Origin of the sequence: Pedobacter cryoconitis (assembly GCF_001590605.1) — a bacterium.
Taxonomy (GTDB): domain Bacteria; phylum Bacteroidota; class Bacteroidia; order Sphingobacteriales; family Sphingobacteriaceae; genus Pedobacter; species Pedobacter cryoconitis_A.
The window spans coordinates 4,786,312-4,901,126 of record NZ_CP014504.1; the positions used below are offsets into that span (position 1 = coordinate 4,786,312).

122 protein-coding genes, 1 tRNA gene and 2 pseudogenes (2 of these 125 only partly in view) are annotated in these 114,815 nt (G+C 38.4%); 36 read left to right on the forward strand and 89 right to left on the reverse strand.

What is annotated here, in order from left to right; all coding sequences use genetic code 11:
* Positions 1-201 carry the 3' portion of a hypothetical protein gene (locus AY601_RS20065; RefSeq protein WP_068404433.1) on the forward strand. 1,224 nt of this gene lie to the left of the window's left edge, so 201 of the gene's 1,425 nt are visible here — the last part of the coding sequence; its start codon lies off the left edge, out of view; it ends in the stop codon at positions 199-201.
* A gap of 11 nt (positions 202-212) precedes the next feature.
* Positions 213-638, forward strand: a complete 426-nt coding sequence (locus AY601_RS20070; RefSeq protein ID WP_157287942.1) for a hypothetical protein — start codon at positions 213-215, stop codon at positions 636-638.
* A gap of 124 nt (positions 639-762) precedes the next feature.
* Here AY601_RS20070 and AY601_RS20075 read toward each other — a convergent pair whose 3' ends face one another.
* The 20 genes from AY601_RS20075 to AY601_RS20175 form a co-directional block, all read right to left on the reverse strand.
* Complete coding sequence (locus AY601_RS20075; RefSeq protein ID WP_068404435.1) at positions 763-1,014, reverse strand: hypothetical protein; 252 nt, start codon at positions 1,012-1,014, stop codon at positions 763-765.
* 189 nt (positions 1,015-1,203) lie between these two features.
* The gene (locus AY601_RS20080; protein ID WP_068404437.1) at positions 1,204-1,425 is read right to left on the reverse strand and encodes a hypothetical protein; all 222 of its coding nucleotides are present in this window, start codon (positions 1,423-1,425) and stop codon (positions 1,204-1,206) included.
* 29 nt (positions 1,426-1,454) lie between these two features.
* On the reverse strand, positions 1,455-1,913 hold the full coding sequence (locus AY601_RS20085; protein ID WP_068404439.1) for a transcriptional regulator: 459 nt from the start codon (positions 1,911-1,913) through the stop codon (positions 1,455-1,457).
* A gap of 41 nt (positions 1,914-1,954) precedes the next feature.
* The gene (locus AY601_RS20090; RefSeq protein ID WP_157288028.1) at positions 1,955-2,281 is read right to left on the reverse strand and encodes a hypothetical protein; all 327 of its coding nucleotides are present in this window, start codon (positions 2,279-2,281) and stop codon (positions 1,955-1,957) included.
* Positions 2,282-2,461: 180 nt separating this feature from the next.
* Positions 2,462-2,998 carry a hypothetical protein gene (locus AY601_RS20095; protein WP_068404445.1) on the reverse strand — a complete coding sequence of 179 codons (537 nt, stop codon included), beginning with the start codon at positions 2,996-2,998 and terminating at the stop codon, positions 2,462-2,464.
* Positions 2,999-3,001: 3 nt separating this feature from the next.
* Positions 3,002-3,325: a hypothetical protein gene (locus AY601_RS20100; protein WP_068404447.1), complete on the reverse strand. Its 324-nt coding sequence runs from the start codon at positions 3,323-3,325 to the stop codon at positions 3,002-3,004.
* Between the two features lie 108 nt (positions 3,326-3,433).
* Positions 3,434-4,201: a hypothetical protein gene (locus AY601_RS20105; RefSeq protein ID WP_068404449.1), complete on the reverse strand. Its 768-nt coding sequence runs from the start codon at positions 4,199-4,201 to the stop codon at positions 3,434-3,436.
* Between the two features lie 292 nt (positions 4,202-4,493).
* A complete protein-coding gene (locus AY601_RS20115; protein ID WP_068404453.1) occupies positions 4,494-4,892 on the reverse strand; it encodes a hypothetical protein in 399 nt (132 codons plus the stop codon).
* 78 nt (positions 4,893-4,970) lie between these two features.
* On the reverse strand, positions 4,971-5,348 hold the full coding sequence (locus tag AY601_RS20120; RefSeq protein ID WP_068404455.1) for a hypothetical protein: 378 nt from the start codon (positions 5,346-5,348) through the stop codon (positions 4,971-4,973).
* Positions 5,349-5,382: 34 nt separating this feature from the next.
* Entirely contained in the window at positions 5,383-5,628 is a 246-nt protein-coding gene (locus AY601_RS20125; protein ID WP_068404457.1) for a hypothetical protein, read from the reverse strand.
* A 256-nt stretch (positions 5,629-5,884) separates the two neighbouring features.
* Positions 5,885-6,064, reverse strand: coding sequence for a hypothetical protein (locus AY601_RS20130; protein WP_157288030.1), 180 nt, complete (start codon positions 6,062-6,064; stop codon positions 5,885-5,887).
* 41 nt (positions 6,065-6,105) lie between these two features.
* Positions 6,106-6,567, reverse strand: a complete 462-nt coding sequence (locus AY601_RS20135) for a hypothetical protein (RefSeq protein WP_068404462.1) — start codon at positions 6,565-6,567, stop codon at positions 6,106-6,108.
* Positions 6,568-6,631: 64 nt separating this feature from the next.
* Entirely contained in the window at positions 6,632-7,162 is a 531-nt protein-coding gene (locus AY601_RS20140) for a hypothetical protein (protein WP_068404465.1), read from the reverse strand.
* Positions 7,163-7,208: 46 nt separating this feature from the next.
* On the reverse strand, positions 7,209-7,616 hold the full coding sequence (locus tag AY601_RS20145; RefSeq protein ID WP_068404467.1) for a hypothetical protein: 408 nt from the start codon (positions 7,614-7,616) through the stop codon (positions 7,209-7,211).
* Position 7,617: 1 nt separating this feature from the next.
* On the reverse strand, positions 7,618-8,163 hold the full coding sequence (locus AY601_RS20150; protein ID WP_068404469.1) for a hypothetical protein: 546 nt from the start codon (positions 8,161-8,163) through the stop codon (positions 7,618-7,620).
* Positions 8,160-8,468 (reverse strand): hypothetical protein, encoded by a 309-nt coding sequence (locus AY601_RS20155; protein ID WP_157288032.1) that lies wholly within the window; start codon positions 8,466-8,468, stop codon positions 8,160-8,162. Before AY601_RS20155 ends, AY601_RS20150 begins: the two co-directional genes overlap by 4 nt.
* 23 nt (positions 8,469-8,491) lie before the next feature.
* Positions 8,492-8,815, reverse strand: coding sequence for a DUF6706 family protein (locus tag AY601_RS20160; protein WP_068404474.1), 324 nt, complete (start codon positions 8,813-8,815; stop codon positions 8,492-8,494).
* 2 nt (positions 8,816-8,817) lie between these two features.
* The gene (locus tag AY601_RS20165; RefSeq protein WP_068404476.1) at positions 8,818-9,918 is read right to left on the reverse strand and encodes a major capsid protein; all 1,101 of its coding nucleotides are present in this window, start codon (positions 9,916-9,918) and stop codon (positions 8,818-8,820) included.
* A 32-nt stretch (positions 9,919-9,950) separates the two neighbouring features.
* Complete coding sequence (locus AY601_RS20170) at positions 9,951-10,328, reverse strand: hypothetical protein (RefSeq protein ID WP_068404478.1); 378 nt, start codon at positions 10,326-10,328, stop codon at positions 9,951-9,953.
* Positions 10,329-10,339: 11 nt separating this feature from the next.
* On the reverse strand, positions 10,340-11,002 hold the full coding sequence (locus AY601_RS20175) for a hypothetical protein (protein ID WP_068404480.1): 663 nt from the start codon (positions 11,000-11,002) through the stop codon (positions 10,340-10,342).
* Between the two features lie 157 nt (positions 11,003-11,159).
* Here AY601_RS20175 and AY601_RS20180 point away from each other — a divergent pair, with 157 nt between their 5' ends.
* Positions 11,160-11,873, forward strand: coding sequence for a hypothetical protein (locus tag AY601_RS20180; protein ID WP_068404482.1), 714 nt, complete (start codon positions 11,160-11,162; stop codon positions 11,871-11,873).
* On the opposite strand, the gene AY601_RS20185 is transcribed toward AY601_RS20180, so the two are convergent.
* The 8 genes from AY601_RS20185 to AY601_RS20220 all read right to left on the reverse strand — a co-directional run bounded on the left by AY601_RS20185 (position 11,870) and on the right by AY601_RS20220 (position 19,029).
* The gene (locus tag AY601_RS20185) at positions 11,870-12,934 is read right to left on the reverse strand and encodes a hypothetical protein (RefSeq protein WP_068404484.1); all 1,065 of its coding nucleotides are present in this window, start codon (positions 12,932-12,934) and stop codon (positions 11,870-11,872) included. The two genes, AY601_RS20180 and AY601_RS20185, sit on opposite strands and share 4 nt — an antisense overlap.
* Positions 12,935-12,937: 3 nt before the next feature.
* A complete protein-coding gene (locus tag AY601_RS20190) occupies positions 12,938-13,174 on the reverse strand; it encodes a hypothetical protein (RefSeq protein WP_068404487.1) in 237 nt (78 codons plus the stop codon).
* 15 nt (positions 13,175-13,189) lie between these two features.
* Entirely contained in the window at positions 13,190-14,689 is a 1,500-nt protein-coding gene (locus AY601_RS20195) for a phage portal protein (RefSeq protein WP_068404489.1), read from the reverse strand.
* A gap of 11 nt (positions 14,690-14,700) precedes the next feature.
* Positions 14,701-16,005 carry a PBSX family phage terminase large subunit gene (locus AY601_RS20200; RefSeq protein ID WP_068404491.1) on the reverse strand — a complete coding sequence of 435 codons (1,305 nt, stop codon included), beginning with the start codon at positions 16,003-16,005 and terminating at the stop codon, positions 14,701-14,703.
* Between the two features lie 3 nt (positions 16,006-16,008).
* Complete coding sequence (locus tag AY601_RS20205; protein WP_068404493.1) at positions 16,009-16,590, reverse strand: hypothetical protein; 582 nt, start codon at positions 16,588-16,590, stop codon at positions 16,009-16,011.
* On the reverse strand, positions 16,590-17,297 hold the full coding sequence (locus tag AY601_RS20210; RefSeq protein ID WP_068404495.1) for a hypothetical protein: 708 nt from the start codon (positions 17,295-17,297) through the stop codon (positions 16,590-16,592). Before AY601_RS20210 ends, AY601_RS20205 begins: the two co-directional genes overlap by 1 nt.
* The gene (locus tag AY601_RS20215; RefSeq protein WP_068404497.1) at positions 17,294-17,737 is read right to left on the reverse strand and encodes a hypothetical protein; all 444 of its coding nucleotides are present in this window, start codon (positions 17,735-17,737) and stop codon (positions 17,294-17,296) included. The genes AY601_RS20210 and AY601_RS20215 overlap by 4 nt, the downstream gene beginning before the upstream one ends.
* Positions 17,738-18,381: 644 nt before the next feature.
* Positions 18,382-19,029 (reverse strand): hypothetical protein, encoded by a 648-nt coding sequence (locus tag AY601_RS20220; RefSeq protein ID WP_068404499.1) that lies wholly within the window; start codon positions 19,027-19,029, stop codon positions 18,382-18,384.
* 324 nt (positions 19,030-19,353) lie between these two features.
* Between AY601_RS20220 and AY601_RS20230 the strand changes: the two genes are divergently transcribed.
* Positions 19,354-19,728, forward strand: a complete 375-nt coding sequence (locus tag AY601_RS20230; protein ID WP_068404503.1) for a hypothetical protein — start codon at positions 19,354-19,356, stop codon at positions 19,726-19,728.
* A 50-nt stretch (positions 19,729-19,778) separates the two neighbouring features.
* On the opposite strand, the gene AY601_RS20235 is transcribed toward AY601_RS20230, so the two are convergent.
* From AY601_RS20235 to AY601_RS20250, 4 genes are all read right to left on the reverse strand, one after another.
* Complete coding sequence (locus AY601_RS20235; RefSeq protein WP_068404505.1) at positions 19,779-20,135, reverse strand: hypothetical protein; 357 nt, start codon at positions 20,133-20,135, stop codon at positions 19,779-19,781.
* Positions 20,128-20,442 (reverse strand): hypothetical protein, encoded by a 315-nt coding sequence (locus AY601_RS20240; RefSeq protein ID WP_068404508.1) that lies wholly within the window; start codon positions 20,440-20,442, stop codon positions 20,128-20,130. The genes AY601_RS20235 and AY601_RS20240 overlap by 8 nt, the downstream gene beginning before the upstream one ends.
* 370 nt (positions 20,443-20,812) lie before the next feature.
* Positions 20,813-20,983, reverse strand: coding sequence for a hypothetical protein (locus tag AY601_RS25790; RefSeq protein WP_157288034.1), 171 nt, complete (start codon positions 20,981-20,983; stop codon positions 20,813-20,815).
* 36 nt (positions 20,984-21,019) lie between these two features.
* Positions 21,020-21,268 (reverse strand): hypothetical protein, encoded by a 249-nt coding sequence (locus tag AY601_RS20250; RefSeq protein ID WP_068404513.1) that lies wholly within the window; start codon positions 21,266-21,268, stop codon positions 21,020-21,022.
* Between the two features lie 352 nt (positions 21,269-21,620).
* Here AY601_RS20250 and AY601_RS20260 point away from each other — a divergent pair, with 352 nt between their 5' ends.
* Positions 21,621-22,178 carry a hypothetical protein gene (locus AY601_RS20260; RefSeq protein WP_068404517.1) on the forward strand — a complete coding sequence of 186 codons (558 nt, stop codon included), beginning with the start codon at positions 21,621-21,623 and terminating at the stop codon, positions 22,176-22,178.
* Here AY601_RS20260 and AY601_RS20265 read toward each other — a convergent pair.
* The 16 genes from AY601_RS20265 to AY601_RS20340 all read right to left on the reverse strand — a co-directional run bounded on the left by AY601_RS20265 (position 22,173) and on the right by AY601_RS20340 (position 33,821).
* Positions 22,173-22,592, reverse strand: coding sequence for a hypothetical protein (locus AY601_RS20265; RefSeq protein WP_157288036.1), 420 nt, complete (start codon positions 22,590-22,592; stop codon positions 22,173-22,175). The genes AY601_RS20260 and AY601_RS20265 overlap by 6 nt on opposite strands.
* Before the next feature lie 87 nt (positions 22,593-22,679).
* A complete protein-coding gene (locus AY601_RS20270) occupies positions 22,680-23,531 on the reverse strand; it encodes a hypothetical protein (RefSeq protein WP_068404523.1) in 852 nt (283 codons plus the stop codon).
* Positions 23,528-24,403 carry a hypothetical protein gene (locus AY601_RS20275; protein WP_068404525.1) on the reverse strand — a complete coding sequence of 292 codons (876 nt, stop codon included), beginning with the start codon at positions 24,401-24,403 and terminating at the stop codon, positions 23,528-23,530. The genes AY601_RS20270 and AY601_RS20275 overlap by 4 nt, the downstream gene beginning before the upstream one ends.
* Before the next feature lie 57 nt (positions 24,404-24,460).
* The gene (locus AY601_RS20280; protein ID WP_068404527.1) at positions 24,461-24,691 is read right to left on the reverse strand and encodes a hypothetical protein; all 231 of its coding nucleotides are present in this window, start codon (positions 24,689-24,691) and stop codon (positions 24,461-24,463) included.
* A gap of 1 nt (position 24,692) precedes the next feature.
* Positions 24,693-25,634 carry a hypothetical protein gene (locus tag AY601_RS20285; RefSeq protein WP_068404529.1) on the reverse strand — a complete coding sequence of 314 codons (942 nt, stop codon included), beginning with the start codon at positions 25,632-25,634 and terminating at the stop codon, positions 24,693-24,695.
* Entirely contained in the window at positions 25,634-26,944 is a 1,311-nt protein-coding gene (locus AY601_RS20290) for a PcfJ domain-containing protein (protein WP_068404531.1), read from the reverse strand. The genes AY601_RS20285 and AY601_RS20290 overlap by 1 nt, the downstream gene beginning before the upstream one ends.
* 2 nt (positions 26,945-26,946) lie before the next feature.
* A complete protein-coding gene (locus tag AY601_RS20295; RefSeq protein WP_084359591.1) occupies positions 26,947-27,315 on the reverse strand; it encodes a PcfK-like family protein in 369 nt (122 codons plus the stop codon).
* 67 nt (positions 27,316-27,382) lie between these two features.
* Positions 27,383-28,147 (reverse strand): 3'-5' exonuclease, encoded by a 765-nt coding sequence (locus AY601_RS20300; RefSeq protein WP_198163560.1) that lies wholly within the window; start codon positions 28,145-28,147, stop codon positions 27,383-27,385.
* Between the two features lie 10 nt (positions 28,148-28,157).
* Entirely contained in the window at positions 28,158-28,892 is a 735-nt protein-coding gene (locus tag AY601_RS20305) for an MBL fold metallo-hydrolase (protein WP_068404537.1), read from the reverse strand.
* Positions 28,892-29,824: a RecT family recombinase gene (locus tag AY601_RS20310; protein WP_068404539.1), complete on the reverse strand. Its 933-nt coding sequence runs from the start codon at positions 29,822-29,824 to the stop codon at positions 28,892-28,894. The genes AY601_RS20305 and AY601_RS20310 overlap by 1 nt, the downstream gene beginning before the upstream one ends.
* Before the next feature lie 9 nt (positions 29,825-29,833).
* A complete protein-coding gene (locus tag AY601_RS20315) occupies positions 29,834-30,100 on the reverse strand; it encodes a hypothetical protein (protein ID WP_068404541.1) in 267 nt (88 codons plus the stop codon).
* Between the two features lie 216 nt (positions 30,101-30,316).
* Positions 30,317-32,272 carry an AAA family ATPase gene (locus AY601_RS20325; protein WP_068404545.1) on the reverse strand — a complete coding sequence of 652 codons (1,956 nt, stop codon included), beginning with the start codon at positions 32,270-32,272 and terminating at the stop codon, positions 30,317-30,319.
* A gap of 24 nt (positions 32,273-32,296) precedes the next feature.
* Positions 32,297-32,419, reverse strand: a complete 123-nt coding sequence (locus AY601_RS26235; RefSeq protein ID WP_257722234.1) for a hypothetical protein — start codon at positions 32,417-32,419, stop codon at positions 32,297-32,299.
* 267 nt (positions 32,420-32,686) lie between these two features.
* Positions 32,687-33,016: a helix-turn-helix domain-containing protein gene (locus AY601_RS20330; protein WP_068404547.1), complete on the reverse strand. Its 330-nt coding sequence runs from the start codon at positions 33,014-33,016 to the stop codon at positions 32,687-32,689.
* Entirely contained in the window at positions 33,016-33,246 is a 231-nt protein-coding gene (locus AY601_RS20335) for a hypothetical protein (protein ID WP_068404549.1), read from the reverse strand. Before AY601_RS20335 ends, AY601_RS20330 begins: the two co-directional genes overlap by 1 nt.
* Entirely contained in the window at positions 33,234-33,821 is a 588-nt protein-coding gene (locus tag AY601_RS20340) for a response regulator transcription factor (protein ID WP_068404551.1), read from the reverse strand. The genes AY601_RS20335 and AY601_RS20340 overlap by 13 nt, the downstream gene beginning before the upstream one ends.
* Before the next feature lie 161 nt (positions 33,822-33,982).
* Here AY601_RS20340 and AY601_RS20345 point away from each other — a divergent pair, with 161 nt between their 5' ends.
* Genes AY601_RS20345 through AY601_RS20360 form a run of 4 tightly spaced genes read left to right on the forward strand, consistent with a single transcriptional unit; the run spans position 33,983 to position 35,984 of the window.
* A complete protein-coding gene (locus AY601_RS20345) occupies positions 33,983-34,729 on the forward strand; it encodes a S24 family peptidase (protein WP_157288038.1) in 747 nt (248 codons plus the stop codon).
* A 4-nt stretch (positions 34,730-34,733) separates the two neighbouring features.
* Complete coding sequence (locus AY601_RS20350; protein ID WP_068404556.1) at positions 34,734-35,099, forward strand: hypothetical protein; 366 nt, start codon at positions 34,734-34,736, stop codon at positions 35,097-35,099.
* 1 nt (position 35,100) lies between these two features.
* A complete protein-coding gene (locus AY601_RS20355) occupies positions 35,101-35,631 on the forward strand; it encodes a DUF4468 domain-containing protein (RefSeq protein ID WP_198163561.1) in 531 nt (176 codons plus the stop codon).
* A gap of 5 nt (positions 35,632-35,636) precedes the next feature.
* The gene (locus AY601_RS20360) at positions 35,637-35,984 is read left to right on the forward strand and encodes a helix-turn-helix domain-containing protein (protein ID WP_068404560.1); all 348 of its coding nucleotides are present in this window, start codon (positions 35,637-35,639) and stop codon (positions 35,982-35,984) included.
* On the opposite strand, the gene AY601_RS20365 is transcribed toward AY601_RS20360, so the two are convergent.
* The 6 genes from AY601_RS20365 to AY601_RS20390 all read right to left on the reverse strand — a co-directional run bounded on the left by AY601_RS20365 (position 35,981) and on the right by AY601_RS20390 (position 44,842).
* Entirely contained in the window at positions 35,981-37,141 is a 1,161-nt protein-coding gene (locus AY601_RS20365) for a phage integrase SAM-like domain-containing protein (RefSeq protein ID WP_068404564.1), read from the reverse strand. The two genes, AY601_RS20360 and AY601_RS20365, sit on opposite strands and share 4 nt — an antisense overlap.
* 196 nt (positions 37,142-37,337) lie before the next feature.
* Positions 37,338-37,409 (reverse strand) — tRNA-Arg (locus AY601_RS20370).
* Positions 37,410-37,413: 4 nt separating this feature from the next.
* Positions 37,414-39,522, reverse strand: coding sequence for a methionine--tRNA ligase (gene metG / locus AY601_RS20375; RefSeq protein WP_157288040.1), 2,109 nt, complete (start codon positions 39,520-39,522; stop codon positions 37,414-37,416).
* A gap of 131 nt (positions 39,523-39,653) precedes the next feature.
* Positions 39,654-40,169, reverse strand: a complete 516-nt coding sequence (locus tag AY601_RS20380; protein ID WP_157288042.1) for a hypothetical protein — start codon at positions 40,167-40,169, stop codon at positions 39,654-39,656.
* Positions 40,170-40,199: 30 nt separating this feature from the next.
* Positions 40,200-41,651 carry a SusD/RagB family nutrient-binding outer membrane lipoprotein gene (locus AY601_RS20385; protein WP_068407763.1) on the reverse strand — a complete coding sequence of 484 codons (1,452 nt, stop codon included), beginning with the start codon at positions 41,649-41,651 and terminating at the stop codon, positions 40,200-40,202.
* 23 nt (positions 41,652-41,674) lie between these two features.
* The gene (locus AY601_RS20390; RefSeq protein ID WP_084359363.1) at positions 41,675-44,842 is read right to left on the reverse strand and encodes a SusC/RagA family TonB-linked outer membrane protein; all 3,168 of its coding nucleotides are present in this window, start codon (positions 44,840-44,842) and stop codon (positions 41,675-41,677) included.
* Positions 44,843-45,438: 596 nt separating this feature from the next.
* Between AY601_RS20390 and AY601_RS20395 the strand changes: the two genes are divergently transcribed.
* Positions 45,439-46,338, forward strand: coding sequence for a S66 peptidase family protein (locus AY601_RS20395; RefSeq protein ID WP_068404571.1), 900 nt, complete (start codon positions 45,439-45,441; stop codon positions 46,336-46,338).
* Between the two features lie 75 nt (positions 46,339-46,413).
* On the opposite strand, the gene AY601_RS20400 is transcribed toward AY601_RS20395, so the two are convergent.
* From AY601_RS20400 to AY601_RS20410, 3 genes are all read right to left on the reverse strand, one after another.
* Complete coding sequence (locus AY601_RS20400; RefSeq protein WP_068404573.1) at positions 46,414-47,895, reverse strand: SusD/RagB family nutrient-binding outer membrane lipoprotein; 1,482 nt, start codon at positions 47,893-47,895, stop codon at positions 46,414-46,416.
* Positions 47,896-47,907: 12 nt separating this feature from the next.
* Entirely contained in the window at positions 47,908-51,180 is a 3,273-nt protein-coding gene (locus AY601_RS20405) for a SusC/RagA family TonB-linked outer membrane protein (protein ID WP_068404575.1), read from the reverse strand.
* A gap of 627 nt (positions 51,181-51,807) precedes the next feature.
* Positions 51,808-54,294 carry a M14 metallopeptidase family protein gene (locus AY601_RS20410; RefSeq protein WP_068404577.1) on the reverse strand — a complete coding sequence of 829 codons (2,487 nt, stop codon included), beginning with the start codon at positions 54,292-54,294 and terminating at the stop codon, positions 51,808-51,810.
* 149 nt (positions 54,295-54,443) lie between these two features.
* On the opposite strand from AY601_RS20410, the gene AY601_RS20415 reads away from it, so the two are divergent.
* A complete protein-coding gene (locus tag AY601_RS20415) occupies positions 54,444-55,745 on the forward strand; it encodes a UDP-N-acetylmuramoyl-tripeptide--D-alanyl-D-alanine ligase (protein WP_068404579.1) in 1,302 nt (433 codons plus the stop codon).
* Positions 55,746-56,033: 288 nt separating this feature from the next.
* Here AY601_RS20415 and AY601_RS20420 read toward each other — a convergent pair whose 3' ends face one another.
* Genes AY601_RS20420 through AY601_RS20430 form a run of 3 tightly spaced genes read right to left on the reverse strand, consistent with a single transcriptional unit; the run spans position 56,034 to position 59,144 of the window.
* On the reverse strand, positions 56,034-56,516 hold the full coding sequence (locus tag AY601_RS20420; protein ID WP_068404581.1) for a gliding motility lipoprotein GldH: 483 nt from the start codon (positions 56,514-56,516) through the stop codon (positions 56,034-56,036).
* Positions 56,503-57,993 (reverse strand): PSP1 domain-containing protein, encoded by a 1,491-nt coding sequence (ricT, locus tag AY601_RS20425; protein ID WP_084359365.1) that lies wholly within the window; start codon positions 57,991-57,993, stop codon positions 56,503-56,505. The genes AY601_RS20420 and ricT overlap by 14 nt, the downstream gene beginning before the upstream one ends.
* Positions 57,994-57,995: 2 nt before the next feature.
* Positions 57,996-59,144, reverse strand: coding sequence for an ATP-binding protein (locus AY601_RS20430; protein WP_068404584.1), 1,149 nt, complete (start codon positions 59,142-59,144; stop codon positions 57,996-57,998).
* A 39-nt stretch (positions 59,145-59,183) separates the two neighbouring features.
* Between AY601_RS20430 and ruvX the strand changes: the two genes are divergently transcribed.
* From ruvX to AY601_RS20475, 9 genes are all read left to right on the forward strand, one after another.
* Positions 59,184-59,600 (forward strand): Holliday junction resolvase RuvX, encoded by a 417-nt coding sequence (ruvX, locus tag AY601_RS20435; RefSeq protein WP_068404585.1) that lies wholly within the window; start codon positions 59,184-59,186, stop codon positions 59,598-59,600.
* 8 nt (positions 59,601-59,608) lie between these two features.
* A complete protein-coding gene (locus AY601_RS20440) occupies positions 59,609-60,244 on the forward strand; it encodes an O-methyltransferase (protein WP_068404587.1) in 636 nt (211 codons plus the stop codon).
* A gap of 3 nt (positions 60,245-60,247) precedes the next feature.
* Complete coding sequence (locus AY601_RS20445; protein WP_232324639.1) at positions 60,248-60,958, forward strand: glucosaminidase domain-containing protein; 711 nt, start codon at positions 60,248-60,250, stop codon at positions 60,956-60,958.
* A complete protein-coding gene (locus tag AY601_RS20450) occupies positions 60,958-61,794 on the forward strand; it encodes a glucosaminidase domain-containing protein (protein WP_068404593.1) in 837 nt (278 codons plus the stop codon). The genes AY601_RS20445 and AY601_RS20450 overlap by 1 nt, the downstream gene beginning before the upstream one ends.
* Before the next feature lie 49 nt (positions 61,795-61,843).
* Positions 61,844-62,593 (forward strand): hypothetical protein, encoded by a 750-nt coding sequence (locus AY601_RS20455; RefSeq protein ID WP_068404595.1) that lies wholly within the window; start codon positions 61,844-61,846, stop codon positions 62,591-62,593.
* Positions 62,590-62,913 carry a hypothetical protein gene (locus AY601_RS20460; RefSeq protein ID WP_068404597.1) on the forward strand — a complete coding sequence of 108 codons (324 nt, stop codon included), beginning with the start codon at positions 62,590-62,592 and terminating at the stop codon, positions 62,911-62,913. The genes AY601_RS20455 and AY601_RS20460 overlap by 4 nt, the downstream gene beginning before the upstream one ends.
* Before the next feature lie 35 nt (positions 62,914-62,948).
* A complete protein-coding gene (locus AY601_RS20465) occupies positions 62,949-63,974 on the forward strand; it encodes a DUF3078 domain-containing protein (RefSeq protein ID WP_068404599.1) in 1,026 nt (341 codons plus the stop codon).
* A gap of 104 nt (positions 63,975-64,078) precedes the next feature.
* Positions 64,079-65,419, forward strand: coding sequence for a signal recognition particle protein (ffh, locus tag AY601_RS20470; protein WP_068404601.1), 1,341 nt, complete (start codon positions 64,079-64,081; stop codon positions 65,417-65,419).
* Positions 65,420-65,538: 119 nt separating this feature from the next.
* Positions 65,539-67,077: a YifB family Mg chelatase-like AAA ATPase gene (locus AY601_RS20475; protein WP_068404603.1), complete on the forward strand. Its 1,539-nt coding sequence runs from the start codon at positions 65,539-65,541 to the stop codon at positions 67,075-67,077.
* 464 nt (positions 67,078-67,541) lie between these two features.
* Here the strand turns inward: AY601_RS20475 and AY601_RS20480 are convergent, their stop codons facing one another.
* Positions 67,542-68,150 carry an NAD(P)H-dependent oxidoreductase gene (locus tag AY601_RS20480; RefSeq protein WP_068404605.1) on the reverse strand — a complete coding sequence of 203 codons (609 nt, stop codon included), beginning with the start codon at positions 68,148-68,150 and terminating at the stop codon, positions 67,542-67,544.
* 260 nt (positions 68,151-68,410) lie between these two features.
* Between AY601_RS20480 and AY601_RS20485 the strand changes: the two genes are divergently transcribed.
* A complete protein-coding gene (locus AY601_RS20485; RefSeq protein ID WP_068404607.1) occupies positions 68,411-68,785 on the forward strand; it encodes a winged helix-turn-helix transcriptional regulator in 375 nt (124 codons plus the stop codon).
* 349 nt (positions 68,786-69,134) lie between these two features.
* Here the strand turns inward: AY601_RS20485 and AY601_RS26385 are convergent.
* The 3 genes and pseudogenes from AY601_RS26385 to AY601_RS20490 form a co-directional block, all read right to left on the reverse strand.
* Positions 69,135-69,560, reverse strand: a pseudogene (locus AY601_RS26385) (IS66 family transposase); the annotation flags it as partial.
* Positions 69,561-69,578: 18 nt separating this feature from the next.
* Positions 69,579-69,812, reverse strand: coding sequence for an IS66 family transposase (locus AY601_RS25425; RefSeq protein ID WP_335340594.1), 234 nt, complete (start codon positions 69,810-69,812; stop codon positions 69,579-69,581).
* Between the two features lie 6 nt (positions 69,813-69,818).
* A complete protein-coding gene (locus AY601_RS20490) occupies positions 69,819-70,694 on the reverse strand; it encodes an SDR family oxidoreductase (protein WP_068404608.1) in 876 nt (291 codons plus the stop codon).
* A gap of 245 nt (positions 70,695-70,939) precedes the next feature.
* Here AY601_RS20490 and AY601_RS20495 point away from each other — a divergent pair, with 245 nt between their 5' ends.
* Complete coding sequence (locus AY601_RS20495) at positions 70,940-71,329, forward strand: winged helix-turn-helix transcriptional regulator (protein ID WP_068404610.1); 390 nt, start codon at positions 70,940-70,942, stop codon at positions 71,327-71,329.
* Between the two features lie 117 nt (positions 71,330-71,446).
* Here the strand turns inward: AY601_RS20495 and AY601_RS20500 are convergent, their stop codons facing one another.
* From AY601_RS20500 to AY601_RS20510, 3 genes are all read right to left on the reverse strand, one after another.
* A complete protein-coding gene (locus tag AY601_RS20500) occupies positions 71,447-72,046 on the reverse strand; it encodes a cytochrome b (RefSeq protein WP_068404612.1) in 600 nt (199 codons plus the stop codon).
* A 2-nt stretch (positions 72,047-72,048) separates the two neighbouring features.
* Positions 72,049-73,149: a catalase family peroxidase gene (locus AY601_RS20505; protein ID WP_068404614.1), complete on the reverse strand. Its 1,101-nt coding sequence runs from the start codon at positions 73,147-73,149 to the stop codon at positions 72,049-72,051.
* A 144-nt stretch (positions 73,150-73,293) separates the two neighbouring features.
* Positions 73,294-74,118 carry a helix-turn-helix domain-containing protein gene (locus AY601_RS20510; protein WP_157288044.1) on the reverse strand — a complete coding sequence of 275 codons (825 nt, stop codon included), beginning with the start codon at positions 74,116-74,118 and terminating at the stop codon, positions 73,294-73,296.
* 288 nt (positions 74,119-74,406) lie between these two features.
* On the opposite strand from AY601_RS20510, the pseudogene AY601_RS20515 reads away from it, so the two are divergent.
* Positions 74,407-74,838, forward strand: a pseudogene (locus AY601_RS20515) (ATP-binding protein); the annotation flags it as partial.
* A 91-nt stretch (positions 74,839-74,929) separates the two neighbouring features.
* Here the strand turns inward: AY601_RS20515 and AY601_RS20520 are convergent.
* Positions 74,930-75,769, reverse strand: a complete 840-nt coding sequence (locus tag AY601_RS20520) for a M57 family metalloprotease (protein WP_068404620.1) — start codon at positions 75,767-75,769, stop codon at positions 74,930-74,932.
* A gap of 97 nt (positions 75,770-75,866) precedes the next feature.
* On the opposite strand from AY601_RS20520, the gene AY601_RS20525 reads away from it, so the two are divergent.
* The gene (locus AY601_RS20525) at positions 75,867-78,704 is read left to right on the forward strand and encodes a S8 family peptidase (protein ID WP_068404622.1); all 2,838 of its coding nucleotides are present in this window, start codon (positions 75,867-75,869) and stop codon (positions 78,702-78,704) included.
* Positions 78,705-78,750: 46 nt separating this feature from the next.
* Here AY601_RS20525 and AY601_RS20530 read toward each other — a convergent pair whose 3' ends face one another.
* The gene (locus AY601_RS20530) at positions 78,751-79,017 is read right to left on the reverse strand and encodes a hypothetical protein (protein WP_068404624.1); all 267 of its coding nucleotides are present in this window, start codon (positions 79,015-79,017) and stop codon (positions 78,751-78,753) included.
* 36 nt (positions 79,018-79,053) lie between these two features.
* Positions 79,054-79,641 (reverse strand): TlpA family protein disulfide reductase, encoded by a 588-nt coding sequence (locus AY601_RS20535; protein ID WP_068404626.1) that lies wholly within the window; start codon positions 79,639-79,641, stop codon positions 79,054-79,056.
* Between the two features lie 141 nt (positions 79,642-79,782).
* Here AY601_RS20535 and AY601_RS20540 point away from each other — a divergent pair, with 141 nt between their 5' ends.
* On the forward strand, positions 79,783-81,930 hold the full coding sequence (locus AY601_RS20540) for a S9 family peptidase (protein ID WP_068404628.1): 2,148 nt from the start codon (positions 79,783-79,785) through the stop codon (positions 81,928-81,930).
* An 85-nt stretch (positions 81,931-82,015) separates the two neighbouring features.
* Here the strand turns inward: AY601_RS20540 and htpG are convergent, their stop codons facing one another.
* Positions 82,016-83,905, reverse strand: coding sequence for a molecular chaperone HtpG (gene htpG / locus AY601_RS20545; RefSeq protein ID WP_198163562.1), 1,890 nt, complete (start codon positions 83,903-83,905; stop codon positions 82,016-82,018).
* A gap of 129 nt (positions 83,906-84,034) precedes the next feature.
* On the opposite strand from htpG, the gene AY601_RS20550 reads away from it, so the two are divergent.
* The 4 genes from AY601_RS20550 to def all read left to right on the forward strand — a co-directional run bounded on the left by AY601_RS20550 (position 84,035) and on the right by def (position 88,168).
* Entirely contained in the window at positions 84,035-85,015 is a 981-nt protein-coding gene (locus AY601_RS20550) for a DUF2157 domain-containing protein (protein WP_068404630.1), read from the forward strand.
* Complete coding sequence (locus AY601_RS20555; RefSeq protein ID WP_068404631.1) at positions 85,012-86,202, forward strand: hypothetical protein; 1,191 nt, start codon at positions 85,012-85,014, stop codon at positions 86,200-86,202. The genes AY601_RS20550 and AY601_RS20555 overlap by 4 nt, the downstream gene beginning before the upstream one ends.
* Positions 86,203-86,252: 50 nt before the next feature.
* The gene (locus AY601_RS20560) at positions 86,253-87,482 is read left to right on the forward strand and encodes a M16 family metallopeptidase (RefSeq protein WP_068404633.1); all 1,230 of its coding nucleotides are present in this window, start codon (positions 86,253-86,255) and stop codon (positions 87,480-87,482) included.
* A 122-nt stretch (positions 87,483-87,604) separates the two neighbouring features.
* Positions 87,605-88,168 carry a peptide deformylase gene (def, locus tag AY601_RS20565; protein WP_068404635.1) on the forward strand — a complete coding sequence of 188 codons (564 nt, stop codon included), beginning with the start codon at positions 87,605-87,607 and terminating at the stop codon, positions 88,166-88,168.
* Here def and AY601_RS20570 read toward each other — a convergent pair.
* From AY601_RS20570 to AY601_RS20580, 3 genes are read right to left on the reverse strand one after another with little or no spacing between them, the layout of a single operon-like run.
* Positions 88,165-88,806, reverse strand: a complete 642-nt coding sequence (locus AY601_RS20570) for a hypothetical protein (RefSeq protein ID WP_068404637.1) — start codon at positions 88,804-88,806, stop codon at positions 88,165-88,167. The genes def and AY601_RS20570 overlap by 4 nt on opposite strands.
* Positions 88,807-88,859: 53 nt before the next feature.
* The gene (locus AY601_RS20575) at positions 88,860-89,105 is read right to left on the reverse strand and encodes a NifU family protein (protein WP_068404639.1); all 246 of its coding nucleotides are present in this window, start codon (positions 89,103-89,105) and stop codon (positions 88,860-88,862) included.
* 32 nt (positions 89,106-89,137) lie between these two features.
* Positions 89,138-90,214 (reverse strand): Mrp/NBP35 family ATP-binding protein, encoded by a 1,077-nt coding sequence (locus AY601_RS20580; RefSeq protein ID WP_068404641.1) that lies wholly within the window; start codon positions 90,212-90,214, stop codon positions 89,138-89,140.
* Between the two features lie 118 nt (positions 90,215-90,332).
* Between AY601_RS20580 and AY601_RS20585 the strand changes: the two genes are divergently transcribed.
* The 3 genes from AY601_RS20585 to AY601_RS20595 all read left to right on the forward strand — a co-directional run bounded on the left by AY601_RS20585 (position 90,333) and on the right by AY601_RS20595 (position 93,767).
* On the forward strand, positions 90,333-92,480 hold the full coding sequence (locus AY601_RS20585) for a transglycosylase domain-containing protein (protein ID WP_068404643.1): 2,148 nt from the start codon (positions 90,333-90,335) through the stop codon (positions 92,478-92,480).
* Between the two features lie 15 nt (positions 92,481-92,495).
* Positions 92,496-93,041, forward strand: a complete 546-nt coding sequence (gene hpt, locus AY601_RS20590) for a hypoxanthine phosphoribosyltransferase (RefSeq protein ID WP_335340582.1) — start codon at positions 92,496-92,498, stop codon at positions 93,039-93,041.
* A 66-nt stretch (positions 93,042-93,107) separates the two neighbouring features.
* On the forward strand, positions 93,108-93,767 hold the full coding sequence (locus AY601_RS20595; protein ID WP_068404647.1) for a phosphatidylserine decarboxylase family protein: 660 nt from the start codon (positions 93,108-93,110) through the stop codon (positions 93,765-93,767).
* Between the two features lie 791 nt (positions 93,768-94,558).
* On the opposite strand, the gene rplS is transcribed toward AY601_RS20595, so the two are convergent.
* From rplS to AY601_RS20640, 9 genes are all read right to left on the reverse strand, one after another.
* A complete protein-coding gene (gene rplS, locus AY601_RS20600) occupies positions 94,559-94,906 on the reverse strand; it encodes a 50S ribosomal protein L19 (RefSeq protein ID WP_041883657.1) in 348 nt (115 codons plus the stop codon).
* 165 nt (positions 94,907-95,071) lie between these two features.
* A complete protein-coding gene (locus AY601_RS20605; RefSeq protein WP_068404649.1) occupies positions 95,072-95,344 on the reverse strand; it encodes a hypothetical protein in 273 nt (90 codons plus the stop codon).
* Positions 95,345-95,500: 156 nt separating this feature from the next.
* Positions 95,501-96,178, reverse strand: coding sequence for a tRNA (guanosine(37)-N1)-methyltransferase TrmD (gene trmD / locus AY601_RS20610; RefSeq protein WP_068404651.1), 678 nt, complete (start codon positions 96,176-96,178; stop codon positions 95,501-95,503).
* Positions 96,179-96,187: 9 nt separating this feature from the next.
* Positions 96,188-96,715, reverse strand: a complete 528-nt coding sequence (gene rimM / locus AY601_RS20615) for a ribosome maturation factor RimM (protein ID WP_068404653.1) — start codon at positions 96,713-96,715, stop codon at positions 96,188-96,190.
* Positions 96,716-96,804: 89 nt separating this feature from the next.
* A complete protein-coding gene (locus AY601_RS20620) occupies positions 96,805-97,368 on the reverse strand; it encodes a 30S ribosomal protein S16 (RefSeq protein WP_068404655.1) in 564 nt (187 codons plus the stop codon).
* A 138-nt stretch (positions 97,369-97,506) separates the two neighbouring features.
* Positions 97,507-98,490: a 6-phosphofructokinase gene (gene pfkA, locus AY601_RS20625; protein ID WP_068404657.1), complete on the reverse strand. Its 984-nt coding sequence runs from the start codon at positions 98,488-98,490 to the stop codon at positions 97,507-97,509.
* Entirely contained in the window at positions 98,490-100,184 is a 1,695-nt protein-coding gene (locus AY601_RS20630) for a protein-disulfide reductase DsbD family protein (RefSeq protein ID WP_068407769.1), read from the reverse strand. The genes pfkA and AY601_RS20630 overlap by 1 nt, the downstream gene beginning before the upstream one ends.
* Before the next feature lie 188 nt (positions 100,185-100,372).
* Positions 100,373-100,822 carry a protein-disulfide reductase DsbD domain-containing protein gene (locus AY601_RS20635; RefSeq protein ID WP_068404659.1) on the reverse strand — a complete coding sequence of 150 codons (450 nt, stop codon included), beginning with the start codon at positions 100,820-100,822 and terminating at the stop codon, positions 100,373-100,375.
* Positions 100,823-100,865: 43 nt separating this feature from the next.
* Positions 100,866-101,639: a biotin--[acetyl-CoA-carboxylase] ligase gene (locus tag AY601_RS20640; RefSeq protein WP_068404661.1), complete on the reverse strand. Its 774-nt coding sequence runs from the start codon at positions 101,637-101,639 to the stop codon at positions 100,866-100,868.
* A 44-nt stretch (positions 101,640-101,683) separates the two neighbouring features.
* Between AY601_RS20640 and rsfS the strand changes: the two genes are divergently transcribed.
* The 4 genes from rsfS to AY601_RS20660 all read left to right on the forward strand — a co-directional run bounded on the left by rsfS (position 101,684) and on the right by AY601_RS20660 (position 106,036).
* Positions 101,684-102,058 carry a ribosome silencing factor gene (rsfS, locus tag AY601_RS20645; protein ID WP_068404664.1) on the forward strand — a complete coding sequence of 125 codons (375 nt, stop codon included), beginning with the start codon at positions 101,684-101,686 and terminating at the stop codon, positions 102,056-102,058.
* Between the two features lie 35 nt (positions 102,059-102,093).
* Positions 102,094-104,187 (forward strand): ATP-dependent zinc metalloprotease FtsH, encoded by a 2,094-nt coding sequence (gene ftsH, locus AY601_RS20650; RefSeq protein WP_068404665.1) that lies wholly within the window; start codon positions 102,094-102,096, stop codon positions 104,185-104,187.
* Positions 104,188-104,244: 57 nt separating this feature from the next.
* A complete protein-coding gene (locus AY601_RS20655) occupies positions 104,245-104,889 on the forward strand; it encodes a LutC/YkgG family protein (protein ID WP_068404667.1) in 645 nt (214 codons plus the stop codon).
* Between the two features lie 64 nt (positions 104,890-104,953).
* Complete coding sequence (locus AY601_RS20660; protein ID WP_068404669.1) at positions 104,954-106,036, forward strand: 3-oxoacyl-ACP synthase III family protein; 1,083 nt, start codon at positions 104,954-104,956, stop codon at positions 106,034-106,036.
* Here the strand turns inward: AY601_RS20660 and AY601_RS20665 are convergent.
* The 6 genes from AY601_RS20665 to AY601_RS20690 all read right to left on the reverse strand — a co-directional run.
* Positions 106,033-107,538 carry a hypothetical protein gene (locus AY601_RS20665; protein WP_068407773.1) on the reverse strand — a complete coding sequence of 502 codons (1,506 nt, stop codon included), beginning with the start codon at positions 107,536-107,538 and terminating at the stop codon, positions 106,033-106,035. The genes AY601_RS20660 and AY601_RS20665 overlap by 4 nt on opposite strands.
* A gap of 141 nt (positions 107,539-107,679) precedes the next feature.
* Positions 107,680-108,423 carry a zinc ribbon domain-containing protein gene (locus AY601_RS20670; RefSeq protein WP_068404671.1) on the reverse strand — a complete coding sequence of 248 codons (744 nt, stop codon included), beginning with the start codon at positions 108,421-108,423 and terminating at the stop codon, positions 107,680-107,682.
* Between the two features lie 243 nt (positions 108,424-108,666).
* Positions 108,667-111,096 carry an outer membrane beta-barrel family protein gene (locus AY601_RS20675; protein WP_068404673.1) on the reverse strand — a complete coding sequence of 810 codons (2,430 nt, stop codon included), beginning with the start codon at positions 111,094-111,096 and terminating at the stop codon, positions 108,667-108,669.
* Positions 111,093-112,202 (reverse strand): PepSY-associated TM helix domain-containing protein, encoded by a 1,110-nt coding sequence (locus tag AY601_RS20680; RefSeq protein WP_068404675.1) that lies wholly within the window; start codon positions 112,200-112,202, stop codon positions 111,093-111,095. Before AY601_RS20680 ends, AY601_RS20675 begins: the two co-directional genes overlap by 4 nt.
* 61 nt (positions 112,203-112,263) lie before the next feature.
* Positions 112,264-113,496: a DUF4374 domain-containing protein gene (locus AY601_RS20685; RefSeq protein ID WP_068404677.1), complete on the reverse strand. Its 1,233-nt coding sequence runs from the start codon at positions 113,494-113,496 to the stop codon at positions 112,264-112,266.
* 144 nt (positions 113,497-113,640) lie between these two features.
* Positions 113,641-114,815, reverse strand: partial view of a TonB-dependent receptor gene (locus AY601_RS20690; RefSeq protein ID WP_068404679.1) — the final stretch only. The gene runs 1,270 nt beyond the window's last position; only the last 1,175 of its 2,445 coding nucleotides appear in the window; its start codon lies off the right edge, out of view — the gene reads right to left on this strand; its stop codon occupies positions 113,641-113,643.

Below are 114,815 nucleotides of genomic sequence, written 5' to 3' on the forward strand. Positions count from 1 at the left end.
GGAAAAAATCAAGGATATAATTTGCCCGATCAGTTTTATTATGACCTATCTTGGGGCGGTTTACAAGAAACTTCTGCATTCAAAAATTTAACTCCAGACGTACAGAAAAGAATTCTGAATGTAATTAAAATAGAACAAAGTGGAATAGACGTTGATGGGAATCAAAGTAAACCGAAAGGAAATACTTCTGGTGGATGCTAAATACAAAAACTATGATTAATAGAAATTTAATTCGATCAATAATTTTAACTACTCTAGTGTACACTGCTTTTACAGGATGCGTAACAAAGCAGGGATTAATAAAAAAGACACAAGGTAATTATGATATAAGTATAACAAAATCCAATTCTAATGGAGACCCTTTTTTTTATGGTGTTATAAAGGAATATAAGACAAATGACCCATTGAATGGTGGTATAATCAAAATTGATAATAAGATCATCAACAAAGTAAATAACGCGGGTAAATTTGAGTTCAACATAAAATCCGGAAGACATACTTTCACTAGTATGCTTATGGGATACTATATTCTGAAATCCGAAAATATCAAAGTATTTAATGGAGATACTATTAAAATTGATTTTTATCTTAAACCGGATACTACCACTAAACTTATCGAACCAAAAATAAATAGATAGAGGAAGAGATAATTCATCGGATAGACCATAACCGAAAAAGGGATTTGAGGTAAACTTAAATCCCTTTTTCGGTTAATAATTCTTGATAAAGTTATATGCCTTGATTAAAAACATAATTTTTAATTTATGTTGCGTCGTTCGATAAATGAAGCCATGGACCAGATGGTAACTCGTCCATAGGTAGCCACCTCACCACATCCGCTGACATGCAGTAAATATTTGACAGGCCATCGTTATCAGGTTGTTCATAGACCGCCTGCTCAATAGCGTTATAATAGCCCTTACGCCATATACCTTTCAATTCCTCAATAACTATTTGAAATTGTATGTGTTGCTGATTAGCTGGCAAGCAGCTTTCGTCCAAAATAACTTCCATATATTTATTAAATTGTTACTAAATATAATGTTTTAATAGAACCATTTTCAATTTTAAGCAATCATTTCACAGGAAGGAAACTTTAAAAGAAATTCTGATTTAGAAAAATTGAATGTCATTTTGGGTGAAAATAAAAAAGCCTATCATTGCTGAAAGGATACTTACTAGGTACTCTGGCAATAGTTTATTTTAATCTTTAACTGTAATTTGATTACGCTCTACATAGAAATCAAAATCCTCAACCGTAAATCCTGATGTTGAGCTGGTGAAATCAGTGATGTAGAATTTATAAAATGATCTCAAATGAGCTCTTATGTCTTTCTGGGTATCCCTGCCAACACTCCTCAGCTCATTTAAATATTTCTTAATCTCTGTCGCTTCTTTACTGGTAAAAACTGATCTGCCTTTCATGCTGATAATTTACGTTTTATTAACTTGAACTACCTAGTAAAATAATAATAAAACATAGCCTTAACCGGTTGACTCATTGGCCTTGTACCGTTAATCCACGCAGAAAGGTTAGTTTTATCAATACCAGTTTCTTTTACCAAGTCCTTGATCTTAACACCTGTCCTTAGCATTTCCGCAGCCACCCATGCCGGGTCAGCTATATCGACAATAGGCTCCTCAAAAGGCACTGCGTGAACAACAATGTGAAGATTACCTGTAACAGTACTAAAAAGCTCCTTAGTTCTCTCAATTAACGTTTTCCTATCTGCATAGTTTCCAGATAAAGACTTTTCCTGTACCACTCTGATTGTAATACCTGGCACTATTGATACAATTTTAAAAGTGATATTCGAATACTTTAAATGCATTGCTGCACCAGCCTCTAATTTTGCGATTTCTTCCGGACTGTAATGAAGTTCCAGTTTATGTACGTTTTTAATTACACCCATGATATAATTTTTTTAAAGGGAGGTTTTACCCTCCCTATTTGTTAAAGGAATTTTAAGTAGTTGGTTTCAATGTTGTAGATCGCAATTTGTTTGTTTTCTACACCTGCTTTGGTTGCCTCATCTTCATTATAAAAGATCATTACAGCATCCCAATAAAACAGTTTTTCTTCTTTCCAACCCCCTATCGTTTGTGAGGTTTTTAATGCCACCTCTAAGGCTTTTTTTAACCCATCCACACCAAAGCAGTTCTGAGTATCTTTGTTTGCAACTACCCAACCTCTTGTAACTGGTTGCAAGTTTGTGGTGGTTACCGTGAACCCATTCGGGTTTTCTTCGGCAATTTGTTTTAATCTTTCGATTATATTCATGTTGCTTTGGCATTTATATTCCGGAGCCAACCGGGTTTTAAGATGTTAAAGAACTGCGTCGTTTCGACATAACAAAAATAGATAAAAGTTTGTAAATAACAAACTTTTATCTATTTTATTTTTAATTATTTTTGAAGTATTATTTATCTTCTGAATTGCTGTTTGTTGTCTTTCATGGACTTAATCTTTATGGTTATAATTATATTGCTTATCGTAAATGGATTCAATATGGCCTTTGATATGAAGCCTACGCAGAGCTGAATACATAAGGGCATGTTCAGCTATCATGTTCTGTTTGAACCCCTGATGTCGTAACTCCTTTTCATGAATAGATGGTGCTGTTTTGATACAATAACCATTATATGGATTGTGGACACATCTAACAGTCTTTCCAACCCATATTAATCCCCATCCTTCAGGTAAATCTTCAATCTTTATCAATCCATCAGGACACATGTACATCCGATATTTACCCATACCTTTTGAGGGATCTTTTCGAAATTCCTTTTTCTTATCACAAAGAAAATCTGAACGACTTACTTTTACCTCAACCAGGACAGAGTGTCCCCATGATCCAAAACCGATAACATCAGGGTATTCTGAATTTATAGAATTAAGCTCTTTAAATGCAACTCCGCAACTGCCATTTCTCAAAACCAATTTATGAGCCAATGGAATTAACATTTTATGGGTAAACACGTTCTCAAGAATACTCATTGGTTATGGTTTAGGTGCTCCCGGTTCGACAATCTTGTAATAGTGAGTAGCAAAGAAATAATTCACCTCGTCAACCTCTTTAGTGATATTTATGTTAATCTCATCGCCGATGCCAGTATCCTGATTGAACACGTAAAGCATATACCTGCCTTTAGTCAGTGGATCACCAAACTTGCAGGGTATCCACTTAGGAATAAACTGGTCAGCGTATTCTTCTGCTATATCCAATACTGCGCTTACGGGATAGCTCATTTCTTCCATTTTTTCACCAAATGATTTTGGTCTCTGGTTATTAAATGGACGAATAATCTCAAATATTGTTTTCATAATTATTATTTAATCTGTGCATTCACACGGTTTATTTATGTTACACTGTTCTATTTGATACTTTCTAAGTAGAAGACCGAATTTTATAGCGGATTGATGTTCAGTTGCCTAAACACCATCAGCTTTCATTTGCTTAAATATTGGCGCAAGCTCTGAAAGCGATATAGATTGGGCGACCTTATTCCTTGTGATCCTATGGATAGTAAAATCCACTTGGTTTTCCATATCAATACCCTCATTATACACGTCAGGACGCAGAACATAAGTTACATACCAATGAAGCAACCCCGCCTTAAGACAACCAATACAATTAGCATGAATAAAAGTCCTATAGGTTATAGGTGGAGCAATTCCAATTTGATTTGTATCTGTAATTCTTAGGTTTTCAAAAGCAATTGGAAAAGCTGTTTTGTAACCTACCCCCCCCATAATACTGCTTCTCCTCTGTATCCTGTCTTTCTCAGTATCATCAAAGCCATAATATAAAATACAATCTTTTTGAGTTTCAAATAAAGTATCGTATGTAGGGAAATTATACTCTAAATACTGTAAAAAAGGTGCTGTTTTTAATCTATTTGTACATAACGCTTGGCTAGTCCTAAAATCCGTAATAGCATTGGCTTTTATACATACTTCAAATTGACTAGGAATCAAATTTGGATCTGAAACATAGTTAATATTAGCGTAAGTAATTGGCAATCCTAAATAATCAGCTACCTCCTTTTTGAATCTTTTAATATCTTCAGCTTCGTACTTCGGATTTATATCGTGATTCAAAAGAATTACATTATCCTTACCAAACATTTCAACACAATAAATACTAACTATAGCGGACGCATGTCCACCAGAAAAACAGATTAAATGTTTTTTTTTCATAGTTCAATGGAATTTCTTATCTCTGAATGATCCGGAAAGGATTCAACGGATCTGGCCTTATCTGCCTTATCCAGCTCACCGGCAACGTAGATAGTAAGGCATGTCATGAACATCATAACAGCGATGATAATTAATACTTTTGCCCCAGCGCTAGTTAGCGGCAGGTTATCCTCACCGTTAAGGTGCTCACTCTCTTCTAATCTATTCATGACCTTTACCAGTTGAAAAGCCCGGCACCTAAAAACCCCGCCTTGTTAGGGCAGGGTATGTTAACATTACTTTGATAATTTTGTTAAGGGAAAAAAGTTGCTCCTTCTGGAAATTTGACCTGGCCAGGCTTCACATCGAATAGTAGTACATGCCCGTTATGATCTACACCCTCATACCATATCACGCTATATCCTCCAGGATGACAGCTTGCGTATTGTCCGCAATTGCATACTCCTGAGTTGTGAGGAAATGTAGTGGGGTTGTTAGGATAGCCCCAATTACTTTCGTCTAATGGATTGCCCGGGTCGAAAGTAACCGGAGGCTCTCCGGTTCCGGGTAAATCCCATCTGATTCCTGCTGTAGCTTTGTTTTCCTTTAATTCCCTGTAAGACTTCTTTTCTGGCTGTGGCTGCTCTTCTTTTTTGCAACTCGCTCCTAGAGCGATTACAAGGGCTAATGCCCATATTAACTTGATTTTCATTCTACCTTCCTATCCCCGCTTATTTCTAAGCAGGGTGGACTTATAAAAACTGAAATCTTATTTTCTTTTTTTTGAGCGCTACGATATCTGGTAATCCTTAGTAATACCTTGGGTATTTAGCCACTCACGGAAATCAGAAAGAAAATCTGGCATACTCATCGAATGAACACCACTTGTGCTCGTGTAAATGAACTTACCATGTTCATTTATATCCAACTCTTGAAGTAAGCAAAATTTGATTTCGTGCTTAAGATTTGGATCTGTTACGGGTATGCCTTTGCCGAACATATCAGCCTGAATGATTGACTGGGGTCTTACAAACGCTTTAACCATATCATCAACTTCTTTTTCTAACTTTTTAGAGTTATTGAGAGCAATACCGGATCTTGTCCGGAAGTACTCATTTTGTGCGGCCCGCATTTGCTGTACGGTTTCCGCTAATTTTACATAGTCCATTTTGCTTGCTTTAAAATGTGTGGTGATTAATTAATTATTGCCCTTCTGGTAATCTTTCAAAGTGGTAGTTCTTTTCATTGAAGAAGGTGCCTTTCAGTTTGGCTTCATGAGCTCTGATATCTCCACCCAGATCCATTCCTACCTGAGTCTTGCACCTGGTGATCAGGTTCAGACTTTCTTCTTCATCTTCATCAAATCGCTGAGCAATCTTTAATGCTTCTGGTAATGATATTACCCCGTTTACTGCTAAGTTTCTAAGCGCAGTCTGTACTCTATTCATATGATATAAAAATTCTTGTTAACAAAATAAGCGGAGGCACCCGCCCCCGCTATCAATCTTACCCACTACTCCTGCCCTTCTGGCACTTAATAAAAAAGTAAAGCCTTACCAGCTTTAATTAATCAACCTCACATTCCCTTTCTGCGTTTCAAACATCGCACTATTACTTTATATTACCAAATGGTAATATAAAGTAATTTACAAAAGCCTGTAAATCAAATAGATTAAATTTACCTAATGGTAATAAAAAGTAATATTAATTCATACCAGAGAGCTTCTTACCGAAATCGAAGAAACTCATGCCAGCCCCGGAAGTACCTTTAATTCCAGTCTCTTTACTGTCGCCTGGATTAATAGTTGCATTGAGCATCATCACATCTATATATCGCTTATCCATGACTTTATCCATATCATCATAATGCCAGTACTTCATCATAGGCCCCATAACACCCCATGGTGAATCATGGCCTGGGTATGTTACATTAGACTTAGCTTTCCCGCTAATTCCATACAGCCGAAAAAAGATTGTACGTCTAACCTCCGGTAGACTTCTTCTATAGCGGCTTTAAGTTCTGTATTCGTGAACTCGTCAGCGATCGTGTTTATCAAATATTTTGGAGCTGGTGTTTTTTTGTTTTGAATGGCAGTGGCCAAATATGCTGCCATCTGGTAGGTGTTTTCGTGGACAATTTCAAAAGTTTGTTCCACATTCCCATCCTTATTGCTTTCAGTACTTAATCCATTTGCAAATGCTGTAAGCGTGTAATTGGTGGACATTTTAAGCCCTCTCAAATAAAGCATTTCATATTTAGGGTTCATTATCCTAAGAAAGATTAATACGCGCTCAAACACATTCCTTGGGGCCATCTTAACCGTCTTCAATGGAGTAGGGATATCCAGGATATGAGACAGAATACCGTCTTTTTCTTGTTTATTCATTTTAAAATATAGTTCTACAAAAAAGCCTGGAATTAACCAGGCTTTTTAATATTAAAAATCAATTTTAGGTTGCTGGGATGAATTTGAATCCCCATGGACTCATTGCTTCACCCGCAGCGTTAGCTGGTGTGGTCGCTTCACCTTCATAGCTTAATGCCACAAATCCTTTTTTAGTGAAGTTATTGGCAATACCTGCATTACCCGCGGCAACCGGAATACTCAACTGGAATTTCTGACCTTCAAATGGAAGGGAAGTAAATCTCACAGCAAGCTGTATAATACCTGGATTTGCAGGATAATCAAATTCTTTAGCGGTTGCATCCCACGTTCCACCAAGTAACAAGGCAGCTTTAGGGCCATCAATATCTATAGATTTAAAGGAGAATTTTGCACCATCTGTTTCCCCGGGCAAAACATAACGGACCCCACCCTTATCTTCTACTCTTATTTTAATTTTTTCTAACGGTGGCACTGCAAATGATACAGAGTCATCCTCAATATCCACAATCTTAATCCATCCCGTCGTTGGCATTGCTCCGTTAACACCAATCGGTGCTAACTCAATGCTCTCTACCCCATTAACTCCTTGTGGCATAATTTTAATTTTATTGTTTAAATAATCCCTGTTACCAGGCTTAATTTTATTTTAGTAATGTTGTAAACTCAACTTGAATATTGCTAAACCAGTTGTTATCATCCGGATAAGGCATACCTGGTACTTTAATAGTGAACCAATAATCATATCCCCGGTAATCCTTAAGCGCAGAAACAACTATATCCGTAATCCTAATCAATCGATCTTCATCAGGTTGAGTTGAATCATTTGTAAGGTTAAGATTAGGCACATGGATGTTGACATTGATCACACCTTCCTGTACCTGCTCTGCGTTCATAATAAAGACCCTGACAACTATGTCTTCCTTCAAACTATCCTTTGGCCTTCTGTTTTTAAATATGCCTCCTGTTAGGGAAGAAGTATTTATGACATCAGCCGCTATAAGTCGGTTAAAGATTGATTCCTGTGCGGACAATGCTGTTGTTGTTCCCATATTATGCAGCAAATGCTGTTTCCACGTTTTGAAATGCAATTGATAATATCTTCTGAGCACCCAATGTGCTACCAGTGATTACATCATATCCAAGGGCCTCAACCCAACTTGCATACTCCATTCCTGCTACTGTAATTATTGCCCAACCCGTTTTATAATCTTCACCTAACTTTTGTGCATAAGCTGTTCCTAAGGCTAATCCAGCACTCTTATCTGTGCCTTTGGATGACAACTGGAAATCTTGATAGACAAGCTCTCCGTCGTACATTAGAATAAAACCTATTGAACTTCTTAGATTTCCAGTATCATCATTAAAGCCAGGTGAATCCGAACCAAGTTGCGCTCTGGTTTCTCCTTTAGCATACGCTAATGAGTTTATTGCCTCCCGATAGTTATCATCTGGAATCTTAGACCTTGCATCCCTCACAAACTGCAATCCGACTTGTATAAGCTCATTCTGAGTAACCTTAATTATACGGGCCATCTCTTCCTTTACTAACTTGTCGAAATCACCCTTTGTAAAACTATTTTCCAGATTAAACTTCATATCCAGCCTAATATGCTACGTAAACCAATTTGATAACCCTGAAGCTCTCCATTAAATAGCAACTCATCCCTTACGCCGGTGATCTTCACGAGGGCATTCTTTTCAGGGAGATCTTGTGTACTAATCGGAAAACCTAAGTCATATGAATACTCAGTTAAAATTCCATCCTTGTTGGGTTTCTTTTTACCGGACCTATTAGGCTGAGCTCTACACTCAATCACTACATCAAGACCAGGCTGACCAACAATCCATTGACCAGTTGACTGATCATAGACATCTGGGGTAGCCTTAGTCGTGTATGTCATCTTATGTATGTATTGCTCATTCATTACCAGGGTGATCTACCGGTTACCGTATTTTCCTTTTCTGCCAACTCATCAACAAGGCCGTAGCGTTTAATGATGATCAGACGAAGTTTTAACAAATCATCCATATCATGCTCAGTCACCTGGTAATCCAGTTCCTTAACACTCTTTGGACTCATTGCAATGGTGAGTATAAGCCCTGCAAGAGCCACCTCAACAGGTTTGATGTTATCCGGAACTACATAGGTGGCATCCGCATCCAGATTGTTCTTCAGCAGTGCCAATTCCAATGTTATTTCGGGCATCGGCCTGTTTAGTTCGGCTTGCAGGGCTTTTAAATTGGTCATGCTTATGCAGCTAATTTGGTTTTCAGGATGTGAATATTTTTAGAGTTATTCAATACAGGAGTAGCATAAGCCACTGCTTTAGTGATAACTGTAATAGGATCTTCCTCTCCCCATGTTTTCAAAAGGACAATACCAGATTTGGTTTTCTGTGCAACCCCAGCATTAACATATTCATCCGCTGATGTAGTATACTGGGTGTTTCCTAACGTTGGAAGTTCGTGGAAAGTCACATTTCCCTCTTCCCATCCAGTAATCTGAGTCTGAGATCCGTCTTTACCTTCTTGAACCATTGCTGATTCCCAAATTTTGATGATCGGTAACTTCTGTCTTTTCAGTGCAAGATTAACTGTATCCAAATCAGGAAGCTGCTGAAGATTTAAAGCATTGACAACATAAGTAGCGCAGAATTTCTGAACCTTTTCGTTTGCAGCGAAGTTTTCAAATGTATCCTCCTCCATGGTCATATACTGCAATACTCTGTTTTTTGCTTTAGCAGCTTTCTTCCGTGTTCTGATGTCAGCAATAGGATCTGCATCAGCTGCTGACCAGTCTTTTGCAGCATTAACAAGCTGATCGGCAGGAATTCCAAAATCAACATCAATTTTAGTTTGAACACCAGCCTCATTGTTAATTAATGTAAGGCTATACTTTCCTTTTGAGGCGATCTGTTTTGCAATCCACTCTAAACGGGCATTTACACCATCTACAGCAAATGTTTGGTCTTCATAATGCCAATCCAAAATGCGTTGCATAGCCTGTTTTTTAGTAGGCCCATCTGGAAGTAAACGAACAGCATTTTCAAGACTTCTTAAAGTATTGAAATCAGTTTCCATTTTATCCCTTGCAATTTCAATCTTTGGGATATCACCTGATATCTTAGTTGGTAAATTACGACCTTTTCTCGGTGCTCGGCTATTGAAAGCCACTACATCGGCCATAACTTTAGCACCGAACTCCGCCTCAATACCTGACCATCTAAGGTCTGGCTGATATAGCAAAGGAAAAACGCTCTGATAAGGCAGTATGTCAAACGGAAACGTTTGAATATATGCCTGAGCATCAGCCTGCCTGAAAGCAGGTACTAATTCTTGTACATTTATCATTATTTAAATGTTAATAATTTTGAATCTGTTAATTATACCAAAGTGATCTTAGGTAAAGCGGTAGCTAATGCTGCGGCTTTTGATTTCTCATTAGCCGGCAATGCTTTTAACCTTGCGGTACCCAATAAACCTACACCGACAACCGCATTGTCTTCGATGAACACGTCTCTCAATGACAAGCCCAATATTTGCAAGCCTGCAATTGGTGCCGCCGGATCCAATACCACACGGCCGAGGCCGGTAGCTGTCATCTTACCGATACATGTTCCTTCCGGCATATAGCCATTGACACCCGCGGTGTAGGCAGTGAAATCCATCACTAAGCCGCCAGCAAGCGTATCACCTACGTTCTCCCAGACTACTTTTTTAAAGCCTTGAGTTCCCTCTCTTTTAATCCCCGTCAATCCCATTATATAGACTTTTAGTTAGCCTTAGCAGCAGCCGTAGCGGCGCGTTCAGCAATTAATTCTTTCATTGCTGGCGATACCTCTTTCTCGTCAGCTCCTTTTGCAGGCACATACCCTTTTGGTGGGGCATCTCCGCCTAATCCTGCATCACTTGCTCCCTGAATAGCAGAAGCTGCATCAGTTTCACTTTCAGCAAGGAATTCGTCAAACTCTTCTTGCGTTTCAAACTTCATCCTTGCGAAATCTTTAAGAGCCTTTGCTTTATAAACTTCAGGTGTCTTTTCAAGCTTCGCCAGTAATAAGTCTTTACGTGTTATAGCTACCTCTTTCGTTTGAACAGCAGCCAAACCCTGAGCTAATGTTTTTACCTGGTTCAAAAGCTCCAGCATAACCGGATCAGTTGTAGCAGGAACTGCTGGTTTTGGTTCTTCAACCGGAGTGATAGTTGAGTCTTCAACAGTCTTTGTTTTTTTTGCCTCAGTAACCTGGCGGTTAATCTCAGACTGCATTAATGAGGTCATGGGTTCAATAGCTGTAATTGCTGCAGTCATTTCCTCTGCTGTTGATTCTTCTGTGAGGTTCGGTGCTAAGTATTCAGCAAGACCCTCGATTGCTTTTTGGCTAAAACCCTTACTTGCAAATAAGGTTTTTAGCATTAAAATAAGTTTATTTTTCATTTGAATAGGTTTGAAAGCGATACCCCCAAAACGGGTTATTGCCTGCTTAAACCCAAAATTACCCAGCTGATTAGCCGGTATGAAGAAGCTGTTTTGACAATGTCATACATTGTCAAACAATTGGAAGATGTTTGTATATTGCAGAAAAAGCACTCTCATGTTATTTCAAGTATTCCCTTATCCTCCTGTCATCAAATCAATGACAGCAACAGATTCTTTGAAAAGAACTATAAACCTGATGCATCTGAAATTAGATAGCTTAGAAAAAGTAGTTTTAAAGACCGAGATAGGGTCTGGATTCTTTTCAGACGTTATTTCCACCAACCTTTATATGTTTGCTACCATAATTGGTTTAGCTGCGCTGATTAGCTGGGGATTTATTTCAGTGATATTAATTGCCCATAAGAAGAAAATAAATAAATCAATGATTGCAAGCTTAGCTTTGCAAGATGAAAAGTTAAGCAGAGAAAACAAGGAATTAAAAGAAGAATTAACATTAACCGCATTTGATGTTAATAGAGCAATGTTTAACATTGTCTCTTCTAAAAATGATCATGTTAATGCATTTGATTGGGGAATGTCGACATGTATATCGTTAATATTAGTAGAAGACTTTGAGCCAAATTTTCTTGAAATATGGCTCAAGATGGCTCAAGAACATTTGGATAAAATAGAATTAGGCTCACCGGCATTGAAGGATACTCTATCTAAAAATGCATCCAGACTTGATAACCTGTTAGATGTTAGTAGCGAAGTCGCTCAGAAGACCATTGAGGAGATTAGATCGAAGATGTATTTGACCGCCTACACACCACAACAACCGCCAGAAGATATCATGAAAGATATTCCGCCTTTACCAGAAATAATTTAAGTAACTTCATTTTTAAGCACAGTTGTGATAAATTTATCATTATCCTTCCACCAATAAGGTCGAGCTTTCCACCCTTCAACACGTTCGGCATTGGTGTTAATCCAAATGTTGAATTCTGGTGGTGGATCATTTATCTTTAAAGACACTTGAAGGTCCTTTACCGCTCCTGGAGTATCAAGACCTCGGGCAACAAGCTTTTGATACTTGGCCATCATTTCATCATCCATCAGGATAGGTATTTTGAAACATAGGCAGTTTGGATGCCATCCGTTCCAAACAAACCATACAGGATACTTTCCTTCAAGACTTTTGCACAGCTCACATCTGATCTTTGGCTTAGCGGTAGCAGAAAGACGTATCTCATAACCAAGCACCAAAGGATTATTCTCCCAAGCCGCTCCATCCGCAGCACGATATCCTCTATTTGTCTCAGTCCTGGCAAGTCTTTCACTATTCTTCGCAGCAGATCGGTACACACCTTGCCCTGGTTTATATGCTTCTGCTGGTTTAGAAAGTTTAAGATTGCCTCGTGAATTACGCACACGACGGAATAATTTATCAGGTTCATTAAGATTTTGACGTAACTCTCTGCCTATAGCCTTGGCTCCTTTACCTTCAGCTATGCCGATATCCATACTCATATCAACATTAATCTTGAATTGCTGCGCAGACTTCCATACGCGACTAGAAAGATCCATCCCGCCATCTTTACGAGCAATGAATGCCTCTAATCTGTTATGATTAGGATTAAACAAAGCTTTCCTAATTTGATCAGGGATTTTAAATCCGGATAAACGCCTTTCAAAGTATGCAATGTTCTTTTGATTGGAAATATCCCAGGAGAATCTTATACCATTTTCAATTCTGGCAGTTACGTTTTTACGGAATTGCTTTAATAAGAAATTAAGCTTACGCTGAACAACGGAAGTAGCGGCCCCAGACTCCACCAATGGTGCAATCTGAGAAATGATTGAATCATATTGCTTATTGATATAATTAACCACACGATCTTGCTCATTAAAGTGAAGCTTCTCGTACTTGTTATTGATTGGATTAGCCACTTATTAAATCAATGGAAAAGAGTCACCAACAATAAGTATAGGCATGGCATCATCCATCTGATCTTTTGTCGGGAAGGCTTTAATATCGATAACAATGCATGTAGGTCTAATTATTTTTTTTAATTCATGGTATTTACCATCGATCAGCAGAACATCGCCAATACTCATGTTAAAGTCCGCTGGAATATCTACCATTGGCATAATTTCATTTGATCTTGATAATTGCAGTTTATATCTCATATTTGTATAGTTTTATTAAACTTCTTCCTCTTCTTCAATCTCTTTACCAAGTGTATCCGCAGCAGCTTTGATCAATTTTATTTCAGCTTTTGGATCATCAGTAAGTCCGGCCATAGCTACAGCTGTCTCGATTGATGCAACTCCACCAGCAAGGGCTACGATACTGTCATCAATTGCCTCTCTTCGGTCATCAATTCTAAACAAAGTGAATTTTGGAGATATAGACATATTCTTGGCAGGCTCTAAAGGCTTATTTATAGCAATGCAAGCAGATTTCAGAAACGACAACTCTCTTTGAGCGCCTTCGCCATAAGCCCCATCAAGCTTATCCTGAGCGGCTAAATGCGGATCCATCAAAACGCGATCGAACGCTGCACCAGAAGGAGCGGCACCTATACCTGACATCTCCTTTACAGTAATATTTGGTGTTTGAGAGCATGTAAATATGAAGTCAACCAATGAGTCAATCTCTAATTTTATTGATACAGGAGCCTGCTCCCAGGTGACATACTTGATATCAGAATCCTTACCATCAAGCTCTAAAACTTTACCTCGTTCACCTTTTGCAGAGAAGCCTTTAATTATGCCTTTGGATACGAGGATAGGTGAACCGTTGTAATCATTGGTATCAGCAAAGTTTGACAAAACAATCTCAAGTCTGGTAATTTCAGATTGAACGTCTGCCCACTCCGGACGCTCCTGTGCATAATAAATAACAGGGATCTTGCCATAGGAATGTTTGATTTTTCTCTTCATCAACCATCCGCCTGAGACCTCCTCAAATAGGTAAATGAATGTTTCTGTGTATATATCGAAATGAACTACCTTTTCAGATGCTTTGTTTATAAGCTCCTTAGTAATCTGTAGACCAGTGATATCCATCAGTGTCTCATAGCGTCTACCGAAATACGATAAATTACCCAAACCATTGAACACCGGATAAAGCTTGTCGCCTTTCAGTGGACTGAGCACCTCCATACGCATTCTTTTTTTAGCTGTAGGTGCAAGATCTCCCCAGTAACCAGGTTCAACATTCTCACTATACCATAATGCAGCACACTGAAGCTCTGACATCATCCTTTTAGCAATCTCTTTAGCTTTGTATTGAACTTTATTGTCATCACGGCACCTCTTGATCATTGCCAGCAATGTTTCTTGCTGCACTCCAACTGGCTTACATTCAATTTCCATTTTGGCCACATTCATAAATGCAGCTCGCCTGGTAACTATTAACTTTTGAAGAGGGAGAGCAATACGATTAACCTCTTCAAGACTTGTGTTAATAATATCCTTTCCATTTGAATCCTTTACACCAGAGGGCTTTTGAACGGGCTTCTTTGGCCTTTTAGCTTCCTTGAATACATCATGTTCTGATGTATCATATTGCATAATTGCTTCATCTATTCCAGAAACTTTCTGGCCTATAGCTAAGACTAATTCAACAAGTGGTGTTTCATCAACCGCAACTTCTTCATCCACCCCAACAACTACCACATCATTATTTTTCTTTGCCATCCCTTTTCTCTTTATCCAAACACACTTAAAGCACTCAAATCACTATCTTGACCTTCTGTCAATTTACGGAACGCATAACGGGCGGCATCAATCGTGTGATTCCACTTATCGATTGGAATACCTGCCTTTTTATCGTTCCACTTATATTTTCGCAACTCTTTTTTTATGTTAACACTTCTTTCAGTTACAATGATCTTGTAATCATTCATTGCAGTAAGGCCGGCCTTTACGCTACCTGGTCCTTTCTCGCATTCGATGATGTTTAGGCCTAGCTTATGCAAATCTTCAATCAATCTATCCTCTGCACTATCACCAACAATCAGGTCATCTTCAAAGCGTATCCGGCTTTTATTGATTTCATAAAGGTCATTCAGACCTAACTGTTTAGTATCGCAGTACTCTTCATCCAGATAGATGATCATTCGTTTACGATCAACAGCGACATTGATCAACGTATCAGGGTCTACTGAGAACCCGTAATCTTGACCATAACAATGAGGCAGAGCGTGATTGAATTCGCCTTCTTCCCAGTTAGGCAGAATAACACCTTCGGCAATATCGGACCATCTACCAATCACCTTTAAAGCATACTTGGTCATCTGGAAAGCAGCTTTGTTAAACACGCCGTTGATAGTGGCCTTAGCAATAGACTCTTCTTTTATCCTGGCAATTTCATTTAGAAACTGCTCACCCAGATTCTCTTCATTGTCATGGAAGGTTGTATGAATATGCAGCACATCAGGATGCGTACTTATCTGAACCATTACACCATCATAATCAACCAGCTTATGAGTGTTCTCAATGTACTTTTTGTACACAAAGTGCTCACCATCGCTCGGGTTCATGATCAGTATGCACCTATTCTGGATATCCTTCTGTCTGATTGATAACCGCAGCGTGTCGTAATCTTCCTCCTCCTGCCATTCCTCCATCTCGTCACCGACAAAGGTTGTGATACCCTGAATGGACTTTAGATTTGCGGTCTGGTTACCTGAAGATGTCTTAATACCGCGAAATAGGATCTTACTTCCAGAGAACTTGTTAAGGATCTCTGTTTTGGTAGATTTAAATTTGCTTTTAAAACCATCCAGCTCAATCTTCTGTTCAAACTCCGGGATTACAGATATACTTGCTGCGGTAAGCGTATACCGGCACATCAAGATGATATGCCTTATTTGAAATGTTAACCTTTCAATGAACGTTGCGGCGTTAAAGGACTTTCCAGATCCCCTTCCACCAGTAATTAATATTATAAACTTCTTCTTATCGGTGTACAGTGGCCGGTAAGGCTTCTGTACCTTGATATTCCCCGCCATATGTTATTCATCCTCACTATTCTCTTCAAGCCATTTATCAGGGGAAATACTACCTTTTAATGTTAATTCTGATTTGTCGACAGCGTATAATCCAAGAAGCTTACGACGTTCCATTCCAAGCTTATTGATTAAGTCCTGGTAACGTGGATCACCAAACACCATTTGATCCTTTTCCGTCTGCTCAATGGCTGTAGTCTGTATTTTTGTATCACCATCAGCAATAGAGCCGTCGGGGGCAACTGATTTGCTTCCTTTAGCAGCAATGCCGGATTGCTTCTTAGACTTTACCTTGTGATCAGTTTTTGACCTATCCCAAGCATACCAGCACTCCCTGATCTGAGTATTTATCGATTCAAGCTCCAACTGGATAGCCTGGTCAACATCAGCAATACGGGTTTTGCGCCATTCTTTCAATAGTATATCCACGTCTTTCTTTACAGTGGATAATGAGTATGTATCCTGGTCACCGCGTTTTATAACTTCTTCCCTTATCTCACGGAAGGAGAAGCCTCGTTTATAAAGCTCCCCAACAATAACCATTCTGGCCTCTCTAATCTGCTTAGCTGTTCTGTGCGGATCAAACATTATAATTTCAGATTAGCACCAGGATAGCCCTTTAAAAGCTCTTCAATTTCTAGCTTAACTGAGTCATATACCTGCAAGTCATCAAATACAATCTTTAATTCAATAGGAGGTGCACTGGGAGATAAATCAACTTGATCCTCTTCTGGAAGAGAAGATTCAAAGTCTTTTTGTTCGTCTTCCGCAGCAGTAGCAAAGTCCATAGTGATCATACCAAAATCTTCGAGCTCTGTTATGTCCCAATCCTGGTTAAGCAGATCCCAGTTATCCTGGCCAAATCCTATATTGTCCTTAATGACAATTGCTTTCAGCTTATCGATAGGAGTGTTGGCAGGGAGTACCTTACAAGGAATTGATTTTGAAGTCCGCAGGTCTGTTATAGCCTTAAACCAAGCATCATAGTTTAATCCTTTATCTTTCTGTTCTTGCTTCTTTGTGGCCATTAGTTCACAGAAAGAAACAATATCCATATTGATAACATTTATTGTTTGAGCCAATCGCATATTACCGGCAATAGCTACAAAGGCATCAGCATAAGGAAAAACAATGCATTCACGCAAATCAAGCATTTCAGGATCATCTTGGATAGATTTAAACAGTGCATCACAACGCTCATCACGAATAAACCGCGGATTTGCCGGCAGGCCGTTTATCTGGCCAGTATTAGGCCATATCTCAACTGTCGGAATTAATCGTTTCTCGTAATTCATGCTACAGACATTTGATTGAGATATTGTTCAGTGATGCTAGTAACCGCAGCTTTGAAGGCTTTGATCTTCATGTAGGCTCTTGCCTGATCGATGTAGTAAGATGAGTTGGGGCCGGAATCGCCAAGGCAGTTAGCCAGGGATCTGCGTAAGCCATTTCTAAGCTTGCAGTCAATGATCAGAGCATCCGGGTTGAATAACCGCAGGATTGATGCTATGAAATAAAGTTTATGTGTGTAATTTGAATTTGGCTGATAAGATAAGCACACGTATGCGTATAACTCCTTGATCAACATGAAATCATTAATCAATGGAGTAACGTTCTTCTGAGCTTCAGCTATGAGCTCAGGATGCTGAGCAGCAATTATCTTTAAAACTCTTCCGTCAATTATCCCTTGCCTAACTTCAGCATACCTGCTGTTTGATGCTTTCCTAGCCTCCATATCCCTCTCACTCTGTTTTCACAAAGCTATAAATATTACATCATATTACCAAAAGGTAATTTTTTGAGATCGAAATTACAATTTGATTTTTTTTTCAAAAAAGAATTCAGTATCAACAACACCATATAAAGACACATTAAGTAGTATTTTCAGTAGATTTTAAGAAAAAAGGCAATTAATTGTAGTAGAATGCGACTACAGTCAATGTTTGGTGGATAATTTTATTTTATAGATGCCTTAAAAAGCCCTATATTTGGGTATAATAAAAAAGGAACACCGCAAGTGTTCCCCAATATTTTAAAAGTTGAAATCGGTAAACTGTAGCGAGGCATTGCTACAGGTAACAAGAGAAACATTACACTTGAATATGTAATGGTAATCCTTAAGCCTCAGGTCTGATCACCTGGGGTTTTTGCTTTTAATACTAATGCTCTTCTTCGTAACAGAGATCTAAATGATGCTAATGTTACAATTGGAGTATTTGTATTTGCTAATACAAACATACGAACCTATCCCATAACTTGTAGATAATTATAAAACTTTTTTTATATTTTTTCAAAAATTATTTGAAAAATGAAAGGATTGTAGATTATTTGGACTCCACTCCTTATCTAGAATATCAATAAGTTTGTGCTCATTCAAAGTTAAAATACATCATTTTTTATTTGAAAGTCTTTTATCTCATTAATAACGTCGTCGCTTAAGTCACCGAATCCATCAAGAATGTGTTTTACTGGAAATTTGAACCTTGATCTATAGTAAATTTCTAGCTTTTTAATGAACATTGATTCCATCTCGTAAGAGAAATTACTTAATGCAACCCTTTCTCTAATCATCATGAAAGATCTTACGATATACATAAATCTATTCGTCGATAAGCTATCTATAAATGAATTGTATGTCAATTCATTGTTTGCATAAACTTTAGTTTGATTTGCATATGATGCGATCGCATCATATGCAAAAATCTTTCCTGAACCTTTATCCAATTCAAAAGCATTATATTCCTTTTCTAATTGGTTTAGCAGTAAGAAAATAATATCACTATCACCTTTAATTCTCTGATCTCTATTACCCTCCTGCTGTGCCATTAAAGCCTCATAAATTAAATAAGCGGAAAACATACTTACGATTGGCCCAATTACACCGCCAAGTGTACTGCCAATATTAGCAGTTTTACTAGTGGACAAATCTAAGTGGGGTATAAAGGCCGGAAAAACAATCAGTATAAGAGAACAGAAAGAGATAACGGCCAGTATGCCCATTATCATGTAAACGGAATTTTTTTTCATTGAGCTATAATTTAAACTAATTTACCATTTATTTAAGTATAGAAGTACCTTTTTGTCTAATGGATCTATTCCAAGATATTACCTCGACATTAACATACTTACCCGAAGTACACATCCTGTGATCACTGCGGTTTTCAAACTCTACAAAGAACTTCTTACCATCAAGCAGAAAAATGAGTTGCGGATAAGGTTGCTTATATTGTTCATCAATTATTACAGGTTGACATTCATTACCGTCATAAGATATGGTCCAGACTTTCATATTAATCTTTGTGCGTAAACATTTTAAATGTATTATATTAGTTTAAATTAACCAACTCAACTATGGATTTTGAAATATTAACGGTAAGACAGCCTAAAAACGGAAAAGAGATACTAACTCTAAAAGCTTTGCGAGATGCTGAAATTGGTAATTATTTTGTTATTGATTCTACATACCTAAGAGATGGTGCAATTTCAAATAAATTTAGACATGCTTTTTGGTTCCCGGACCAACTCGTGAAGAAAGGCGAGCACGTGCTATTAATTACAGGTGAGGGCAACTATAAGTACGAACCAGCAAACGTCATTATAAAGCATGGACGACATTATTTTTATTGGGATGTTAAAAGCAATGTTTGGAACAATGACAAGGATTCAATAACCCTGTTACATATTGCGGAATTTACTACAAAGGTTATTGGTGAAATAAAATCCTAATCTAAGTAGTAATGGGCTTATTTGTTAAAGGGATAAGCCCACTACTTTAATCACTTCCCGTTTAGTTGTTCAAGACATGATTTAAAACCTTTAATCCATATTTCTCTATCTTCCGGATTGCCAACTTCGCCTAAAGGGAATAGTCTAACCGCTTGCATGAAAATCGCGTTATCGCTAATCGTCTTAACTGGCATTGCCTCGGTTACATTTAGCGTAATATTATGCTGACCATCGTCGATAAACTCCCATGCATCCATTTTGATTTTTTCATCTGGATGTAGTTTCTTCAAATCAACAAGGCAGTGAGCTGTTTTGTATAAATAGAACATGATACTTTCAATATTATCAGCTGTGATCATATCGAAGAGCTCGGATACCGTAGTCGCTTTTAATTGTTCATTACTCATAAATCCCTCCTATTTCAGTTATAAATGGCTCATGCTGCAACTCTCCATCCACATCCACATGTTGCGGCCTATACCCATCAGCGTACGAAATATGGCACCTGATTTTACTTACACCATACTCGAATACTGTTTTAAAGCTGAACCACTCACATATCCTTTTGGCCTGTCCGTGGATATCTGTCTTTTTCATCTCCTTTGGGAAGAAGCCGACTTTTCTGAGCGTATAAAAATCAAAGAACTCTTCTAAGAAGTTTTTCAGTATCCTGTTGCGCTCTTTGGATTCAGATTCTAATTGTCCGTTTTCCATTTAAATCTATTTAAGCCCGCAGGCTGGTTTATTACAAATCGGACACCTGACCCATGTTCTCGCGTCGTATTCCCGACCGCAGCAGGTGATCCACGCCTCGTGGTTGAATATTAATATCATCATGAAGCATTCACTGAACTTATTCCGAGATCTGAAGTAGGAGCTGAGTTACAAGCAAACTCTATTTTCATGGTCATTGTATGGGATTTTAGCCTAATATATAGCCTTGAAACTCCTATTACCGAAACTTTGCCAACGTTTCGCATGATTGCTGTATCGCCTTTTTTTAAATCTGATATTTTCATAACATTAACCAGGATTAGCCTGGCACGTTCAAAACCCCGCCTTTGTTTCAGGGCGGGGTGATTGGTTAATGCATGTCTATTACTCGATTATAAATGCCTTCTAATCGATCAGCCAACTTCTTTTTCCTTACTTTATTGACCTTTGATTTATCAGAATCGAGTTCTTTCATCCTAGCGTAGAGCAGTTGTTTCAAGTCCTCAAGCTCTTGTGCATTAACCTTTATAAAATATTCCATTGAATGTTTTTAAAGCCCGGCTAGCCGGGCTGGTGATTAAATACTTATGAAGTTGATTATCTCTTTTACCATCTTGTGACTGATTGCTCTGCCGTTGATATAAACCTCTTTCTCTTTGGTGATCTGTATGAAGAGGTGATCTTCTTCATCTCCATCTTGCTTTTCACTATCCATTTCTGATAAGTACAGCTCTTTAAAGTCTGGAAGCTCTCTGATAAAAGCTTTACAAGTAACCAGTTGTTGATCCGCCTGGTTAAATACTTCTGATTTAATTGTTGTTGTCATATCTAATCCGACTTGTTTGATTCGGTATTCAAATGTACATGTTTTAATGTACATTACAAAATAATATGTACTTTTTTTTATGTACATATTATTCACTATATTTGGAGCATGACAGTTAAAGAGTTTCTAACCACATCACCGTTAATCAATATCAGTGCATTGGCAAAGCAGATGTATCCAACCAATAAGGACGCTGCATCATACCTGCTGCGGAAGCTTGGCGATAAGGGTAGACCTTTCACGCCTAAGGATGCAGAGTCAGCTCTAAGTGCTTTACAAGCCCTGAGCATGGACATTAGCAAGCTGGAGCTATAGCCCATATAGCATCACTTAAATATTTGTATATTGGATCATGAAGATCAAATATATACTCACAGTAGTTAAAAAAATATTTATTCGGATCCTTATAAAGGCTATCAAATTGTTGATATATACCGTTTGCGGCCTTTCTTTCTTACACTTTCTTATAGGTGTATTGATGGAGCCTTCTCGTGACACCACATTATTGACTAACATTGGTTTTGCCATGTTTGTCGGGATATCCAGTATGTTGTTCACCTGGGCACGAAGTCTTGATGAGAAGAAATTCCCCAAACAAGTACATAGCCTTAACACAGTAGCTGTAATTTCTATTTTAGGAAGCATATTTTTTATATTTTCATCTCTTTTTAAGTATCTCGCTTTACATAATAACGATCCTAAACTTTGGATTCTTGAAAAAGGTAGCAAGCTTGAAGTCAACGTATTGACCGGTGCTAGTATAGTTTGTATAATAGGAGTTATGTGGGCTATCACATTCGTAGTAATAGGGGTGTTTAAGGACTTTGGGGATCTATGGGAAAAGCTATACAACATCAGACCAAAAAATCCGGACCCAGAAAAGAATGATAGAAGAACAGAGATATCATAACCCATAAACAAGCATCGCTGCATCCCGGCCGTGGTTACTTGTTCTTGCGGACCACCCTGTGATCATTTTAAACTTCTTAGCGTCTACCTTGGTCTTAATCTGTGCAGGCGCAACAAGATCAAAGCTGATGCCTTCAGAGAGAAGAAACTCTTCCCATTGCTTACACTGGATCTTGATTGCACCGGCACCCTGCTGCTTAGCGTTTGAATTAGGCCCGTAACGTTTACGTTTTCGAGCATCTTCAACACGGACAAACATCTTAACGTTGTGCTGCCTCGCAGTTTCTGAAACCTTCTTTACAACATCAAATGCTTCATGCACTTTTAGGGTGCAGACCACAGTCAGTTGTTTACTCACCTTATCGTAAATCGCTAATCCAGTCTTTGTGCCAGGATCAATTCCGATAACATACACCAGCTGCGGTAATGTGATTCGATGGTGAAGACCCTGAGTTTTCTCCCTATCAATAAAATTGTTCGCCTCCATCGTTGTTCGTTTTGTTTAAAATTCTTCATTTACTGCCTGATCGATAGTTCTACCGAATTCCTTCAGGTCTTTGAACCATTCGATAAGACCTAAAGCCATTGCACGACTAATCACCTGGGGATCTTCTGAAGCGTTTGCAGTTAGCACTTCAAACGCTGCGGTCATTCTTCGACGCTCATCTTTGCTTGTAGCCCGTTCGGGATTAGCTTCTTTCCTAATCTCAATGAATGCTTTACTTTTAAGGTTGTTCCTTTGCTCTTCATCAAAATTTATGACTCGGGACCTGCGTAGTATCTTGAAATAAAAAGTCGCTTCTACAGGTTGAATTGGAATGCCTGCAAGATAATTTGAGTACAACAAGCGCAACCTGACAACAAAATTATCCCACTGCTCTTGCGGTGTAGGTTCTGGCTTAGGCTGCTTACTCTGCTCTTCAATATGCTGCTGTATTACCTTTGCATCTTTTCTATTTTCACTCAGTAAATAAGCTCTAATCCATCCGGTAACACTTTTAGGGGCTATACCCATGAAATCACCATACTGTCCATCAGATCCTCTTTTGATGGCAATTGAAATTTCATCAATTGAAACTGCCTGGTACTGCTTTTCACTGTTCAAAAAATCCGCAAGATAAATCTGCAGTTGAAGAAATTCTTCTGTTTTCGGCCTTTTAAAGCCGGTATGATAATATGCTTTTGTCAGTGCATCATTTAATTTGTTTCCAATCTCATATGATGGCAGATCTAATATTTTTGGGCTTTTAAATGCTTCGATCAACTCCATACAAGCTATTGAAGGACTGGAAATAATTTCTCCGGCGACTGATATTGATTGACTATAGCCCTTTAATTGAATTTCTTTCATCATTGATTATTTTGATTATTCATGTGTGCTTGCTTTTGCAATTCCCAGTAATCCGCACTTGCAGTATGAAGCTCCATGGCAGCTTCTGCCTTTCCTTTCGGTACATCATCAGTTTTTTTACTGGTTTCTTTTTTAATCCAGTTGTAGCAATGGCTGCGGGCATCGTTCAATTCTCTTTTGTCCTGGCCAGCTGCTCTTTGTTCGTCAAAGAATTCAATCACCCAATTTTTTGCTTCATCCAAATTTTTTAAAGAAAGCTTCCTGGTCATATGTTCAAGCCAAATTGTACTCTGGGTTAGGCAAATTGTTTCTACATCTTCCATGGAAGAATAAACCGAAGAATTTCCGATCGGAACAGGAGAAGTTTTTGTGAAACTTTCCTCTTTTACTCCTCCCTCTTCTCCGTTTTTTACATTTGGCATGCTTTCCTCTATAGATTTATCTATGTTATCGGTCAGTGTGACTACCTTTTTAGTGTCATTTTCATAAGAAAGGTGTTCACTGTGACTACCTTTCTGACCACCTTTATTAGTTAAAAGGGAGTCAACCTGACTACCTTTAATACCAGAAAGGTGTTCACTGTGACTACCTTTAGACAAATCAATAATGCTATAAATAGTATTTTTTCTCCTTCCATCACCGGCTTTAAATGTGATCAATCCAGCGTCACTTAAAGCCTTACGTGACCTCTGAACAGAGGACGGGCTGACACCTGCATCAGCAGCTAAAAAGTCTGTACTTTGGTTAAAGGGGTTCTTTCTATGCAGATCATTCCACTTATAGAGCAGAGCGAAATAAACAGCCTTCTCATTCGGAGTGAATAAGTAATGTTTATTAAGCGTCCAGAAGTGGTTTATGATGTCTATATATTTCATAGAATGTGGGCAGCTAAAATACTAAATATTATTACTCTTAATTACCTTTAGGTAATATTAATTATCAAAAAAAGGGCTGAGGTCATCGGGATTGCAGTAAAAAACGATGCCCTTGCTGTCTCTCACTTTTGCGTTTCCGCTGGTGTTTAACAGCTTAATGATTGTTACCTCTTCTGTCATCGCCTTTAAAAGATCGTTTAACCTATTACGCTTTAATGATGCTTTGCCTCGCTTTAACGTGCTAATACTTGGTATTAGCTTTACTTTATCTCCGTCTTTCATATTCATTTTAATATTGTGATTTAACACAGTGCCCATGGCTCATTTTATATTCTTGCAACTGCTCATTGGTCCAATGCCCATACTCTTTAATTGCCTCTTCCAGTATCTCAGGTAAATACTTTATTCCTTTCACGCCCAAATTCCTTGGAACACCAGGATTACGGTTGAGCTTATTTATTTCATAGACCACAAACTGCGAATAATCTTCAGGATGTAACCTATACATCCAAAGTAGTTCTTGCTTAGTGAGAAAAGGACAATACTTGCAATTAGATGGAGGTGGTAAAGGCCATGGCGTTACATTGATGTAATCCTGAGCCTTCTGCCTATCAATACCCTCAATGATCATTGGATAAAACCTATTGATACAATTTAGCATCCAAACATTACTACGCTTCTTAGGCTTTATAAACATTTCAATCTGAGCAGCCTTTTTCTGATTCTTAGTTACAGCAACCCGCCCTTCTTCACCAGCAGCGATACCAATTATTACATTAATCTTTCCGTGATCTGTAAAAAATTTACTTATCCACTTACGATTACGGGTATCGTTCGGAACGTCCTGATCATACATTACAGTAGCGATCCAAACGTTAAGAAAATTATAAAAAGGTTTTATCTTCAGGTTATCTGTACAGCTGCGGGGCATCATCATTGACATTATTGAGTTATTCTTAATCATCTGGTGCTCTAACGATGGCCAGGTTTTTGGATGAAAACCCATGTCAGGAGTAATAAAGTAAAACTCGATATCATTATATAAACATAGCCGTCTGATAAACTCAACGTGTTCATAGGTATATTTATGTTCATTTCCTGTATCGCTCATTAACACCAATAACCTACCCTTTACAAATTCGGAACGATATTCTTTAACCCTAATAATTTTATATAGGATGTAAGTACTATCTTGACCGCCACCGAAAGACAATACTGTTAATTCTTCCATTAGGCCACTTCTTTCTTAAGGTCGCGATATCTATTTTTGATAACACTAATATTTTTTTTCATCAGATTAATAATTTTATCATGATGGATTGAAGGTTCATTATTCTTACCTCTAGATTGAATAATCTTCATATTAGTTAGTGATAACTCTATTGTTTCAACAGGATCACCTTCTATTTTAGCAGAAAAGCAAAGTGAGTCAGGTTTGCTATAATATCTATTAGTATAAATGCAATGCTTATGATGATCACCTTCCGCTATAAATTCCTTTACGCTTTCTAAAATTTTAATTGTCAATTCTCCGTCAGAGAAAATGATTCCAAAATATGGTGATTTCTCTTTCAAGTAAGTTTGCTGCTCCTGCTCTGCAAGTAATTTTCGTTTCTCAGCCTGTTCAAGATTTCTTATAGCATCCGCAAATCTTTTTTCTTTAGCCCTCTTTGAGACCAGTCTGTTGTGTTCTTTTTTGAAGTTCGAAGGGCAAACATATTTTGCATTTCTCAGATCTCTGCCATAGTGATTAAGAAGATCCAGATAATCCAAGTATGACACAGCATCTTTTACGAGGTATTTATTCCTAATACATATCTTTATCGAATCCCAATATCTATAAACCTTGTCATTTCTATCACCTAGCCGGGCCGCTAAAAGGCTGTGCTGATCTGCTTTGAGCAATGTTTCGATTTTACTGTCTCTAAGTAGGGCAATAAGCATTGAATAAAGGTTTACACCGGCAACTTTGGATGTAAATCCATTGCGTTTAAAAATTGGCAAACAATTGAATTCTGGAAATATTTTATCAGCGTATATATCATACTTATTTGAACTATAGTAGTTTGAGATATTAGCTCTTATCTCCATATCGCCACCAAAGCCACCGTTTCCATATGATTGTGTTCTACCGACTATAGTAAGCTTTTCACCAGGCTTAAACCATTGTTGAACAATTTCTCTGGTATATACTTTTGGAGTACATCCAGCCTTTTGATCAACTTTAATCTCAAAAAACCGGATTACCTGAAAATCCTCAATAATATTAACTAATGCGACTATGGCATCTTGCTTCAAATTTTTCTTTCTGGTATCCTCAATTATCAATTTCTCTCCACAATTAGGACAATTACATTTTTTGACTTTTTGTGGCCCAGACCAAATATTACCACAATCCATACAGGAAATATGTTTCAATGTCCGGTATCCCTGGTGACGTATGCAATTTTTAAATGCCCACTTCTTTTGATCAGCTGTTAATTCTGGCAAGTACTGACTTAGTGAAAATACTTGTGCCTGAAGTTTAGTTCTTGGTTTCATAACTATCCGAATAAAGTTGGTTGATTAATTGGATCTTGTTTTTTTATAACTTTTTTTACTGGTCTAATTATATTATCAGAAGCAAAGGATTGCTTTATGGCTTCTGAATTATGTTTGATCACTACTTTAGTATTTATTGCGGAGCCAGGAATAATATCGTCTTCATCATAATAATGGACGGCCATACCAAATACCTCTTCATCAGAAAACCCATTACATCCGCTTTTTTGGACTGTGTTAAGGATGTACTTGATACAGTCGTTAATATTTTTATTAGGCTTTTTTAGTGTCTCAAAAAATAGAGAGTCTTTTTCGGCAAGGCTATGTAGATGCGCATTAATAACTTTGGTAAAGTTGTCTGTAGCTTTCATAGTTGAAATTATTAAGCCGGAGGGAGTGACTGACATATCACCTCCGGCTGGTTAAAAAATGGACTATTTATGAATAATGTTGTTGATTAATTCCGAGGAGCTTTTCGCAGATTCTCTTTGTATCTGGTGCGAAATCTTTGCCATACATCCATTGGAGGTGACCAATATCATACTTAGCTTTATTACCTCTCTTGCTGCCAAAATTGAATATGATATCACCTTCATCATCGATAGTGAACTTGCCTGACAGATCCATTACTGGCTTATCGTAATTGCAGAAAAGATGCATACCTTCCATATTCTGAGGGAGATCTTTATACTTCTGCAGCATAGCTTCAAATACATCAACCGTAGCCTCAATGTCAGCATCTGCGGCGTGAGCATCAACCATTTCATATCCCAAATAGAATTTAACTGCTGCGGACAATGTGCGTTCTTCCTGTCGTTTGAATATAGCACCAGCGTCTATAAACCTGATGCTGCTATAGTCGATGGTTTTACCAGTTCTCAGGAACTCATTGTAAAGCATTGGAATATCATACCTATTGCTATTGAAGCCTCCGAAATCACAGTTATCAAGGATATGCCATATATGTGCTGACAATTTCGCGAATGTTGGTTCGTTGGTAATATCTTGATCATATATACCATGGATAGCTGAAGCTTTCGCAGGGATAGGCATTTCAGGATTGATCAACCAGGAGAACGACTCTCGAGAGAAATCAGGATGAATTTTGCAGATAGCTAATTCAACTATTCTGTCTTTTGTGGTATCTAAACCGGTCGCTTCTATATCAAAGAAGGCTATCGGCCTACTGAATTTTAAACTCATAACTTTTGCTTTAAAATGGGGTTTTATTAAAATTGATCTCCAATCCTTTGGAGGCAACATTTACTGTTTTGGCTGTTTGTTCCTTGATCTCCTTTTTAAATTGCTCAGCATTGCTGTTACTGTCGCTTAAGTGGATCAGGAGAATATTATTAACCTTGGTAAGGTCATTCGCTTTTAAAAACTCTTTGCATGTAGCAAGGCTCATATGAGATTTAAGAACTCTGTTCCTAAGGAACTCAGGTGTTGCTCCCGCAGCTAATTTGGCATCGAGTATCGTCTGACAGTAGTTTGCTTCAATAATCACATTATGTAAGCCTGGGAATGAATACTCACAATAGTATGTGTCAGTGATAAAAACAAATGTGCCGGTATCCTTATGGTCAATCATAAATCCAAGGCATGGTACATCATGCTGCAGAGGGAAAGCCATGATCTTAAAGTTTCCGATCGTGAAGATCTTTTTTTCTTCGATCGCCTTTAACCTGTGACTTTTAAAGCCAAATGTCTCCGCTGTCTCTGGCAGACAATGAACATTAATGCCTGCATTTACAGCTTCTCGCACACCTTTGCAATGATCCTGGTGTGAATGTGAGACAAGACATCCTACCACCTTTTTGAGGTTAAAGTTCAGGGACTGCTTAATGTCCCCGAACTTTACACCGCACTCAATTAGTAATGCTTCATCGTCGTTGTGGACGATGTAAGCATTACCTATTGACCCGGAGCTAACTACTTTAAGTTTCATTAGAAAGGAGCTCTGCTTTTAGGTGGAGTACTAGCCGGACCACCATTCAAATCAGGCGTTTGTTGTGCAGAATCAAAATTCTCATTTGGCTGGATACCAGATTTACGATAATCAACTGGATCAGCAGCTTTATCAACAACAACCTGAGCCTCTTCAAATACCAATTCTTTTTTATTAGCATTTTGTTCAATAATGTTACTCACATTAGCAGATTGAGGATCGTTGGGCAAAAGAGAAGAGTCATCCGATGCTCCAGATTCAATTTTCAAAGCACGGCCAATAACGGTTTTTTCACACATCTGGTCTGGAAAGTTTTTATGCGCAGGTGAAGCACCTCTTGAACCACCTTGCGCCCATGCTTTATGAATTTGACCCAAGGACATAATCTCACTATCAGTTGATCCGTCGTTATATATTACGATAGCGTAGGCTCCAACTATTTCTTCAGGAATTACATTTGCCAGAGATTGCTCATGTTTCTCAATGTGCTTCCTGCCGGTAGTATGGTCAACTGAATAAACAAACGTATCTTGCTTGTAAACAGTTACAGCATTAACCTCTTTCACATTAGCATTCCTTTTTGAAATTGCTATTTTACCTATATAACTTTCTTCCAGTTCAAGCTTATTACCGTAAACAACGAAATAGCATTGTTTTTTTATTACACTTAAGCCCTGAGTAACCATTTCAAGGAAGGCATTTGCAATACTTTCCATAGTACAAACTTCCAGAGCTGGTTTCTTATTTAAATCTACTGTTTGCTGCAAAATAAGCCATGCAGAACGAACTGCGTTCTCTGGGATATAATTAGGGGGCAATACTAATTCTCCTGCTGATTGGAAATCAGCCACTCTTTTAAGGATAGAATCCACAGTACCTTCTGCGAACTTTTTAACAGCTTGCTGCTGTTGTGGTGCTATTTCTGTTGACATATTATTGATTTATTGAATGATTAAATGTGTTTTAGGTATTCCGTACTTTTCTTCTAACTCAATGAGTCTTTGTGCGCGGTCCATTTTATTTAGAGATGTTTGATTGATATTATTTATGACAGCCAAAACATCATTTATATACCATGTGATTCGTTGTTCAGCGCATTCTATTGCAAAATTTTCTGGTGTACCAACATCTCCAGGCATATCTTTATGGGTAAGCAAATCGCGAGTTGTTTCCACAATAATTTTACTGAGTTGCTCTATGCTTTCCATATTATGACGGTTTAAGACTATTAAACTTTTGAACAGCTATATCAAGGTTGTCTGTAGCAAGTATTTGGAAGCCCTTCTGATGGATAAGAAAGGTTGGTTTTATTCTCGCAATATCGATTTCAACTGTAAGAGTTACTCTTGTCCATCTATCAATATGCTTTTCAGTCATTAGGCTTCGATACTTCTTTTTAAAGAGAGATTCAACTGTTAAATCCATTATGCTACCCTCAGCGTTTTATCATCTGGTGAAACGATCAGGTTAATTATTTGGGAGCTGATTTCAGGAATCAGGGTAACCGATTCTCTATTATCTAAAAATATTGGAGCGGCTACTCCATAATGAGTGCTGAGAGTATTGATAATATCGATACCTGCCCATATCTTTCCTGCAGTATTAAGGTCCGAATAAGGAACTCCTTCATACATTGTATCGCATATTTCGAACTCATCACCATCAATCTTCTTATCAAAAAGTTTGAAGGTTACGTATCTGAACAAACCATTGATTCTACTTTCAGTAGTTTCAATTTTTGCTCTGTTGAAATCATCAATAGTAAATTCAATGCCTTCAAGGTCAGCGATCTGTTGAGCTAAGTTGCTTTCATTATTTTCAAGCTCAGAAACCCTTTTTAAAATATTTTCACGTTGTACCTTTGTAGACAGTTGGTTTTTTAGTAAATCAAGCTTAGATGATATTGATTGACGTTTTTCATTTAGATCAGATAATTCAATCTTAGGGCTTTCAGGAAGGTTATTTTCCATCAATACAAGGCTATCACTTAACTCTATATATTCCTTATTATTTATTAAGGCGGCTTGAATTGTCGGAATAGGAACAGAGTTTATATCTTCAAATTCAGAAAGTTCAGCTTTAGCTTTTACAAGCTGCTTATTGAGAGTTAAAAGAGCATTGTTAAGTAACGATACGATTTCGTTAGTTGAAAGGACTTCTTTATTATGCTCAGCAGCCAGGGACTCTATGCTTGATAAGCTTAGTTCCTTATCCTGATTAAAATTCTTTATTAACTCATTCTGCTTTGAAAGAATATCATCCTGCTCAAGCTGTCTTTTACAGGTAGGACACGCAAATTCACCGTCTTTGAAAACAAGATCTTTCTCATTGATCAATGTCCACTTATCACGAAGCGCGTCGGTTTTTGTCGAAAGCTCTAAAACCTTCTTATTAGAGGAATCAATTAATAGTGACTTGCTTTTGATATCCCGCTGCAGATTCTCAATATTGTTATTTAGCAATGAGAGTTGGTTACGGAGGTTATTAGCCCTATCCTGCAACTGAGATTGAACATCAAACTTTACCTGGTTAATACTGGATTTTACTGAATGAATCTTTCCCTGTTTGGCCTGTATTTCTTTAAATTCCTTATCATAAGCAGAATTACGGTCATCTATTGCAAGTTGTATCTCATTTATTTTACCGTTTAAGCCTGCAATTTCTGTCTCAACTACAGCGTAGTCCACGACTTCCGGTAGTGATCTCTGAAGTTCATCGATACGGGTGGGAATCGCCTGTAAGTCATCCTTAAGCTTCTTTTTCTTCGCTGACACCTCTCTTTTATATTCCGAAAGAGTTTTATTGCTAAGTGAATTCATCAATGCTTCGAATTCTGGACGAGATTCTTCAATTTCATTGTCAGACACGTTACCAGCCAATTGAAAAAGCATATTTCTTCGCTCAGTCCATTTAAGTGAGTTAAAATAACTTGGATTAGTTAGCATTTTCAATGCTGATTCAGCAATTATGGAGTCAATTTTAGCCTGGTACTCCTTTGCCTGCATTGGTACATCGTTGCAATAAAATAGATTTTCATTACCACTATAAACATGGTCTTTTTGGCCTTTAGGCTTAGTCCATTTTTCGTGGAATACACGTTTAAATACATCCTCGTTATTGCCGGTAGTGATGTAAAGTGTTACCTCATGATCACCTCTATTAAGAGAGGTATCAACAGTGTTTTTGATATTAAAATCCTTCCTATCATTACTATCCTTACCATATAGGCACCAGAACCAAGCGTCAGCTATTGTTGTTTTGAAGCCACCGTTTTGGGCGTATATGTTAGTGACATCACTAAATTCAATGGTGAGATTCTTTACACCTTTGAAATTGTTAATGATCATCTTGCTGATGAACATGTTTACTAGATTTTTCATTGCTTTAAAATATTAGGGGTGGGCTTATTTATTAATTAGTAATTCTGCCTGAAGGCGAAGAGCTTTGCATTCTGCCTGCATTGCAATGATCTTGATAAGAACTTTTTGAGCGAGCTGGCGTAGTTCTGATTTATCTTTTGAACTCATTTTTAAAGAGATTTTGGTACATAATCATTTTGACAGTTGGAGTAAAGGAGATATGAACCTGGCTTTTGACGTGAGTCACCCAGGAGTTAAATCCTTCTGTAGATTTGTCATAACCCGTAGGAGTTACTGTTTTCGATACAGACAGCACTTTAGGCCGCGTACCTGATGTTTGGTTTGATGATTGATTAATCATAACTTTGCTTTGCTTTAAAATGTTAAGGGGTGACTCTTGACTGATTTACCCAGGGTTGCTGCTCTGGGTATTTTTTATTTCCGTTTAGCTCTTCGGGTGTACGCTCTATCCTCTTCAATTTCATTTCCGACCTTGTAGTAGGTTTTGTCCATGAAAGAATCGACATCTTTTCTTTTGAACATTAGCTTACCACATACGTTCCTGCATCCTATTTCATGCTTATGATCCGTAACCCAATCCCTACTGAAGTGAGTATAATCCATTAAGTCCTGAACTGTCATATAAGGTTCTAGCTTTGTTTGCTTAACGCCTGCGGAAAGTTCTTGAACTTGTGACCCAAGCATTTCAATTTTAGAAATTAGATTGCTTAAAAGCTCGGTACTTACTATTGATATGCCTTCCATTATTTATTCCTCCAAACTTTTAAATATTCTAATCCTTTAATTACCTCTTTAACCGTTTCATATTCCCGATCAGGGAATTCAAACTTTATATCTTTACTGATTAGCGGAGCGACCTTCATCCTGTCTGCATACCAGAAGTAGATAGGTTTTTTTATCTCCTCCAACTTTCTCAGCGGCCCGATCCAGCTAAACTTCTCTTTTGGGGCCTCAATCACCTTTACCATATCCATTTTATAATTCCTTTCTTCGTTGCGAAATACACATACTCTGCTCTGGTACTCATGCCGGTCTTAGCTTTCATATTCTGCCAATGTTTTTTAAGTGTAGAAATTGAAATAAAAAGTGCATTAGCGATGTGCTTATTCGACATCATTGATTTTTTAAGAATCCGGATCTCCATTTTAGTGAGAGTACCATTCTTCACTTTGATACCGCAGCAGAGCTTTCCTTCTGCTTTACACTTGCCACGAAAACCACAATCAAAATATTCAGACTCTCCCATCATTCCGTTTACATCGATATCAGGATTAGGATCTAATCCTCCATATTTGCAGAATGCATAATGCTTCAGGTAATCCTCTTTTGCTAAGCCTTTTATTTTGCTTAATGATCGCATAGCGACATGGTTTTTAACCAGATCCTCTTCAAGTTTATATTTGATCCATTCAGGGAATTCGGAGAATGTATTATATACAATACCCTGGTTGATGCACCGGACATCAATGATGCCCTTCTGAGCGAAAAACTCGACACCGTTGTCAATCATTCCGGCGAAGTGTATATTTTGGTAAGTAGCTGTTAACATATAGTCCTTTTTAAGTATTGTCAGATATGGCGATAAACGTATCTTTGTTGTGTTGTACAATACAAATGTCAATAGAATTATTTTCTATTCAAATAGATAATTAGATTATTTATCTATTAAACATGCATCTATCTGATTTTCAGATAGATTTATTTTCTATTATGAACTTAAAAGAAAGAATTAAGACGTTTATTAAGCATTTAAGCATTGATGTTAAGACATTTGAGACAAAATGTGAACTATCAAATGGATTTGTAAATAACATTGGCCAGAGCATTAGAGAGAAATCGATGGGCCAAATTCTATCAGTTTATCCAGATCTAAATAGAAATTGGATATTGACTGGAGAAGGAAATATGTTAAAATCGGAAGTTAAATCTAATGCGTTAGATCTAGGTGACCTCCCTAGTAATTTTGAATTAGATGATACACCTCATATTGATCTTCCTGGAGGAGATATATTATTAGTATTCCCATTAGTAAGCGAGAGTGCCTATGCGGGTTACGCAGCGGGTTATTCAGATCCAGAATATATTGAACAATTACCTAAACATAGTATCATTGTGCAGGAATACCATAAAGGAAAATATAGGGGGTTTGAGGTTGTTGGCGACAGCATGGATGATGGAACTATAAAAAGTATACCAGACAAGAGCAGGGTCACGGGAAGGTTTTTGATGCATCATCACTGGAAGAATAAACTGCATTTGCACAGATATACTGAATTCGTTATAGTAAGAAAAGACGATGGTATTCAAGTAAAGAAAATCATAAAACATGATGTAGAGAATGGAATCATTACTTGCCATTCGACAAATCCAGATAAAGACTCGTATCCAGATTTTGAAGTTAATCTTGAAGATGTTCAGGAGCTATACAATGTTATTGATGTTTCAATAAGGAGATAGAAGAATGGTAAATAAAGACAGTATAAACAGAATGTACCGTGCTGCGGATGATGCCGCCTGGGAAAACAACCCTTTAATATTAGGATATGAAATCAGGCTATCTGAAACAACTAAGAAGGGCCATAGCTATTGTAGTAAATGCGTAAGTCTCGCTGGTAAATACCCCTCGAATTTTAAATGGACTGGATGGCATGATGGATGTATCTGTTTTAAAATCCCTATACTGATGGATGACGATATGATGGCTAAGTATCAAAAGCTTGTAGCCCAAGGACTTGATACACCTGGTGCAATACAAGAACTGCAAAAAGAAGTTCGTATAAAGGAAGTGCCGAAAAATTATCTAGATCTCTACCTAAATGAACTTTAACATGAAAAATACAATTATAATTTTAATGATGATGTTTTCTTGTTCATCATTTTCACAGGAAAAGCCGGATAGTCTACGTATGCCTTCAAAAGACGGAAGAGTAGAGATTTCTGAGGTTATTATTGTAAATAATAAAAAATCTGCTGAATTATTTAGTGACGCTCTGTTATTTATTGCGGAAAACTACAATAGTCCGCAAACAGTTACGAGGCTAAGCGACAGAACATCTGGCAAACTGCTTGTGAATACATTTTTTGTGGTAAGTGATTATTTCCATATAAAGTGCATTCTTGAATTAGATATTAAAGATGGAAAATATAAATATGTTTTTAAAGATTTCACCTATCAAGTGGTGGTTGAGAGCCTAAAAGGCGATTTAGCTCCAAAAGCGCAGGCCTTCGACACTGTTTTTCCAAGCAAAAATTACAAAGATCCAAATGTATATACAAAACTGGCCATCGGTACATTGGATTCAATCAATCTACTAATCACGAATCTTAAAAAGACGATGAGTAAAAACGACTCATTCTAATAAACATGCAAACACTAGATTTAAAAACAATTGGGGCGCGTATTAGAGGGGTCCGTGAAGAACAAAATTTGACTCAGGAAGACTTCGGAAAAGTTGTAGGTGTAAATATGAAAACAATTTCTCTCCTGGAGAATGGACATAGGAAACCATCTCAGGAAGTCTTGTCAATTATTTCATCTAAATACAACATAAACCTTGACTGGGTAAGCACTGGTAATGGGGAAAGAATAAGTAATAAAAAGTCAGATCCGAAATCGATAGACAATTTACTTGCAAAAATTACTACTCTGGAATTGGATCTAGCACAAATGCGCGCAATAATGGAACAAATACTTAGAAAGTTATCTGATTAAAAGATAAGATCCGCTGCATCATCCAGCTCATCATCCTTTCTAATATCTTCGAGATATTTTTGATGAACAGCTAACGAACTATGTCCAAGTAGGGGCATAGTAAGCATTGGATTCTTTATTGCAACATCTGCAAACTTAGCGTAAGTATGTTTTGCCATATGACTACTTACATTTTTTTTAACACCTGCGAGCTTAGATATAGGCTTAAGATTATAATTTATAACAGCCGTACAAGATTCCTTGTGTTTCAGCCTTTTTTTATCGTTCTCAATAAAATCTAATTTGGGATCTGGTTTCCACTTAAAGAATGGAAAAAGCCTTTCATACTTATTCAGGTATTTGTTAACTATAACTTCCGCTTCCGGGAGTAGCTTAATATCGTAATGCCGGCCAGTCTTGTCAGACATGTACCTGAATCTTGAATTTTTGAAGTGCTCACTTGTTGCCTGCAAAAGATCCCCAACCCTTACGCCACGTAAATAGACTTGAAGAACGAAAAAATCCCTTACAGGAATTAATCTTGATTCTTCCGGCAGTTCTAAATTGGCAATGGCAATAAACTCATCACGTGTGAGCTTTTGTTTCAAAGTTTCCTTACGGCCGTGAGTAAAAGATTCTCCTGTTGAAGTAAGGACCCCACCATTAGTAGTAATAGCCCTCTTCAAAACTTTTAATTTCTTATTTATTGAATTATCCTTATTTCCTTTATTCACTAACTTGCCTACAAATTTATTATACCAGGCTGAATCAATGTTCTTCAATGGAATTTTAAGATTTGAATAAAATGTTTTAAGATCATTGAACACAGCCGTGATAGACGCATGCCCAGCATGCTTCCCGGCATCAGAAAGCCTTTCTAACTCTAATTGAATAACTTCCTCTAAAGTAATATTAGATACTGTCAAAAATGGATTTTCTCCAACTAATACCGCTTTCTCGGCCTCGGCAACTCTATCAGAAATCATCACATTAATCAGTGAGTAATTTTCAATTTTTTTATTGACACGCTTTGTTGTATCGTCCCACTGATCCTTTGTACAAGTATGTAGTTGCTTCCTCTTTACAGCTTTGTTTCCATCAATAATCTGTAACATTATAGGATGCCTGCCCCCGGAATATGTTTTGTGCGTATACAGAATCACTTTGACGGAAGCCATGGTGTAAATTATTTTAGGGCGGTGTAAATAATATTTATTAGTTTTTAGAAGGGCAATTTACACGCGGTGTAAATCAAGTGTAATATATATTACCTCATTGAGCCTAGCCCTTCCGAACAAATATATTTAAAACAGCTGTAAAAACAAACAGCGGAAGCCTTCTTTAAGAAGACATCCGCTGTGCATTGGGTGAATGTGGTCCCGACGAGAATCGAACTCATATCTAAAGTTTAGGAAACTTCTATTCTATCCGTTGAACTACGGGACCTGTACTACCTGATTACGCTTCCACTCACATGGTTTTGTAAAGGCGACACAAAAGTAAGTTTTCCATCTGAATTTTCAGACATTAAAATCATTCCCTGAGATAAAATACCTTTAATTTCTCTCGGAGCAAGATTGATCAATAAGCTAACCTGCTGACCAACTACTTCTTCTGGAGTAAAATACTCCGCAATTCCTGAAACAACCGTACGCTCATCCAAACCTGTATCCAAAGTAAGCTTTAACAACTTCTTCGTCTTCTCTACCTTCTCAGCAGCGATTATTGTCGCTACACGGATATCCATCGCACTAAACTGATCGAAATCTATATTCTCTTTAGCAGGAGCTACCACTACATTAGCCGCTATATTATCAACTTTACTCTGGTTTAACTTGTCAATCTGAGCCTGAACATCAGTATCTTCAACCTTTTCAAATAACAAAGCAGCTTCATTCAGCTGGTGACCTGGCTGCAATAAATCTATCTTACCGGCATCTCCCCACAAATGAGCCTCGTGGTTTAACATTCCTCTTAACTTCTCTGCCGTGAATGGTAAAAATGGTTCTATTAAAATCTCCAGACCAGCAACAATCTGCAAACTGATATTTAAAATAGTTTTTACCCTGTCTTCATCAGTTTTAATAACCTTCCATGGCTCAGTCTCAGCCAGATATTTATTTCCTAAACGTGCTACATTCATCACCTCAGTTAACGCCTCTCTAAACCTGTAATTCTCTATAGAAGCGCTGATTTTTGAAGGATATAAAGCCAGTTCATCAATCACCTGCTGATCTTGCTCATTTAACGTCATTAGCTCAGGCACCTTGCCTTCAAAATACTTATGCGTCAATACAACCACCCTATTGATGAAATTGCCTAATACAGCAACTAACTCATTATTATTTCTAGCCTGAAAATCTTTCCAGGTAAAATCATTATCCTTGGTTTCAGGCGCAGTCGAAGTCAAAACATAACGCAATACATCCTGTTTATCCTTAAACTCAACCAGGTACTCATTCAACCATACCGCCCAATTTTTAGACGTAGAAATCTTCTGCCCTTCTAAATTCAGGAATTCATTTGCAGGAACATTGTCAGCAAGAATATAATCCCCATGCGCCATTAACATCGCCGGGAAAATGATACAATGGAATACAATATTATCTTTTCCAATGAAATGTACCAGCTTGGTCGTATCGTCCTTCCAGTAATCTTCCCATTTCCCCTCTACTACATTATCCTTTTTCAGGTAATATTCATCAGCCTTAGGATTTTTACCTTCCGCACCAGCATAACGGAACAATTCCTTTGTCGCTGAGATATAACCAATCGGAGCATCAAACCAAACATATAAAACTTTGCCTTCAGCATCTTTTACCGGAACCTTAACGCCCCAGTCCAGATCCCTGGTCATCGCTCTTGGCTGTAAACCTGCGTTTAACCAGCTTTGACACTGACCAGCAACATTTGGCTTCCACTCTTTGTGGCTTTCAATATAAGTTCTTAATTGCTCTTCGTATTTCTCTAATGGTAAGAACCAGTTTTTTGTCTTTCTGCGGACCGGGGGCTCGCCAGATAAAGTTGACTTCGGATTAATCAGGTCAGTTGCATTCAGCGTACTTCCGCAATTCTCACACTGATCACCATAAGCATTTTCGTTTCCGCACTTCGGACAAGTTCCGGTGATATAACGATCAGCAAGGAAAGACTGTGCTTTCACATCATAATACTGCTCCGTTACTTCTTCCGTAAAAATGCCCTTATCGTAAAGGGTCTTAAAGAAATCAGATGCAGTTTCATGATGCATTTCAGAAGAAGTACGGTGATAGATATCAAAAGATACACCGAACTCTTTAAAAGAATCCCCTATGATTTTATGATATTTATCAACAACAACCTGTGGAGTAACACCTTCTTTTTTGGCCTTTAATGTAATAGGTACACCATTCTCATCAGAACCACAAATAAATTTAACATCTCTTTTATTTGAACGAAGGTAACGTACATAAGTATCAGCAGGCAAATAAACACCAGCTAAATGCCCAATGTGTACCGGACCATTCGTATAGGGTAAAGCCGCCGTAACGGTATATCTTTTTATCTTACTGTTATCCAAAACTATTTATATTATTTTATCAAAGATAAGATTTTTGACCCTGATTAAACAGCCCGGAAGTAAGATTTAATAAAACAGAAAAAGGGTGCCCAAAACATCAGGCACCCTTTTTAAAGAATAAAATAGTGTTACTATTTATCTACATACACTCTTACATAAGTAGGAACAATTACCTGACCATTATCTAAAGTGATCATGAAGTAAAAGTTTCTAGCCAGAAAACTGGTTGCAGTACCAGATGTTGCAGCAGTTGGCATAGTCGTAACAGAAGTATTTGTTTTAACACGGTACTCTTCCAGAGTTGTATTAAATGTGATCGAAGTAGTTCCTGTACCAGCTATTGGTCCTGTAACATACAAACCTGTTGTAGCCTGCACACTTCCATAAGCTGTACCTGCTGCTACCTTTGTTATTTCCTTTATTGTTCTTCCTGAACTTGCAGGGATTTCAAGAACAATTTTAATAGCACCACCGCCAGAAAACGAGGTACTAACTGCCGGAGCAGTGAAAATCCCGATTTTATTCGTTACAGTTACAGGAACGTCAGGAAAATTATTCTCCAATGAAACGTTATCCTTCTTACAAGAAGTCATCGCCATTGTAATAATTACACCCAGGGATAATATTGATTTTATATATAATTTCATAATATTCATTTATAATAGTTACTTAATATCTTATAATCCCCACCAAACTTTCTGATCAGTCTTAGGACGAGGCTTAGGTTGATTCGGGTTACCATTTCCTTCAGTCGTAGTGTAAGGCAAACGTTTAGGGATTACAGATGGATTATCACCACCAGTAACATTTAACGCTAAAGCTAACACAGGAAACCCTGTTCTTCTGTAATCGTTATAAGCCTCAAAACCATTACCAACCCAAGATAGATACTTTTGAGTAATAATTTGTTTCAATTTATCCTGAGTAGTTCCTGTTAAGTTAACTACAGCTGGATTATTTGTGAAGTAAGTACTGATTTCTGCTGCAGTCATACCCGCTTTAGCCATAGAAGCAGTTATACCAGCCTGGTACAATACATTTGCATCACCAGCCGTTCCTAAAGTAAGTGCCGCTTCAGCCAGGTTAAATTTAGTCTGGAAAGCAGTTAAAAGCCTTGCAGGAGCTTCACCCGTTACACCTACAACATAAGTGTTATAAATAGAACGTGTAGCAAGAGTTGGAGCAGCACCACTCGCACCGTTTTCAAAAGCAGTAAATTTCCCCCCTGGTTTAGTATAAAATTTAGCAAGTCTCACTGTATCATTTACTGATTTAGATAAAGTCAGTAAGCGTGAACTTAACATCTCATTATTCTTGAAACTTCCTGAGATATCCTGAACATACATTGGGTTCTGGTTATTTAATGAAGTTGAAAAAGGAACTGCAAAATCAAATTTTCCATCATCAATAACACCATCAGCGCTTGCCAATACAGCAGTCACTGTTGATGTTGCCAATGGTTTACTTACATTCGAAACAGTAATTGCAAATTTCAGCAATAGTGAATTTGCTGCTCTTTTCCATTTAGACAGATCACCGCCATAAACAAGATCATCTGCACCCGGAACTAAAACAGAAGATTTATTGAGGTCAGCAATACCAGCTTTTACAAGGTCGAAAAGACCAACAATTCCTAAAGCTGAATTTCCCTGGTAAATATCCTCTTGCTTATCATAACGTGGTTGAGGAAATTGTAAACCGAAACCCGCCTGAGAATAAGGAACATCACCCCACATATCAGTTGCCATAGACATAATATAAGCTAACTCAATTTTTGCAATACCTGAATAAGCAGGATTAGCAGCCTCATTATTTTTAATGATGATTCTTAAGTTATTTACGATCCCGCTATAAATCTCAAAATCCCATTGGTTATTAAATGAACCATCGTAATTGTAAGAATCATAAGTAAGACCGGAGTTTGCTACCCCTGCATTATATTGTACAAGAATAGAAGAAACCCTTCCAAGCTCATTGGCATTTGTAAACCCAAGACCGATCGTTGTATTCGGTAAAAGTACCTTTGCAGGAACTTCCGTTGGATCATTTGGGTTCTGATTTATATCTGTATATTTTTTGCAGGATGCAAGTGATAGTGTGCATAATGCAAATAGTATTGTCTTTTTCATATTTATATCTTTTAATATTCCCATTAGAAAGTAACTCTTAAACTAGCACCAAAATTCCTGGTGTTTGGAGCGCTTTGCAGTTCCAGACCACGAATATTTCCAGCTCCCTGAGTACTTAACTCTGGATCAACCGGGCTATTTGGCGCGTAGTAATAAAGATTTCTTCCATAAACTGTTAAACGAATATTTTTAATAGCTTTTGTTTTTAAAACACTTCCAGCAAGGTCATAGCTTAAAGTAATTTCTCTGATTCTCAAAGTAGTTGCATCAAACACGTTGAATTCACCACCACCAATTCCACCAAAACCACCGTTCCAGTAAGTCTGACCAGGAATTTGAATATTATTCGGTCTGAAAGTACCATCACTGTTCTGGATAACACCTGGCAGGATATGTGGTTGCTCACGGTCAACAGCAGTAACCTCAAGAGAACCATTCTGTCTTAAAGTAGATGCTGTCCAGGAAACGATATCTCCTCCTTTTTTGAAATCAACTAATCCTGAGAAAGTGAAGTTTTTAAACCTTACAGTATTAGTCATACCCGCAGTCCATTGTCTGTTTGGATTAGCAATGATCTGATTAGGATTTAATGAAGAATTATATAAACCAGTATTTGGATCTACGATTAACTCACCTGATGGACTACGTTGATATTTACTACCCACAATCACACCAAAAGGCTGGCCTTCATAAACAGATGGGATAACTCCACCAAAAACTGAACCTGCAATCTGGAATGAAGTAACACCCGGTGCTATGTAGATAACTTTACTATCATTTTTAGAGAAGTTAGCTGAAATATCCCATGATACATTTTTAGTTCTTACAGCACTTCCGTTCACCATTAATTCAACACCTCTGTTTCTCAACTGACCAATATTTGTAGTCTGGCTTGTATACCCTGAAGAAGCAGGTAATGCCACATCTACAATCTGGTTTTTACTTCCCTGAGAGTAGAAAGTTGCATCAAAAGTAAGTCTGTCTTTGAAAAAGCCAAAGTTTGCACCTACTTCATAAGAAGTAGTAAATTCAGGTTTCAAATCAGGAGCTGCAATTCCATTGCTTGCACCGAATCCGGCAATTGGACCAAAAGGGAAAGAAACACTAGCTGTATTATTTCCGAAGGTACCGTTCTGGTAAGTATCCTGAATCCTGTAAGGAGCTGCATCTCTACCCACTTTAGCAATGGAAGCACGAATTTTTCCTAAAGAAAAAACATCAGATTTAATATCAAATGCATCACTGAAAACAAAACTCGATGAAACTGATGGATAGAAATATGTATTATTATTTGTAGGAAGTGTTGAAGATTGATCAATACGGCCAGTTGCCTCTAAAAACAAATAGTTGTTATAACCAAATGAAAGCTGAGTGTAATAGCCTAAAAGACGTCTCTTCGTATCATTTTCAGTAGTATTCGTAAAATTGGTTGAATTACTCACATTCGTGAAACCAGGAATTGCAAGCCCTAATCCTGATGCGGATACATTCTGATAAATTCTCTGGTTAAAATTCTGACCCAATAATGCTGTAGCACTTAAACCGTCTGTGAAAAGATCTTTTTTCTTAGCCGTAACGATTAAATCTCCATTCAACTCATTTCTATAAAAGGTATCGTCCTGGATTGCACCGCCAGAACCTGTTGCCTGAGTCGATCCAATTGTAATATAACGCTTTCTTCTATCAGTATAAGTATCCAGACCAATTCTGTAACTTACATTTAACCAATCCAATACATCATATCCAACGTTAACATTTCCCAAAAACCTGGTCAGGTTACTTGTAAATGTGTTTTCGTGTGCAGCATAAAAAGGGTTATCTCTTCCTGGAACATACCAGTTATTGCTACCATCAGGTTTTTTATAGTTATTTTCATAATAATCAAGATCAGTACTTCTTGTTACGCCGTACAAACCGAAGATTGTACTTCCTGCTCCGTTACCCTGAGTAGTTGCACCGTTTTGTAAAGTATTGAAATAATTAATACTTCCAGCAATAGTCAGCTTATCTGATAAAGCCGACGATGCAGAAAAAGCAGCATTCGTTTTTTTGAATTCCGAAGACGGCAGGATCCCTGTTGTACTTGAATTTCCTATAGAGAATGAATAATAGTTTTTAGCATCTCCACTGTTTATCGAAAGATTATTATCCCAGGTATGACCTTGTGCAAAGAAATCATTGATGTTGTTAGCGAAATTTGTGTAAGGAATAACGTCACCTGGCTTATAAGTAACCCCGTTAACATAAGGTGATGTACCTGGTGCAACGATTAAGCCATTTGCCAAAGTTGGAACAGTTCCGAATTTTGGGCCTAAGGAGTTACCTGAAATTGCGTTAAACAAACCACTCGCCCCTTGTCCATACTCATTTTGTAATTTAGGGAAACCATAAACATTTTGAACACCATAAGCGCTGTTTAATGCAATAGATAATTTTCCAATTCCGCCACTTCCTTTTTTAGTAGTGATGACTACTGCTCCATTGGAAGCTCTTGAGCCATATAATGCAGCAGCACCTGGTCCTTGTAAGATGTTGATCGATTCAATATTGTTTGGATCTAAATCTAAAGCCCTGTTTGCTGGTTGGTTACCATATAAGGTACTTACTGTTTGATCCAGGTCATTACTGATTGGAATACCATCTACCACAAATAATGGTTGATTGCTTCCCGAAAAAGAAGACATACCACGTAAAACAATGTTTGTAGATGCACCTGCGCTACCGCTGGCTCCGGTAATCTCAACACCTGCAACTTTTCCTTGCAAAGCATTCAAAATGTTTGCGTCACCTCTGTCAACAAGCTGATCATTTTTAATTGTTTGAGTAGCATACCCAAGACTTCTCTTGCTTTTTACTACACCCATAGCCGTTACAACTACTTCTCCCAATTGCTTTGAATCAGCAGAAAGAGATACGTTAATAACATTTCCAGAGCCGATAGCTCTCGTTTGAGGAATGTAACCTAAAGACAAAAATTCTAATTCTTTTGCGTTAGCAGGTACTTTGATGGAATATTTACCGTCTGCCGCAGCACTTGTTCCGGTGGTAGTTCCTTTGACCTTCACAGTTACGCCTGGCAATGGCAACCCATCTTCTTTGCCTGTAACTGTACCGGTAATTGTTCGTTGCTGAGCCATTGCAGGAATTGCAAAAAGCATAAGCATGAACAAACTTTGTAGAAGTTTTTTCATAAATTCTTTGGTGTTTAGTTTAGTTAATTAATCCAATATAGCCGATTCACTTAGAGAAAAGCTCGGAAAACCACTCAAAAAGATCATTATGACAGTTTCATGACTAAAACGTTAAAATGCTGCACAATAAACCATTAGAAACTATAAACACCTGAATAAAGAAACATTTTATAGTTAAAATAGCGCTATAATTAACTACTAAAATATTATAACCGTAAAAAAACTACAATAAATAATTAATTATCACGTTTAACGCTTAATTTCTATAACAGTATACGGTTATCCAGAATTAGAAAGAAAATATTGCAACCAGATGATTTTTAGAAAAACGATTAATCAGCATAAAAACAGATTTTGAACTTAAATTATCTAATTTAAAATAATGTGTTCATCATCCATAGCTTCAGAAGAATAATTATAACCCGAAAAGAAAACACACCTATAACTGTAAAGAAAAATTAGCATTAGAATGAGCTGATCTGGCGTCTGATTTTTAATGATAATGCCAGAAACAAAGCATCCGGAAAACTGTTTGCTTATATTACCATAATTCAAGACTATTTTGCATTCTTTTGTAAGCGTTTAAACAATTACCTATGAATATTCAACCTCCGTATTTAAAAAGGGGGGACAAGATTGCTATTGTCTGTCCTGCATATAAATTAAAAAAATCTATTGCTCCTGCAATTGCGCTGTTAGAGACCTGGGGACTCCAGGTTATCCAGGGAAAAAGTATCCATGCGGACCATTTTCAATTCGCAGGAGATGATGAGCTAAGGACAGCAGATTTTCAAAGGTTTCTGGATGACACAGCTATTAAAGCAATCCTTGCCGCAAGAGGTGGCTATGGAGGTATCCGGATTATTGATCAATTAGATTTTACCGGATTCCATAAAAATCCAAAATGGATAGCTGGCTTTAGTGACACAACCGCTTTACTTTCTCATATCCAGGCGGTATTTCATACCCAAAGTATTCACGGACAGATGCCCGCCTCATTCGAAGCCGGAACGCTCTTATCTTTAGAAACACTGAGAAAAGCTTTGTTTGGGGAAGAACTTTGCTATACCTATACCAGTACAGCCACAAATCGTCCGGGTAAAGCAGAGGGGGTTTTAATTGGCGGGAACCTGTCAATGTTAGTTGCCATGCAAGGTTCAGTTTCGGAAATGGATTATGCTGACAAGCTCTTATTTCTGGAAGATGTCGGTGAGCATGAATACGCCATAGACAGAATGTTACGCATGTTGAAACGCGGCGGGAAATTAGCACGTTTAAAGGGGTTAATTATTGGAGCGTTTAATGAGATCGAACCACAGGAGATCCCTTTTGGACAGACGCCAGAAGAGCTGATCATGGATATCGTCCGGGAATACGATTATCCCGTCTGCTTTAACTTCCCTGTCGGGCACATTCCGGACAACCACGCATTGATTATTGGAAGTACCGCTGTGATAAATGTAAATGACAATGAAGTAACCCTATCTTATCAATAACGATCACTAAAAATTATCTTACAAAAAAAGCGGCTATCAAATGATAACCGCTTTTTTTAATAGGATAATTTTTGTTTAATTCTTTTTACCCCACCAAACTGGAACATTTAAAGCAATGGTACCAGGATAGTTCAAGTTAGTAACAGATTCACTGTTAGGATAAAGCATTCTTCTTGGCCCTACAGCAGTACCCGCTGGCGCAGCTTTTGAAATGATCAGGAAATCAGGATAACCTGTTCTGCGATATTCAGACCAAGCCTCAAAGCCCTGGAATCCACACAATGCATAATATTTCTGCGTGATAATCGCTTTAACTTTTGCCTCAGGCGAAGCTGCTGCGGTTAAAGCTAATTGTCCGTCTCTTGCTGTAGTAATGTAAGTTGCAGCTATAGCAGCATCAGTAATTCCGGTCGCAACAAAACTTGCATTGATTCCTTTCGCAAATAAATCATTAACATCACCAGTTGCCCATCCTCTTGCTACAGCTTCTGCCTGCAAGAAATAACTTTCCGAAGCAGAGATAAACTTAACAGGAGCAAGCGCTGATTGTGCATTGTTAGGACTTGCACCTACCAAAGCAGAAGGAGTCGACACAACAGATGTTGGAAATTGAGCAAAAGTCCCTTGCACTAAAGTTGTAACAGTAGTCGTTCCTGCAACAGGAACATAAAGCTGAAGAACCCTTGGATCATTATTTGCAACAAATTGATCCACAGCTGTTGCACTCGCAACAAGATTCTGTGGTTTACCTAAACCAACGATCTCACTATAAAGCGGGTTATCGTTACCACCAGTAGAACTATATTTAATTGACGCATCCTTAGTCAGGAAAACAGGGCTGGTTGCATATAATGCAGCTATACCTGCGCTAGCTTTAGCAGGGTCAATGTTTGTTAACCTTAAATAAGCTTTAAGTTTTAAAGTATTAGCGAAAGCTTTCCACTGTGCCATATCACCCTGGAAAACCACATCCTGAGAACCCGGAGGTTTAACTGCATTCGCTACGCCAATCAAAGCAACTCCTTTATCTATGTAATTGAAAATGCTATCATAAACAGCAGCCTGAGCAATATACTTAGGTGACAGATTAGTAGTTTGTAATGCATCTCCAACAGGAATATCGCCAAACGCATCAGTCGCAAGCTGGAAAGTATATGCTTTAGTTAAATAAGCGATACCTTTTGTCTGCTCAACGCCACCTACTTTACTATCAATAATTAGTTGCGCATTGATTAAAGCTTTGGTATAAATACGGTTCCATACCTGATCGAAAGCCGTATTTGGATCATTGTAACGCTCAATCGATCTATACTGGCTCGCACTAGGGCCTTGTGTCCAATATTGACCCCAGATATTACCATAAACCTGGAAATAATTTCCGACTACTGTACCAACAGCAACCTGTGAAACAGGCAACAATAAGTTAGGATCTGCAGTACTTGGTTTATTAGGATCCTGGTTAACGTCTAAGAATTTTTTACAGCCTGATAAACCTACCACGCCAATAAAAACAAGAAGCAACAACTTCTTAGGATTAAATATATACTTTGCGCTCATAATGAGTAATTTTTAAAATGAAACTTTTAGATTGATACCATAATTTCTTACAGATGGCTGTGCAGTGAAGTCAAACCCTTGTGCATTCGAAGCACCAGAAGAGTTGATTTCAGGATCTGCATATACATTCTCTTTAGCTGTCCATAAGAATAGGTTGTTACCATATAATCCAACAGTTAATGCACCAAAAGGACTACGTCTTAACTGATCTTTAGTAAATTGATAAGCAATACTTGCAGAACGTAGTTTAATGTAAGAAGCATCGATTACGTTTACACCAGGAGCAACACTACCAGTGTAATAATCTTGTTTGTTATAAGTTGCAGTAGTATTCACAACTGAAGCACCGTTTTCAATGTAAACAGAGTTAGGATAGATCACACCCATTCTGTCTCCACCTGTAATCTCAGCAGCTCCTGAGAAACTTAAGATATCTTTAGTTCTCGAGAAAAATTTACCTCCCTGTTTAGTATCAAATAACACACTTAATGATACTTGTTTGTATTTAAAAGTTGTTCCCAATGAAGCTTGGTAATCTGGATTGTAACTACCTAAATATTGAGCACTTTTAGTTTGAAGAGGCAAACCGCTTGATTTACTTACAATAGTTCTGCCTTGAGCATCAGTCTGGTTAGTAACCCCATAGAATTCACCATAAGGTTTGCCAACAGCGGCAACAATACCCATTCCACCAAATCCACCAATAGTAACCTGATCAACTCCAGGTAAAAGAGAAACAACTTTACTTTTGTTTCTAGTATAAGTTCCGTAAACTTCCCAGGTGATGTCAGTTGTTTTAACGGGAGTACCTCTTAAGCTTAACTCCAAACCATTATTTTGGACCTCTCCAGCATTTAAAACACTAGCACCATAACCTGTAGAATTAGGAATAGGAACTGGTAAAATTTGATTTTTAGATTTGTTTTTATAATAACTGAAATCTACTGAGAAACGGTTATCAAAGAAACCTAATTCTGTACCCACCTCGAAAGATGATGTCTTTTCTGGTTTAAGGTTAGCATTTCCAATAATACTGTTAATCATTAAACCTGGTACATTGTTAAAAGGAAAAGTTGTACCTCCGAAAGCACTACTAATGTTTCCACGAACATAGTTAGTAGCTAATTGATAAGGATCAGTATCATTACCAACCTGAGCATAACTTGCACGAACTTTACCATAAGTCAACCAGTCTGCTACTGAAGAACCTTTCAGCAATTCAGAGAAAACAAATGATCCACTTACACTAGGGTAGAAGAATGAGTTATTTTGTGGAGGCAATGTTGAAGACCAGTCATTTCTGGCTGTTGCTTCTAAATAAATTAAGTTTTTGTAAGAAAGATTTAAATCTGCATATAAACCAACTAATCTTCTTTTGCTGATCTGGTCAGTCATAATATTAATAGGGCCATTGCTGTTTGCTAAGTTATACCAGTCAGGAACAACTAAACCACCACCAGTATTTGTAGCAGTCTGATTAATGTTGCTTGATCTTTGACGGATATTATTACCTAACATTAATGATCCTTCAAAATCATCGTTAAATTTATGACGTGCAGTAACCATTAAGTCATGCACTAATTCAGTTACATTAAACTGATCTATTTCATAAGATCCAACATTTGATTGTTTATTACCATCCGGATCGTACATATTACCAGTATCAGCTGGATTAAAGCTATATTTTGGAGCGATTATTCTGCGTCGGTCTGAATAAGTATCAATACCAACTCTTTCTTTTACGTCTAACCATGTTGTAGGTTTATAACCAATATTGAAATTTCCTGTTACACGGCTGATATTGTCAGTATTTTGAAAATTTTGTAAAACATAATATGGATTCAGTGTATAAGCACCATAATAACCATAAAGATCATCATGAACTACGCCATCTGCACCTGTATATCCGTAACCATTATATTTGTTACTCAAATCTTTCAAGCTGCTCAAATCAATATCTCTAGGAGTTTGATATACGTTATTCAATACAGAAGAACCACCTTGTCCACCACCAATATTGGTACTGGCAACATTCGTATAATTGAAGTTAACACCTGCTGAAAATTTGTTACTGAAGTCAGTGTTACCGTTAAACCTTACACCATACTTATTGTAATCATTACTTTTTCCAGGGAAAACACCTTTAGAATTCAGTGAGTTTAAACCTAAATAGAAAGTAGACTTATCAGAACCACCAGAGAAACTCAGATTGTTATCTGTAGCAAATCCAGTTTTAAAGAAATCTTTAACGTTATCTTTAACTGCTGAATAAGCCTTCTGCTGACGAACACCGTCAATCTGTTGTCCCCAAGGCTGTACAGTTCCTGTAAAAGGAGCTCCCCAGCTACCATTTTCCCTTGGGTCATTTATATATTGCTGAACACCATTAGTAACTAAAGGATCACCATCATCACCAACTGCATAATAACCTTGTCCATATTGATTCTGGAATTTAGGCAATTTTAAAATTGAAGAGAAAGTATTGGAAGTGTTAAAAGTAATAGAAGTTTTATCAGCACCTTTAGCACCACTTTTTGTAGTAATAATCAAAGCACCGTTAGATGCACGTGCTCCATAAAGAGCCGCAGCAGCAGGGCCTTTTAATACGGTTACCGAAGCGATGTCATCAGGAGCAATATCATTTCCTCTGTTACCAAAGTCAACACTTGATCTGTCATCACCACTACCAGCTGCACTACCACCAGTAATACTCGAGTTATCTACAGGCACACCATCAATCACAATCAGCGCCTGGTTATTTCCATTAATAGAAGATCCACCACGAAGAACGATACGTGATGAACTACCTGGAGTATTTGAACTCGAAGTAATGTTAACCCCAGCTACTTTACCAGTTAAAGAAGTAATTGCACTTGGATTCCCGCCCGATGTCAATTCATCGTTTTTAATAGTTGGCGCAGAATAACCTAATGTTCTCTTTTCTCTTTTGATCGAGTTTGCTGTAACGACAACTTCACTTAATGATTTAGTATCAGCTGCAAGGCTCACACTAATAACATTACCTGCTTTAAGTTCAACAATCTGATTAATATACCCTAGTGAGCTGAATTCAAGGCCTGTAGCTCCTGCTGGAACTTTGATTGCGTACTTTCCGTCAGATCCAGATTGTGCTCCACCCTGAGCTCCTCTGATTTTTACACTGACACCAGGAATGGGCTGCCCGTCATCCTTTCCTGTCACAGTACCAGTTATTGTTCTGTCCTGAGCCATTGCAGCTACTGCAACGCATAGGAACAAGAATAAACTTAGTATAAGTTTTTTCATAAAAAATATTTATATAGGTTGTTAATAAGTTAATAAGCATCTAAGATAAACTAAAAAACTATTATTATTATTTTTTTACTCCTTTTTTGAGTGTTGTAACATAAAAATCATAAACTGGCATTACAGCTAGTAAAAGGATATAACCTATATAAAACAGGCACTTTATAAACCCTGAATTCACCAATAAAGGTTAGTGTAAGAGTCAACTTTTGGCACAGCCGTTTGCACTATTGTAAAAACTATTTAACAAAAAGAAACGGTAGCACCCCCTTTCACCCCCGTTATTAACCAACAATCGATTATCGGAAGGTTTAGTATTAAAAAATTTCGTGTTAATCGATTTAGGTTTTAGAAAAAATCAATTATTCCAAAAAAATAAGCTTAAAAAAATAATAATTCACCTGTAATTGCTATAGTTTCAAGCCGTATATCACAGTAAATCTGTACACTTATCTATTGGATTTGAACAAAATATGAGGAGTACCATTTGCTGTTGTTCAGCATTGATTATTCTATGAAAACAATTTTCTGTCTTTTAAGGCGCCTATAGCCGAACGCTATAGGAATAGCCTCAAAATATGACATTAAGAAAACAATACAAACTGGATTACCGGTCAATTTTAGCAATTAAAAAACAAGAAAAATTGTATTCACGAATAATTGTTTCCCACTTTCCCAAAATGAACGGAACAACAAGTTACAAGAGAGATACACAATATTTCCTTTACCAGCTGGCTGTACCCCAAACAACATTCCTTGTGTGAGCTTTTCCTGCACATTTTTACCAGCAATTCCTGTTACATAGGCATCCGGTTTCAGCACGCCAACATTCCAACCCTTTTGTAAAGGCTCATAAAGCTTATCATCTGTTTTTAAAGTATAATAAACTTCTCCCAGTCCAATAGAAAAAGGATGACTTTTATCCAGATTGACCTTATAAATAGCACCAGGAATGGCGTCTGCCGCATTGTCCCTATCCTTCTCCTTATAACTCCGGAAAAAACCTTCTTTTGTTGCTGCACCTGGAAACTCTTTTTTCCTGATGTCGAATGGTTTGACCCCTGCCACACTTGAAATTGCATCTTCCAGCAGGATCACTTTACCACCAAGGTTAATCCAATCCTCCAATTTCTCCATATTCCTGCGCATATAGGTGCCGTCAGGTAAAATCAGGACATTGGTGGTCGCCAGATTTAAGCTTCCAATACTTTGCTCAGCTATAATATTCAATGGATAGTTTAGTTCCTGCTCAAAAAAGTGCCAGACTTCCCCAGCACTCTGCGCAGAAATATCCTGACCAGCAACCATCGCAACCTTAGGTACAGGGAGTAACGGATATGCAGAAGAACCCAGATCTTTTCCCTTCTCTACGTAACTGCCAGCAATAGCAAAGAAGGGTTTTCTATATTTTTTAGAAAGTGCAGTAATATCAGCTTCAATCAACTTATTTAGCTTTTCATTTTCGGCTCTGTAAATTAATAATGATCCTGCCTGACGAACTATTCCTCCAACTGTGAAAGCCTGTTCCGCAATACGCACCTTAATATTTGCCCGATGCAGTGCGATCAAAATCTGCGCATCCTCAACTGCATCCCAGGATAAAACCCAACCATAAGGTTTTGCTAAAACCAGCACGCTATCTTTCCGGGTTTCAGGCTCCGGGAATTCCCCGGTAAAAACTTCTTTACATGCAAAAGCATTCAGACCGTAAGCATAAGGCAATGCCCATGCAGTAATGTCATAAGTATTTGAATCAGTAACCATGGTTTGAGGTTCAAACAACACATTAGCGAGAACAGAGGCAGGTTGTTTAAGACTAATGACCATATCATTTCTGCCGAGCCTGAAAAGCGCTGTCTTCTTTGTTGCGAAATTAAATCCTGTTATGGTTTTATCTCCGCCAAAAGCATATTGGATATTGTTTTTTTTTAATAAAGCAGCCATTTTTTTCACTCTGCTTATATTATCAGCTTTTACTACGTAGGTTTTATAAGTGCCCGTAGGATAAGAAACGGCTTGTGTAAAATATTTCTTAAACTCCGCAACCAATTTGTAAGCATTATCAGATACCGTTTCGAGCGTGGCGAGCCCGGTTGTGAGATGATGGTTTATTCTGTCTTTTAAAGTTAAAGAATCACCGTTTGCGATCACCACTGCTAAACCAGCGCCAATTCCACCTTGCTCATAAGTCATTCCAATTGCCCCATTATATAAAGGATAGGTATCTCCATAAGATGGGTACAATAGATCGAATCTCTCTTTTGTGAAGTATTGCCATCCATTTTTATCGAAATATCTGGCGTTATTTTTTCCTGCTATAATTTGAAATTCACGTTGGAAAGCCGTGATATCCTGATGTACCGGTTCGGCAGCAGGTGCAAAATAGTAGGGTTCATTATAGCTTTGTTCATGAAAATCGATATGGACTTCAGGCATCCATTGGTGATACAAAACCTGACGTTGCTGGGTTTCAATTTGTGATTGCCAAGCCCAATCGCGGTTAAGATCAAAATAATAGTGATTAGAACGCCCTCCTGGCCAAGGTTCAATATGTTCTCTGGAAAGGGGGTTTGCATCAGGAATAAGTCCCGCTACCCCCGTATAATAATTGATATATCTTTCTCTCCCATCAGGGTTCAAACAGGGATCAATAATGACTATCGTATTTTTCAGCCAATCTTTTGTCTGCCGGTTTACACCCTCAGCTAAAGTATACAGCATTTTCATAGCCGTCTCTGACGAACTGGCTTCATTTCCATGAACATTGTAACTTAACCATAAAATAGCTGGCTGTTTACTGAGATTGAGCTGTCCGCCTTCTGCCTTACTCAAACTTAAGTTATTCTTCCTGAGCTGTTCCAGATTATTCATGTTCTCTTTTGAGGAGATTACAGCGGCCATTAGCTCACGATGCTCATAAGACTTTCCATAATTAATGAGTTTGATGTTACTATCTGCTCCTGCCAGGTATTTAAAATAAGCCAGGATCTGGTAATGCGGCGTAAATCTTGTACCTAATGGATAGCCTAAAAATGTATCAGGAGATTTTATCTGTGCCTGGACAGCCGTAAAGCAGATGAATAACGATAAAAATAAGAACGTAATTTTCTTCATCAGGCTGGGTTGATTCAGGTTATTAATACTAAGTTAATTTAGAGGTTGTTTAAATTTAAACGATTTCTTGACACCAAAGTACTAAAGAATATTTTTTGTTTGTCATCCATAATGTAATTTTACCAACGATTACTTCAACAACCTACGCCATGTCCCAAATTGAATCTATTTATCAACACTACCTGTCAAATCCGGTGATCTGTACTGACACCAGAAATATTAGTGCAGGCTGTTTGTTCTTCGCGCTGAAAGGAGAGCATTTCGATGCCAATACATTTGCAGCAGAAGCTTTAAAACAAGGTGCTGCCTATGCGATTATAGACAATGAGGAATATCTGATTAATGACTCCTGTTTATTAGTTGAAGATGTCTTAACTGCTTTGCAGGATTTAGCCCGTCACCACCGGACGCAGCTTCATATCCCTATTATTGGCCTGACAGGGAGCAACGGAAAAACAACCACCAAAGAACTGATCAATGCAGTACTGAGTGCGCAATATAAAACCTTTGCTACAAAAGGGAACCTGAATAATCATATTGGTGTTCCTTTATCAATTTTAGCTATTGCACCAGATACAGAGATCGCTGTGATTGAAATGGGTGCCAATCACCAAAAAGAGATTGAGTTTTTGTGCACTATTGCCCAGCCTACCCATGGAATGATTACGAATATCGGGATGGCTCACCTGGATGGATTTGGAGGTTTTGAAGGCGTAAAAAAAGGAAAAGCCGAGTTATTCACTTATCTCAAAAACACGGATGGTATAGCTTTTATAAACAGAGACAATCCATATATTATGGAAATGAGCAGTGTTGCGCAATTAGCTCACCTGGTTTATTACGGAACCGTAGGGGAAAACTTCGTGTCCGGACAACTTTTGAAATCAGATCCGCTGATTGAGTTAAGCTGGAAAAAACAGCAGGAAGCTTTTAAAGCTCAGGCCAACCTGACAGGGGCTTATAATTTTGAGAATATCCTGGCAGCAATTTGTATTGCATCTTTCTTTGAGCTTAGTCCAGATCAGGTTAATAAAGGCTTAGCAGCATATTTTCCGAACAATAACCGCTCACAATTGACTAAAACGGCCACGAATACCGTCATCTGCGACTTCTATAATGCTAATCCAAGCAGTATGACTGCAGCGCTTGGCAATATCTCTATCCTCGAAGCCAAAAACAAAGTTGCTATCATTGGGGATATGTTTGAACTGGGTCCGGAAACTGAAGAGCAACATAATTTGATAGCCGCTTTGGCAGAAAAATCAGGGTTAGATACCGTCATTTTAATCGGCAAGCATTTTTACGCGCTAAAAGACAAGTTTGAAGGGCTGTTTTTTAATACGCCAAAGGAAACTGAAGCCTGGTTAAAAGAGAATCCTGTAACAGATAGCCTTGTTTTACTGAAAGGTTCAAGAGGGATGGCTTTAGAGCAGTTATTGCCAGTCTTGTAAAATCAATAAAAAAGCTTGTATTCTGCTTAGGTTTTGTAGGGGTACTGGCATACTACTGGTATACATTGAAGTAGGGTTGAAGTAGGGTTGAACTACCCTTGAAGTACCTCAGGCTACTTCAATCCTACTTGAACCCTACTTCAATACTAGTTCAATGTATACCACAACCCCTACAGTACCCCTACAATACCCCTGCACAAATGCGTTTTCAAATAAAGGCAAAATCAACAAAAAACCCGGTCTTGTAAACAGCCGGATTTTTCAATAAATAGCCATAAAAATATATTCTTATTTCACTGGAACTCCGGAAACGGTAATTCCTGCATCGCTGATTTCCTTTAAAGGATTATCACGCATATTTTGTTCAATTTCAATAGTATATTTCCCTGCTTGCGGAAAATGGTAATTAGTCAGTAATGGGAGAACAGAAGTATATAAGTTTCCCGAACCTTTGCCCAGCCATTGCCCGTCAGACTCCGCGAGTTTATATTCATAACGTCTGGTGATTTTAGGTAAACCAGGGCCGCTCAGGTGCATCAAAATATAAATATTAGCATACCTGTAATCAGCAGTATGCCTAAGCTTAAACTTAAGAGATACAGGCATTGCAGGATCTTTGATCTCTGCAGTGCCCTTAATCTTATTGACATAGCTCCAGTTACGCTGAGGCATTTCTTCGTTTGTATCAATCAGGTTATTTGTATTACATCCCAGCAGTCCTGTTGCCAGTACACTGAAAAACAACAATACAAAAATCTTAATTCTCTTCATTCTTTGGCTTATCCGTTGGTTTGTTACGTCTGCGGTTATTCCTTGACCTGTTATTTCTGCTGGCAGAAGGGGCTTTCACCACTTCTCCATCTTCTGTTTTAACTACCTCAGGCGCTTTTTTCACTTCCTGATTCCTTCTGTTTTCAGCAGGTTTCTGATTTGGCTGTGCTGTTTTCTGAGCTGGCTGACCTGGTTTTACACCCGGCTGGCTTCCTTTTGCAGTTTGCTGGTTTGGCTTAACAGCTGGCTGACCCGGCTTAACAGCTGGCTGACCCGGCTTAACAGCTGGCTGACCCGGCTTAACACCACGTTCAGCTCTGTTAGGCGCATTCGTTTTATTCCTGTTATTGTTATTTTTTGCGTTTTTATTTCTTGGTTTATCATCCAGACGGGTTAAGCTGTCCTGACCAACAACATTCTCATAATCAGGGATTTTCTCTACGAAAACTGTAGTTTCCAATTCTACCGCTTCATCTTTTAAATTCACCGGCTTCTGGCCCTTTTTATTCATGGCCATGATTTCTTTCACACGGTCCACTTTCAATGGGATCCAGTCTTCCTGATTTGGATAACTAAACCACATTAATTTCTTGAAAATATCTGTTTTTTGATGACGCGCTGTCCCTATTTCTGTTTGAAGACTCTCCACACGGTCCGGAATATCCTTTAAAGCATCCAGGTAAGTATCCAGTTCATAGTTCAGGCAGCATTTCAACTTACCACATTGTCCGGCAAGCTTTAAAGTGTTCAGGGAAAGATTCTGATATCTTGCAGCAGCTGTAGAAACTGTTTTAAAGTTAGTTAACCAGGTAGAGCAGCATAATTCACGTCCGCAAGACCCGATCCCACCTAATCTTCCAGCTTCCTGACGCATTCCGATTTGCCTCATTTCAATCCTGATGCGGAAAGTTTCAGCCATTTTCTTGATCAGCTCCCTGAAATCTACCCGCCCTTCTGCAGTATAGAAGAAAGTTGCTTTGGTTTTATCACCCTGATAATCCACGTCACTGATTTTCATCGAAAGGCGCAGGTCAAGAGCCAGCGTACGGGCCTTGTGCATAGTTTCCCATTCCAGGTCTTTTGCCAGTTTCCATTTATCCACATCAGCCTCTGTGGCTTTTCTGTAGACTTTACGGGTCACCTGATCCATTGGTGTTTTACGGCGTTTCATCTGCATACGCACCAATTCTCCTGTTAAAGAGACATGGCCAATATCATATCCGCCAGTAGAACCTTCTACCGCAATCAGTTCCCCGATTTCCAAATAAATATTATCAGTATTCAGATAAAATTCCTTTCTCGCACCTTTGAATTTAACCTCTATAACCTCGAAAGGCTTATAATTAGAAGGCATGTCCAAATTAGACAGCCAATCGTAAACTTCCATTTTCTGGCAACCTCCAGTAAGGCATGAGCCATTACTTTTGCAGCCTGAGGGGGCGCAACCGCCACCTGTAGAACAACTTCCACATCCCATAACTAATTGTATATATGTTGAGTCCCTTTCGGGAGCGTTTTAAACTTGATTATTTTTACCAATTGTAAAGATACATCTAAAAATAGTATTTTAGGATTAGCGTTACGTTCTATATGATAATGTGCTTGCTCCAGCTCAGTGATAATTGCCGAAGCCATATTCAGATCCAGTACGTGTTTGCTTAATTTTTGTGCGGTATCAAGCGTCCTGGCAGGTAATTTCACTAAACTATCTGCGCCGCTCATCAGTAAACTGCACTCTCTTAAAAAGCTGATTCCGTACTTTAAAAAATTCTTTTGATTTTCTCTTCCCCAGCTTGCTGCCTGATCTACGAAATTGACCAGATCAAGCACCTTGTTCCCATAACCCATTCTTAACCATTCTGCAAAAACGTCTGCATTATCATTGTGTGCTTGTGCAGCCTGCAGTTTAGCTTCAATTAAATTACCGTCTGCCAGAAAACTATACGTCGCCGCCTGTTCTTCCGACAAATTGTGATTGCTGGTCAGGTAGTTTTGTACAGTTTCAAAAGGGAGCTTCGGTATTTTGACAATTTGTGTCCGCGACAGCAGTGTAGAAAGGATATGTTCCTGATTGTTTGCGACCAATAAGAATAAAGTATTTGCAGGTGGCTCTTCAATAATTTTCAACAAAGAGTTGCCTTCTTTTTCCAGATATTCCGGCAGCCACATAATCAGCACCTTGGTCTCTGCTTCAAAAGCTTTATAACTTAATTTCTTGATGATATCATGGCATTCAGCGATATTGATATTCGCCTGTTTATTTTCAGCACTTAACCGTAATCGCCAGATATCAAGATCAACATAAGGGTCTGCCAACAGCATAGTCCGCCATTCTTCCAGTACATCGACAGCAATTTTAACATCTTTTGATGCAAAAAAAGGATAAGAGAAATGCAAATCAGGATGAATGTATCTTGCGTACTTCCGGCAAGAAGAACAAACCCCGCAACTATCGGTGTCAGATTTATCTAAACAATTGATGTACTGCGCATAAGCAATAGCAAGAGGTAAAGACCCCGTACCCTCCGCAGAGAGAAATAACTGGGCATGGCTCACCCTGTTTTCAACAACTGTTTGTATCAGCTGACGCTTTATTTCCTCTTGTCCAACGATCTCTTTAAACTGCATTTGGTGCAAAATAGTAAATTTATAACAATCTTTGCAGCTATGTCCCGTATTATCGCATTTGATTATGGTACCAAACGTATCGGCGTTGCCGTTACAGATCCACTGCAAATTATTGCTACAGGACTGGATACCATACACCCAAAAGATATTGTCGAATATTTGAAAAAATATCTGCTGACTGAACAGGTAGAAGCCTTTGTTATTGGAGAGCCAAAACAAATGGATGGTACCCCGTCGGAGTCTGCGCAGCATGTAAAAGGCTTTTCTACAACCCTGAAAAAAAACTTTCCGGAGATTCCCCAACATTGGATTGATGAGCGTTTCACGTCCAAACTTGCGCATCAGACGATCATGCAAAGTGGCCTGAAAAAACAGGACCGCCGCAATAAAGAGCGGGTAGATACGATTGCTGCAACAATTATTTTACAATATTTCATGGAAGAACACCGTTTATAGAACATCACATGAGCCTGATTAAAGAAGACTTACAACTTTTACTACTGAATTTCTGCGAACCGGAATCCGAATTGCTACAGCGGATTGACCGGGAAACTAATCTGAAGGTTTTAATGCCAAGAATGCTTTCAGGCCACTATCAGGGCCGAGTTTTAAGCATGCTCAGTAAGTTGATTACCCCTAAACGTATTCTCGAAATCGGCACTTTTACCGGCTATGCTACTATATGTATGGCAGAAGGGCTTGCCCAGGATGGGATCATTTATACTTTAGATAAAAATATGGAACTCGAAGACCGCGTTCGTGGGTATTTCGCTGTTTCACCTTACAATTCACAAATAAAATATATCATGGGTGATGCCACCCAAACCATCAATAATTTAGACGAGACTTTTGATCTTGTTTTTATTGATGCGGATAAGAAAAACAATGGGACCTATTATGATCTGATCTTTGACAGGGTAAGACCAGGTGGGTTAATCATTGTTGATAATGTGTTGTGGAGTGGAAAAGTACTAACACTTCAACAAGACAGAGATACCGTTAATATTAGTACTTTTAATGATAAAGTTGCTGGAGATGACAGGGTGGAGAAATTAATCTTACCGGTTAGGGATGGCTTGTTTATCATCAGAAAAAAATAAAATATGATGACAAAAAAACTAATGCTGATTTGGATGGCACTAATTTTACTGGGCTCAGCTGCCCAAAGCCAGACTGTTACCCAGTACGTTGAGGAACACACAGATCACGCACAAGAATTAATGAGAGCATATGATGTACCGGCAAGTGTAATCCTTGCGGTCGCCATTCATGAATCCGCAGCTGGTAAAAGTAAAGTCGCCCGCCATTTGAACAATCATTTCGGCATCAAAGGCGCAAACAGTAATGCTGAAATCAATTCTTCTTACCGTGATTTCGAGAGCGCGGATGAATCTTATGATAATTTCGTTGAGGTATTACAAAACAAATCTTCCTTCAGTAAATTGTTCGATGAGTGTGATCAATATGATTATGCAGCCTGGGCAAAAGGGATTCAGCGGGGTGGTTATGCCAGCAGCAGGACCTGGGCTAAACAGGTCATTGCAATTATCAATAAATACGAACTGTATCAATATGATGAAAGGCCTGATGACTATGCGGAACCGGTAAAAATTGCCCCAGTAAGTTTCAAAAAGCATCATAGCCGTAGTTATAAAGCTAAGAAACATCGTTCTTCTGTTCAATTGTATACCGTTAGAAAAGGGGACAACCTGAATAAAATTGCGGAATCACATGGTACTTCTTCCAAATTACTGATGCGTAAAAATGGATTGAAGAAGTCGGCACTTAAACCTGGACAAAAAATCAAGCTTTAATGAAACAAACATTCTTACTCTTCGCTGTAGCGATCGTTTTCTTATCCTCGTGTAAATCGAGAAAGTATCACCGGAACAATACGCAGATTGAAAAAGCTGCCAATAAAGCGAATCCGAATTTTACTGATTACAATACGCTGAGCTATATCGAAGCTTTTAAGGGTGTGGCCATTCAGGAAATGAATACCTATGGAATTCCTGCAAGTATTACATTGGCCCAAGGTATAATTGAGTCTGGCAGTGGAAATAGCAGCCTGGCAAAATATGCAAACAACCACTTTGGGATTAAATGTACTGCAGAGTGGAAGGGAAAGGCATATTATAAAGATGATGACCAGCGTAATGATTGTTTCCGGGTTTATAAAGATGCCAGGGAGTCTTATAAAGACCATTCTGAGTTTTTAAAGCGGAAGCGTTATGCTCCGTTGTTTGAGCTGGATAAAAATGATTATAAAAACTGGGCTAAGGGTTTGAAACAGGCTGGTTATGCAACCAATCCAAAATATCCTGACATGCTGATCAATACAATTGAGAAATACAATTTGCATCAATATGACCAGTCTGAATCTGAACCGGATAAAATTAAACGTGAAGACCGGGTGTTTACGGAAATCAATGCCAATATCCCTAAGGAAACGAAGAAATTTGCACCGGTAGAAATAACTGCCCCTAAACAGATTATCAACACGACAGATCCTAATTATACCGTTCAGAAAGGTGATACACTTTATAACATTTCAAAAAGATTTAACATGACTGTCGACGAATTAAAGTCGCTGAATGGTCTTTCGGACGAAGGTGTAAAAATAGGACAGAAGCTGGTAGTAGTTAAATAATGTTAATATAAGCCGTTTGGCTTCGTCTTATTTGTATTTTTGCTGTGCAATGAAACCTACTCTTCTATTCCTTTTCTGTTGCTTTTTTTGTGGTATTGCTTTAGCTCAAAAGAAATCTGTTCAGGGCTTTGTCATAGATAAAGTATCCAAACAGCGCTTAGCTACGGTGTATATTTATAATTCTCATAACGATGATGGGATTTATAACAACAGCAAAGGTGAATTTACCACACAAGCCGTTATTGGTGATACTTTATTCGCGGTACGTCAGGGCTATGGATTAGATACCGTAGTTTACAAGGGAAGTGCAATCTTTTTCCAATTGAAGCCGCTGGCCATTCAGTTAAAAGAGGTTTCTATTATTGGAAGCTCTCTTTCTCCAAAGGAGCGTTATGCGCAAAGAACCAGAGAATATAAATATGCAACTGACCTGGGAAGCTCCCGAGATCTATTGAATTTAAGTTCAAGAGGAGTCGGCTTAGGAATAGATGCAATCTATAATTTGCTGAGCAGAAAAGGCAAAAATGCAAGACATTTACAAGCTATCCTGGAAAGAGATTATAAAGAAGAAATTATTGATTACCGGTATAATCCTGCTTTTGTAGGCCGTGTGCTAAGAATTAAAGATTTTGAACTGAAAGATTTCATGCAACAGTACCGTCCTAGTTATGATTTTGTGCTTGCAGCTTCTGATTATGCTTTTATCGTCTTTGTAAGAAACAATTACGCTTCTTATAAGCGGAATCCGAAGGCATTCAGGTTACAACCACTTCCTGTAATCAAAATTGATCATCCATGAGATACTGGCCCGTAATCTGGAGAAGCCTTCCTGCAAATGCAATGGCTATTTTTCCGTTTATGTTATTCAAGGATCCCGGCCAGAAAACTGATGCGTTATTGATTAACCATGAAAAAATTCATTTCCACCAGCAACTGGAACTCCTGATTCTTCCTTTTTATATTCTTTATACAATAAATTACCTGATTAATCTGTACAAATACAGAAATCATGATAAAGCTTATTTTAATATTAGCTTTGAAAAAGAGGCTTATGCCAATGAATTGGACATGAATTATCTGAAAAACAGGAGACTGTATTCATGGTTTAAATATTTATAATAAATCCTACGAACATTTTTCTTTTCTTTGTATTAATGAGAGGTATATACGCATGTTTACTATTTGTATTTGCAGTTTCAGCACAAGTAAGTGCACAAGAGATAGATACAGTTCCTATTACAGTTAAAGATTTTGATCTTAAACTAAGGAAAAGTCCATTGCCTTCGCTAAAAGGTATTATCGTCTTTAAACCTGTGGAGATTAATCCGCTGATTGTGAGTTCCAAGGTAAATTACTGGAAAACTAAAACTGCAATCGGGATTAATGTGAATCAATCTTCTTTCAGTAATAACTGGAGTGGTGGTGGTGTAAATTCACTGGCCGTAGAGGGATTAGTCAATTACAAAGCTGAATACAAAAAAGAAAATTATAGTTATTTAACTGAGGTTGATCTGCGTTACGGAAAGATAAGAAACAAGGGTCAGATACAGAAGAAAACGAATGACCGGATATTCTGGAATAATACCGGAGCATTCAAAATCTCCAAAAACTGGAATTTGTTTACGCAGGTAACTTTTGAATCGCAGTTCGATAACGGATATTCTTATTCATCGCTTAACGGAGTGGAGACTCCCCTGCTTATTTCTAAATTTATGTCTCCGGGTTACCTGACAGAATCTTTCGGTTTTGAATACAAGCCCAATAAATATTTCTCTACACAATTTGGTACCGGTGCTGCAAAACAAACGTTTGTATTGGATAACAGGGCACTCGCTGAGGCTGACCGAAATGCAAATCCGGACCCAGCTAATCAAAAAACAGACTTCTATGGGGTTCCGGTAGGTGATACATTCAAAAATGACCTGGCTTTTCAGATCACTGTTAACTTTGAAAAAGATATTTTTCATAATGTCAACTTAAAAAGCAGGTACTATGTCTTTGTTCCTTATGATCATTTTGAAAACATGAAACACAGGCTGGATGTGACTTTAACAACTAAAGTAAACAGATTTATGAATGTGACGCTGAATGGGGTCGGGATATATGACAAGACTATCAGTGACAGGATTCAGGGCAGCCAGTCTTTAGCAATGGGCGTGATGTTTATATTCCCGCGCTAATTACTTTTGCATCCTATTTTAATGTTGATTGTTATTAAAAATGTTTGCAACTTTGTACACGACTACCATTATACATTAACTAATTGACTATCAATTAATAAAACATGTTTGAAAATTTACAGGATAAACTAGACCGGGCATTTAAAGTTCTAAAGGGTCAGGGAAGCATTTCAGAGATCAACGTGGCTGAAACCATGAAAGAAATTCGTAAGGCTTTACTGGATGCCGATGTAAATTTTAAAACGGCCAAAAGCTTTACTGACGAGGTTAAGGAAAAGGCACTTGGCCTGAATGTACTTACTGCGGTTTCTCCGGGACAATTACTGACTAAGGTAATGAACGACGAGCTGACTGCATTGATGGGCGGTGAGGTCAAAGAATTAGATTTAAAAGCGAATCCTACAATCATATTGATTGCTGGTTTGAACGGTGCGGGTAAAACAACCTTCTCTGGAAAACTGGCAAATTACCTGAAAAGTAAAGGTAAAAAGCCTTTATTGGTAGCTGGTGACGTTTACCGTCCTGCAGCGATTGATCAGTTACAGATTCTGGGTGAGCAGATCGGCGTTCCTGTTTATGCGAACAAAGATTCTAAAGACCCTGTTGCAATTGCACTGGAAGGTATTGAACTTGGAAAGAAAGAACATCACAACGTAATTATCATTGATACTGCAGGTCGTTTAGCAATAGACGAGCAGATGATGAATGAAATTTCGGATGTGAAATTGCATACCAAACCGCATGAAATCCTGTTCGTAGTTGATGCCATGACCGGACAGGATGCGGTTAATACAGCTAAAGCATTCAATGAAAGATTAGATTTTACCGGTGTTGTACTGACAAAACTTGATGGTGATACGCGCGGTGGTGCGGCTTTATCTATTAAGTCTGTGGTTAACAAGCCGATTAAATTTGTCGGTACTGGTGAAAAAATGGAAGCACTTGATGTTTTCTATCCAGACAGAATGGCTTCCCGTATTTTGGGAATGGGCGATGTTGTTTCCCTTGTTGAACGTGCTCAGGAGCAGTTTGATGAAAAAGAAGCAGCAGAACTTCAAAAGAAAATCCGTAAGAATAAGTTTGACTTCAACGATTTCTACAACCAGATTCAGCAGATCAAGAAAATGGGTAATATGAAAGACTTGATGGGCATGATTCCAGGGGTGAGTAAAATGATGAAAAATGTAGAGATTGAAGACGATGCTTTCAAAAATGTGGAAGCAATTATTCAGTCGATGACAAAATATGAGCGCGAAAATCCAGACAGCATTCAGCAAAGCAGACGTTTACGTATTGCTAAAGGTTCTGGAAATAAAATAGAAGAAGTTACTAAACTGATCAAACAGTTTGAGGATATGCGTAAGGTGATGAAACAGTTTTCTAATCCTGCAGCCGCTGCTAAAATGATGCGCGGTATGCCTAAAATGCCACAGGGAAGAATGTAAGTATTCTTTGCTGATCTTTAAAAAACCGGGCTCTCAATCCGGTTTTTTTATGCCCGTAATTTTTTTAACCTATAAGGCTTAATATGGAATTAAATTTACGTGCTAATTCGTAAATCAATATGCTCATTAAAACTTATGGCAGCGCAGTCTTTGGCGTTAATGCTTTAACCATCACTATTGAAGTTAGTATTAGCAGCGGAAATAAATATCATATTGTCGGATTGCCGGATGGTGCAGTCAAAGAAAGTCTTAAAAGAGTGGAAAGTGCAATTCAGTCATCCGGCTTTAAGATGCCCAGGCAAAAGATCGTTGTGAATTTATCACCAGCAGATATCAGGAAAGAAGGTACCTCTTACGATCTGCCCATTGCTATCGGCATTTTAGCGGCTTCAGGACAATTAATCAGCGAAAGTGTAGCTGAGGTGCTGATTGCAGGAGAACTCTCCCTGGATGGCGGTATACAACCTGTAAAAGGAGCGCTCCCAATTGCTATTCAGGCAGCAGAAGCAGGTTTCAAAGGATTTATTTTACCTGCAGACAACGCAAGGGAAGCAGCTGTAGTCGATAATTTGCCGGTTTATGGTATGCACCATTTAAAAGATCTGGTTGCTTTTTTCAATGGAACTACTGTTTTTAATCCTATTCTGGTGGATACGAAAAGCGAGTTTTCAAAAGATACTGGTCTGTATGACCATGATTTTTCTGATGTCAAAGGGCAGGAAAGTATTAAAAGGGCTTTAGAGATTGCTGCTGCAGGCGGACATAATGTAATTCTGATCGGGCCGCCGGGGGCCGGAAAAACTATGTTGGCTAAACGTTTACCTACCATTTTACCTCCTTTAAGCATGCAGGAAGCACTGGAAACAACCAAGGTCTATTCTGTGAGCGGAAAATTAAATGTAGCGACTTCATTGATGACAGAAAGGCCATTCCGCAATCCGCATCACAGTATTTCTGATGTTGCTTTAGTAGGTGGAGGAACGAATCCGCAGCCGGGCGAAATCTCTATGGCGCATAATGGCGTCTTATTTCTGGATGAGTTGCCTGAATTTAAGCGGTCGGTACTGGAGGTGATGCGCCAGCCCCTTGAAGACCGGAAAGTGATCATATCGAGAGCGCGTTTAAGTGTAGAATATCCTGCGAGTTTTATGCTGGTCGCGGCCATGAACCCCTGTCCTTGTGGATTTTATAACCATCCGGATAAGGAGTGCGGCTGTTCTCCGTGGATTATCCAGAAGTATTTAAGTAAAATTTCGGGGCCGCTGATGGACAGGATTGACCTGCATGTGGAAGTCACTCCTGTTCATTTCGATGAATTGGCTTCTTTACGTCCTTCGGAAAAAAGTGCAGTGATCAGGGAAAGAGTAATTAGCGCAAGGTTAAAACAGGAAATCCGTTTTGCTGAACATACAGGTTTGTATTATAATGCGCAAATGAGCCCCTCCCAGGTCAGGAAACTTTGCAAAATCAATGCGGAAGGACTGGAGCTGGTTAAAAGAGCAATGGTAAAACTCGGTTTATCAGCGCGTGCCTATGACAGGATCTTAAAGGTTTCAAGAACAATTGCAGATCTGGCTGGTACTAAAAATATTGAGCTGGAGCATTTGGCTGAAGCTATTCATTTCCGCAGTCTGGACCGGGACAATTGGGCTGGGTAAAAACGGATAAAAGCCCGGCAAATTAATGCCGGGCTTAATACCATGACTCACAAATGATCTATTTATCTTGTTTGCCTGTGTACTGACATAGGCTATGACAGTCGTTTCTCTATCCCTGCTGGGTCTGATATTTTTCCATAGATGTCCTAAATTTATATCATAAGTTAAAACGTCTTCAACATCCATTTCCTCCAGAGAAGTATTGAAGTCACCCAAACCACACAATAAAAAACCCTCTTTATTGATTGTAAAGAGGGTCTGTGGTGTCCAACTTGATCCTTTCACATATTCTTGCATGAAGTAGGTTTATCGAGGGATATTGAATTAATTTAAACCCATTCTTTAAAACTAAAATAAGGAATATGAATGAGGAATAGCCACGTTCAGTGAAATTATCGACCATGTATGGAATAATCCCCAATCTAAGTATTACTTTGTTGATGTGCAGAACTGAATTGATGTGACTAAGACAAATTAAAAACTTTTTCTAGATGTTCGGGATACCTTTCTAAGGTGCCTGAGATGTCGCCATCTTTGTAAATATCAAAACAATTGTAATCCGGCACAATTTCCACCCCACAAAAACGATAAGTCGTTGTAATATTTATTAAGGCGTCAGTTGTACTTCTACCTTCATACAAAAGCTGATCGCTATTGTCAAAACTTTCCTTTGGCGCATTCCAAGTACTACTAACCATAAATTTCTTTCCCATCATTTTTCCACCTGTTCCATATTGTCTGGTCGGATCCTGACGTGTTCTGCCATCGTTTTCAAAGAATGTCGATTTAATGAATCCGCCGTCAAAAACTTCGTCCACGTATTTTTTATATATCCAAGGCGTACTAAACCAATTAATTGGGGTCTGTAAAACGATGATATCTGCTGCCAGATGTTTTTCTACCTCTATATCCACATGATATCCATCCTCAACTTTAGTTTCTAAAACTTCAAAACCCTTCGACAGGAAAAAGTCTTTTGCTTTTTGATGAAATGCCTGATTTAATAATCCCTCCGACCGATTAGGGTAGGTTAAATGTGCATTGATCAAGAGCACTTTTTTTGTTGTATTCATTTTAATTTTATTAAGTATTATCTATTATTATGATTTTGTGGTTAGTTTACCATTTATACAATATTTAACATTCCGTTGTTAAAAGATGATCAGCAGCAATGATCTATAACTAATTTCAGTATCATAGCTATGGGAATCACTCACTAATTACATTGGGAACAGCCTTCAGTTAATAAAGCAAAATTATGTATATTCGCTTGTATAAAGTTAGTTGTAACCTAAAGGTTAGTACTATCATAAAGGTTAGTTGCATAAAATAGATGGAAAGTGAAAATGATAAAAACGAATTCAAAAGTTTAGCTTGTACTCAAAGTTTAAAGGCTATTGAGGATGCTCTGCATGTTCTGGGAGGTAAGTGGAAATTACGTATTGTAGTAGGAATCGCTAGTGGATATAATCGCTTTAATGAATTACAGCGGGCCGTGGAAGGTATTTCTGCCAGGGTGTTGTCAAATGAGTTGAAGGATTTGGAAACAAATGGGGTTATAGTTCGTAAAGTTGAAGCGGGAGCCACACCTGTAATTGTTACTTATGAGCCAACTGAATATGCTAAGACAGTTATTCCCATTGTAAATACATTAGCTGATTGGGGGAAAAATCACAGAAATAAACTACAGAATGAATGTCATTTGTAAAGGAATCAAAATAAAAGGCACTGCACATTTGAGCAGGATCTTCCATTTGTAAGATGTTAAATCGGCAGCTATCTTGACATCGACTTCAATTAATCTATTCTTTAAAACTTCTCCAATATTAGGAAGCAGACCCAAATTCTAGCTATTCGATGTTATAGATATTCAGGGATTGTGCGTAACCTAACACTACGGCGGTGATTTTCGCTGAAATAAGTTTATGCTTTTCTCAAGAGCTGGCTTCGGCAATCTCTTTCGTGCTTTCCAGAAGGTGTTCGTTTATTTTTTCCATTTATGTGGCAGCAGTTCTTGTATCTGTGCCGATGGATGATTGTTAATTTTTTAAGCACATCTACCATCCAAGCCATGAGGTTAACGCCATGTATTTTGCAGATTCCCATGAACGGGTAGAGCATCGCACTTCTTTGGGCACCATCATGAGAACCGCTGAACAGGAAATAACGTCTCCCCAGGGCATTGGGCTTGATACTGGACTCGATGGGTTATTATCAATATTTAAAAGTTCATTTTCAATATAAACGGATAGCCGTTTACAGCGTTTCATGGTATAAGCAAAAGCTTTGTGGATTGCACTTTTCTCATTCAGCAGGCCTACGTTTTCTTCCAGCCAGCAGCCAAAGTCTGCCCATCTTGGTTTTGCAAGTTTCTGTCTGGATTTCTTTCGCTCATCAGTGGTAACATCCTTTATTTCCCGCTCAATATCATAAAGCTGGTCGAATACTTCCAGTGCATATGCCGCCCTGCCGGGATCATTTTTCTCTGCTTCATGGTGGTTTCATCCATCATCAGGTAGTTGCTGTTCATCACTTCCTGCTTTAAGGGACTCATAAAGCGGTTGCAGCAGTGTGCAAGTTCTGGCTATCCAATCCAGCAATGTGGAATGTGCCAGTTTGATTCCTGCCCGATCGAAGCGGATCATTTGCCGGTAAACCGGCAAGTGATCACAATATTTTTCAGCACCACCATGCCGCGACGATATATTATTTGTGTGCCTATTGCCGCGTGAGATAAATAATTAAAGTCCGTATGCAATCTTCAAAAACTCTCTCACTGTCTCAGTTTTTCTGCCAAGGATATTTTGAAGTTCATTAGATGGAAAATCGAATTCTGCCTGTGCAATACCTACGCAAAGGTTAGAAGCGCCCTGTATCATCTGGTCTGGAACGCCATAGCTTCTAAGCTGATCAGCGTATTGCTCAGGAGATGGAGAAACGTATTGGATTGACTTCCCAGAAAGTTCGCTTAATATACCAGCAATATCCTGGAAGGACAGAGAATCAACGCCACTGATTTCATAAGTTTTGTTTTCATGTCCGTTTGTGGTGAGTAATATCGCTCCCGCCTCGGCCATGTCCTTACGGCTGGCAAATGCAGCTTTTCCATTAGCCGCTGGTAAAAAGACCGTTCCAGTTTCGATGACCTTATCCCCCATGAACAGTGGAAGGATGTCTGAATACAACCCGTGTTTTAGGATAGTGTAGGTCAGTTCAGATTGCTTAATAATTTCATCTGTTTTCACATGATCGTTTGTGATAATGGCGCTTGGTGAGCTGCCATCTTCAGACTTACGCTGTACGCTTGTGTAGAAGATGTGCCCAACTTTGGCTTCAACTGCTGATTTCACAACATTTTCATGCTGCTCAACGCGGTTCATCATTTCGCTGCTGGATATGAAATACAGTTTGTCAATTCCTTTAAATGCTTTTACGAGTGATGCACGATCATCATAGTTGCCAACGATGATCTGCACGCCCTTATTTTTCAGAGCCTCCGCTTTATTTTCATCTCTTACCAATGCCGTAATTTCATCAGGAGAAACTTTCTCAAGAAGTTTATGAATTAGCGTCGACCCTAATTGTCCTGTTGCACCTGTCACTAATATTTTGCTCATATTCTAATTATTGTATTATTAATTTTTTTAAGATTTAACTATTTCATTTCTCCAATCCTTCACTGACTATGCCCGGACTTTGTTTAAGAGATCTGACCAAAGTAATGACAGCTGTAATATTTTTTTGACCTCCATAATCTATTTGTTTACATGTAAACTTATGATAACTTTGGTTACAATTTATTACTGGTTACTAAAAGGTAACTTAATGTCCCTTTTAGAAGTGAGGTATTGAAACAGTTATTATGGCCACAGAAAAAGAACTTGAGAAATTTGATGCATCAATTACAGAACGTTGTACTGCAAGCCTCGCTCCCGTTGGCGATGCGCTTTATGCAATTGGCGGAAAATGGAAGCTCCGAATTATTATAGCACTTTCTGGCAGGAGCAAGCGATTTAATGAATTACTAAAACTAGTCGACGGAATATCTGGCAGGGTTCTTTCAGCAGAGCTAAAGGAGCTTGAGATGAATGGCTTTGTCCATAGGAATGTTTTGGCAACTTACCCTGTAAGTATTGAATACGAACTTGCACCTTATAGTCATTCACTGCGTGATGTAATCACTGCCCTAAGTGAATGGGGTATACAACATAAAGCAAAAATCAGAGCGGAACGTTCCACTGAAGGGTCTTAGCAATTGGATTAAGTTTTCACCTAAGATTCTATTTCTAAATTTCTACTATCATTGGGTAAAGCTGCATCGCAAAACAGTGACTTTTCGATCGAACTAGTATTTTTACCAATTTTTTCGTTATTCTGCCGCTCTGGCAGAAGGTTCTTCAGATTTATTAATCATTTTTCTTCCCCATGTGATACTCGAAAACAACCCATCACGATATACCCAGGCATGTAACAATGCTGCCGAAAGGTGTCCCACTACCATAAAAAAAAGTAGCCAGGCCATCACACGGTGAGCGTCATGCAACAATGCAAATAAAAATGGGCTCTGCGGGAGGATTGGTGGAAGATTTACACCCGGAAATAGCTTGACCGGAAAACCTCCGGCGGACAATTGTGCCCATCCTGTCAGTGGCAATGCCAGCATCATACCGTACAGTAGCCAATGTAAGGTTCCTGCTGCTTTTGATTGAAATTTGGATATGCTGGCAGGCATTTTTGGTACGGAAAAACTTAACCTGTTTATAAAACGGATAATTACCAATAGCAGTATAGCTATACCTAAAGGCACATGGAGGTTTAGCAACCACGGCCTCCAGGTTAGGGATGTCATCATACCTAACCCGATGAATATCATGGCCAGTATCATTGCTGCCATCAGCCAGTGCAATATTCGGGCGGTAATATTGAAGTGCATTGGCGGAGCTGAAGGTGTATTTTTCTTTCTGGACATGATTACTTATTTTTAGGATTATCGTTTTTAGGTTTGCCTACTGCATCCGTAGCCTTACCATACCCGATCTCGCGTACACGATCGCTGTGCGAATGAGAATAAATGCCGGCCCGGGCTGCCAGAACTGGATCATCCGAAAGGGTAATTCCCTTTGGGACACGGGTGGGGTCGAAGTTAACATCTCTGCAACCGCCATTCGTCTGGTCAAAAACATGGGATACTTCCAATGTGCCTGCCACTATCTGTCTGCGGTTTTCCGGCCAAACCTGTGAAGGGTCATTTACCGGATCACTTGGTTCGGCCAAAGTCAGCACAAGATCCCAGTACAGCGGCCCCTTTTTAAGACGCTTTTTCAAATCTTCAAACAGGAAGTCATGGCTGGCTTGTTTACGCTGATTGACACTCCAGGAAGTGAATGGCGCGTGTGGTCGCATAGACCAGCGTATTGCCTGCTTTTTGCCATTTTTATCAATTAAAATGAACGAATTAATAACGTTGTATTGTGCTCCGGCAAAACTGCGGGTCCAAGGTGCAGTAGCATCCCACTTCACATATTTCTGTGCTTCTGGATATTCTTTCAAAAAAGCTGCCACTCTTGCTGGATCTGGAGTGCCCGTAGCCGGAGTGGGCTTATATGCCTCCATTTGCTTCAGAAAACCTTCTGCATCACGGGTAGCAAAAAAAGGTTCATTGTTCAGTTTCATCCGCCATTGTTCTCCGTCATCAGCAGTAAGCAGCAAGGCCATACTGACCGTTCGGGTGGAATTATCAGGGGCATATGGATCGGGACTGCCCAGTGAGAAACGGCCTGCAACCGGAACTTTCTGCTGGGCAAATACTCTCGCAATAGAAAATGGTACGCCTTTACCGGAGGCACGGAAAGTTCCTTCAAAGCAGATTCCCTTTCCGTGGGCCCGACGGTAACCCGCCGGATATGTTTTGGGTGTATCCTTTAAAAATGTTTGGGTAGTAATACGTCCGCCAATCAGGCCTGCTGACCAGGCAAACGCCAAAACTAAGGTGCCTGCAATCAGCAGAATACCACACAATATAAACAGAACACGCTTTGTTCTGAGATAGGCAATTAAAGAATTTTTTCTCATATTAATCCAATATTATTAATTGCCTGGGCGCAACCATGATTATTTTGTCTTGAAGTGCATTTTTCCATTTTTCGCTATTTTACATTGCAAAAGTAGAAAAACGGCAAGGGGAAAAATTACACTTTTCCGCTAAAAAAAAGGACTTCACTGCTTTAAGAATTCTTTGGGGGTCAGGCCTGTATGTTTTTTTGTAAAACGTGTAAGGTAAGCGGGTTCCGTAAACCCCAGATCATATGCTATTTCCTTCACGGTCTTTTTACCGAGATGCAATTCCTTTCGGATTTCCATAACAATACGATCCTGAATTAGATACTTAATATTTTTATTGGTGATACTATCGCAGATCTGATTGAGCTTTTTTGCTGAAATATTTAACTGTTTGATATAAAAGGCCGCTCCTTTTTCTTTAATAAAATGCGTTTCTATCAAACTCATCAATTTCCCAAAAACAGGATAGTCCACATAATCTCTGGGCCCTGGGCTTCCTTCAAAAATAGATGACACGTGAGATAAAAGCGAAAATACATAGCTTTCCATCATTAAAGCTCTATTATCGGTACCGTACTCCCCCAAAAGTAAATCAACGATTTTTCTCATTGTACTGGCACTTTTACTGTCAAAGGATACTAGCTGGTTTATAAAATATCCATTCAGATAATCGGAACCGATTTTCTGATTGATCCAAAAGAATACATCATTATGAATTAAAAATAAATATCCCTTTTTATCAGTTAGGTCAATTTTAATATTCTGGTATGGGTAAATGACGACGGCCTGATGGCAAATCATTTCAAAATCAGTATAGTCAATACTAAAAGTGATTTTTCCGTCGATCTCCGTACTCCATAACAGTTGATGGAAATTAAACCGCTGATAATGATCGAAAGTACCAGCACATAATTCTTCCAACATAAACACCTCTACAAATGGTAATTGTGTAATAGGCTTATTTAAAATGTAATTTCTCAAACTACGCGATAGATTAATCAAGATAAATATAGGTTAAAATTTCATTTTCATATTTAAAGTTGAATACCAAAACAGAAAAGCAAGGTTCAAAAAAATAAATGCACTTAAATTCGTTTAGAATTAAAGGTCAAAAACGAGCAGACTAGTTTCGCCTTACTAACAGCATGATCGAAAAGTTCACCGCCTTTTGCCAAATCATTCAGACTGCTTCACCTTCGGCGCAAGGCATCAAGCCCACTTCCATATTATGGAACGATAACCCTTGCGCTGCGGCAAATGATCCGAAGGATTATCCAAAAGTATTTAAGTAAAATTTCGGGGCCGCTGATGGACAGGATTGACCTGCATGTGGATGTCACTCCTGTTCATTTCGATGAATTGGCTTCTTTACGTCCTTCGGAAAAAAGTGCAGTGATCAGGGAAAGGGTAATTAGCGCAAGGTTAAAACAGGAAATCCGTTTTGCTGAACATGCAGGTTTGTATTATAATGCGCAAATGAGTCCCTCCCAGGTCAGGAAACTTTGCAAAATCAATGCGGAAGGCTTGGAGCTGGTTAAAAGAGCAATGGTAAAACTCGGTTTATCAGCGCGTGCCTATGACAGGATCTTAAAGGTTTCACGAACAATTGCAGATCTGGCAGGCAGTAAAGACATTGAGCTGGAGCATTTGGCTGAAGCTATTCATTTCCGCAGTCTGGACTGGGACAATTGGGCTGGGTAAATTTAAAGAGGTCCTGAAAAGACAAAACCCGGCAATAGTTATTGCCGGGCTTAATGCCTTTAATTCACAAAATATCTAATGGTTAGGTATTTTATTTATATAAATAGTTAATTGCTTTGATATCATTCGCGTTAAAGGTTCTGTCGCCACCGTTTGAGCAAGCTAACATGAATGATGCTGCATCTGGTGCTGAAGGAGTTCCAGGAATAAGAATTGCACCAACATTACTTTGACCTTCATTTCCAGCTCCTGAAGCTCCACAGCTATAAGCTCTGTTAGAGTAGTCAGTATGACGGAAACCTATACAATGTCCAATTTCATGTTGCAAAACTGAAGTAAGGTATAAAAGGTTAGGATTAGCACCGTAAGCTGCAGCATTAGTATTCATTTTTACTTCGCTGTATGCATTACCAGAAGCAGTTGGGAAACCAGAAGAACCTAAAGTAATAAAACCGCCAGAAGGGCCTTCGTTAAATCCGATTACGTTAATTTGACCAGTAGTTCCTGCAGCTGCACGTTGGAAAGTAAAACGTAAGCCCAGATTGTTGTACCTGGTAATCATTGCATTCACTGCATTACTATAAACAGTAGGCAGGTTAGTTACAGAAATAGTAATTACTCTTGGCAATGCTTTTACAAGATTAGTAGTTCTGTACTGTTCTGTAGAGGCAACGCTTAAGTGTTTAGTTTCAGCTTTTTCAGTAAGATTAGCTTCGCTTAAAAGGATATCACCTTCTACAAGGTAACCACCTTCTACTTTTCTTGCATTTTCAGTACTGAAACCAAGACTGGAGATCTGGGATTTAACAGTTGCTGAAATTTCATCTTGTTTAGTATCAGCTGTAGTAGCAGCTTCTTTTTTCTGACATCCGAAAACGCAGAGTGCCAGCATGCCGATAACGGCAAACGACAATAAGTTAAATTTTTTCATTAAGTTAGTTTTTTAGGTAGATTGTTTGTGAACTAATAGGTTAATCTAAAATTATATATAATTTTAACCATTAACAAATTTTTAATTTCAAATTATTGTGAGTTTCAAAATAAAATATGCTTTAATTATAATTCTTTTTTGCAACACAGCTGCAAACGCACAAAAATTATCGGTTGCAGAAAAAAAAGAGATATTCCACAAATATGGCTCCGCTGTATCTGATTCAAAGATTAATGGTGGAAATGTTTTATTAGTTGAGCTTTCACGCCCGTTAACTGCAGCAGAAATTCAGGAGCTAAAACCGTTGCGCAGTTTTTCTTTGAGCCATTTAATTATTCCGGAAAAAATGGCTGCAAAATTCAGTTCTCTGATTATTTCTCAGACTAAAGCAAACTCTTTATGGAAAGCCAGCGACAAACTGGCGCGCCAGTATGCGCAATATTCAACTCAAAATAAGCAATTTACAATAAGAATTTCGATAAATCCACAGGCATTAAGTATTCCTGCTTCAATACAGGGCTTAAAATCTTACACATTTGATCAAAACAACCACATCGTTACTGCCAGTATACAAATGAGTGAGCTGATGCCGGTCTTACAACTAGAAGAAGTCCTGTTTGCTGATATTTATCAGACCGCAAAAGACGAAACTGTCATCAATGACATGGATCTTTCCAGCAATGAAATTTCAGCGGTACATCTGCTTTACCCTGCTATTGACGGAAAAGGCATTACGCTTTCTATTAAGGAACAAATGTTCGTTAAAGAAGATATAGACCTGGCAGGGAATATCGTAGCAGCGCCTTCGGCTGCCCCGGTTGTAGATGACCATGCAACACAAATGGCCACCCTTGCTGTTGGCCGGGGAAATTCATTTATCCGTGGACTTGGAGCAGCACCTTTTGCTTCTTTAACAGCTTCAGATTATAGAAAAAATGATAATGACCTCATGCCAGATGATATTAAGGAGCTAAATCAATATAAGGTAAGTGTACAAAACCATTCTTATGGTCTTGGCATAGACAACTTTTATGGGATGCAGGCGGTTGCTTATGATAAACAAGTATTTGAAGCAGATACGATAGTCCATATATTTTCTTCGGGAAATTCAGGTTTGGTTACAGCGGTGGACGGTATTTATAAAAATATTCCAAATACTGCGCAGTTAACAGGAAATTTTAAGACTGCAAAGAATGTATTAGTTATAGGGGGAATAAATCAGGAAAATGTGTCAGAAAGTCAAAGCAGTAAAGGCCCTGCTTATGATGGCCGGGTAAAACCTGAGCTGGTTGCCCTGGGCCAGGATGGTACATCTGGTGCTGCGGCATTAACCTCAGGTTCGGTAGCCCTGCTTCAGCAGCAATACAAAAAACTATACGGAAAACAGCCTTCTGCAGCCACTGTAAAAAGTATACTGGTTAACTCGGCAGATGATATTGGAACGCCTCAGGTAGATTTTGCGACAGGATTTGGAAAATTAAATACTTTACAGGCTATTCAGACTATTATTGATAAACGCTTTCAGACAGGAGTAGTGAACGATCAGCAGGATTTTACTTTTCCATTGCAAGTTGGTGCTGATCAGCAGGAACTTAAGGTAACTCTGGCCTGGCTCGATCCTCCGGCGCCTGTGAATAGTGTGCAGAGTATTATGAACCACCTGGACCTGTCCATGGAAACACCGGCTGGAACAGTGATTTTACCCTGGATACTGAATACGTATCCCAGCGCAGATTCTTTATTGATGCCTGCGAAACGGGGAATAGATAACTTGAATACAGTGCAACAGGTAAGTTTAACCAATGTACCTGCAGGAACCTATACGATTCATGTAAAAGGCAGAACTGTCACCCAGGGAAAACAGGATTTTAGTATCGCTTATCAATGGAAAGCAAAGAATGATTTTAACTGGACTTTTCCTTTAAAAGACGCTGCAATATTCGCTGCTGAGCGCAATTATATCAGATGGGGCAGTACTTTGTCAGGTCAGACAGGAAAACTCTCTGTGAGTTACGATAACGGAGTTAACTGGACCGTCGTGAGCAGCAATATTGACCTTGGGTCTTCTTTTTATAAATGGGATGCTCCAAATTCATTTACCCGCGCCATTTTTAAGATGGAGGCTGGCGGAAAAGAATTTCTTAGTGAGTCTTTTGTCATTTCGCTTGCTGAAAAACTACAAGTAGGTTATAGTTGTACAGACAAGATTTTGTTTCACTGGCCAGCTCAGCCGCAGGCAAAGAGTTACACACTTTACAATTTAAAGAACAATGCCTTAACGCCGATCCAGCAATTGACAGATACCCTGGCTATTGTTGACAGGTCTGCGATAGCCTCCAATTATTTTACCGTTGCAGCAAATGGTACTAATTTCAGCGGATTAAAAAGTTATACAATAGACTATACGGCACAAGGTGTAGCTTGCTATGTAAGAACTTTTCTGGCAAATATTGTGAATGATGCTGGTAAACTTGATTTAACGATAGGCACAACCTACAATCTGAAAAGTATCATTTGGGAAAAACAAACTTCTCCGGGAGTATTTGCAACGCTGGCCGAAACGGTTGTCACTTCTGGTCTGTTGAATTACAGCCAGACCGATCAGAACCTGGTACGCGGCATTCAGTTCTACAGAGTGACTTTAGTTACAAATGATGGAATTAAAATCCCTTCAGATATTTTACCGCTTAACTTCCTTAAAGAAAATGATTTTGCAGCTTTTCCGAATCCGGTAACTGACTTTCTATCGGTACTTAGTGGGGATTTTGATCCTTATACACTTACACTTTACAATTTGTCAGGACAAAAGATTTTCCTGAAAGAAGCGAATGGATTATATCAGTTTGATTTATCTGCGTTAGCTACCGGATTATATATCGGCACGATTACCAGGAATGGGAATACACTCAAAAAGATTAAGATTATAAAAAGATAAAGTCTGTACAGAGGCTTTATCTTTTTATAGCTTTTTATAAATACTATTATAATTCTTCGTCTTCCTGCTCTTCTCCTTCGTCCTCTTCTTCTGGCACGTAAGCCAGGATCTCGCGGCCGATAGCATTTACTTCTTCATCTTCTCCAAATAAGGGTAGTGCTGTCTCAGGGTCCAGTGTCAGCCACTGTGATTCTGTATCTTTCAGGATATGACGGTATTCTTTACCATCCTTAAAAACAACATAAGTATCATTTCCTTCTGGAAATATAGCATAGTCGATTTCACCTATAGTAATATCAAATGGTTGTTGCATGATTATTCTTTAACCGGGTATATAAATTGATAATTATTAATTCGTTGTTTTCAGTTTATTGATAAATGCAATGAACTTTGAATCTGCATAGTTAGCAGCTCCGGCTTCATTATAGGAAATCCTCCCTGCTTTATCAAATACGACTGTGGTGGGTAATGAACCTTTGAAAAGTACTTCTGGAATTTCACTGTCTACGGCATAAACAGGCAGCTGATATCCTTTTTTATCCATAAATTTTTGTGCTTTTGGCAATTGACTATCGGCATCAACCAGGATAAAAACTACGTCTTTATCATCTTTGAATTTTTCGTGCAATGCATTAACGCTCGGCATTTCGGCCAGACATGGAGGGCACCAGGTTGCCCAGAAATTAAGAAAAACAACCTTTCCTTTCAGATCCCCGAGGTCAATGACTTTTCCATTGCTATCTTTAAACTTAATCCCGGAAAGATCGCCTGCAGCATTAACTTGTTTATCGACCACGGCAGTATCAGGTTTGAAAAACCCAATTTTCATTAAGCCTTCCAGCACCAGCGCTTTTGCAGGAGGTACAAAAAGCAGCACCAGGAACAATACAATCAGAATCCCGCTAAAAATATTCTTTCGGTTAAGAATCTTATTCATGATGATATATGGTTTATAAAAATTAATCCTATTTTGCAGTAGTCAAAGCCCGAAAAAGCAAACAACAGAAACGGAACAAATCATTTAAGGGGCCATGATAGCTTTTTAGCTTATCTGTTATTTAACCTCAAACGCTATACAATGAAGAAAATTATTCCGTTTACACTCTTGCTAAGTTCAGCTTTAGCTTGCACAAACAAAGATACGAAAATGGAAACTTATAAATGGCCGGCAGCAAAAGCCCCAATAGCAGAAATCAAACCTAAACAGCGCGTTTTACATGGCGACACGGTAGTTGATAATTATTACTGGATGATTGATTATTTTAAAAAGGGGCCGGAAAGTACAAAAACGATCGATTATCTAAATGCTGAAAATGCTTATCTCGACAAGATGATGAGTGGCACAAAAACGTTACAAGCCAATCTCTTTAAAGAGTTGAAAGGCCGCATCAAGGAGAAAGATGAGTCAGTTCCGGTATTTAAAAATGGTTATTTCTATTATTCCAGAACTGAAGAAGGAAAACAGTATTCTAAATTTTGCCGCAAAAAGGAAACATTGGATGCCAAAGAAGAGATACTGCTTGATATTGACGAATTAGCTAAGGGACTTCCATATTATTCAGCTACCGGGTACAGTGTAAGCCCTGACAATAAATTACTTGCTTATGGGGTTGATCAGGTTTCCAGACGCCAGTATACTATTTTGATCAAAAATCTGGAAACGGGAGAACTATTAAAAGATAGTATTCCTAATACAGAAGGAGATGCGGTTTGGGCAGCAGACAATAAAACATTGTTTTACACCTCAAAAAATGCAAAAACGCTGCTTAGCGAAAAAATTAAAAAGCATAAACTGGGAACAGCAGCGAGCAGGGATATTGTTGTGTATCAGGAAAAAGATAAATCCAATTATATTGGTGTCGGTAAATCCAAGTCCGGTAAGTATATTTTCATTTATTCCTCGGCAACTCTATCTGCTGAAGAGAGATTAATTCCTGCGGATCAGCCTGACGCTGAATTTAAAGTATTCCAGCCCAGAATTAAAGATGTACTTTATAATGTAACGGCTTTAGCTGATAAATTTCTGATCGTAACCAACTGGAATGCTAAAAACTTCCGTTTAATGGAGTGTCCACTTGACAAAACAGCAAAAGAGAACTGGAAAGAGGTGATTCCGCACCGCAAAGATGTCCTTTTAGAAGATGTGGAGGGTTTTAAAGATTTTATCGTGATTTCAGAACGTAAAAATGGTCTGGCCCAGTTACGCATCCGTAAATTAAATGGTGCTGAACATTATATTGATTTTGGTGAGCCCACTTATAATGCTTCCGTTGGTAATAATCCAGAATACAATAGCGAAAAGCTTCGCTATATCTATACTTCCATGACTACACCAGTGTCCGTTTATGACTACCATATGGATACAAAAGAAAAGCAGCTGATGAAGCAGCAAGTGGTTGTAGGTGGTTATAATAAGGCCGGCTACACGACAGAGCGCCTGTATGCGACAGCCAAAGACGGAACACAGGTTCCAATCTCACTAGTTTATAAAAATGGGCTTAAAAAGGACGGAAACGCGCCTTTGCTACTTTATGCTTATGGTTCCTATGGACACAGCATGGATGCCTCTTTTTCTTCCAGTAACCTTAGCCTGCTGAACAGGGGCTTCGTTTTTGCAATTGCACATATCCGTGGTGGACAGGAAATGGGCAGGCAATGGTACGAAGATGGAAGGCTGATGAAAAAGATGAATACTTTCACCGATTTCATTGATTGCGGGAACTTCCTGATTGAAAAAAAATATACAAGCTCAGCACATCTTTATGCACAGGGTGGTAGTGCTGGAGGCTTGTTGATGGGGGCAGTAATTAACCTTGCGCCTGAGCTATGGCATGGGGTGATTGCCCAGGTCCCATTTGTTGATGTAGTGAATACGATGCTTGATGAAAGTATCCCGCTCACTACAAATGAATTTGATGAATGGGGAAATCCCAAGAATGCGGATGCATATCATTATATGAAAAGTTACTCTCCATATGAGAATATTGAAGCAAAACATTATCCAAATATGCTGGTAACCACCGGGCTGCATGACAGTCAGGTTCAATATTTTGAACCCGCTAAATGGGTTGCGAAGTTAAGGGCGACCAAAACAGATAAAAATGTCCTGCTGCTAAAAACAGATATGGACTTTGGACATGGCGGAGCGTCTGGCAGGTTCGACTATCTAAAAGATATCGCATTGAACTATGCTTTCCTGTTAAGCCTCGAGAATATTAATAAATAACAAAAACCCTGTTTTCTGTATAAATCCTTTAGGAAAATACAGGAAACAGGGTTAATATCTGAAAGGAAGCAGAAGCCTCTTCTGGTTAGATCAATTCAACGCTTCTGTTAACAAATGCTGTTAATTCAGCACCAGTAAGCATTCCTTGAGAAAGTAAAGCTAAATCTACAGCCTGTTTAGCCAGCGCACTTTGCTCTTCGCTATTTTCAGTCTGTAAAATCTTGTTCACCAACTTATGGTTACCATTGATTGCAACTTTATAACTATCAGGCATGCTACCATAAAAACTCATTCCACCGCCCATTTGAGCCATGTCTTTCATTCTTCTCATGAACTCATCCATAGTCACTGTTACCGGGAATTCTTCTGGATGCAAGCCAACAATCTCTACCTGGAAACCTGGTTTAACAATTGCCTTCTCAAAAACGTCTTTCACTTTCGCAGATTGCTCATCAGACAATACTGATTCTACAACCTCATCTTTTTCAATCAGTTTACTTGCAACACTAGAATCAACACGTTTCAACAATGTTTTCTCTAATTTCTGCTCTAAAGAGGTCACAAAGTGATTGTCGATTGCTGAGTTCATCAACAGCACATCGTAATCTTTTTTATTTGCAGATTGAATGAAACCGTCTTGTTTAGCAGGGTCATTTGTATAGATATAAACTACCTGACCATTTTTATCAGTCTGGATATCTTTTACTTTAGCATGGTATTCATCAAGCGTAAAGTTTTCATTTTTAGTATTGGTTACTAAAGCGAAATCTTTTGCTTTATCATAAAATTTCTCTTCACTAACCATTCCGTATTTCACGAAAAGGCCGATATCACTCCATTTCTCTTCATAAGCCTTACGGTCTTTATTGAAAAGTTCGCCTAATTTATCAGCAACTTTTTTAGTGATATAGCTGTTGATTTTTTTCACATTGCTGTCTGCCTGAAGGAAACTTCTGGAAACATTCAATGGAATATCCGGAGAATCGATTACACCGTGTAATAACATCAGGAATTCAGGAACGATATCTTTTACTTCGTCAGTAATAAATACCTGGCGGCTGAATAATTTAATTTTATTACGTTGCATATCAAAATCATTCTTCACTTTAGGGAAGTATAAAACCCCTGTTAAGTTGAAAGGATAATCTACATTCAGGTGGATCCAGAATAATGGGTCTTCTCCGAAAGGATATAATTGTTTGTAGAAATCCAGGTAATCCTGATCTGACAAATCTGCAGGTGCTTTAGTCCAGATCGGATCAGTGGTGTTGATGATGTTATCAGTTTCAACACTTACTGTTTTAGGCTTTCCTTCTTCATCTTCACCGTCAGGGATTTCCTGAGTTTTTGTACCGAATTTAATGGGTACTGGTAAGAATTTACCATATTTATCTAAGATCTCTTCTAATTTATGCTGACTAAGGAATTCAGCAGATTCTTCATTGATATGAAGGATAATTTCTGTTCCGCGGGTAGTACGTGAACCTTCAGTAATCTCATAAGAGGTACTTCCGTCGCAAACCCAACGTGCTGGTTCTGCGCCTTCCTGATAAGATAAAGTCTGAATTTCAACCAGATCAGATACCATAAATGCAGAGTAGAAACCTAATCCGAATTTACCAATGATCTCATTGGCATCTTTAGCGTCTTTAAATTTCTCTACAAATTCACTCGCACCTGAAAAAGCTACCTGATTAATGTATTTCTTAATCTCTTCGGCGGTCATTCCCAATCCGTTATCACTGATTGTAATCGTCTTTTTTTCCACATCAAGCGCAACTTCTACTAAAGGATTCCCCAACTCTCCGTTGTATTGTCCTAAGGCAGCTAAACGTTTGATTTTTTGTACCGCATCAACCGCATTTGAAACCAGCTCACGCAGGAATATCTCATTGTCTGAGTACAGGAATTTCTTAATAATAGGAAAAATGTTTTCGGTATGTATGGAAATACTCCCTTTTTCTTCTATGCTCATATGTTAACTCATTTTTAAGTACATAACTCCTTTATCAAGGGATGTTCCAATTTCATTTTAGTTGTCAAATTGACAGTCTAATTAAATTTTCGTAAGCTTACCCTAGAAATTATAGCTTCAGCTGGAAATATGAATATTAACCTTTACAAAAAGCTGCATACTGAGGGGCTCATTAGTGAGCAAACATTGGAAAAGATAGTAGAAAGAGACAAAAACTCTTTATTCTCTTTACACTGGGAGCTGAAAACTCTTTTATACCTTGGGGTTACACTCTTGAGTACAGGCCTGGGAATTTTGATCTATAAAAATATTGACACTATTGGTCATCAGGTTATCTTACTTTTTATTGCAGCTATTTGCATCGGCTGCTTTTTTTACTGCGTTAAAAACAGAAAGCCTTTTAGCAGGGAAAAAGTCAAATCTCCCAGTTCTTTTGATGACTATATCTTAGTATTGGGTTGCCTGAGCCTGCTGAGCTTTCTGGGCTATCTTCAATTTCAATATCACGTTTTCGGCGATAATTATGGTCTTGCTACGTTTATTCCAATGCTCATCTTGTTTTATGTAGCTTATGAGTTTGATCATATTGGCGTGCTGAGTATGGGCATTACCAACCTGGCTATCTGGCTGGGTGCTACCATTACGCCATTCACTATCCTTTCAAATGGGTTATACAGCAATAATTCTTTGATTATTCCTTATCTATTTTTAGGATTGTTGCTGTTAAGCGCTGCTTATCTTTCTGAGCGCTATAACTTTAAAAAACATTTTAAGTTCACTTATCAGAATTTCGGATTGAATATTTCTTTTATTGCACTTTTTACGGGGTATTTCAGTTCTCATGAAAATCCGCTAAATTTTCTATGGTTAGTTGCCGTGCTTATACTGGCTTTCGTTTTATACAGAGACGCCTTAAAAAATAAATCATTCTATTTTCTGTTGCTGGTCGTCTTATATGCTTACACGGCAATAAGTACAATGGTGGTAAGAATCCTGTTTAATATAGATTCAGAAGCTGCCTTTGTAATGGTATTGCTCTATTTTATCGGATCGGCAATCGGTTTAATCATGGCACTGGTCCAGCTGAATAAAAAAATTAAGGATATATGATCATTTACAATAAAACATGGCTGAATAACCTGAATATACAAGATCAGGTCCATCCATCTCTGGCTGCGGGTGATCTGACCAAAGCAGAGTTTAAAAATATTGAAAAAGCTTATCCGGTTGGGTTTTATTCCCCTAACGTCTTTGTAAGATCTGGGTTATTTCTTTTAACCTGTATAATTGCCCTTTTTGGGGGCTGTTTACTAACGTATATCTGCTGGGATCTGGTGGTAACTTCCAATAGTGGGGCGTGGGTGCTTTTTTTAGGCCTGATCAGTTATATAGCGCTGGAAGTTGTGGTGAAGAACAAATATCATTTCAGGTCTGGCACTGATGATGCTTTAATCTGGATTTCGGGCGGCCTGTTTTGTGTTGCATTTACCTGGCTGACATTTACGATGGACTGGGATTTTGACACATCCATGAGAACTGCAATCTCTATGGCAGCTTTTGCATTTTTTCTAAGCTTATTCCTCACAGTAAGATTTGCAGACAGCCTGATGGCTTTATTTTGCTTTCTAACAGCATTAGTACTTGCGGTATTGTTAGCTATTGCACACCTTTCTTTTGGCAAGGCAATACTTCCATTTTTAGTCATGTTGCTTTCTGCTGTTGTTTATTATTTTTCCTGGTCTAAAAGCAACAGTCCAAAATTTGTCTATTACCAGCATTGCCTCCGTTTTGTGCAAACAGGCAGTTTACTTACTTTATATCTGGCGGGTAATTATTATGTAGTTCAGGAAATGGGCAATGCACTTTATGGCTATACGACCATTGGGCCATACCAAGTTCCTTATCCTGTCTTTTTCTGGCCATGGACTATCCTTGTTCCTTTTATTTATACTGCCCTGGGGCTTTATAAAAAGAATGTGATTTTACTTCGTACAGGGCTTGTGCTGATTGCTATAGCTGCAGTTACTTTTAAAAACTATTATCATGTACTACCGATTGAGGGCACGCTTGTTTTAATCGGGCTGGTTACTCTCGGAGGTTCTTATTGGGTAATCAGGTATCTTAAGATCCCTAAAAAAGGCTTTACTTCTGAAGAGTTGATGGAAGATACTATTCCTGGTGGGGTTAATGTGGAATCACTGATTATTGCAACCACTCAACTGGATACGCCTTCAGGAACAGAGGGCCGCTTTGGTGGCGGAGATTTCGGCGGAGGGGGTTCTTCTTCTAATTTTTAAGAAAGAATATTACAATTGGTTAGCAATGTTCTTCTGTATCTTTGCATAGAATGGAATATAATGTACACACACTGCCTAATGGCATTCGTCTTCTTCACGTACCCTCTGCATCAGCGATCTCTCACGCCTGTATCATTATAAATAGCGGTTCGCGCGATGAGACTGAAAGCCAGGCTGGACTTGCCCATTTTATTGAGCATTTAATCTTTAAACGCACAGAAAAAAGAAATACAAACCAGATTCTGAACAGGTTGGAGAGTGTTGGGGCAGATTTAAATGCCTATACAACGAAAGAATATACATGTATCCATGCTTCTTTTCTACATCCTTATCTGGACAGAACACTGGAACTGTTCAATGATATCGTGTTCCATTCTACCTTCCCGGAAGAGGAAATGGAAAAAGAGAAAGGAGTGATCTTAGATGAGATCGCATCGTACCTTGACCAGCCGGAAGAAGCTATCTATGATGATTTTGAGGATATCGTATTCGCTGATCATCCGTTAGGAAGGAATATTCTGGGCACAACAGAAAGTGTGGAGAAGCTTTCTCAGCAGGACATTAAAGATTTTATTGCAGCTAATTACCATACAGATAAAATTGTTGTTGCGGTATTGGGTGATTACTCTTTAGCTAAGGCTGTTAAAATCTTCACTAAATATTATGAGGAAATTGCAGCAAACCTGCACCAGAACAATAGAAAAGCTCCGGCTCAATCACAAGTAATTACGCGTATCGATCAAAAACCGATTATGCAGGCGCATACCATGATCGGCTCGACAGCTTATTCTTTGCATCATCCTTTTAAAACAGGCCTGTTGTTATTGAATAACCTGTTATGTGGTACTGGAATGAGTTCTATTCTGAATTTACAGATCAGAGAGAAACATGGGATTGCTTACAGTATAGAATCGGGATATAGTCCTTTGAGTGATACGGGTATTTTTACTTTGTATTTCGGCACAGATAAGGAAAAAGTGAATAGGGCGCAATCCCTTATTTACAAAGAATTTAAAAAAATCAGAGAAAACCCTTTGACAGAAGTACAGCTGCAAAAGGCTAAAAATAAGTTTATAGGACAAATTGCACTAGGAGAAGAAAATAGAATAGGGTTAATTGTCTCTATGGCCAAAAGCCTGATTGATTATGATAAAATAGATAGTCTGGAAACTGTTTTTCAAAAAATACAAGCTGTAAATACGCAGGATATGGCGCAAATTGCAGACGAAATCCTCGATGAAAAAAACCTCAGTGTCTTAACCTTTTATCCATTAGCTTAAGAGCCAGTTTGAAACAGGCACTAATATTTGTACTTTTGTAATATACTTTGTTACTGCCAATAAGCAGTGGCAAGATAAATACATATTGTATGTATTTAAACAGGTCAAAAAAAATTATACAGATGAAATTACCAATTATAGCTTATGGAGATCCGGTATTAAGGAAAGTATGCGAGAGCATAGATGAAAATTATCCGGATTTACAAAAACTAATCAGCAATATGTTCGACACTATGTATGCAGCAAGTGGTGTTGGTTTGGCTGCGCCACAGATCGGCCTGCCAATCAGACTGTTCATTGTGGATACTGGTGAGGATGAAGATGGAAAACAAGGTTTCAAAAGGGTATTTATCAATGCTGTGATTTTGGAAGAAACAGGTGAACCCTGGGCTTTTACAGAAGGATGTCTGAGTATTCCTGAAATCAGAGAAGATGTATTGCGTAAGCCTAATATCAAGGTTCAGTATTACGACGAAAACTGGGAAATGCAGGAAGAGGATTTGTCAGGTATGGCAGCACGAGTTGTACAGCATGAATATGACCATATAGAAGGCAAGTTGTTTACCGATACTTTAAGTTTATTGCGTAAAACAATGCTGAAGTCTAAGCTGGATTCAATTTCAAGAGGAGATATTCATGCAGATTACAGAATGAAATTTCCAAAACAGCGCAATAAGAAACGCTAGTTATTGTTTTGCCTGCTTTTATCTCCGCTAAAAATCTGCTGCATGAGTTTACCCCAGGCAAACGGATTTAACAATGGATTAGTTTGTACCATATTTTTATTCAGCGCTCTTTCCTGATCTATACGGAAATTCGTTGAAGATATCTCTCCGGCATCCCTGGGGAGATATTGAATTTTTCCATTAATGGAATGTGAAGACATGTTTTTCCTTGCGATTTCCATATCATCATCAGCGACTTTCATTGCCAGAAAATCTTTTGTAAACTCTTCTACGGTAGCCCATGGATAAACGCGTACAGCAGGAAGGTAAACGATCTCTGATTTCATTTTTACCATCGCTGTGTACTTTGAGTCTTTAATATCAAACGGGATAAGAACCACTTTGTCAGTATATCCGATTGCGTTGTAAATCAAAGTATCTCCCGGGTGGGCAACGAAAGAAAAATAGCCTTTATAGTTGGCAGCATAACGCTGGTCCTGGTTGGTTTTATTGGTTATAGTCACGTAAGGGACAACAAAGTTACTGTCCCTGTCTGTTATAATACCAGAAAATTGGATCAATTTCTTCCCTGAAGGCGTTTGTTGTGCAAACAGCCCTGCAGTAAAAAAAATCAAAACGACCGTAAAGATGTATTTCATCGTACAAAAATAACTGTAATTCTTACAGTGACTAGTTAAATTTTGTTAAATGGCTAAACTGATTCAGTCAGGTTAATAGCTTCAACCGCAGTAATTTGTGGTACCGCTTTCATAATAGCCTGCTCAATCCCTGCTTTCATGGTCATAAAACTCATTTTGCAAGATCCGCAGTTCCCCAATAACTTCAATTTAACGACATTGTCCGGCGTAATTTCTTCTATCGCAACATCACCCCCATCAGCCTTAAGATAAGGACGGATAGTTTCTAATGCTTGTTCTACTTGTTCTCTTAATTCCATGATATATTTTAAAATATAAATTTACTAATTTTTTAGCAATCTGACCGCAACGCATTATTAATTGCAATCTGCTGTGCAATCTTTCCTGCCATTTCTGAAAATGCAATTGATGTCTGGCTCGCTTTATCCATTGCAATAGGCGTACCACTATCTCCACCTTCCGTAATCCCCTGAACAAGAGGTATTTCTCCCAGGAAAGGTACATCAAAAGAAGCTGCCAAAGCTTTTCCACCGTCTTTTCCAAAAATATAGTACTTGTTTTCAGGCAGTTCCTCAGGCGTAAAATAAGCCATATTCTCAATTACTCCTAATACCGGAATATTAATACCTGGCATTCTGAACATCGCAAGGCCTTTTCTGGTGTCTGCCAAAGCCACTTGCTGTGGTGTTGTCACAATTACTGCACCCGCAATCGGGAAACTTTGGGTAATAGTGATGTGAATATCCCCGGTTCCAGGAGGAAGATCTACAATCAGGTAATCCAGTTCACCCCAATCAGCATCATTGAACAATTGTTTAATTGCATTAGATGCCATTGGCCCACGCCATGGTACGGGCTGATCAGGATCTGCAAAAAAGCCAAGTGACAATAACTTGATACCATATTTTTCAATTGGCAGAATCAGCGTTTTTCCTTCTGCGGTTTCCCTTGCGCTTGGTTTGGCACCCAAAAGACCGAACATAGTTGGGACAGAAGGACCGTAAATATCTGCATCAATTAAACCAACTTTAGCCCCATCGGCTGCCAGCGTAACAGCAAGATTACTCGCCACAGTTGATTTTCCTACCCCACCTTTACCAGAAGAGACCAAAATTATATTTTTGATGTCTTTTAGCTGAGTAGTATCATTTGGTTTGGTTACTCTTGAGGTAATTTTAATATTTATTTCTGCCTCTTTGTCAACAAAATGTTTGATGGCGTTGAAGCAGGCATTTTTAAGCATATCCTTCATTGGACAAGCTGGAGTGGTTAGTTCTAAGGTGAAACTAATTTTTTTATCTTCGATGCTCAGCTCTTTAATCATGTTTAATGTAACCAGATCTTTTTTAAGATCAGGGTCTTCTACATTTCTTAAAGCAGCTAAAACTTGTTCGTTGCTAATATTCATTGCCCAAAATTAACAAAAGGACGTTACAATTAATTGATTTTAGGCTTTTTAAGTGTAATTTTAACACGAAATAAACATTTGCATTTAACGTTAAGCAATTAAACATCTATTTTACAGCATGCGTCTTCCAAAAATAAACATCCCTAAAAAATACATCAAAGCAGGTGCATGGATTCTAGGGGTATTTCTTGTATTAATTGCCATCCTTGGTTCTATTGCTTATAGCAAAAGAGAAGCTTTATTGAAACAAATGATAGCTAAGGCTATCAAAAAGGCAGATACTGATTATGGGCTGGCCATAACAATTGAGACTGCCGGCTTTAAAGGATTGAGCACTGTACAGATGAAAAACATCTCTGTGGTTCCTAAAGACCGCGATACTTTATCTACTGTTGCTGACCTTACTATTGGCGTAAAGCTATTCCCTTTGCTGTTCGGAGACGTTAAACTTGCTGAGGTTGCCTTAAATACTGGTAAAGTCAGTATCGTATTGAAAGATAGCCTGACTAACCTTGATTTTATTCTGAAAAGAAAAAAGAAAGATAAAAAAGACAATAAAGCAAAAATAGACCTGAGTGAAATTGCGCATGATATCCTTAACCAGGTACTGAATAAAATCCCGGATGATATGGAGATGAAGAACCTGGTTTTTACATTAAATGACAATGACACTGCAAAATTAAGTTTCCTCACTACAACGGCGACAATTGACGGGGGGGATTTGAAATCTACCATTTTAGTCAATAACAATGAGGCTACCTGGCATATTGATGGTAAGCTGAAACCGGGTAAAAAACAAATGGATGTGCTGTTCTTTGCCGATGGGAAGAAAGTTGAATTGCCTTACCTCGAAAACAAGCTGCATGCTAAACTAAGCTTTGATACCGTGAGAACTGAAATGAGAAGCGCTGAATATAGTGGTGACAATTTCAAGATTTCTGGTTCCTGGTCAGTCAAGAACTTATTAATCAACCATGCAAAGATCGCTTCTAATGACATTATAGTTAAGAACGCTAAAATTGACGCTGACATGCTGATCGGGCCAAATTTCGTGGCGCTGGATAGTACATCAACAGTATTCCTTAAAGACGCAGCAATTCATCCTTACCTGAAATATACACTTTCACCAAATAAAATTTATGAAGTAAAACTTCATGCAGATGAGCAGGACGCCCAGGCTGTCCTAAATGCTTTTCCAGAAGGTTTATTTGAATCATTGGATGGGTTACAGGTTAAAGGAAAGATTAAATACGATCTTAATTTTTACCTCGACAGCAGTACACCTGACAGCTTAAAATTCAATTCTACGCTAACGCCGTATAATTTCAAAATAGTGAAATGGGGTAAGTTAAACCTGCAAAAGATCAATGAGACTTTTGTATATACGCCGTATGAGTATGGAAAACCAATGCGCGATATTACAATCGGGCCATCTAACCCTAATTATACACCGCTTTCTGAAATCTCCAGTAATTTCAAAAATGCGCTGCTGACTTCTGAAGATCCTTCTTTTTATACTCATAAAGGTTTTGTGGAAGAGTCCATCCGTAAATCGTTCGTGATTAATTTCAAAGAGAAGAAGTTTGTGAGAGGAGGAAGTACAATTTCAATGCAGCTGGTGAAGAATGTATTCTTAAGCAGACAAAAAACGCTTGCACGTAAGGCAGAAGAAATCCTGATTGTCTGGTTAATAGAGAATAACCGCCTGATTAGCAAGCAGAGAATGCTTGAAGTGTATTTCAACATTATTGAGATGGGTAAAAATATCTATGGAATAGGTGAGGCATCACGACAGTATTTTGGAAAAAGCCCTTCACAATTGAGTATCGGTGAGGGTATATTCCTTGCTAATATCGTTCCCCGCCCTAAAATAGCGATGTTCAAGTTCCGCGGTGATGGTGGATTGAAAGACTATATGTTGCCTTATTTCAGATATATGGGCAGGATCATGGCTAAACGTGGCTTAACACCTGCTGATACCAGTGGTTATGGTTTTTACAATGTAAGATTAAGAGAGGGTTTGCGCCGTTATCTACTGCCTGATTCGGCAAAAGTGGATACTGCTGCCTTTGATACAGATACTGATGCTCCTGTTAAAATGCAGGATGAATCAAAAAATATTTTTGACAGGTTATTTGGCAGGTCTAAAAAAGAGAAGGATACGACAAGCAAACAATTAACAGTACAGGATACAGTAAAAAAAACAAGAAAAGAATTGCGAAGGGAACGACGGGAAAAACGCCGTCTGGAAAAAGAAGCCAATTAACTTCGCCATAAAGAAATGATGAATACGATAGAAGTTGGAGACAGAAAGTTCGGAATATCGATCACGAACGAACGCATTAATGAGCGTACAAAAGAAATTGCAGCGCAAATTAATGCTGAGTATAAAGATAAACGCCCTCTTTTTATTGGCGTGTTGAATGGTTGCTTTTTATTTATGGCTGATTTGCTTAAGGAAACTGTAATTCCTTGTGAGGTAGCTTTTATGAAGGTTTCAAGCTATAAAGGCGGACTAACCAGCACTGGAGAATTGAAAGAGATATTTGGTTTGCCAGAGAATCTCCAGGACCGTCACCTGGTTATAGTAGAGGATATTGTTGATACAGGTTTGACGCTAAAATATATATTAGAAAAGGTTTATCTGCAGCAGCCGGCGTCAGTACGTGTTTGCAGTTTACTCTTCAAGCCAGAAGCAATTCTTTCACCTATTAAAGAGCTTGAGTATGTTGGCTTTGAAATCCCGAACGAATTTGTAGTAGGCTATGGCCTGGATTATGATGAATTAGGCCGGAATCTTAAACATATTTACCGTACAATTTCCTGATCGTGATTCTTTAGCCTGATTCCCGTAAATTTTTCACAATTTTGCATCAAACATATTTATACTTAAATGACAATACATAAAGAAGGTTATACAACCATCGCACTCTCTCTCCTTTTTATTTTCGTCCTTAATGCCATTATTGACTATAGATTCGCTGATGTCACCTGGCTAAGATGGGCAGTGTATATTGCTTCATTTGCGTTATTCATTACTGTTCTCCAATTTTTCAGAAATCCATCCAGACCATTCGTCACTGGAGGAAACCTGATCATCTGCCCGGCTGACGGGAAGGTTGTCGTAATTGAAGAAACTCAGGAAAATGAATATTTCAAAGACAAAAGATTACAGGTTTCTATTTTTATGTCCCCTGTAAACGTTCATATCAACAGAAATCCAATTGCCGGTGTAGTTAAGTTTTTCAAATATCATCCCGGAAAATATCTTGCAGCATGGAATCCAAAATCCTCTACTGAAAATGAGCGTACAACAGTTGTTGTAGAACACGCAAACGGAACACCGGTATTATTCAGACAGATTGCAGGAGCGCTTGCCAGAAGGATTGTATGGTATGTTAAAGAAGGTGATGTAGTGGAACAAAGTAAAGAATTTGGCTTTATTAAGTTCGGCTCCAGAGTAGATATATTTCTTCCTGTTGGGACAAAAGTTAACCTGGAACTGAACCAGGTAGTTAAAGGCGGTATTACTGTCCTTGGCGAACTCGCTTAGTTTCCTGAAGGGAATATTCAATAAAAACAGAGCGGGCCATTATGGATGTATACATCCATAATGGCCCGCTCTGTTTTTTTATACTATTTTTTGCTGCTTTAAAAATGAAATCGCCCAGGATTCCCTTTGAAAATTTACCCGTTAAACTTCCCATAATAAATAATTGCTTTTCCACCAATGTAAGCTATTCGCGTTAAAGATTATCCTGATGCGTAAAAAATGTCCGTAATTGTCCGCAGTTGTCCGTGCGTTAGTCCAATGGAAAATTATAATTTCATTAATCTTCAACTAGTTATGGTTTGGTTGTGCCTGAGTGGTGGTCGGGGTGACACCAGGTTGTAAACAGGCTGTAAGCATGGCAAGTCCATGTTGTTTCAACTAGTTGTTTTGACTTGGACTTGCCATGGACTCAACTTGCTCTTACCTTGGTCTTACCCTAACGAGTACCCGACCAGTACTCAGGCAGTACCCGGCCGATATAGCTTTATTATTTAGCTATTTTGAATTTATTTACGAACAGCCCGGCCTTGTTTTGGCTGAGTCATTCCCATGCAAATGGAAAGCTTTCAGCGCAAATTCCACAGGCATAAGCGCATCCGTGACAGCAAAGACTTTCTGTTGAGCGTGTCAAAATTTATGCTTAAAAAAGAGACTGCTTCAAAAGTTTATAACTTGATCCGGGTAAAATAGGACTGTCCGGCAAAGAACATGCGGGACCAGTGGATGAGATAAGTACAAACAAAAAAACCTCCCCGACAGAATCGGGAAGGCCTATATATTTTGCAGAGAAATTAAACTCTCTTAGACTTGATACGAGCTGCTTTACCAGTCAATTCACGAAGATAGAACAACTTAGCTCTACGCACCTTACCGTGACTGTTAACTTCAATTTTAGCGATGTTTGGCGAGTTAATTGGGAAGATACGCTCTACTCCAACTCCATTAGACATTTTACGAACAGTAAACGTCTCATTAGCACCTACGCTGTTACGTTGTAAGACTACACCTTGGTAAATTTGAACACGTTCTTTATTACCTTCGCGAATTTTATAGTGAACACTCACTGTATCTCCTGATTTGAATGCAGGAAACTCGTTCTTTGCGATTACCTGCTCTTCAACAAATTTTACTAAATCCATGATTTTAAGCTATTAAGCCGACTTTTTGTTGTTTAAAATCGGACTGCAATATTAGGAATTTTATTTAATAAAAAAAAGTGATTCTTATTTTTTTTCAACATTCTTTACGAAATCCACAATAATTCTTCTGTTTTTTATTTATCAGTAGCTATTAAATTACGCTTATCATTGGCCTTTAAGCAATTGCACGAGGCTTTTCCCATTCATTTTTGTATTTTCCAACGCCCCGCTTTCCGCGTCAAATAAAATTTCCATGAGTTTAACTTTTTCATACGGAATATCCTGAGCCTCGCCAATTTTTATTCTCCGGTAATTATGAAAAGTGTTCATCGAAATATTTAACAATTTGGGAATTATTTTCATTGCAAACTTATATTCCTTAACGGTAAGCTTGTCTAAGAAATAATTGATCTTATACTTATCTATACTTTCACTCATATTTATTTACACGATTTACAAGCAGCCGCTAAACGAATCACGAATACTATTTCGTAAATATATAAATAATTTCATATGTAAATAACTAACAAGTGAAATAAATTATTTATTAAAGAATTAAAAGAGTTTTCCGGGAATAATATTTACAGGAACCTGCTAATCTTCCAACAGATCCGGACGACGCTTCAGCGTCCGCGCCAAAGCCTGCTCATGCCTCCAATTGTTAATTTTCAACTCATGGCCACTCAAAAGGATTTCGGGCACCTGGTGACCCTTATAATCGGCAGGGCGGGTATATAATGGAGCATCAAGCAAGCCTCCTTGAAAACTGTCGCTCAAAGCTGACGTCTCATCATTCAGTACACCCGGTATTAATCTCACTATTGCATCTACAAGGACTGCTGCAGGTAATTCTCCGCCTGATAAAACGTAATCACCAATAGAAACTTCACGGGTCACATAAATATCCCTGATCCGCTGATCAATTCCCTTATAATGACCGCACAAAATGATCACATTTCCTTTCCCGGACAATTCATTAGCCATAGACTGGTTCAACGTTACTCCGTCTGGTGTCATAAAAATAATCTCATCATAGGTACGCTGCTCTTTTAAGGCATCTATACAGCGCGCAAAAGGCTCAATTGACATGACCATTCCACTGCCACCGCCATATGGATAATCATCGACACTCCGTTGTTTGTTTGTGGAGTAATCTCTAAGGCTGTGCACTACTATTTCAGCAATCCCCTTAGTCTGTGCCCGCTGCAAAATAGAATGCGCGAAAGGGCTTTGTAATAGATCTGGCAGAACTGTTATGATATCAAAACGCATAGCATCAAATTAATTAGAGAGGTAAATATCAAGCAGACCATCTGGAAGATCAACCAATAATGTACTGGCATCTTCGTCAATCTCAACAATCATATCATCGTTTAAAGGAAACATGATTTCTTTCTCCTGATAAGAAACCGTAGCTACAAATTGCTGAGGATATTCATTGACTTCAAGTATTTCGCCAAGCTCTCCATGAGTTTCATCGGTAACGATAAATCCAACCAGGTCAGTATAATGGAAGTCATCATCATCTCTGTTAGGCATCTTGCTGATTGGCAAATAAACCTTTTTCTTTAGCAGAGGCTGTGCCTTGTCAATATGATCAATATCGTCCAGGTAAATATTTCCAGTGCTGTTAGGCTGCATTTTAAACGCCGAAACGAAAAAAGGAACCATCTTGCCATTCATCTCTGCAAAAATGACATCAAGTTCAAGCAAACCTGGTTCATCATATTCAAAGTATAGCTGAAGTTCGCCCTTTAATCCTTTTGTTTTGGTAAAATACCCTATATAAAATGCCTCTTCGTGCGTCATTAATCTAAATCAATTATTACATTAAATAAAAATAGCGAAGAAAACCTTCAGATGAAGGATTCTTCGCTATAATCAAGAATTACAAATTACTATGCTTCTTCTTCTTTTGTTTCTTCTGTTGCAGGAATTTCTTCAGTTGTTTCTTCAGCTACAGGAGTTTCCTCTGTTTCTTCAGCTACAACTTCTTCTACTACTGGTGCATTTTTCAATGCGATAGCAGCACCACGGTCTGCATTTTTCTTAGTTTCAGCAGCAAGAGCAGTTTTCTTAACTTCATCTTTAGATTTAGTCAAACTGTCTTTTTTGCCTTCGATTTTACTGTCTTTAGCTGAAAGCCACTCAGCAAATTTAGCATCTGCTTGTTCTTCAGTTAAAGCGCCTTTTTTAACACCACCTTGTAAGTGTTTTCTGTACAAAATACCTTTGTGAGATAAAATAGTACGGCAAGTATCCGTAGGCTCAGCACCTTTGTTTACCCAGTCTAATGTTTTTTCGAAATTAATTTCGATAGTAGCAGGATTGGTGTTTGGGTTGTATGAACCTAAACGCTCAATAAATTTACCATCTCTCGGTGCGCGTGAATCCGCTACCACTACGTGGAAAAAAGGTTTGCTCTTTTTACCGAATCTTTGCAATCTGATTTTAGTTGCCATTTCTTTATAAGTTTATGTATTCAACATAGTTCCCGGAGCTGCATGCTAGCGGGGATGCAAAAGTAAGTAAAATACTAATGATAAGCAAGATGCCGCAAAATTAATATGGGCTGTCCATGAACAGCCCCTATTAATTTTTTATAAAGAGAGAATCTCTACCAGTTTTAACCAGACCGGACTTACCTCTTCTGCGTCGATGTGTTTGATGGCATGATCAAAAGGAGTAAACAAGATTTCTTTGTTGATCTGACCGACCATACCGCCCGATCTGCCTTCCAGCAGGCCTTCTACAGCCGCTACACCAAAACGGCTTGCCAATACCCGGTCCATACAGCTTGGCTTGCCACCACGTTGTATATGCCCCAAAACAGAGACACGAATATCATAATTAGGGAAGTTTTCTTTAAGCACTTCTCCTACATTAAAAGCACCGCCCACTTCATCGCCTTCGGCAACAATTATAATTTTAGATGATTTATCTTTTCGTCCGTATTCTAATCTTTTAATTAATCCTTCTACACCCATATTGGCTTCAGGAATCATAATCGCTTCTGCACCTACACCAATTCCACTTCTTAAAGCGATTAGTCCGGAATCCCTGCCCATCACTTCTACAATAAAAAGCCGGTCATGTGATTCTGCAGTATCTCTGATCTTGTCAATTGCATTTACGACCGTATTAATTGCAGTATCATAACCGATTGTAAAATCTGTACCTGCTAAATCATTGTCTATAGTACCTGGCAGGCCAATAACCGGGAAATTAAATTCACTGGTAAACAAATTTGCACCTGTAAAAGTACCGTCGCCACCAATCACAACCATTGCATCAATATTGTGCAGTATCAGTTGGTCATAAGCTTTTTGTCTTCCCTCTTTCGTCCGGAAGTCATCACTCCGGGCGGTTTTAAGGATGGTACCACCACGCTGTATAATATTCGCTACGGATTTCCGGTCCATGGGGATAAAATCTCCATTAATTAAACCTTCATATCCTCTAAGTACTCCTGAAACATTTAAATCATAATATATCCCAGCTCTGACTACTGCCCTTATGGCAGCATTCATACCTGGTGCGTCTCCCCCTGATGTTAATACAGCTATGTTTTTAATTTTGTTCATTATTTCTTGGATGCTTTAAATTTATCAAGTCCGCTTTGCAAATAAGCGGCGTATTCTTTAGCGTCAAAAATTGCTCCCTGAGGGGCAACTAAAGGTGCCAGATCATGCCCGCCAAGGACATAAAAGGGTTGTGAGTTAGAATTGTAGGTCGTGGCCTGGAAATCACCGTTCCAGCGGCCAAGATCATCTGTAGTAGTTCTTAAAATTTTAGAGTAATGTACTTTCTCTGGTGGCATTTTAACAGATCGCTCATCTACATATAGCTGTATAAGAACGTATTCATCCTTAATTAAATGACCTACTTGCGGATCTATCCATACTTTATCTTCCATTTTCCGGCAGTTTACGCAAGCATGCCCCGTAAAATCTATCAGAACGGGTTTATTTACTTTTTTAGCATAGGCTAAACCTTCATCCAGATCGAAAAATGCATTGAAACCATGCGGAGGATGCAGTACATCGTTATATTTAACTACTGCAGGAAAATCGGATGTCCCCTGTGTACTTCCCCCACTATTTCCACCCAGAATAAAATCCTGTGTATTTAAAGGAGGTGCAATTCCACTTAAAATATTAACCGGCGCTCCCCAAAGACCAGGAACAAGATACATGGCAAAGGAGAAAGAGAGGATTGCGAAGAACAACCTTGGAACTGAAACATACGGGACATCACTATCATGTGAAAACTTAATCTTTCCAAGGATATAGATCCCCATCAGGAAGAAAATCACAATCCATAAGACCAGGAATATCTCTCTGTCAAACCATTCCCAGTGCCAAACAAGATCTGCTGCAGACAAGAATTTTAAGGCCAGTGCAAGCTCCAGGAAACCAAGACAAACCTTTACACTGTTTAACCAGCCACCCGATTTAGGCATACTGCTTAAGAAACCAGGAAATATCGCTGATAAAGTAAAAGGTAGTGCTAAAGCTAGCGCAAATCCAAACATTCCTATTGCCGGAGCCAGAATTTCACCCTTTGAGCTTGCTTGTACTAACAATGTTCCAATAATGGGACCAGTGCAGGAGAATGAAACAAGCGCTAAAGAAGCCGCCATAAAAAATATTCCGCCTAAACCTTTAGTATCGTCTGCTTTCTGATCAATTTTATTGACAAAAGAACTTGGTAGCGTAATTTCAAAAGCGCCGAAAAATGAGATCGCAAAAACAATCAGCAAGATAAAGAAAGTAAAGTTAAACCATCCGCTGCTGCTGAGTTCATTTAATTTAGCAGAACCGAAAAGCAAAGTAATCAATAACCCGAAAGCTACGTAAATGACAATAATAGAGAGTCCGTAAATCACAGCTTGTCCTATTCCCTTTTTCCTGCTGCCCGCTTTTTTGGTAAAGAAACTAACTGTTAGCGGTACCATTGGGAAAATGCAAGGCATCAGGAAAGCAATAAAACCGCCGATCAGCCCCTGTATAAAGGTTTGCCATAATGTTTTCTCTTGTTCCGTTTGTTGTATTTCCTGCACCGGCTTAACTACAGCACCAGCTTTTACAGTGTCTTTTTTAACACTGTCTTTAACGATAGCATTCGCAGCACTATCTGCCGGAGAGCCAATTTCAGTAAACTGGATATCATCGCTTACTGTTGTAGAATCATGGCTTTGTATCAAAGCAAAACTCTGGCTGGAATGCAATAAAAGCATCGTAAGCACTAAGCCAAGCATTAAAATTAACTTTTTCATTCTCATGTTTTTTAACCTGATTGGGTATTACCCCTTTCTATAAGGCTGTGAAATTACTTATAATTTCTTGTTTAAAAAGTTTTGAATTACCGGATTGCCAATATTTTACTGTACTTCGATATTCGGCAGAAAAAGACAAAAAAAAAGAGCGCCAGAAATTCTGGCGCTCTTTAATACTTCTTGTAAATTTATTTGACTTGTACAGAAAACTTCACTTCGTCCGGAGGAAGACATTTCGTAGCATCACAAACCATAAATTCTATGGTACCAGAAACAACTGTTGCTGGTTTATTCAATTTAATTTTTTGCTGGAAAACAACTTGATTCTCGAAATAACCAACATTCATATCAAAAACCTTTTCAAATTTTGAAAGGGCTTTAGGTTCTGCAGTAGCTCCCACTTTAGTAAAATCTTTTGATGGATTAAACTTAATCGTTGTTTTAACCGGGCCACCTGGCTTAACTGTTTGGGAATAGATGTGCCATCCATCCTGAATAGTTGCTTTAAGATAAACTATGGCTTCTGTTTTACTGATCTTCTTTTGTGCATAAGACCAGGTTACCGGATTCTCGATCTGAGCAGAAGCTCCAAGAATGGTAAAAAACAATAAGGCAAATACTAAGGTTATTCTTTTCATGTTTATAAATTATAATTGATATGACTAAGACTGATATTTTCTATTATGGTTTAATGAATTCAATCTCTTTGAAATTATACGTCTTTATCCCATCTATGGTTTCCAGGCTCAATAATCCATTTTCGCTTACATCGACTATTTTCCCCTCCATTATCTCGCCATTTTGTCTGTAATTGGCTTTTACGTTATATTGATAAAGATAATTAAGGTATTCATTACGCAAACCACTATAGTTTCCTGCTTTGAGTTTTAAATATCCTGCCTCTATATGGCTGCAAATTTCTGCTAAAAGCGTTACTAAATCAACATGCCGGTGTAAAATTTGATAAATTGAGCTGGCGCGGTCCTGTAACTCAGTTTCAAAAACTTCCTGATTAACATTAATTCCGATTCCGACGATACAAGCCTTTATATGGCTTCCAGCAACGATATTCTCTACTAACATCCCGCCTATCTTTTGATGTCCAAAATAGATATCATTAGGCCATTTGACAGATAAACCTGTACCAATAAGACTTTCCAGCGCTTTCTGAACCGCAATACTGATAGTCATATTCAAGTTAAATTGCGCTCTGAGCTGCATGAACGATGGCCGCAGAAGGATGCTAAAAGTGAGGTTTTTACCCGGTTCAGCATGCCATTTGCTCCCTACCTGGCCACGCCCTTCATATTGATTCTCTGCCATAATAACAGTTCCTTCGGGTAATGGCTCGGAATTTGACACCATCCTTTTCAAAAAATTATTGGTAGAATCAACTGCTAATAATTTGATAAGATTTTGACCAACAAATAGTGTTGAAAAAGTGTTATTTTGCAATAGTTGATTTTATAGTTGTTATTTATCAAAAATAAAACATTTTAATGGTAAAAAAGAAATTAGTAAACCTTTCTACCTACCTTTCAGAAATAGCCGTTCAAGGCATGCAGGAAAAAAAGGGCCACGATATAGTCCGTCTGGACTTAAGAGAATTAAATAGCTCCGTATCAGATTATTTTATAGTTTGCAACGCAGACTCGTCTACACAAGTGAAAGCTATCGCAGACAGCGTAGAAGACGAAATTTACAAAAACACAGAAGCCACGCCGTGGAGAAAAGAAGGATTAGAAAACGCTGAATGGATAATCTTAGATTATTTTGATGTTGTTGTTCATATCTTCAAAACTGAAAAAAGAGATTTTTATGGGATCGAAGATTTATGGGGCGACGCACAAACAACTTCTTATCAAAGCGCATAACCAGTTACAACCTTATACATTTTTTTGAATCAACGATGAAAGAGAAAGAAAATACTAAGCCCAAATTAATTAAGAGAATACCGAACATTCCCAAAAAACCTCAAAAGGGCTCTAACTTTAATATATTCTGGGTTTACGCTGCAATTATTTTAGGCCTTGTCCTAGTTTCCGTTTTATTTACTAATGATACCAATAAAACAATCACCTACAGGGAATTTGAAACGAACATGCTTGCTCCGGGAGATGTTCAGAAAATTATAGCTTACAAATATGAAGACCTGGTGAGGGCTGATGTATTTATAAAACCAGACCGTCTTAACCAGGAGAAGTATAAAAAGTATCAGACAAAGAGTAATTTTGGTTCAACCGGAGGCCCTACAGTATCTTTTACCGCAGGATCAATGGATGCACTGGATAAGCAATTGTCAGAATCACAAAAAACTGTTCCGGTTGACAGCCAGATTTTAGCAGAAAAAGAAACCAGACAAAGTACCTTCAATTCATGGTTCTTCACAGTAATTATTCCTGTGTTGTTATTTATTGGATTCTGGATCTTCATCATGCGTAAAATGGGTGGTGGTGCCGGCGGTGGCGGCGGACAGATTTTTAATATCGGAAAATCCAAAGCAACTCTTTTTGATAAAGAAAGCCAGGTAAACGTAACATTTAATGATGTTGCAGGACTGGAAGAAGCTAAACAAGAGGTTATGGAGATTGTAGATTTCCTTAAAAACCCAAAAAAATACACCAATCTGGGTGGTAAGATACCAAAAGGTGCATTGCTTGTAGGCTCTCCGGGTACTGGTAAAACTTTATTGGCGAAAGCTGTTGCCGGTGAAGCTCAGGTTCCATTTTTCTCGCTTTCAGGTTCTGATTTCGTAGAAATGTTTGTTGGAGTTGGTGCATCACGTGTACGTGACTTGTTTAAACAAGCTAAAGATAAAGCTCCATGTATCATCTTTATTGATGAGGTTGATGCGATTGGACGTGCCCGTGGTAAAAACAGCATGATGGGTGGTAATGATGAGCGTGAGAACACTTTGAACCAGTTATTAGTAGAGATGGATGGATTTGGTACAGATTCAGGGATTATTATTCTTGCTGCAACTAACCGTCCTGATGTATTAGACAGTGCCCTGCTTCGTCCGGGAAGATTTGACAGACAGATTTCTATTGATAAACCAGATTTAGTAGGCAGGGAGCAGATTTTCAAAGTCCACTTGAAACCTATCAAAACTGATGTGGTTGTGGATGCTAAAAAACTTTCTGCACAAACTCCTGGTTTCGCAGGTGCTGAGATTGCAAACGTTTGTAATGAAGCTGCATTAATTGCTGCCAGAAGAAATAAAGAATCTGTTGATATGCAGGATTTCCAGGATGCAATTGACCGTGTTATTGGTGGTCTGGAGAAGAAAAATAAAATCATCTCTCCTGAAGAGAAACGTATCGTTGCTTACCATGAAGCTGGACACGCTATTGCTGGATGGTACCTTGAACATGCAGATCCATTGGTAAAGGTGTCTATTGTACCTCGTGGTGTTGCTGCATTAGGTTATGCACAGTATTTACCAAAAGAGCAGTTTTTGTATACTACAGAGCAGCTTACTGATGGTATGTGTATGACTATGGGTGGCCGTGTAGCCGAAGACCTTGTATTTGGTAAAATATCTACAGGTGCGCAGAATGACCTGGAGAGAATTACTAAATTGTCTTATGCCATGGTGACTATTTATGGAATGAACAGTACAATCGGTAATGTTTCCTTCCATGATCCTCAAAACGAGTACAACTTCAATAAACCTTATTCAGAAAAAACTTCTGAACTGATTGATATTGAAGTACGTAAACTGATCAATGAGGTTTATGTCAGAACAATGCAGTTATTAATTGATAAAAGAGACGGTTTAGAGAAACTGGCAGAGAAACTACTGGAAAAAGAAATTCTTTTCCAGGCAGATCTGGAAGAAATCTTAGGTAAACGTCCTTTTGACAACCGTACTACATATGATGAATTCGTGAATGGCACAGGAGATCAAAAACCTGCTGCTGAAGGCTTACTTCATGAAGGTGTTGGAGAAACAACAGACCCGTCTGCTCCTTTAGCATCGCCTTTAAATTCTGAATCTTAATAATTAACTTTATGGAGCTGTCATCAGGTATACTGATGACAGCAAATCCATTTTTTTATGCAAGAGAATATTTCCTCCAAGGAGTTAATGCTAAAAAAGATAAGGAAAGCTCTACTTGAAAAAAGAGATAATCCCTATCCTAATTTAGAAGAAACCCCGCTTTACAAGACCAATACAGAGATTCCGGAAATTTTATTTGCCGAGCAGTTAACCGCTGTATCCGGCAATTTTATTTATTGCGAAGACGGTGTTGAATTCATCGAAAACATTCTTGAACTAGCGGAGAAGTTCAAATGGAGAAAAATATATTGCTGGGAAACAGAACTTCAGAAATTACTTTCCACTTACGAATTCCCTTTTTACAAGACTGACAAGGATTTTGAAATGGCTGAAGTTGGAATTACTATGTGTGAAGCCTTAATTGCCAGAAATGGCTCTATATTGTTAAGTAATCAAAATGAAGCAGGAAGAAGACTTAGTATTTTTCCTCATCACCATATTGTCATAGCGAGAACCGGCCAAATGGTTATGGACCTTAAAGATGGATTTCAACTCATCAAAAATAAATATGGCGCACAGCTGCCTTCCATGATCAGTACGATCACCGGTCCCAGCAGAACTGCCGATATTGAGAAAACACTCGTCCTTGGTGCCCATGGCCCGAAAGAATTATTTGTTTTTTTAATTGATGATTTCTCTTAAATTTTTGTTTTCAATAAATTAATCCTAGTTTTATACTAAATACTAAAACAGTATACGGTTCAGAATGGTTAATAAAAAGCATATATCTTCAGTAATTGCAGGCACAGGAAGTTACATTCCGGAGAAAATTGTTTCAGGAGATTCCTTCCTAAACTCTACTTTTTACGAAAACGGTCTCCTTATTGAGAAAGACAACGCAGATATCATCAGTAAATTCTCTGAAATTACTGAAATCATAGAGCGTCGTTATATCGACGATAACCTCCTTAACAGTAATATCGCTTCCATTGCCGCACAAAGGGCTCTGGATGATGCGAGAATCGATAAAGAGACCTTAGACCACATCATTGTATGTCATAATTTCGGAGATATTCATCATGGAAGTAACCGGATGGATATTCTGCCTTCTCTTGCAGCTAAAGTTAAGCAGCAATTAGAGATTGTAAACCCGGATTGTGTTGCTTACGATATCATATTTGGATGTCCGGGATGGGTACAAGGAACGATACAAGCAAATTACCTGATTCAAAGCGGAGATGCCAAACGTGTTTTAGTCATAGGTTCAGAAACACTCTCCAGGATAATTGACCCGCATGACCGTGACAGTATGATATTTTCGGATGGAGCAGGGGCAGTAATTTTTGAAGGCGTTGAAAATGAAGAGCCAATTGGTATTATTGCCCATAAAACACAAACATTTGCTGGCAACTTTGCTTCGTTGTTATATATGGCAAAAAGCTGCAATCCTGGGGCTACAGATGGCAATACTTACATGAAAATGAATGGACGCAAGCTCTATGAATTTGCAGTTGTAAATGTTCCCCAAGTAGTGAAAATGGCTATTGATAAAGCAGGATTGAGTATTGAAGATATTAAAACCGTATTTATCCACCAGGCCAATGGTAAAATGGATAATGCGATCATGAAAAGATTATTCAAATTATACGATAAAGATGCCGTTCCTGAGAATCTGGTTCCAATGACCATTTCCTGGTTAGGTAATAGCTCAGTTGCGACTATACCAACTTTACTGGACCTTGTGCTGAAAGAAAAAGTAGCAGGTTATAAAGTAAAAGCAGGCGAATATGCAGTCTTTGCTTCTGTTGGTGCAGGAATGCACATTAACGCCTTCGTATACCGGTTTTAATTGCCCAGTTTCTTCAGACCTTCTTTGGCCTGAGTTTCAATACTATTTTCATATTCGTGATTTTTCATATTGATTGCCTGGTTAAAGTAAGCTTTAGCCTTGGCATCATTCTTTTTCTTTGCATAGATCTTACCCATATTCAAAGCAGAGGTTGCTGCAAAGTAATACTTTAAATTTTTCCCGTAGTTTATAACATTCTGATAAGACTGCAGCGCACTATCATCTTTATCCAGCACATCGTAAATTCTGCCCATACGGTAATAAAACTCCACTTTGTCTTTAATGTCTTTATAAGCTGAAGCATTCTCACCTGCTAATACTTCCAATGCTTTCGCATAATATCCGCCATCAAATAATAACCTGGATTTTAATAACCCTTTATCCGGAGCTGGAGCTCCAGCCTCATTCATTGCTTGCTTATCTTTTTCAGCATAAGTATACCCAACACTTTTAACTTTGGCTATATAACCTCTATAAGCGCCTGTGTCGCCATTTAATAAAGCAATCCATGACAAGTGAAGGTTGGCATCTTTAATGTAATTCACGCCTTTATTGAGTTGTAAAAATCTTTTAAAATTAGTAGAAGCTGAATAATCCAGCTTATTCAATTTTGCGGTTCCCATTAAAAGCTCGAGGTAAGGAAATGCTTGATAGCTTTCACCAGCAGGCCGCTTCGCCAGAATGGCAATTGCTTCTTCGTTATGGCCATTCCGTGCACAAACATAAGCCTGTAAATAAGCCTTCAACAGGCTACTATCAGAAATCCTGGCCGTGTATTTCATAGTTTTAGCATAAGCATCCGGAGAATGGATTACATCACATAAAACATAAGAATAGTAGAAAACTACTTCTTCGTAGAATGGCTCAAATGACGAACGGGGAAGGTTTTGTGCAAGCTTATCCAGCATCAACAACCCCTTTTGTACATCTCCTTTAACTCCAAAAGTAGAAAGCATACTTTTTAGTGTACCATCAGGAAGATTTCCCAAGAAGACATTGATCAAGCCTAATCCTTTACCATTTAAATGAAATCCCGGAAATTTCTTACTGTTATCCTGCAAAAGGCTGTTCGCTTTCTTAATTTCTCTTGCAGCTGTAAAATACTCTCCATAACGGCTCCTCAACAAAGCCCACTGCAGATTAATCTCTGCCTGCGCATATAAATAATAAGGAGATTTTTCATCATCATCTTCGATCTGACTAAGTCTGCGGGATTTTTCATCTTTCAACCTGTCAAAATCCTGTTTACTTTCAACAGTAATCAGGTAAAAATAGTCCGCATAATTTTCTAACAATGGAACTATAGCATTTTTAGGGTGCGCACTTTTTTCAGCCGCAATCAGTTGTTTCGCCGCGTTGATTTTAAGCTCAAAGATGAGTTGATAAGCCTTTACGCAATTGGCATTGAAATCAAAATTAGCATGGACTGTACCGGGGAGGATTAAGAAAAGGGGAAAGAGGCAATATCTTAACAGGAGGATGAATTTCCTTTTGGCGGACATAAATAAAATATTTCTATAGCGTGAATCCATAAAAACGACGAATACAACGCTATTGTTTTAAATTTAGAAAAAACTGTATAAAAAAAACGGTCAGATTACAATCTGACCGTTTTTTTTATACTATTAGCAATAATTGCTTAATTATGCTGGTACATTTTCTAACGTTAAGGCTTCATCAACTAAAATCCTTCCGCAATGCTCACATACGATGATTTTTTTACGCTGACGAATGTCTAACTGACGCTGAGGTGGGATCTGATTGAAACATCCAGAACAAGAATCACGATCAATTGTTACCACAGCAAGGCCATTGTTTGCATTTCCTCTTAATCTTCTGTAAGCAATTAATAATCTTTCTTCAATTCCAGACTCTGCTTTCTCCGCTTTTTTATTTAAAACCTGCTCGTCTTTTTCAGTTTCAGATGTAATCGTTTGTAATTCACCTCTTTTGATCTCAAGATCTTTTTTTCTTGACTCCTGATCAGCTAAAGCTTTCTCATAAACTTCAGTTTTAGAAGAGATATCAAATCCATATTCTCTGATTTTCTTTTCACAAACCTGAATTTCAAGAGACTGGATCTCTACTTCTTTTGTTAAAGCATCATACTCACGATTATTTTTTACCTCTTTTAACTGAGTATCATATTTCTTAATCAAAGCCTGAGATTCTTTGATCATATTTTTACGTGTTACAATAGCATCTTCGGTTTCATCCAATTCAGCTTTGAATTTTTGTATACGTGTATCCAATCCCGCTACCTCATCTTCTAAATCAGCCACTTCCATTGGCAATTCACCACGAATCTGACGTATTTTATCAATTTTTGTATGAAGGGTTTGTAATTCGTATAAAGCTTTCAGCTTTTGCTCTACAGTTTGTTCCATTAAATGAAATAATTTATGGGTATGGGTATAATTATATTTGACTAATTGTCAGTTCTTTAACTGTTTCTTAGCTCTTGCACAGATTCAAAACAAAATATAATTCCTCAAAATATAGGAATTAATTGTCATATAGTCTATTGCTAAAGCTTGCAAAGATAAGTATTATATTTTCTTTCAGCCATACAATTTGCTATTAATCTGCTGATTGGCTTTTAATTAAATATTTTATCCCGGATACCCCTCTTATTTCAACCTCCCTTTTAAGTCTTCACTGGCCGTACTTCGTTGTTTACCACCGGCTCCATCGCCGCCAAAGCGATAACTGAAAGAGAGGACAACAGCCCGGCTGTCAGGTCTGCTATGGCTGTAAGCAGAGATATTCCCATACGTAGCCGATTGCTTAATTTGTTTACTCTGGAAAATATCATTGACCAGCAATTTAAGTGTTCCCCTGTCCTTTAGTATCTCTTTCTGCCCACCCGCAGACACCATATAATAACTTTTAGTCGTGAATACACCCGAAACTACTTTCGACTTGTACATTCCACTCAGCTCAGCTTTCCAGCCGTTTCCCAACTTAAAAGTATTTTGAGAATCAAATGTAAAACTTGTGCCTTTAATCCGCTGCTCTCCCTCAGGAGCTGCAATAGAAAAATCATTGCTGAAAAGATTAGCAAAATGCGTTCCTGACCACCATTTGGTAAAATCTACGGATGCTGTAAAACTGATCCCATAATTTTTAAAAGTTGCCAGGTTCTCAGGCCGCTGGAAAGCGAGATTGCTGTCTCCACCCACCAAACTACTGATCACATCTGTACTCGCATTGTAAGTCAATGTCGTATAATAACGGGAGCGAAATCCATAACTTAGTTCAAAAGCATTCACAATTGACGGAAGCAGATAAGGATTTCCTTCTTCATAAGAAAACGGGTCCATATAAACCCTGAAAGGATTCATATCCCAATAACCTGGACGTTCTATCCGCTTGCTATAACTCAGCTGCACCCTGTTCTTATCATTTATTTCCTGCGTCAGGAATACACTTGGAAATAACTTAAAATAGCTCCTTTTTACTAAAGAATCTGTGGTAAGCTGATGCCCCTTAGTATCAGTATATTCTCCCCGCAGCCCAGCCTGGATACTGAATTTTCCAATATCCTTTTTCAAATTGACATAACCGGCCTGAATTTGTTCCTTATAAATAAAATCATTGCTTGTCGAGTGATCAGGAACGTATGTCCCATTTTGTAAGGTATCATACTTCAGGTTATTTACCATACGTACCACACTTCCTTTCCAGCCAGCTTCCAGTTTTCCCAGTTTACCGGCAGGCAGTACATAATCAATCTTCCCTACATAAATATCATTGTCTGAAGGAAGATCACCAATTCTTGATTTTAATGCAGGCAGGAACAGCTGCTGTGTCCCCATAAACCGCGTATCCAGCTGCTGATCCATTTTAGAAAAGTGAGAAACATAATCTATGTCCGCTGTTAATTCATGTCCTTTATCATTAAAAAGGTGCTTATAATTAATGTTATAAAGCATATCAGTCCACCTTTCCTTACCAATAGTATTCGTATGGGCGTCCCATATTACATCACCTGTTTCATTATTGTATAACCGGTTCCGCGTAGGCTTGACAGCTGGATATTTACCAACCCCTCCATTTACCATGAAACCTAAAGTATTTTTCTCATTCAAAAACAGCTCCATTCCTGCCTGGAAATTATGCGAGCGTAATTTTGCTTTTTCATCCATTCGCTGAACCGAACTGCTGTAGGGAATTTTTCCTGCCCCCATACCATCCCGGTAAAAATCTCTTTTCACATCATCAGAACCCTTTAAATCCTGGTAGAAATAATTATAATTCCCAAAAAAGCTCACCTTTTCCGTCCGGTAATTCAGGCTTGTACCTCCACCTAAGCGAGCCAACCTTCCGGCACCACCATTCGCAGAGACAGTCCCATTTAAACCTGCTTTTGTCTGTTTCTTTAAAATAATATTAACGATCCCACCATTGCCCGCAGCATCATATTTAGAAGAGGGGCTAGCCATAATTTCAATTCTGGAAATCGTGTTTGACGCAGTTCCTCTCAATAAATTTGCCAGCTGATTTCCTGAAAGGTAAGTAGGCTTGCCGTTAATCATCACCATAGTGCCAGGTCTGCCCTTTAAACTAAGTTCACCGCTCTCACTCATGGTTACACCTGGAGCCTTATTCAACAACGCTAAGGCTGTTCCTCCTTCGGCCATGACACTATTTTCTACATTCATAACCATCCGGTCAAGCTGTTGTACGATGGTCGCTTTATTCGCTTTAATTTCTACCGTATTTAGTGACATCTGTTCAGCAACCAGCCGGATACGTCCCAGGTTAAAAACCAGTTCAGTACCGTTTAACTCCAGAGGCCCACTCTTATAATGCTGATAGCCAATAAAACTGATCTTCACAAAATATTTACCCTTGGGAACATTAGAAAGGTTAAAATGACCAGCGGAATCACTCACGACAGCTTTAACCTTTGTTGAATCGGCTGCACTCAGCAAAAAAATCCCCGCATAATTTACCGGTTTTTGATGCTCGTCCGTTAAATGGCCTCTCACCTGATGCGTCTGCGCATTTAACTGAGTAAACAGGAAGAAACTGATTAGAGTCAGGATTATTTTCATGCCGTTGTTATTTTATTTTTTTTCGTTTTTTTCCTTTTACCCCACCACACATAGAATCCTGTGATAGGTAAACTAGCGCAAATCAGGCTGGTTATAAAAGCTATAATTTTTGTGAAGAGTCCACCAATCGCACCAACATGCAACGCATAATTGGACTTGCGTAGCCAGTCTGCAAAAGCAAGCTCTGACAATCTTTTTCCGGAGGAAGGCAATGCCTCCAGCGTAACAGGGTCAAAATAAAGATCTCTCCAACTACCGTTATGCATATCTGTGCAGGCATAAATCGCCTCATCGTCATGATCAGGAATAGAAACTATAATGGAATTCTTTTCATGGACAGCGATCTCTTTTCTTACTTTGTACCAGACCTTATCCGAACTGTAAACGATTGGATCTGGTGGCGGAATTATTTTAATTTCCTGCTGTTTAACTCTTTTGGCCATACTTCCGCCACTCAACCAATAGACACTTTTCGAAAACCACGAAAAGCTCATTATCAATCCCGTACAGGCTAGTACAACAGCGATTAACAGCGAATAAAATCCCAATACATTATGCAGATCATAGTTGAGCCTTTTGAATTTTGCATCCCACTTTATCTTAAAGCTCCTGTTGAAATTCGTTTTGCTCCACTTTTTCGGATACCATAAAATTAATCCGCTGATCAGCAGCAGGAAGAAAATAAAAGTTCCCCAGCCAACAACAGCCTTACCAACTTTTCTTCCCATCCAAAAATTCCGGTGTCCTTCATCCATGAAATGGAAAAAAGCATCATGATCAGCCACAGCCAGCACCTCACCACTAAAAGGATTCATATAAACTGTAGAATCAGAATTAATAGTTACCTGTGCAGATTTATCTAACCCATGATACCAGATACTTTCTGCTTTTTTGCCTGGTAAAGCTTTCGCTAAACGTTCAGCCAGCTGAGAAGGAGGAAGGTACCTGCTTTCCACTTCCGGCTTTACGGTCAAATACGGATACAGCAGGTTATTTATTTCCTGCTCAAACACTAAAATGCAGCCCGTAAGACTAACAATAACGACAATAATACCCGAAGCAAGCCCTAGCCACAGATGGAGCCAGGCATTGATTTTTTTGAACATCAGTAAGGAATAAAAATGGGCCGCTTACTCTTGGTCATACGGCCCAACAAAACACAATATTTTAATAAGTTAATTTCGATATGGCAGTTACACCAGCTGCACCTTCAATATGAGCACCCCTTGTTACCGTTCCATTGTCTGAATTAATAATGTATACATAATATTCACCTGCATTATCCTCCATTACATAATTGATTGTTTTACCATCTGGTTCAGCATAAACGATTAGCTTAAATCCACCAAATTCATGTACAGGAACTCCTGGCACCGGGGTAATCGTATTGTTAAATACATCAGCAATAATCATCTTGATTTTTCCACCAGTCGCTTTGGCATCCGTATAAACTGCCATCAGGAATTTACCCTTGCCAATATATTCACCTCTGCAGATTTTTGTGCCTACAGCAGCCTCAATATTAAAGAAATAAGATTTATCGAATTGTTCCGCTCCTTTTTTGATACGGACAATACCAGATGGTTTTGTCGATGTTCTCTGTTCACCATCACCCATTGCAGTAGACCATCCGTAAGTATCACCATTCTCGATTTGCTGAAGACCTTGCTGACTGCTCCAGTCTCCAATAAAGCCAGTGCGATCATCTGAAATTGTTTTTTCGTATTTAAGCTCAGGATAACTGAAAACAGCCACCCATGTACTATCTAAACTACCATATTCACCTTCATACACTCTGCCACCAGGAGTATGTTTGAACTTATAATAAGGAATATATAGCTTGTTGTTTACTTCAAACAAACCTGTCCAGACGGCATTAAAGCCCGTTCCTGTTATTTTCTTTAAATCGGTTGTACTTCTTCCTGCAAGCTGGAGATTAACTGCATCAAAACGGTATAATTCACCCACACCACTTGAACGCGGATCACCACCACCTACCCAGAAATCATTCCCGACTTTACCAGATATACCTGTGCGGAAGGTTGTTACTGCTCTTCCGGCTTCAAATATTTTACCTTGTTCATTCAGACGAAATGGTCTTACAAGCCCTTGCTCATTGTAAGCCTGCGCAAATACGGTATTATTCTGAACGATAAAAGACCAGGCATCTACCTCTACACCATTATTGGTTGATGAAACTCCCCCTTTAGTGATATCATCTGTACTTACGATATAGGTTGCAGCACCTTCACCCTTGCCAGTGTAAACAAATACATATTTTGAGCGACCTGTCTTTCCTGGATCTACAGGAGCATCCGGAGTTGTATTCTTGCTGCAAGCACTTAATAGTACAGCCATCCCTAACATGCCTGTCATTAAAAAATTAGTAGTCTTTTTCATTGTTATATAGTTTGTTTTTTAATTTTGATGAAGCTATGCTGTGCTACCCGATTTTGTTCATTTCGTTTTGTATTCTGCTGCACATGATGGTTTCATTGTTATATTTATTTAATTATTAAAAGCTGATTTAAACGTTGCCCCTGATCAGAGACCTCTTTTTTTAGAAAAATAATAACGAAGCTTTAGGTTAAAAGCACGGCTGGGCTTTTGCAAAGCATAATTATCAAACAGCTGAGCATCAGTCAAATTCAGACATTCTACTGCGATATTATATTTCCCACCAGCCATTGCATAGATGATATTGACATCATGTGCCCACTGGGTCGGAACAACCATTTTTGTCTCTTTAGATCCTTGTCCTGGCCAGTACAGGTAAAATTTGTTAACAAATAATACATTATAGCCTACAGTAAGCTGGTTACCTTTTTTCAGGACATCATTGAAATAAAAGCTGCCGTTTGCATTTCCAAAAAGGTAGGGAGTATTAGGAATACGATCTCTGTAAATGACACTCCTAGTGGTCGAAAGTCCACCTGAAATCAGCCTGTCGAATTCATTGTCATTCCTTAAATTCTGATACGTGAAATTCGTATTTATCGTGAACAGCTGCTTATAAGCATAACGCAGTTCTGCATCAATCCCACGATTGGTTACTTTACCTTCATTGCTAAACTTGCTCAAATATCTTCCATTACTTGCCCCAGGCAATACATTAGCCCGGATATAATCATTTGCATTACGAAAAATATAATTAGCCTGAATTTGAAAGAAATGTGTTTTATTTATTGCTGTAGTATAAGTTGCTCCAATATTGATATTATCACTACGCTCGGGTTTCAGTTCCAGATTTGCAACTGTCAGATATACATTACCAAAAAACTCATCATTATCAGGCAGGCGATAAGCCTTCTCGTAAGAAGCCTTTAACTGAAGATTTTCTGTTAAAAAATATGATCCCGCAAATCCATAACCTTGCTTAGATAAATCCGAGCTTCGCGAAAGAATAGTATAAGTGGTTATTTTAGTCGGATTATCAAAATCCCTGACTACATTATTACTCGTAATGTGTTGATTATATTGCTTGATAAAGGCAGTAAAATTCAGTTTTTCATTAAGATTTAAACGATAACCTAATCCCAATATATTCTTCCGGGAAATCTGAGGTTGTTTATCCTGCAGGTTGTCAGGATCAAAACGATTCAGTCCTTTCCTGTTGAAAGTGGAAAACTGATCGTTAAGAGATAAAGAATGACGGTCATTTATAGCATAATTAAGCCCTGCATTAGCCAGTCCATTGTTATTTTTAAACTTAAAATCAG

What these genes read in the sequence shown, in the direction of transcription:
- hpt (WP_335340582.1), top strand. Translation starts at nt 92,496, where the DNA reads ATGATGAATACGATAGAAGTTGGAGACAGAAAGTTCGGAATATCGATC.
- AY601_RS20520 (WP_068404620.1), bottom strand. Translation starts at nt 75,769, where the DNA reads ATGAAAAAATTTAACTTATTGTCGTTTGCCGTTATCGGCATGCTGGCA.
- AY601_RS20275 (WP_068404525.1), bottom strand. Translation starts at nt 24,403, where the DNA reads ATGAAATATATAGACATCATAAACCACTTCTGGACGCTTAATAAACAT.
- AY601_RS20455 (WP_068404595.1), top strand. Translation starts at nt 61,844, where the DNA reads ATGAAACCTACTCTTCTATTCCTTTTCTGTTGCTTTTTTTGTGGTATT.
- AY601_RS20450 (WP_068404593.1), top strand. Translation starts at nt 60,958, where the DNA reads ATGAAACAAACATTCTTACTCTTCGCTGTAGCGATCGTTTTCTTATCC.
- AY601_RS20315 (WP_068404541.1), bottom strand. Translation starts at nt 30,100, where the DNA reads ATGGAAAGCATAGAGCAACTCAGTAAAATTATTGTGGAAACAACTCGC.
- AY601_RS20540 (WP_068404628.1), top strand. Translation starts at nt 79,783, where the DNA reads ATGAAGAAAATTATTCCGTTTACACTCTTGCTAAGTTCAGCTTTAGCT.
- AY601_RS20530 (WP_068404624.1), bottom strand. Translation starts at nt 79,017, where the DNA reads ATGCAACAACCATTTGATATTACTATAGGTGAAATCGACTATGCTATA.
- rplS (WP_041883657.1), bottom strand. Translation starts at nt 94,906, where the DNA reads ATGGATTTAGTAAAATTTGTTGAAGAGCAGGTAATCGCAAAGAACGAG.
- AY601_RS20675 (WP_068404673.1), bottom strand. Translation starts at nt 111,096, where the DNA reads ATGAAAATAATCCTGACTCTAATCAGTTTCTTCCTGTTTACTCAGTTA.
- AY601_RS20145 (WP_068404467.1), bottom strand. Translation starts at nt 7,616, where the DNA reads ATGGGAACAACAACAGCATTGTCCGCACAGGAATCAATCTTTAACCGA.
- AY601_RS20290 (WP_068404531.1), bottom strand. Translation starts at nt 26,944, where the DNA reads ATGAAACCAAGAACTAAACTTCAGGCACAAGTATTTTCACTAAGTCAG.
- AY601_RS20105 (WP_068404449.1), bottom strand. Translation starts at nt 4,201, where the DNA reads ATGAAAAAAAAACATTTAATCTGTTTTTCTGGTGGACATGCGTCCGCT.
- AY601_RS20555 (WP_068404631.1), top strand. Translation starts at nt 85,012, where the DNA reads ATGATCATTTACAATAAAACATGGCTGAATAACCTGAATATACAAGAT.
- AY601_RS20135 (WP_068404462.1), bottom strand. Translation starts at nt 6,567, where the DNA reads ATGAATAAACAAGAAAAAGACGGTATTCTGTCTCATATCCTGGATATC.
- AY601_RS20585 (WP_068404643.1), top strand. Translation starts at nt 90,333, where the DNA reads ATGCGTCTTCCAAAAATAAACATCCCTAAAAAATACATCAAAGCAGGT.
- AY601_RS20330 (WP_068404547.1), bottom strand. Translation starts at nt 33,016, where the DNA reads ATGGAAGGCATATCAATAGTAAGTACCGAGCTTTTAAGCAATCTAATT.
- AY601_RS20240 (WP_068404508.1), bottom strand. Translation starts at nt 20,442, where the DNA reads ATGGAAAACGGACAATTAGAATCTGAATCCAAAGAGCGCAACAGGATA.
- pfkA (WP_068404657.1), bottom strand. Translation starts at nt 98,490, where the DNA reads ATGAACAAAATTAAAAACATAGCTGTATTAACATCAGGGGGAGACGCA.
- AY601_RS20070 (WP_157287942.1), top strand. Translation starts at nt 213, where the DNA reads ATGATTAATAGAAATTTAATTCGATCAATAATTTTAACTACTCTAGTG.
- rsfS (WP_068404664.1), top strand. Translation starts at nt 101,684, where the DNA reads ATGGTAAAAAAGAAATTAGTAAACCTTTCTACCTACCTTTCAGAAATA.
- AY601_RS20305 (WP_068404537.1), bottom strand. Translation starts at nt 28,892, where the DNA reads ATGAAACTTAAAGTAGTTAGCTCCGGGTCAATAGGTAATGCTTACATC.
- AY601_RS20390 (WP_084359363.1), bottom strand. Translation starts at nt 44,842, where the DNA reads ATGAAAAAACTTCTACAAAGTTTGTTCATGCTTATGCTTTTTGCAATT.
- AY601_RS20680 (WP_068404675.1), bottom strand. Translation starts at nt 112,202, where the DNA reads ATGTTCAAAAAAATCAATGCCTGGCTCCATCTGTGGCTAGGGCTTGCT.
- rimM (WP_068404653.1), bottom strand. Translation starts at nt 96,715, where the DNA reads ATGACGCACGAAGAGGCATTTTATATAGGGTATTTTACCAAAACAAAA.
- AY601_RS20460 (WP_068404597.1), top strand. Translation starts at nt 62,590, where the DNA reads ATGAGATACTGGCCCGTAATCTGGAGAAGCCTTCCTGCAAATGCAATG.
- AY601_RS20445 (WP_232324639.1), top strand. Translation starts at nt 60,248, where the DNA reads ATGATGACAAAAAAACTAATGCTGATTTGGATGGCACTAATTTTACTG.
- AY601_RS20475 (WP_068404603.1), top strand. Translation starts at nt 65,539, where the DNA reads ATGCTCATTAAAACTTATGGCAGCGCAGTCTTTGGCGTTAATGCTTTA.
- AY601_RS20395 (WP_068404571.1), top strand. Translation starts at nt 45,439, where the DNA reads ATGAATATTCAACCTCCGTATTTAAAAAGGGGGGACAAGATTGCTATT.
- AY601_RS20685 (WP_068404677.1), bottom strand. Translation starts at nt 113,496, where the DNA reads ATGAAAAAGACTACTAATTTTTTAATGACAGGCATGTTAGGGATGGCT.
- AY601_RS20570 (WP_068404637.1), bottom strand. Translation starts at nt 88,806, where the DNA reads ATGAAATACATCTTTACGGTCGTTTTGATTTTTTTTACTGCAGGGCTG.
- AY601_RS20175 (WP_068404480.1), bottom strand. Translation starts at nt 11,002, where the DNA reads ATGAAAAATAAACTTATTTTAATGCTAAAAACCTTATTTGCAAGTAAG.
- AY601_RS20250 (WP_068404513.1), bottom strand. Translation starts at nt 21,268, where the DNA reads ATGACAACAACAATTAAATCAGAAGTATTTAACCAGGCGGATCAACAA.
- AY601_RS20080 (WP_068404437.1), bottom strand. Translation starts at nt 1,425, where the DNA reads ATGAAAGGCAGATCAGTTTTTACCAGTAAAGAAGCGACAGAGATTAAG.
- AY601_RS20180 (WP_068404482.1), top strand. Translation starts at nt 11,160, where the DNA reads ATGTTATTTCAAGTATTCCCTTATCCTCCTGTCATCAAATCAATGACA.
- AY601_RS20335 (WP_068404549.1), bottom strand. Translation starts at nt 33,246, where the DNA reads ATGGATATGGTAAAGGTGATTGAGGCCCCAAAAGAGAAGTTTAGCTGG.
- AY601_RS20125 (WP_068404457.1), bottom strand. Translation starts at nt 5,628, where the DNA reads ATGAATAGAGTACAGACTGCGCTTAGAAACTTAGCAGTAAACGGGGTA.
- trmD (WP_068404651.1), bottom strand. Translation starts at nt 96,178, where the DNA reads ATGCGTTTTGATATCATAACAGTTCTGCCAGATCTATTACAAAGCCCT.
- AY601_RS20595 (WP_068404647.1), top strand. Translation starts at nt 93,108, where the DNA reads ATGACAATACATAAAGAAGGTTATACAACCATCGCACTCTCTCTCCTT.
- AY601_RS20165 (WP_068404476.1), bottom strand. Translation starts at nt 9,918, where the DNA reads ATGATAAATGTACAAGAATTAGTACCTGCTTTCAGGCAGGCTGATGCT.
- AY601_RS20670 (WP_068404671.1), bottom strand. Translation starts at nt 108,423, where the DNA reads ATGGAACAAACTGTAGAGCAAAAGCTGAAAGCTTTATACGAATTACAA.
- AY601_RS20605 (WP_068404649.1), bottom strand. Translation starts at nt 95,344, where the DNA reads ATGAGTGAAAGTATAGATAAGTATAAGATCAATTATTTCTTAGACAAG.
- AY601_RS20220 (WP_068404499.1), bottom strand. Translation starts at nt 19,029, where the DNA reads ATGAAAAAAAATTCCGTTTACATGATAATGGGCATACTGGCCGTTATC.
- AY601_RS20345 (WP_157288038.1), top strand. Translation starts at nt 33,983, where the DNA reads ATGAACTTAAAAGAAAGAATTAAGACGTTTATTAAGCATTTAAGCATT.
- AY601_RS20630 (WP_068407769.1), bottom strand. Translation starts at nt 100,184, where the DNA reads ATGAAAAAGTTAATTTTAATGCTTGGCTTAGTGCTTACGATGCTTTTA.
- AY601_RS20495 (WP_068404610.1), top strand. Translation starts at nt 70,940, where the DNA reads ATGGCCACAGAAAAAGAACTTGAGAAATTTGATGCATCAATTACAGAA.
- AY601_RS20355 (WP_198163561.1), top strand. Translation starts at nt 35,101, where the DNA reads ATGAAAAATACAATTATAATTTTAATGATGATGTTTTCTTGTTCATCA.
- AY601_RS20380 (WP_157288042.1), bottom strand. Translation starts at nt 40,169, where the DNA reads ATGAAATTATATATAAAATCAATATTATCCCTGGGTGTAATTATTACA.
- AY601_RS20300 (WP_198163560.1), bottom strand. Translation starts at nt 28,147, where the DNA reads ATGAGTTTAAAATTCAGTAGGCCGATAGCCTTCTTTGATATAGAAGCG.
- AY601_RS20095 (WP_068404445.1), bottom strand. Translation starts at nt 2,998, where the DNA reads ATGAGTATTCTTGAGAACGTGTTTACCCATAAAATGTTAATTCCATTG.
- AY601_RS20465 (WP_068404599.1), top strand. Translation starts at nt 62,949, where the DNA reads ATGAGAGGTATATACGCATGTTTACTATTTGTATTTGCAGTTTCAGCA.
- AY601_RS20120 (WP_068404455.1), bottom strand. Translation starts at nt 5,348, where the DNA reads ATGGACTATGTAAAATTAGCGGAAACCGTACAGCAAATGCGGGCCGCA.
- ftsH (WP_068404665.1), top strand. Translation starts at nt 102,094, where the DNA reads ATGAAAGAGAAAGAAAATACTAAGCCCAAATTAATTAAGAGAATACCG.
- AY601_RS20360 (WP_068404560.1), top strand. Translation starts at nt 35,637, where the DNA reads ATGCAAACACTAGATTTAAAAACAATTGGGGCGCGTATTAGAGGGGTC.
- AY601_RS20100 (WP_068404447.1), bottom strand. Translation starts at nt 3,325, where the DNA reads ATGAAAACAATATTTGAGATTATTCGTCCATTTAATAACCAGAGACCA.
- ruvX (WP_068404585.1), top strand. Translation starts at nt 59,184, where the DNA reads ATGTCCCGTATTATCGCATTTGATTATGGTACCAAACGTATCGGCGTT.
- AY601_RS20085 (WP_068404439.1), bottom strand. Translation starts at nt 1,913, where the DNA reads ATGGGTGTAATTAAAAACGTACATAAACTGGAACTTCATTACAGTCCG.
- def (WP_068404635.1), top strand. Translation starts at nt 87,605, where the DNA reads ATGAAATTACCAATTATAGCTTATGGAGATCCGGTATTAAGGAAAGTA.
- AY601_RS20205 (WP_068404493.1), bottom strand. Translation starts at nt 16,590, where the DNA reads ATGTTTGATCCGCACAGAACAGCTAAGCAGATTAGAGAGGCCAGAATG.
- AY601_RS20160 (WP_068404474.1), bottom strand. Translation starts at nt 8,815, where the DNA reads ATGACCAATTTAAAAGCCCTGCAAGCCGAACTAAACAGGCCGATGCCC.
- AY601_RS20490 (WP_068404608.1), bottom strand. Translation starts at nt 70,694, where the DNA reads ATGAGCAAAATATTAGTGACAGGTGCAACAGGACAATTAGGGTCGACG.
- AY601_RS20295 (WP_084359591.1), bottom strand. Translation starts at nt 27,315, where the DNA reads ATGAAAGCTACAGACAACTTTACCAAAGTTATTAATGCGCATCTACAT.
- AY601_RS20155 (WP_157288032.1), bottom strand. Translation starts at nt 8,468, where the DNA reads ATGACATACACGACTAAGGCTACCCCAGATGTCTATGATCAGTCAACT.
- AY601_RS20560 (WP_068404633.1), top strand. Translation starts at nt 86,253, where the DNA reads ATGGAATATAATGTACACACACTGCCTAATGGCATTCGTCTTCTTCAC.
- AY601_RS20235 (WP_068404505.1), bottom strand. Translation starts at nt 20,135, where the DNA reads ATGAGTAATGAACAATTAAAAGCGACTACGGTATCCGAGCTCTTCGAT.
- AY601_RS20665 (WP_068407773.1), bottom strand. Translation starts at nt 107,538, where the DNA reads ATGTCCGCCAAAAGGAAATTCATCCTCCTGTTAAGATATTGCCTCTTT.
- AY601_RS20660 (WP_068404669.1), top strand. Translation starts at nt 104,954, where the DNA reads ATGGTTAATAAAAAGCATATATCTTCAGTAATTGCAGGCACAGGAAGT.
- AY601_RS20575 (WP_068404639.1), bottom strand. Translation starts at nt 89,105, where the DNA reads ATGGAATTAAGAGAACAAGTAGAACAAGCATTAGAAACTATCCGTCCT.
- AY601_RS20270 (WP_068404523.1), bottom strand. Translation starts at nt 23,531, where the DNA reads ATGATGAAAGAAATTCAATTAAAGGGCTATAGTCAATCAATATCAGTC.
- AY601_RS20635 (WP_068404659.1), bottom strand. Translation starts at nt 100,822, where the DNA reads ATGAAAAGAATAACCTTAGTATTTGCCTTATTGTTTTTTACCATTCTT.
- AY601_RS20430 (WP_068404584.1), bottom strand. Translation starts at nt 59,144, where the DNA reads ATGCAGTTTAAAGAGATCGTTGGACAAGAGGAAATAAAGCGTCAGCTG.
- AY601_RS20350 (WP_068404556.1), top strand. Translation starts at nt 34,734, where the DNA reads ATGGTAAATAAAGACAGTATAAACAGAATGTACCGTGCTGCGGATGAT.
- AY601_RS20195 (WP_068404489.1), bottom strand. Translation starts at nt 14,689, where the DNA reads ATGGCAAAGAAAAATAATGATGTGGTAGTTGTTGGGGTGGATGAAGAA.
- ffh (WP_068404601.1), top strand. Translation starts at nt 64,079, where the DNA reads ATGTTTGAAAATTTACAGGATAAACTAGACCGGGCATTTAAAGTTCTA.
- AY601_RS20215 (WP_068404497.1), bottom strand. Translation starts at nt 17,737, where the DNA reads ATGGAGGCTAGGAAAGCATCAAACAGCAGGTATGCTGAAGTTAGGCAA.
- AY601_RS25790 (WP_157288034.1), bottom strand. Translation starts at nt 20,983, where the DNA reads ATGGAATATTTTATAAAGGTTAATGCACAAGAGCTTGAGGACTTGAAA.
- AY601_RS20200 (WP_068404491.1), bottom strand. Translation starts at nt 16,005, where the DNA reads ATGGCGGGGAATATCAAGGTACAGAAGCCTTACCGGCCACTGTACACC.
- AY601_RS20210 (WP_068404495.1), bottom strand. Translation starts at nt 17,297, where the DNA reads ATGAATTACGAGAAACGATTAATTCCGACAGTTGAGATATGGCCTAAT.
- AY601_RS20385 (WP_068407763.1), bottom strand. Translation starts at nt 41,651, where the DNA reads ATGAAAAAGACAATACTATTTGCATTATGCACACTATCACTTGCATCC.
- AY601_RS20130 (WP_157288030.1), bottom strand. Translation starts at nt 6,064, where the DNA reads ATGATGAAGTACTGGCATTATGATGATATGGATAAAGTCATGGATAAG.
- AY601_RS20325 (WP_068404545.1), bottom strand. Translation starts at nt 32,272, where the DNA reads ATGAAAAATCTAGTAAACATGTTCATCAGCAAGATGATCATTAACAAT.
- AY601_RS20280 (WP_068404527.1), bottom strand. Translation starts at nt 24,691, where the DNA reads ATGAATATGAAAGACGGAGATAAAGTAAAGCTAATACCAAGTATTAGC.
- AY601_RS20365 (WP_068404564.1), bottom strand. Translation starts at nt 37,141, where the DNA reads ATGGCTTCCGTCAAAGTGATTCTGTATACGCACAAAACATATTCCGGG.
- AY601_RS20340 (WP_068404551.1), bottom strand. Translation starts at nt 33,821, where the DNA reads ATGTTAACAGCTACTTACCAAAATATACACTTCGCCGGAATGATTGAC.
- AY601_RS20230 (WP_068404503.1), top strand. Translation starts at nt 19,354, where the DNA reads ATGGATTTTGAAATATTAACGGTAAGACAGCCTAAAAACGGAAAAGAG.
- htpG (WP_198163562.1), bottom strand. Translation starts at nt 83,905, where the DNA reads ATGAGCATAGAAGAAAAAGGGAGTATTTCCATACATACCGAAAACATT.
- AY601_RS20140 (WP_068404465.1), bottom strand. Translation starts at nt 7,162, where the DNA reads ATGCCACAAGGAGTTAATGGGGTAGAGAGCATTGAGTTAGCACCGATT.
- AY601_RS20115 (WP_068404453.1), bottom strand. Translation starts at nt 4,892, where the DNA reads ATGAAAATCAAGTTAATATGGGCATTAGCCCTTGTAATCGCTCTAGGA.
- AY601_RS20075 (WP_068404435.1), bottom strand. Translation starts at nt 1,014, where the DNA reads ATGGAAGTTATTTTGGACGAAAGCTGCTTGCCAGCTAATCAGCAACAC.
- AY601_RS20440 (WP_068404587.1), top strand. Translation starts at nt 59,609, where the DNA reads ATGAGCCTGATTAAAGAAGACTTACAACTTTTACTACTGAATTTCTGC.
- AY601_RS20310 (WP_068404539.1), bottom strand. Translation starts at nt 29,824, where the DNA reads ATGTCAACAGAAATAGCACCACAACAGCAGCAAGCTGTTAAAAAGTTC.
- AY601_RS20410 (WP_068404577.1), bottom strand. Translation starts at nt 54,294, where the DNA reads ATGAAGAAAATTACGTTCTTATTTTTATCGTTATTCATCTGCTTTACG.
- AY601_RS20480 (WP_068404605.1), bottom strand. Translation starts at nt 68,150, where the DNA reads ATGAATACAACAAAAAAAGTGCTCTTGATCAATGCACATTTAACCTAC.
- AY601_RS20505 (WP_068404614.1), bottom strand. Translation starts at nt 73,149, where the DNA reads ATGAGAAAAAATTCTTTAATTGCCTATCTCAGAACAAAGCGTGTTCTG.
- AY601_RS20405 (WP_068404575.1), bottom strand. Translation starts at nt 51,180, where the DNA reads ATGAAAAAACTTATACTAAGTTTATTCTTGTTCCTATGCGTTGCAGTA.
- AY601_RS20170 (WP_068404478.1), bottom strand. Translation starts at nt 10,328, where the DNA reads ATGGGATTGACGGGGATTAAAAGAGAGGGAACTCAAGGCTTTAAAAAA.
- ricT (WP_084359365.1), bottom strand. Translation starts at nt 57,993, where the DNA reads ATGGGATGTGGAAGTTGTTCTACAGGTGGCGGTTGCGCCCCCTCAGGC.
- AY601_RS20260 (WP_068404517.1), top strand. Translation starts at nt 21,621, where the DNA reads ATGAAGATCAAATATATACTCACAGTAGTTAAAAAAATATTTATTCGG.
- AY601_RS20535 (WP_068404626.1), bottom strand. Translation starts at nt 79,641, where the DNA reads ATGAATAAGATTCTTAACCGAAAGAATATTTTTAGCGGGATTCTGATT.
- AY601_RS26235 (WP_257722234.1), bottom strand. Translation starts at nt 32,419, where the DNA reads ATGAGTTCAAAAGATAAATCAGAACTACGCCAGCTCGCTCAAAAAGTT.
- AY601_RS20620 (WP_068404655.1), bottom strand. Translation starts at nt 97,368, where the DNA reads ATGGCAACTAAAATCAGATTGCAAAGATTCGGTAAAAAGAGCAAACCT.
- AY601_RS20655 (WP_068404667.1), top strand. Translation starts at nt 104,245, where the DNA reads ATGCAAGAGAATATTTCCTCCAAGGAGTTAATGCTAAAAAAGATAAGG.
- AY601_RS20285 (WP_068404529.1), bottom strand. Translation starts at nt 25,634, where the DNA reads ATGGAAGAATTAACAGTATTGTCTTTCGGTGGCGGTCAAGATAGTACT.
- AY601_RS20090 (WP_157288028.1), bottom strand. Translation starts at nt 2,281, where the DNA reads ATGAATATAATCGAAAGATTAAAACAAATTGCCGAAGAAAACCCGAAT.
- AY601_RS20415 (WP_068404579.1), top strand. Translation starts at nt 54,444, where the DNA reads ATGTCCCAAATTGAATCTATTTATCAACACTACCTGTCAAATCCGGTG.
- AY601_RS20580 (WP_068404641.1), bottom strand. Translation starts at nt 90,214, where the DNA reads ATGAATATTAGCAACGAACAAGTTTTAGCTGCTTTAAGAAATGTAGAA.
- AY601_RS20400 (WP_068404573.1), bottom strand. Translation starts at nt 47,895, where the DNA reads ATGAGCGCAAAGTATATATTTAATCCTAAGAAGTTGTTGCTTCTTGTT.
- AY601_RS20150 (WP_068404469.1), bottom strand. Translation starts at nt 8,163, where the DNA reads ATGAAGTTTAATCTGGAAAATAGTTTTACAAAGGGTGATTTCGACAAG.
- AY601_RS20485 (WP_068404607.1), top strand. Translation starts at nt 68,411, where the DNA reads ATGGAAAGTGAAAATGATAAAAACGAATTCAAAAGTTTAGCTTGTACT.
- AY601_RS20420 (WP_068404581.1), bottom strand. Translation starts at nt 56,516, where the DNA reads ATGAAGAGAATTAAGATTTTTGTATTGTTGTTTTTCAGTGTACTGGCA.
- AY601_RS20190 (WP_068404487.1), bottom strand. Translation starts at nt 13,174, where the DNA reads ATGAGATATAAACTGCAATTATCAAGATCAAATGAAATTATGCCAATG.
- AY601_RS20550 (WP_068404630.1), top strand. Translation starts at nt 84,035, where the DNA reads ATGAATATTAACCTTTACAAAAAGCTGCATACTGAGGGGCTCATTAGT.
- AY601_RS20500 (WP_068404612.1), bottom strand. Translation starts at nt 72,046, where the DNA reads ATGTCCAGAAAGAAAAATACACCTTCAGCTCCGCCAATGCACTTCAAT.